At 65.8% G+C, this 115343-nt stretch carries 94 protein-coding genes, 3 pseudogenes and 6 riboswitches (1 of these 103 running past the window's edge); of the genes and pseudogenes, 56 read left to right on the top strand and 41 right to left on the bottom strand.

All coding sequences use genetic code 11. From position 1 onward, the window contains the following. The 3 genes from AC07OY_RS26550 to AC07OY_RS26540 form a co-directional block, all read right to left on the bottom strand. Nucleotides 1-490, bottom strand: the start of a protein-coding gene (locus AC07OY_RS26550; protein WP_495045605.1) for an MBL fold metallo-hydrolase RNA specificity domain-containing protein. It extends 914 nt beyond the left edge of the window; only the first 490 of its 1404 coding nucleotides appear in the window; the start codon lies at nt 488-490; its stop codon lies off the left edge, out of view. Nucleotides 491-618: 128 nt separating this feature from the next. After that, nucleotides 619-861, bottom strand: coding sequence for a hypothetical protein (locus AC07OY_RS26545; RefSeq protein WP_495045604.1), 243 nt, complete (start codon nt 859-861; stop codon nt 619-621). A 26-nt stretch (nt 862-887) separates the two neighbouring features. Continuing rightward, complete coding sequence (locus AC07OY_RS26540) at nt 888-1139, bottom strand: hypothetical protein (protein ID WP_495045603.1); 252 nt, start codon at nt 1137-1139, stop codon at nt 888-890. A gap of 291 nt (nt 1140-1430) precedes the next feature. Here AC07OY_RS26540 and AC07OY_RS26535 point away from each other — a divergent pair, with 291 nt between their 5' ends. From AC07OY_RS26535 to AC07OY_RS26500, 8 genes and pseudogenes are all read left to right on the top strand, one after another. Then, the gene (locus tag AC07OY_RS26535) at nt 1431-2045 is read left to right on the top strand and encodes an OmpW/AlkL family protein (RefSeq protein WP_495045602.1); all 615 of its coding nucleotides are present in this window, start codon (nt 1431-1433) and stop codon (nt 2043-2045) included. A 1032-nt stretch (nt 2046-3077) separates the two neighbouring features. Next, nucleotides 3078-3833 carry a PDDEXK family nuclease gene (locus AC07OY_RS26530; protein ID WP_495045601.1) on the top strand — a complete coding sequence of 252 codons (756 nt, stop codon included), beginning with the start codon at nt 3078-3080 and terminating at the stop codon, nt 3831-3833. Next, nucleotides 3830-5797, top strand: a complete 1968-nt coding sequence (locus AC07OY_RS26525) for a hypothetical protein (RefSeq protein ID WP_495045600.1) — start codon at nt 3830-3832, stop codon at nt 5795-5797. The genes AC07OY_RS26530 and AC07OY_RS26525 overlap by 4 nt, the downstream gene beginning before the upstream one ends. An 80-nt stretch (nt 5798-5877) precedes the next feature. Next, on the top strand, nt 5878-6891 hold the full coding sequence (locus AC07OY_RS26520; protein ID WP_495045599.1) for an ATP-binding protein: 1014 nt from the start codon (nt 5878-5880) through the stop codon (nt 6889-6891). Between the two features lie 2 nt (nt 6892-6893). Then, nucleotides 6894-7286, top strand: a pseudogene (locus tag AC07OY_RS26515) (TniQ family protein); the annotation flags it as partial. 429 nt (nt 7287-7715) lie between these two features. After that, nucleotides 7716-8309: a hypothetical protein gene (locus AC07OY_RS26510; protein WP_495045779.1), complete on the top strand. Its 594-nt coding sequence runs from the start codon at nt 7716-7718 to the stop codon at nt 8307-8309. A gap of 14 nt (nt 8310-8323) precedes the next feature. Continuing rightward, nucleotides 8324-9439, top strand: a complete 1116-nt coding sequence (locus tag AC07OY_RS26505) for a hypothetical protein (protein WP_495045598.1) — start codon at nt 8324-8326, stop codon at nt 9437-9439. Between the two features lie 206 nt (nt 9440-9645). Next, a complete protein-coding gene (locus tag AC07OY_RS26500; RefSeq protein WP_495045597.1) occupies nt 9646-10368 on the top strand; it encodes an NIF family HAD-type phosphatase in 723 nt (240 codons plus the stop codon). Nucleotides 10369-10370: 2 nt separating this feature from the next. Here the strand turns inward: AC07OY_RS26500 and AC07OY_RS26495 are convergent, their stop codons facing one another. Continuing rightward, on the bottom strand, nt 10371-10781 hold the full coding sequence (locus AC07OY_RS26495) for a hypothetical protein (RefSeq protein WP_495045596.1): 411 nt from the start codon (nt 10779-10781) through the stop codon (nt 10371-10373). Between the two features lie 370 nt (nt 10782-11151). Further along, nucleotides 11152-11598 (bottom strand): hypothetical protein, encoded by a 447-nt coding sequence (locus AC07OY_RS26490; RefSeq protein WP_495045595.1) that lies wholly within the window; start codon nt 11596-11598, stop codon nt 11152-11154. 1001 nt (nt 11599-12599) lie between these two features. Here AC07OY_RS26490 and AC07OY_RS26485 point away from each other — a divergent pair. The 3 genes from AC07OY_RS26485 (at nt 12600) to AC07OY_RS26475 (ending at nt 19737) form a co-directional block, all read left to right on the top strand. Further along, nucleotides 12600-15437 (top strand): ATP-binding protein, encoded by a 2838-nt coding sequence (locus tag AC07OY_RS26485; protein WP_495045594.1) that lies wholly within the window; start codon nt 12600-12602, stop codon nt 15435-15437. 70 nt (nt 15438-15507) lie between these two features. Beyond that, nucleotides 15508-18255, top strand: coding sequence for an ATP-binding protein (locus AC07OY_RS26480; RefSeq protein ID WP_495045593.1), 2748 nt, complete (start codon nt 15508-15510; stop codon nt 18253-18255). An 87-nt stretch (nt 18256-18342) separates the two neighbouring features. Next, on the top strand, nt 18343-19737 hold the full coding sequence (locus tag AC07OY_RS26475) for an MFS transporter (protein WP_495045592.1): 1395 nt from the start codon (nt 18343-18345) through the stop codon (nt 19735-19737). Nucleotides 19738-19845: 108 nt separating this feature from the next. Here the strand turns inward: AC07OY_RS26475 and AC07OY_RS26470 are convergent, their stop codons facing one another. Continuing rightward, nucleotides 19846-22623 carry an ATP-binding protein gene (locus tag AC07OY_RS26470; protein ID WP_495045591.1) on the bottom strand — a complete coding sequence of 926 codons (2778 nt, stop codon included), beginning with the start codon at nt 22621-22623 and terminating at the stop codon, nt 19846-19848. Nucleotides 22624-22839: 216 nt separating this feature from the next. Here AC07OY_RS26470 and AC07OY_RS26465 point away from each other — a divergent pair, with 216 nt between their 5' ends. Continuing rightward, nucleotides 22840-25047, top strand: a complete 2208-nt coding sequence (locus AC07OY_RS26465; protein ID WP_495045590.1) for a TonB-dependent receptor — start codon at nt 22840-22842, stop codon at nt 25045-25047. Between the two features lie 83 nt (nt 25048-25130). On the opposite strand, the gene AC07OY_RS26460 is transcribed toward AC07OY_RS26465, so the two are convergent. The 6 genes from AC07OY_RS26460 to AC07OY_RS26435 all read right to left on the bottom strand — a co-directional run bounded on the left by AC07OY_RS26460 (nt 25131) and on the right by AC07OY_RS26435 (nt 31120). Beyond that, a complete protein-coding gene (locus AC07OY_RS26460; RefSeq protein ID WP_495045589.1) occupies nt 25131-26264 on the bottom strand; it encodes a thiolase family protein in 1134 nt (377 codons plus the stop codon). Between the two features lie 166 nt (nt 26265-26430). Next, nucleotides 26431-27048: a cysteine hydrolase family protein gene (locus AC07OY_RS26455; protein WP_495045588.1), complete on the bottom strand. Its 618-nt coding sequence runs from the start codon at nt 27046-27048 to the stop codon at nt 26431-26433. Between the two features lie 30 nt (nt 27049-27078). Beyond that, nucleotides 27079-28947, bottom strand: coding sequence for an amidohydrolase (locus tag AC07OY_RS26450; RefSeq protein ID WP_495045587.1), 1869 nt, complete (start codon nt 28945-28947; stop codon nt 27079-27081). Next, complete coding sequence (locus tag AC07OY_RS26445; RefSeq protein WP_495045586.1) at nt 28940-29209, bottom strand: DUF1427 family protein; 270 nt, start codon at nt 29207-29209, stop codon at nt 28940-28942. Before AC07OY_RS26445 ends, AC07OY_RS26450 begins: the two co-directional genes overlap by 8 nt. A gap of 18 nt (nt 29210-29227) precedes the next feature. Beyond that, nucleotides 29228-29881 (bottom strand): hydrolase, encoded by a 654-nt coding sequence (locus AC07OY_RS26440; RefSeq protein ID WP_495045585.1) that lies wholly within the window; start codon nt 29879-29881, stop codon nt 29228-29230. 279 nt (nt 29882-30160) lie between these two features. After that, nucleotides 30161-31120, bottom strand: coding sequence for an alpha/beta fold hydrolase (locus AC07OY_RS26435; RefSeq protein ID WP_495045584.1), 960 nt, complete (start codon nt 31118-31120; stop codon nt 30161-30163). Nucleotides 31121-31348: 228 nt separating this feature from the next. Between AC07OY_RS26435 and AC07OY_RS26430 the strand changes: the two genes are divergently transcribed. After that, nucleotides 31349-32026: a response regulator transcription factor gene (locus AC07OY_RS26430; protein ID WP_495045583.1), complete on the top strand. Its 678-nt coding sequence runs from the start codon at nt 31349-31351 to the stop codon at nt 32024-32026. 73 nt (nt 32027-32099) lie between these two features. On the opposite strand, the gene AC07OY_RS26425 is transcribed toward AC07OY_RS26430, so the two are convergent. Beyond that, nucleotides 32100-33539 carry a catalase gene (locus tag AC07OY_RS26425; RefSeq protein ID WP_495045582.1) on the bottom strand — a complete coding sequence of 480 codons (1440 nt, stop codon included), beginning with the start codon at nt 33537-33539 and terminating at the stop codon, nt 32100-32102. Between the two features lie 276 nt (nt 33540-33815). On the opposite strand from AC07OY_RS26425, the gene AC07OY_RS26420 reads away from it, so the two are divergent. The 5 genes from AC07OY_RS26420 to AC07OY_RS26400 all read left to right on the top strand — a co-directional run bounded on the left by AC07OY_RS26420 (nt 33816) and on the right by AC07OY_RS26400 (nt 37751). Further along, nucleotides 33816-34805 (top strand): alpha/beta fold hydrolase, encoded by a 990-nt coding sequence (locus tag AC07OY_RS26420; protein WP_495045581.1) that lies wholly within the window; start codon nt 33816-33818, stop codon nt 34803-34805. A gap of 55 nt (nt 34806-34860) precedes the next feature. Next, nucleotides 34861-35931, top strand: a complete 1071-nt coding sequence (locus AC07OY_RS26415; RefSeq protein WP_495045580.1) for a hypothetical protein — start codon at nt 34861-34863, stop codon at nt 35929-35931. 76 nt (nt 35932-36007) lie between these two features. Beyond that, nucleotides 36008-36520 carry a DUF2306 domain-containing protein gene (locus AC07OY_RS26410; protein WP_495045579.1) on the top strand — a complete coding sequence of 171 codons (513 nt, stop codon included), beginning with the start codon at nt 36008-36010 and terminating at the stop codon, nt 36518-36520. An 8-nt stretch (nt 36521-36528) separates the two neighbouring features. Beyond that, the gene (locus AC07OY_RS26405) at nt 36529-37077 is read left to right on the top strand and encodes a hypothetical protein (protein ID WP_495045578.1); all 549 of its coding nucleotides are present in this window, start codon (nt 36529-36531) and stop codon (nt 37075-37077) included. Continuing rightward, nucleotides 37047-37751 (top strand): YoaK family protein, encoded by a 705-nt coding sequence (locus tag AC07OY_RS26400; protein ID WP_495045577.1) that lies wholly within the window; start codon nt 37047-37049, stop codon nt 37749-37751. Before AC07OY_RS26405 ends, AC07OY_RS26400 begins: the two co-directional genes overlap by 31 nt. A 20-nt stretch (nt 37752-37771) precedes the next feature. On the opposite strand, the gene AC07OY_RS26395 is transcribed toward AC07OY_RS26400, so the two are convergent. The 3 genes from AC07OY_RS26395 to AC07OY_RS26385 all read right to left on the bottom strand — a co-directional run bounded on the left by AC07OY_RS26395 (nt 37772) and on the right by AC07OY_RS26385 (nt 39049). Beyond that, a complete protein-coding gene (locus tag AC07OY_RS26395) occupies nt 37772-38059 on the bottom strand; it encodes a hypothetical protein (RefSeq protein ID WP_495045576.1) in 288 nt (95 codons plus the stop codon). After that, nucleotides 38043-38660: a hypothetical protein gene (locus tag AC07OY_RS26390; RefSeq protein ID WP_495045575.1), complete on the bottom strand. Its 618-nt coding sequence runs from the start codon at nt 38658-38660 to the stop codon at nt 38043-38045. The genes AC07OY_RS26395 and AC07OY_RS26390 overlap by 17 nt, the downstream gene beginning before the upstream one ends. Nucleotides 38661-38791: 131 nt before the next feature. After that, nucleotides 38792-39049, bottom strand: a complete 258-nt coding sequence (locus AC07OY_RS26385) for a hypothetical protein (protein ID WP_495045574.1) — start codon at nt 39047-39049, stop codon at nt 38792-38794. 369 nt (nt 39050-39418) lie between these two features. Here AC07OY_RS26385 and AC07OY_RS26380 point away from each other — a divergent pair, with 369 nt between their 5' ends. The 13 genes and pseudogenes from AC07OY_RS26380 to AC07OY_RS26320 form a co-directional block, all read left to right on the top strand. Continuing rightward, nucleotides 39419-39781 (top strand): DUF4148 domain-containing protein, encoded by a 363-nt coding sequence (locus AC07OY_RS26380; protein ID WP_495045573.1) that lies wholly within the window; start codon nt 39419-39421, stop codon nt 39779-39781. A 91-nt stretch (nt 39782-39872) separates the two neighbouring features. Then, a complete protein-coding gene (locus AC07OY_RS26375; protein WP_495045572.1) occupies nt 39873-40241 on the top strand; it encodes a hypothetical protein in 369 nt (122 codons plus the stop codon). Nucleotides 40242-40348: 107 nt separating this feature from the next. Continuing rightward, a complete protein-coding gene (gene wrbA / locus AC07OY_RS26370) occupies nt 40349-40951 on the top strand; it encodes an NAD(P)H:quinone oxidoreductase (RefSeq protein ID WP_495045571.1) in 603 nt (200 codons plus the stop codon). Nucleotides 40952-40989: 38 nt separating this feature from the next. Next, nucleotides 40990-41787 carry an alpha/beta hydrolase gene (locus AC07OY_RS26365; protein ID WP_495045570.1) on the top strand — a complete coding sequence of 266 codons (798 nt, stop codon included), beginning with the start codon at nt 40990-40992 and terminating at the stop codon, nt 41785-41787. A 207-nt stretch (nt 41788-41994) separates the two neighbouring features. Beyond that, nucleotides 41995-43194, top strand: a complete 1200-nt coding sequence (locus AC07OY_RS26360; protein ID WP_495045773.1) for a patatin-like phospholipase family protein — start codon at nt 41995-41997, stop codon at nt 43192-43194. 261 nt (nt 43195-43455) lie between these two features. Continuing rightward, nucleotides 43456-44013: an acyloxyacyl hydrolase gene (locus AC07OY_RS26355; protein WP_495045569.1), complete on the top strand. Its 558-nt coding sequence runs from the start codon at nt 43456-43458 to the stop codon at nt 44011-44013. A gap of 447 nt (nt 44014-44460) precedes the next feature. After that, nucleotides 44461-44997 carry a hypothetical protein gene (locus AC07OY_RS26350; RefSeq protein WP_495045568.1) on the top strand — a complete coding sequence of 179 codons (537 nt, stop codon included), beginning with the start codon at nt 44461-44463 and terminating at the stop codon, nt 44995-44997. Nucleotides 44998-45373: 376 nt separating this feature from the next. After that, nucleotides 45374-45613: a hypothetical protein gene (locus tag AC07OY_RS26345; protein WP_495045567.1), complete on the top strand. Its 240-nt coding sequence runs from the start codon at nt 45374-45376 to the stop codon at nt 45611-45613. Nucleotides 45614-45826: 213 nt separating this feature from the next. Next, nucleotides 45827-46663 carry a HamA C-terminal domain-containing protein gene (locus AC07OY_RS26340; RefSeq protein ID WP_495045566.1) on the top strand — a complete coding sequence of 279 codons (837 nt, stop codon included), beginning with the start codon at nt 45827-45829 and terminating at the stop codon, nt 46661-46663. Beyond that, the gene (locus AC07OY_RS26335; protein WP_495045565.1) at nt 46660-48651 is read left to right on the top strand and encodes a DEAD/DEAH box helicase; all 1992 of its coding nucleotides are present in this window, start codon (nt 46660-46662) and stop codon (nt 48649-48651) included. The genes AC07OY_RS26340 and AC07OY_RS26335 overlap by 4 nt, the downstream gene beginning before the upstream one ends. Nucleotides 48652-49030: 379 nt before the next feature. Then, a pseudogene (locus tag AC07OY_RS26330) lies at nt 49031-49249 on the top strand (metallophosphoesterase family protein); the annotation flags it as partial. Nucleotides 49250-49338: 89 nt separating this feature from the next. Next, complete coding sequence (locus tag AC07OY_RS26325) at nt 49339-49830, top strand: hypothetical protein (RefSeq protein ID WP_495045778.1); 492 nt, start codon at nt 49339-49341, stop codon at nt 49828-49830. Then, a pseudogene (locus AC07OY_RS26320) lies at nt 49749-50294 on the top strand (ATP-binding protein); the annotation flags it as partial. The gene AC07OY_RS26325 and the pseudogene AC07OY_RS26320, both read left to right, overlap by 82 nt. A 13-nt stretch (nt 50295-50307) precedes the next feature. Here AC07OY_RS26320 and AC07OY_RS26315 read toward each other — a convergent pair. The 3 genes from AC07OY_RS26315 to AC07OY_RS26305 all read right to left on the bottom strand — a co-directional run bounded on the left by AC07OY_RS26315 (nt 50308) and on the right by AC07OY_RS26305 (nt 53231). Next, nucleotides 50308-50832: a hypothetical protein gene (locus AC07OY_RS26315; protein ID WP_495045564.1), complete on the bottom strand. Its 525-nt coding sequence runs from the start codon at nt 50830-50832 to the stop codon at nt 50308-50310. A gap of 333 nt (nt 50833-51165) precedes the next feature. Then, entirely contained in the window at nt 51166-51528 is a 363-nt protein-coding gene (locus AC07OY_RS26310) for a hypothetical protein (protein WP_495045563.1), read from the bottom strand. 545 nt (nt 51529-52073) lie between these two features. Further along, the gene (locus AC07OY_RS26305; RefSeq protein WP_495045562.1) at nt 52074-53231 is read right to left on the bottom strand and encodes a hypothetical protein; all 1158 of its coding nucleotides are present in this window, start codon (nt 53229-53231) and stop codon (nt 52074-52076) included. 700 nt (nt 53232-53931) lie between these two features. Here AC07OY_RS26305 and AC07OY_RS26300 point away from each other — a divergent pair. From AC07OY_RS26300 to AC07OY_RS26285, 4 genes are all read left to right on the top strand, one after another. Further along, nucleotides 53932-54801: an LpxL/LpxP family acyltransferase gene (locus tag AC07OY_RS26300; protein ID WP_495045561.1), complete on the top strand. Its 870-nt coding sequence runs from the start codon at nt 53932-53934 to the stop codon at nt 54799-54801. A 14-nt stretch (nt 54802-54815) separates the two neighbouring features. Continuing rightward, the gene (locus AC07OY_RS26295; RefSeq protein WP_495045772.1) at nt 54816-55715 is read left to right on the top strand and encodes an aspartyl/asparaginyl beta-hydroxylase domain-containing protein; all 900 of its coding nucleotides are present in this window, start codon (nt 54816-54818) and stop codon (nt 55713-55715) included. 83 nt (nt 55716-55798) lie between these two features. Next, nucleotides 55799-58381: an ATP-binding protein gene (locus tag AC07OY_RS26290; protein WP_495045560.1), complete on the top strand. Its 2583-nt coding sequence runs from the start codon at nt 55799-55801 to the stop codon at nt 58379-58381. 65 nt (nt 58382-58446) lie between these two features. Further along, complete coding sequence (locus tag AC07OY_RS26285) at nt 58447-61710, top strand: amidohydrolase family protein (protein ID WP_495045559.1); 3264 nt, start codon at nt 58447-58449, stop codon at nt 61708-61710. Between the two features lie 49 nt (nt 61711-61759). Here the strand turns inward: AC07OY_RS26285 and AC07OY_RS26280 are convergent, their stop codons facing one another. Further along, nucleotides 61760-62596 (bottom strand): hypothetical protein, encoded by an 837-nt coding sequence (locus tag AC07OY_RS26280; RefSeq protein ID WP_495045558.1) that lies wholly within the window; start codon nt 62594-62596, stop codon nt 61760-61762. Between the two features lie 79 nt (nt 62597-62675). Beyond that, nucleotides 62676-62772: riboswitch (glycine riboswitch) on the top strand. A gap of 19 nt (nt 62773-62791) precedes the next feature. Continuing rightward, a riboswitch (glycine riboswitch) is annotated at nt 62792-62906 on the top strand. Nucleotides 62907-62933: 27 nt separating this feature from the next. Here AC07OY_RS26280 and gcvT point away from each other — a divergent pair. From gcvT to AC07OY_RS26210, 14 genes are all read left to right on the top strand, one after another. Continuing rightward, complete coding sequence (gene gcvT / locus AC07OY_RS26275) at nt 62934-64046, top strand: glycine cleavage system aminomethyltransferase GcvT (RefSeq protein WP_495045557.1); 1113 nt, start codon at nt 62934-62936, stop codon at nt 64044-64046. 18 nt (nt 64047-64064) lie between these two features. Further along, complete coding sequence (gcvH, locus tag AC07OY_RS26270) at nt 64065-64439, top strand: glycine cleavage system protein GcvH (protein WP_495045556.1); 375 nt, start codon at nt 64065-64067, stop codon at nt 64437-64439. Between the two features lie 20 nt (nt 64440-64459). After that, entirely contained in the window at nt 64460-67348 is a 2889-nt protein-coding gene (gene gcvP, locus AC07OY_RS26265) for an aminomethyl-transferring glycine dehydrogenase (protein WP_495045555.1), read from the top strand. Between the two features lie 20 nt (nt 67349-67368). Next, nucleotides 67369-67863 (top strand): hypothetical protein, encoded by a 495-nt coding sequence (locus tag AC07OY_RS26260; protein ID WP_495045554.1) that lies wholly within the window; start codon nt 67369-67371, stop codon nt 67861-67863. 47 nt (nt 67864-67910) lie between these two features. After that, nucleotides 67911-69299: an L-serine ammonia-lyase gene (locus tag AC07OY_RS26255; protein WP_495045553.1), complete on the top strand. Its 1389-nt coding sequence runs from the start codon at nt 67911-67913 to the stop codon at nt 69297-69299. A 396-nt stretch (nt 69300-69695) separates the two neighbouring features. Beyond that, nucleotides 69696-70976 (top strand): HlyD family secretion protein, encoded by a 1281-nt coding sequence (locus AC07OY_RS26250; RefSeq protein ID WP_495045552.1) that lies wholly within the window; start codon nt 69696-69698, stop codon nt 70974-70976. A gap of 77 nt (nt 70977-71053) precedes the next feature. After that, nucleotides 71054-71239, top strand: coding sequence for a hypothetical protein (locus AC07OY_RS26245; protein WP_495045551.1), 186 nt, complete (start codon nt 71054-71056; stop codon nt 71237-71239). 65 nt (nt 71240-71304) lie between these two features. Next, entirely contained in the window at nt 71305-72348 is a 1044-nt protein-coding gene (locus AC07OY_RS26240) for an MvdC/MvdD family ATP grasp protein (protein WP_495045550.1), read from the top strand. Between the two features lie 20 nt (nt 72349-72368). Beyond that, nucleotides 72369-73424, top strand: coding sequence for a hypothetical protein (locus AC07OY_RS26235; protein ID WP_495045549.1), 1056 nt, complete (start codon nt 72369-72371; stop codon nt 73422-73424). 4 nt (nt 73425-73428) lie between these two features. Next, nucleotides 73429-75546 (top strand): peptidase domain-containing ABC transporter, encoded by a 2118-nt coding sequence (locus AC07OY_RS26230; protein WP_495045548.1) that lies wholly within the window; start codon nt 73429-73431, stop codon nt 75544-75546. A gap of 27 nt (nt 75547-75573) precedes the next feature. Further along, complete coding sequence (locus AC07OY_RS26225; protein WP_495045547.1) at nt 75574-76371, top strand: NRDE family protein; 798 nt, start codon at nt 75574-75576, stop codon at nt 76369-76371. Between the two features lie 55 nt (nt 76372-76426). Continuing rightward, nucleotides 76427-80029 (top strand): PAS domain-containing protein, encoded by a 3603-nt coding sequence (locus tag AC07OY_RS26220; RefSeq protein ID WP_495045546.1) that lies wholly within the window; start codon nt 76427-76429, stop codon nt 80027-80029. A 113-nt stretch (nt 80030-80142) separates the two neighbouring features. Then, the gene (locus tag AC07OY_RS26215) at nt 80143-81372 is read left to right on the top strand and encodes a cyclic di-GMP phosphodiesterase (RefSeq protein WP_495045545.1); all 1230 of its coding nucleotides are present in this window, start codon (nt 80143-80145) and stop codon (nt 81370-81372) included. 61 nt (nt 81373-81433) lie between these two features. Further along, on the top strand, nt 81434-82915 hold the full coding sequence (locus tag AC07OY_RS26210) for a hypothetical protein (protein ID WP_495045544.1): 1482 nt from the start codon (nt 81434-81436) through the stop codon (nt 82913-82915). A gap of 7 nt (nt 82916-82922) precedes the next feature. Here AC07OY_RS26210 and AC07OY_RS26205 read toward each other — a convergent pair whose 3' ends face one another. The 3 genes from AC07OY_RS26205 to AC07OY_RS26195 form a co-directional block, all read right to left on the bottom strand. After that, nucleotides 82923-83657 (bottom strand): DUF72 domain-containing protein, encoded by a 735-nt coding sequence (locus AC07OY_RS26205; RefSeq protein ID WP_495045543.1) that lies wholly within the window; start codon nt 83655-83657, stop codon nt 82923-82925. Further along, complete coding sequence (locus AC07OY_RS26200) at nt 83638-84456, bottom strand: DUF72 domain-containing protein (protein WP_495045542.1); 819 nt, start codon at nt 84454-84456, stop codon at nt 83638-83640. The genes AC07OY_RS26205 and AC07OY_RS26200 overlap by 20 nt, the downstream gene beginning before the upstream one ends. 78 nt (nt 84457-84534) lie before the next feature. After that, nucleotides 84535-85548, bottom strand: coding sequence for a zinc-binding alcohol dehydrogenase family protein (locus AC07OY_RS26195; RefSeq protein WP_495045541.1), 1014 nt, complete (start codon nt 85546-85548; stop codon nt 84535-84537). Between the two features lie 97 nt (nt 85549-85645). Here AC07OY_RS26195 and AC07OY_RS26190 point away from each other — a divergent pair, with 97 nt between their 5' ends. After that, on the top strand, nt 85646-86584 hold the full coding sequence (locus AC07OY_RS26190) for a LysR family transcriptional regulator (protein ID WP_495045540.1): 939 nt from the start codon (nt 85646-85648) through the stop codon (nt 86582-86584). An 11-nt stretch (nt 86585-86595) separates the two neighbouring features. Here AC07OY_RS26190 and AC07OY_RS26185 read toward each other — a convergent pair whose 3' ends face one another. From AC07OY_RS26185 to AC07OY_RS26155, 7 genes are all read right to left on the bottom strand, one after another. Continuing rightward, nucleotides 86596-87108, bottom strand: a complete 513-nt coding sequence (locus AC07OY_RS26185) for a PEP-CTERM sorting domain-containing protein (protein ID WP_495045539.1) — start codon at nt 87106-87108, stop codon at nt 86596-86598. A 125-nt stretch (nt 87109-87233) separates the two neighbouring features. Beyond that, nucleotides 87234-88793: a PfkB family carbohydrate kinase gene (locus AC07OY_RS26180; protein ID WP_495045538.1), complete on the bottom strand. Its 1560-nt coding sequence runs from the start codon at nt 88791-88793 to the stop codon at nt 87234-87236. Beyond that, entirely contained in the window at nt 88790-89584 is a 795-nt protein-coding gene (locus AC07OY_RS26175; protein ID WP_495045537.1) for a thiazole synthase, read from the bottom strand. Before AC07OY_RS26175 ends, AC07OY_RS26180 begins: the two co-directional genes overlap by 4 nt. After that, nucleotides 89581-89784 (bottom strand): sulfur carrier protein ThiS, encoded by a 204-nt coding sequence (thiS, locus tag AC07OY_RS26170; protein ID WP_495045536.1) that lies wholly within the window; start codon nt 89782-89784, stop codon nt 89581-89583. The genes AC07OY_RS26175 and thiS overlap by 4 nt, the downstream gene beginning before the upstream one ends. Then, nucleotides 89777-90778 (bottom strand): FAD-dependent oxidoreductase, encoded by a 1002-nt coding sequence (locus AC07OY_RS26165; protein WP_495045535.1) that lies wholly within the window; start codon nt 90776-90778, stop codon nt 89777-89779. Before AC07OY_RS26165 ends, thiS begins: the two co-directional genes overlap by 8 nt. Next, nucleotides 90778-92658, bottom strand: coding sequence for a phosphomethylpyrimidine synthase ThiC (thiC, locus tag AC07OY_RS26160; RefSeq protein WP_495045534.1), 1881 nt, complete (start codon nt 92656-92658; stop codon nt 90778-90780). The genes AC07OY_RS26165 and thiC overlap by 1 nt, the downstream gene beginning before the upstream one ends. 84 nt (nt 92659-92742) lie before the next feature. Next, nucleotides 92743-92868: riboswitch (TPP riboswitch) on the bottom strand. A gap of 27 nt (nt 92869-92895) precedes the next feature. Next, nucleotides 92896-93942: an ABC transporter ATP-binding protein gene (locus AC07OY_RS26155; protein WP_495045533.1), complete on the bottom strand. Its 1047-nt coding sequence runs from the start codon at nt 93940-93942 to the stop codon at nt 92896-92898. A 34-nt stretch (nt 93943-93976) separates the two neighbouring features. Between AC07OY_RS26155 and AC07OY_RS26150 the strand changes: the two genes are divergently transcribed. After that, nucleotides 93977-95644, top strand: coding sequence for an ABC transporter permease (locus AC07OY_RS26150; RefSeq protein ID WP_495045532.1), 1668 nt, complete (start codon nt 93977-93979; stop codon nt 95642-95644). Between the two features lie 3 nt (nt 95645-95647). Here AC07OY_RS26150 and AC07OY_RS26145 read toward each other — a convergent pair whose 3' ends face one another. The 6 genes from AC07OY_RS26145 to AC07OY_RS26120 form a co-directional block, all read right to left on the bottom strand. Then, nucleotides 95648-96670: an extracellular solute-binding protein gene (locus tag AC07OY_RS26145; protein ID WP_495045531.1), complete on the bottom strand. Its 1023-nt coding sequence runs from the start codon at nt 96668-96670 to the stop codon at nt 95648-95650. Nucleotides 96671-96842: 172 nt separating this feature from the next. Beyond that, nucleotides 96843-98099 carry a D-amino acid dehydrogenase gene (locus AC07OY_RS26140; RefSeq protein WP_495045530.1) on the bottom strand — a complete coding sequence of 419 codons (1257 nt, stop codon included), beginning with the start codon at nt 98097-98099 and terminating at the stop codon, nt 96843-96845. A 49-nt stretch (nt 98100-98148) separates the two neighbouring features. After that, nucleotides 98149-98258, bottom strand: a riboswitch (glycine riboswitch). A 349-nt stretch (nt 98259-98607) separates the two neighbouring features. Continuing rightward, nucleotides 98608-99186 carry a C39 family peptidase gene (locus AC07OY_RS26135; protein WP_495045529.1) on the bottom strand — a complete coding sequence of 193 codons (579 nt, stop codon included), beginning with the start codon at nt 99184-99186 and terminating at the stop codon, nt 98608-98610. A gap of 40 nt (nt 99187-99226) precedes the next feature. Next, on the bottom strand, nt 99227-99958 hold the full coding sequence (locus AC07OY_RS26130) for a hypothetical protein (protein WP_495045528.1): 732 nt from the start codon (nt 99956-99958) through the stop codon (nt 99227-99229). A 295-nt stretch (nt 99959-100253) separates the two neighbouring features. Then, nucleotides 100254-100362: riboswitch (glycine riboswitch) on the bottom strand. Between the two features lie 10 nt (nt 100363-100372). After that, a riboswitch (glycine riboswitch) is annotated at nt 100373-100481 on the bottom strand. Nucleotides 100482-100661: 180 nt separating this feature from the next. Beyond that, nucleotides 100662-103901 carry an efflux RND transporter permease subunit gene (locus AC07OY_RS26125; RefSeq protein ID WP_495045526.1) on the bottom strand — a complete coding sequence of 1080 codons (3240 nt, stop codon included), beginning with the start codon at nt 103899-103901 and terminating at the stop codon, nt 100662-100664. Nucleotides 103902-103911: 10 nt separating this feature from the next. Next, nucleotides 103912-105075: an efflux RND transporter periplasmic adaptor subunit gene (locus tag AC07OY_RS26120; RefSeq protein ID WP_495045525.1), complete on the bottom strand. Its 1164-nt coding sequence runs from the start codon at nt 105073-105075 to the stop codon at nt 103912-103914. A 348-nt stretch (nt 105076-105423) separates the two neighbouring features. Between AC07OY_RS26120 and AC07OY_RS26115 the strand changes: the two genes are divergently transcribed. Continuing rightward, a complete protein-coding gene (locus AC07OY_RS26115; protein ID WP_495045524.1) occupies nt 105424-106989 on the top strand; it encodes an outer membrane protein assembly factor BamB family protein in 1566 nt (521 codons plus the stop codon). 23 nt (nt 106990-107012) lie between these two features. On the opposite strand, the gene aroC is transcribed toward AC07OY_RS26115, so the two are convergent. Together aroC and AC07OY_RS26105 are read right to left on the bottom strand one after the other, a co-directional pair. Continuing rightward, a complete protein-coding gene (gene aroC / locus AC07OY_RS26110; RefSeq protein WP_495045523.1) occupies nt 107013-108116 on the bottom strand; it encodes a chorismate synthase in 1104 nt (367 codons plus the stop codon). A 75-nt stretch (nt 108117-108191) separates the two neighbouring features. After that, nucleotides 108192-108659, bottom strand: a complete 468-nt coding sequence (locus AC07OY_RS26105; RefSeq protein ID WP_495045522.1) for a CBS domain-containing protein — start codon at nt 108657-108659, stop codon at nt 108192-108194. A gap of 72 nt (nt 108660-108731) precedes the next feature. On the opposite strand from AC07OY_RS26105, the gene AC07OY_RS26100 reads away from it, so the two are divergent. Together AC07OY_RS26100 and AC07OY_RS26095 are read left to right on the top strand one after the other, a co-directional pair. After that, nucleotides 108732-110024, top strand: coding sequence for an O-acetylhomoserine aminocarboxypropyltransferase (locus AC07OY_RS26100; RefSeq protein ID WP_495045521.1), 1293 nt, complete (start codon nt 108732-108734; stop codon nt 110022-110024). Beyond that, complete coding sequence (locus AC07OY_RS26095) at nt 110021-110818, top strand: alpha/beta fold hydrolase (RefSeq protein ID WP_495045520.1); 798 nt, start codon at nt 110021-110023, stop codon at nt 110816-110818. Before AC07OY_RS26100 ends, AC07OY_RS26095 begins: the two co-directional genes overlap by 4 nt. Here AC07OY_RS26095 and AC07OY_RS26090 read toward each other — a convergent pair. Then, nucleotides 110803-112263, bottom strand: coding sequence for a flavin-containing monooxygenase (locus AC07OY_RS26090; RefSeq protein WP_495045519.1), 1461 nt, complete (start codon nt 112261-112263; stop codon nt 110803-110805). The genes AC07OY_RS26095 and AC07OY_RS26090 overlap by 16 nt on opposite strands. A 64-nt stretch (nt 112264-112327) precedes the next feature. On the opposite strand from AC07OY_RS26090, the gene AC07OY_RS26085 reads away from it, so the two are divergent. Further along, nucleotides 112328-112636 carry an Mpo1-like protein gene (locus AC07OY_RS26085; RefSeq protein ID WP_495045518.1) on the top strand — a complete coding sequence of 103 codons (309 nt, stop codon included), beginning with the start codon at nt 112328-112330 and terminating at the stop codon, nt 112634-112636. Here the strand turns inward: AC07OY_RS26085 and AC07OY_RS26080 are convergent. Together AC07OY_RS26080 and AC07OY_RS26075 are read right to left on the bottom strand one after the other, a co-directional pair. Beyond that, nucleotides 112633-113442, bottom strand: coding sequence for a MipA/OmpV family protein (locus AC07OY_RS26080; RefSeq protein WP_495045517.1), 810 nt, complete (start codon nt 113440-113442; stop codon nt 112633-112635). The genes AC07OY_RS26085 and AC07OY_RS26080 overlap by 4 nt on opposite strands. 112 nt (nt 113443-113554) lie before the next feature. Further along, a complete protein-coding gene (locus AC07OY_RS26075) occupies nt 113555-114046 on the bottom strand; it encodes a helix-turn-helix transcriptional regulator (protein WP_495045516.1) in 492 nt (163 codons plus the stop codon). 406 nt (nt 114047-114452) lie between these two features. Here AC07OY_RS26075 and AC07OY_RS26070 point away from each other — a divergent pair. Next, on the top strand, nt 114453-115343 hold an 891-nt coding region (locus AC07OY_RS26070), incomplete at its 3' end, for a hypothetical protein (RefSeq protein ID WP_495045515.1).

Here is a 115343-nt window from a genome sequence, read left to right as displayed (position 1 = left end):
GGATGGGTTCGAAGACCTGGCCGAAGTGATGCCGGCGCACCTGCTTCAGGCAGTGCAGGGCCTGGGCTTCGGTGTAGAGGGGCAGGGCAGGGGAATGCTTGCTGAAGCCATGGCGGTTGGCGTAGCGGGCGTCCTCCTCCTGCAGCCGGCCGGAATCGGGCAGCAGGATGGAGAGCAGATCGGCAGTGCCGGGCGTGGCGTGGATGCTGCCGCGAAAGCCTTGTTCCACGAGGCGGGGCAGGAAACCGCTGTGGTCGATGTGGGCATGGGTGAGCACGACGGCGTCGATGGACGACGCCGGCACCGGGAACGGCGCCCAGTTGCGCAGGCGCAGCTGCTTCAGCCCCTGGAACAGCCCGCAGTCGACGAGCACGCTCCGGCCCGCGTATTCAACGAGATGGCGCGAGCCGGTGACCGTGCCGGTGGCACCAAGGAATCGGATGCGGGGAGCGCTGGCGGCGTTTTCTGCCGTTGCGACGTTGATGGCCATGATTGCTTCCGATGAGCGAGCCGTGGCCCGGTGCATGGAAGGTAGGCGGATCGGCGCATGGATGATTTGCGCTCGATCAAGAAGATGCCCGCTGGCCTATGAGCGCCTGCATGGGCGCCGTGCGCGGCTTAACGGGATGATGGGTCCAGCGGCTGGCCGTCGTCGGCGGCGGGCCGGCGGTCCTGGTCAGCGTCGCGCCGGGCAGCACGCAACAAAAGCAGTTCCAGTGCACCGCCTGCCGCAAGCCCGACCAGCAGACCGCCTGCCGCCCTGACGAGGGAGTTGTCGAAAGCCCCACCGTGCGCGTGCGGCCAGATGGTGACGAAGACCAGGGCGGAGATCGTGGCGCACAACGGCAGGCGGATATGCATGAGCTTCCTTCGCAGGCAGAGGCTGGTCAGTCCCAGTGGACGGCGCCCACCTTGCCGGCGGCGCCTTCGACGTTGCAGCGGATGACCATCAGCGCGCTCTCGTAGACGTCGATCAGATCAAGGCCATAGGCCTTGATCTGCAGGCCATCGGAGCGCTCGACGTAGAGCATGTGCAATTGCTCGCGCCCCACGGTGAACAGCGTGGGCCGGCCGACCACGAAGCGATAGCTGGTGGCTGCGGCTTGACCTGGGAAGACGATCCGGCAGGTGATTTCCATGGGGGCATTGAAGGGCGGCGACACGCGGTCGACTTTGACCTTTGTCAAACCGGCTGGCCGCGATTGGCGGCGAGCGGGCCTGGCCGCGGGATCGCGTGCGGTCTTGCTCAGACACCGGAACAGCCAGGTTGCGTCGTCGCGTCAACGACAGCCCATGCAGTTGATCCAGCGCAAGGCCTTCCGCGACTGTGCCGGGCCGGGCGGAACGAGTTTGTGCTGGCTCAAATCGCCTGGCCATGCCCGCGCTTGCAATGGCTGCATCGGGACATGTCCCATCCACCGGAGCCATTGATGAAACTCACTCTCGCCCTTCGCCTTGCCGTCGTCGCTGTTGCCGCCGCGAGCATGCAGCCGGCCTTCGCTGACGAAGGAGCATTCCTCGTGCGGGTCCGCGCACTGAGGCTTGATTCGGCCAACAAGGACAGCACGGGTCTGGGCCTGTCGATCAACAACAAGACCTTTCCGGAAGTCGATTTCAGCTACTTCCTGGCGCCCAATGTCGCCGCCGAACTGATCCTGACCTATCCGCAGAAGCAGACCGTCTATTCCAAGGGCAGTGAGATTGGCTCGCTCAAGCACCTGCCGCCAACGCTGACGCTCCAGTACCACTTCAATCCTGCGGGCACGGTTCGCCCCTATCTGGGCGCCGGCGTGAACTACACGAATTTCTCCAGCGTCAGTTTCGCGCCAGCCGTGCAGACCGCGCTGCATCCCAGCATCAAGCGCAACAGCTGGGGCCTGGCCTGGCAGGTGGGCGCCGACGTCGAGCTCGCCAAGAACATCTACCTGAACTTCGACGTGAAGCGGGTCAACCTGGGCACGACCATCTACTCGAGCGGCGTGGAAGCCGGCAAGTTCAAGGTCAACCCGACCTTGGCCAGCGTGGGTCTGGGCTGGCGTCTCTGAGCCTCCCGGCCGTCATGGCAGCCGATGCCGGGAAGATTTCCAGGCGGCCACGCAGGCCGTTCCTGGCTTGCCAAGGTGTCCGAACCTCAAGACCTCGGGCGCTGGGGCCAAGTCGTTGGCGGCCTGGCGAAGCCTGCCGGTTTGGCCGAGGTGTCCCGGCCTGAGAGCGCCGACACGATACCCCGCACCCAAAACTGGCCCGTTCTCCCAGTAGGACAGCCAGTTGGGGAGGGTGAGTCCTGTCGCGCGACTGGGACACAATTCCCCGACCCAAAGGACGCTCGACGCGAAATCCCAACGCAAAGGACGTCCCGTCCAGCTCCGGCGGGGAGACCTGGATGTCGTCCGGCCCCTGACGAGGGCACTTGAGGCCATGTGGCTTTTGGGTCCAGAGGTTGCGGCGGATTTCCGCCAGCCAGCGGCTCGACGTGCATTCGCATTCCGCGCGCTTGGTCAGCCCACCGAATCGCACCGACGACCGCATCCCCGTGCGGCCAACGCAGCCGGCAATCCAGTTAACGCGCTGGACGTCGCTGCTGCCGCTCGCCGGTGTCATGCAAGTAGTGCCGAAGACCCAACGATTTGTGAACGCATCGGGTCTTAACGCTCGTCACCTCGTCACCTTCCGGCGGACTTCGTCTTATTCACCCGGCCTAGACGAACGATTAACTATACCGTTAAATACTTTATCTACAATTATCAGGCAATAACGCGGCCGATTGTCGATCTATTTGCGCGCAATCGCTTGAACTTGCAACACGCAGCGCCTAGAACCGCTTTTCCGCAACCCCGGAGGTTCCGCATGCGTTGATGCCTAAAACGGCAAAGGGCCAGCTGCTACCAACAGCCGGCCCTTTCCGGGTCCGAAGACCAAAATCAGCCAAACCCGCTAACCACGGAATGACCTTGCTAGGCTAGATGCAGCGATGCGCGAAGTCAAGTACGGCAAGGGGTTCTTGCGTCGCAAATTTCAGCGAATTAGGTCCCGTTCCCGGGCGATGCATGGCGATGCCTCCATAACCGGAGTCAGCCATGGCTACAGACCTGTCCACATCGCCACCTCTCCCGATGCGTGAGGCACCCAAACCCAAAGGTGCCCGCCTCGGCACCCGCTTGCGCGGCAAGCTCGCCGAGGCCTACGACTCGCGCGGTCACCACCACAGCAACCTTTGGTACGTCTACAGCCCAAAGGCGCGCTGCGACGTCATCCTCCGAAGCGACGTTGAGTTCGGCCACTTCCTGCTCGTCGAGTCCGATCCCACCATCGTCCACGTCGACTATTCGCCCGAGAAGCGCATCGCGCGGATCGCCGGCGAGGAGTACGCGACCATCGTCGACGCTGAACTGACGCTCCGGGACGGCACGCGGGTCTGGCGCGAGGTCAAGCGCAGTGAAGACGTGGAGCAGGGCGCCCAGACGAGAACAAATCTGCAGATCATGGTCCAGATGAAGGCGGCCGCCTTCGCCGGCGTCACCCACGAGCTCATCACCGACAAGCAGGTCTTCGCCCAGCCGCAGCGCATCTACAACTGGCTCCGGATCGTCGCCTGGCTGTCCCAAGCGCGCTTCCACCCGCTTGAGCACTACACCCGGGCCGTCCTCAAGATCATCAAGACGCGCCGCGAGGTGCGCTTGGCGGACGTCGCCGCCCTGGGCCCGGACACCGAAATCGGCCTCTTCTGCGCAGCGGCCTTCCAACTTGTTCAGCAAGGCCTCGTTGCGAGCGACCTCGATGTCCTCGCGCTGACTTGGCAATCCAGGCTCTTCGTGGTGGGAGAAGCATCATGAGTCGCGGTAAGACCACGAGGCAGAACTCCTTCCGGATGCTTTCCGACGAGCTGCGCAACTGCGAGCAGTGGCCGGCCGCTGACTTCACTCTCGAGGAAGGCGAAGTCGACCCGCGCTTCCAGCGCATGGCGAAGGGCATCCGGCTCTACTTGAAGGAAGGCAAGCTAACGGCGGCCGCGAAGGAGGCCGGTTGCGCACGCACCACGCTTCTCGACGCACTCGACCGCTGCCTCCAGCCCAGGGAAGACTCCAGCAAGCGCATCGTCGGCTGGGCAGGCCTCATTAAGGGGCTGCGGCTGACCGAGTACAAGCGCGCGAAACCCACCACGGGCCAGCAGGGAAGCGGGAAGGGTGGCAGCTTCGACCAGTTTTTGGAGGCTAGGCCGACATTTCGGAAGAAGCTCGACGCGATCATTCGTGCAGGCGGCGGGGAATCCGGCGCGAAGTCGGCGTCGCCTGCGCGGCGGAACGTCTGGAGGAAGTGGGCAAGGTACTGCCTAGAGAACGGCATGACCGAGAACGACTACCCCTTCAACACCAAGAGCAAAGGGCGTCGTTCCGTCGAGCGGTATATCCAGCGCCGCATCGCGGAAGACGCGGCAACGAGCAGGACTTGGCTCGGAGCCGACACGTCCACCACCAGGAGCATTGGCACAGGGAAGCGGTCCTTTCCATTCGCCGTGGCGCCCTTCGACGTCGTCGCGATGGACACCCACAGGGTGGACGCTATTGGCACCGTGACGCTTGATGGGCCTGCCGGCCCTCAGGAGGTCGCAATCGAGCGCATCCATCTGCACGTCGTCATCGACCTGAACAAGGGCTGCGCACTCGGCTACTCGGCGTCCTACGCGACGCAGATCAACGCAGTGGCCATCGAGGACGCCTTGCTTTGCCTCGCCACACCGTGGAAGCCGCGAGCGCTCACCACGGAGGGCTTGAGTTACATCCCGGGCGCGGCGCTTCCCGTAGGCAACATCCCTGGCCTCGATGAGATTCGGCCGTGTGTGGTGGCGTTTGACAATGCCGCGCAGCACTTTGCCAACCGATTTCTCGAAGGGACTCGGAAGCAATGGGGTTGCGCCATGAATGCGATCCCCGTTGGCTCGTGGCCAAGGAATGCTGGCATTGAGCGCGTCTTCCGGACGATAGAGCAGTGGGTGTTTCATCAACTGCCATCCTCAACGGGCTCACATCCGGCAGACCCTATGAAGCCCGACTCCGTAGAGGGGGCGCTCAAGCACCACATCTCCTGGGATGGCTTGCTCGACTTGGTGGATGTCCTGCTCGCGAACTACAACGCCAGCAGGACCTCGGCCGTGGATGGGAAGACCCGGCTGCAGGCACTGAGCTCCTTCCTCAGCAGTAGCAAGGCGCCCCTGGTGCTTCGGCCGAGCATCCCGCTGACTGCGCACACCCCGCGGCTCGGTATCACCGTCGAAAAGCGCCCGGTTCGCGGCAGCCTCAAGAAGGGCGCCGTCAGGACGCCGTACGTCGAAGTGGACAAGTTGCGCTACGGCGGGCCTGGCATCGCCAAGGCCTTCGAGCTCATCGGCCAGCACATCACGCTGCACATCGACGAGCGCGACATGCGCACGATCACCGCCTTCGATCCGTCGGGCGAGTCGCTGGGTGAACTCGTCGTCCTCAACCGTCGGTGGGCGCAGACCAAGCACTCCCGCGCCCTTCGCAAGACCATCAACGAGGAAATCCGAAACGGTGACTTTGCGCCCGATGGCTCGGACGTCGTCGTTTCCTTCCTGACCGCCCTTGCGAATAAGGCCCGGAAGCAGATGACGGATCGCCCCAAGCGCGTGTCTGGTGCAGCCACCAAGCTGGTCGAGGCCTCGCGGCAGACCGGCGTGCCCCTCAGCGAGATTGCCAAGGGCATTCCAACCGGCCTGCCCCCAGCCCCGCATCGTCCCCTGCCGTCAGGCCTGCCGTCGCCCAAGTGGCGCAACACCTGACGGTTCCATAGCTTCTCGTCATTCAACCCCGTGACGCTCTACCAATCGACGCGCGGGGTGGCCACCTTTTGGAGAACACCATGAATTCTCGTCGTGACATTGACACCCGTGCCATGGCCCTTCGTGAAGCGGCATTGACCCCTGGCGAAGAACGTGAGCGCCTCTACGAGGAGCATCCGCTGGTGATGAACACACTTTGCTTCCCGACCGGGCCGGTCCAAGAGGCCTATGACGTTGTCAGGCAGGTCCTGGTTCACCGTGATTCGGGGACCTGTCTCACGGCCGCCTTTCGCATCGGCAAGACCACCGCGATCCACGCCATTGCCGCCCAGCTCACCCGGACGTACGGAAACGTGCCGTTCTCACTGGTCATCGCTAAAGGGCACGACAAGTCCTCGGAGCGGACCTTCTTCACCGACATCGGCTTGGACTTCAAGCACGCTGCGGCAGCAACTGGGACTACCACGGAACGCCGGACTCGCGTGCTGAGCACGATGCTCTCTCAGGCCTTACACAAGAAGAGTTCGCGCTACCTGCTGCTCGTCGACGAAGGGCAGAACTGGGGCGAAAGCGAGTTCACCTTCCTGCGTGACCTCACTAACGATTGCCAGGAGCGCGGCCTCACCGTCATCACGGTCATCTTCGGGCACCCTGAACTGATCGCGGTCAGGGAGCGCCTCGTCTCCAAGCAGCGGATGGACCTTGTCGCACGCTTTCTGATGACTCCTCGGCAGTTCCGCGGCATCCGGGACAAGGAAGAGTTTCTGGACGTCTTCCGCTCCTATGACGACGCCGGGCTGCTTGAGTTTCCTCCGCAAAGTGGCATCTGCTGCTCCGAGTTCTTCCTGCCACGGGCGTGGCGCGAAGGGTGGCGCCTCGAACACGAAGCTGAGCGAGCGTGGGATACGTTCTGCCTCGTCGCGAACACATTCACCATCCCGGCAGAGAACATCGGGATGAACTGGATCATTGGTGCCATCCGCAACTTCTACTTCTCTCAGGCCGCGCTTGACTGCGAGGGCTATGTTGTCGCGACTGAGGTGTGGCGCGACGCCGTGGATGCAAGTGGCTACGCTGCCAGCTTGGTCAAATAGTCATGATGCCCGAAACCATCCTTTCGGGCCTGGTCGACTACCGGCCCTGGGCGCGCACTTACGAGGGTCCATACAGCCGAGCCTGCAAGCTCGGCACCCTCAACGCGCTCGGAGCTGTCGGCTTCTGCCGTTACGTATTCGCCAACGGTCCCCTCTCCACCCATGCCAGACCCTTCCATGGTCGCAGCCTGCTCGGAGGAGCATGGTTGCGTGAGTCCGAAAGGCTGCACCAGCTCGCTCGCTCAGTCGTGTCGAACACGCTAGACAAGATGTGCGGGCATTGGGCGCCGTGGATCGCCTCCGATGCGCAGGTAAGGTATTGCCCAGACTGCATGGACGCTGGCTTCCAGTCCGTCGTCCACCAGATCGACGGAATCGAAGTTTGTCCATTGCATGGGACAGGGCTCCTCGACAGCTGCCAAGACTGTGGCCATCCGTTGCCCGCGTACGCGGTCACGCCTGAGACCCTCGATGCTCCGCTTTGTTGCAGCAAGTGCTTCAGCCCCTTTTGCAGGGCATGGGAGCCGAGTGCGCTCAGAGCGTGTCGAGAAGTCCCGTTCGACGAGAGGCCCTTTGCCCAGATGCACTCTTGGCTCAGGCGCTTGGGCAACCTGTCCATCGAGTGGCCCGCGCTCTCTGGATGGCATCCCTCTCATGCCTCAGCATGCCCCTCGTTTGAGGTCCGAAGGGCCGTCTTCTCGACGTTGACCAGTGTGCTTCCGTGCCCGATTCGTCAAGAGGGCAGGGCGCGGGTTGCCGTCTTGGCGTGCGGTCCGTCCGCTGCGCGTTTCACCGCCGCGCTGCCAGCTTTCGACAAACCCGCCTTGCAGCTCCTGCGCTCCATCTACAAAGCAATACGTCGACATGTCCGGCGCCTCCTGCGCAAGGCCTCGCCGGGTCTGTTCAATCGTCGTGTCGATATGGCGCTCTTCGACTGGAACACCCTTGCGCCGCTGCCGGAGTCGCAGGGCAAGCTCACGGACATCCATGCTTGGTTCCTCTGGCGCAAGCGATTCGAGGAAGCATATTGGCCGATGGATATACCGCGCCTGGGTGCCTCCGCGTCGAAGGGCGACCACTCGTTAAGCCTTCGTCCGGACGTGCTGAGTTGGCCCGTGGGCTGTCGGGCTCGCCCGAGCGAATGGGGGCACTTCGCCTGGCAATGCTTTCTCGGCGACCGGGAGACCGCGCGAGGCTGGGCTGATGCGTTGGCGAGCTTGGCGCCAGTGGGGCGGTCGCACCCCAGGACGGGTATCCAGCGAAGCGCCGTGGCGCGTTTCAACGAGGTGTATGCCGTCTGGGCACCTCGCCTTGACCCGGGCCTTAGGCACTGGCCTTTGTCGCTGTCGCACCTGACCTGGCCGGCTCCGTCGCACGACCAGAGGGAACTCGTGCTGGTCGGACCGCCCGCTGCATAGCTGAGGAGAGAACCTTGACGCATCAAAAGATTGGAAAAATCGCGGTCGCCTCCGTCGAGGCCCGGCCGTATGAAATCGCGCCCTTTGAGCGTCTCGTGCCCCCACCGGAACTGGATGGTCGGACCGGGACACGTCGCATCCGCAACGGCTGCAAGATTGACGCGGAAACCGACGTAGACGCGGTGCGGCACTGGCTTGAGCGGACCTCCGAGAGCGACGCCACCCAGCGCTCGCGCCGTTCCGCGGTGGAGAAGCTGCTCAACTGGGCCTACGTCCACCGCCTTAAGGCGCTCTCGTCCTTCGATAGAGCTGATTTCGGCGCATTCGTCGACTTCACGGCGAATCCCGCCCCAACCGGCGTCTGGATTGCACCTCGAAGCGTTTCGCGCGCTTCAAGCGATTGGCGTCCCTTTATATGCCCGGCTGACTCGCGGTCGCGACTCGTCATCGGGGCGCACATCTCCAGCCTCCTCACGTTCCTGCGACAGCAAAACTACGCCGACTTGAACTACGTGCAAGACAAGGGGAGCGTGCGCGAGGGGCGCTCCGACTCTCGCCTCGCGCAGCCCTTCGACCGTAACTTCAAGCTGACTAAGCCCATGCCTCTCAATGAATGGGAATGGGTCTGCCGCTGGCTGAACAACGATGGGAACGGCGCAGCCACCATGCATCGCCTCGTCGTGGAGTTGCTCTACTTCGGCGAACTGAAGTTGGTCGAAGCCGTTGCACTATCCAGCGGCGAGCTGGCCCCGCCGGGGAGCGAGATAAATGCCTGGGTCTTGACGCTACGCCGCAGGGACGGCCGGCGGATTCGTGACGTCCGCTACATGCCTGAGCAGTTGGCCAAGACTTTGCAGGCGTGGTTCGGAAACGGAAGTCTCCCGACTTGGAGTGCCTTCCAGCAAGGTCGACCGCTGCTGTCCGTGAGCGTCGACTACGTCCAGGACCTGATTCGGGAAGTCTTCGACGGCGCTGCCGACCTTGCTCAATGCTGCGATGGGTTTGACATTGCGGAAGGCCTGCGCACGCGCACGGCGAGGTCGCTTCGCCATGCCTATCGTTCACATCGAAAGGACAGCCTCGACATCCTCAAGGCCAGCGAGGCGACGTGGCGGATGCTCGGCGTGTGATGGCGCCGACTAGGTCGGCCGCACTATTGGTTGTCGAATCCGTACGGATTTTCTGCGTTCATTTTCGGACAGGCCGCTGGACATGGCTGCAGCTTGGGCCCACCGGGCAGCAAACCAACTGCACGACGGCACTTCGAGGCCGGCGCTGGCTCACCTCCTGAGCCATGCGTCTCGTAGCCTGACCAGAACTCGCATTTGGAGAAGATGTGGTCGCAACAAGGATCGCCAAGCAACTTCGCTCAGGCCTGCGCGACAGCGGCCTGACTCTCTGGGAGCTAGCCCGGCGCGCCGAAGTCGACATCGTCGATGCGGCGGCGGCGCTGGGCGGCACCCGGGTGCTGCAGCTCGACGTCCTAGACGCCATCGGCCAGTCCGTAGGCCTTGAGCTGGCCTTCGTGCCGGCTCGACCCCTTGCTCGTGAGGCTGGCCCCGTGAAATCTGTCGTAGACCTCGCGCTGGAGCGCCTGGAGCCTGACCAGCCGACGCACCCGCCCGATCAAACCATCAGGGTGCTAGCGCTCGGCTTTGAGGCGACGCTCATCTCCGACGCCGCCTCCTGTGTCGTTAGGCCTGGTCTGTACCCGTTCCTGGAGTGCGTACAAGCCCTGTTCCCGCGCATCGCGATGTTCACGTCCATCAAGGAGCCAGTGTTCCGCCAGGTGGCGCGGCTTCTGGTCGAGCACCGCGCAGTTCCTGAGTGGTTCGCGAGCATCGAGTACATCCACTGGAGCGGTCGCACCAAGGACCTGACCTTCGTGTTCGGGGCGAGGCCTGGCCAGGTTCTACTACTCGACGACCTTGAGCAGTGCGTCCACGAAGGGCAGGGCACTCAGTGGGTTCGGATCGCCCCCTTCAAGCCATCCTTTGAAAAGCTCGACGACGAGCTTCCGCGCATCTTGCAAGTATTGGTCGACCGCCTGTGCTCCTAGAGTCAAACCTTTGGCCTGAAGGTGCGTGGATCGAGCGCAAAGCGCCACGCACCTGAGCGTTGCAGTGCTGCGTTCGGTTCACGCGGCGTTGGCTGGAGCGTGGTCTCCAGTTCCTCGCATAGCAGCAAGCAGCCCGCCGCCGTCGCAGCCTCGCAGACGTGCACGACGAACTGGTCGGCGCCCGATGTTCGCGCGTCGATGCGCGCTTGAACCTGCGCCGTGCCGTCCTTGTCCTGGATCACGTCCACCCGGCTTCCGTTCTTCTCGCCGAAGAAGCGCCAGCTCTCAAGCATCCGCAGGCTCGGCCCGACAGCGCGAGCGAGATGAGCCGCGAGCACGCGCGTCACCTCCGGAGAGAGCACTCGGCTGCCCCCTGCCTCGGTGAAGTCCATGTCGAACTGCCAAACAGCCATTGCTAGCTTCTCGCGGAAGTGTTGGTGTCAGGCAGGAGCGTAGCTCTCAAGACCAAGCTCGCGTGCTCGCCCACCACGAGGCATCGAAGACGCTGACCCTCCCTAAGCGTACGCCAATCAACCCCAGGAGTGTCCTCACCGATGGAGAGCGTCCTGCTGTCCGCCGTTTCCAAATGCACGACGGAGAATTCCGGAATCAAGACCGAAACGACGGCTTCGACTTCGACGGCGGTTGCTGGATCGAACATCGGTGCTGTCGAGGACGTGTAGGTCTTCCGAATCCTATGACGCAGGGGCCGCTTCGTCGGCAGAGACCTCGTCGTCGAAGTGTGAAGCTCCTCGGCGATGAGGTCTGGCCAGCCCCGTAGGCTTACCAGTCGACTAGCGTCGATTTCGGTGTTGGCCAGTTGTTGCTCAGGTCCTTGAAGACCTCGTCCACCCAGGCCCTCGATTGAGAGGCCTCCAGGCCGACGTAGCTATTTCCACGCGCCCATGTCTCCATGCGAAACCGCAATCCCTCAATGTCCTTGTTGCCAGTGACATCTGACAAGTAGGCGATGCCGTCGGTCGTGACGCGCAGTTGCCGATGCCGTTGATCGTCACGACATCCTAGGAGGCGAGCGACCGCTTTCCTGGTCAGCTGGGTTCCGTCTTTGAGGTCAATCGTGAAGCCGATGCCCTCAGGGACTACCTGGCCATCCTGACGCACGTACGCGCGGTCCGCCACAAGCGCACAGCCAGCCAGCAGCCGCGCGAGCCGCTTGAACCAGGTCAGGTCGCGCGCGCCGAGCGCGCCATCGAGCACAAGAGAGAACATGTCTGTTCCGCCATGCTCTCCGTGCTCAGTTTCCCAGTCAACACACCTCGTAGACGCCGATGGCCTGCTTCAGGTGCTGCGCATGACTATCTCCATGGATCGCAGTGATTCCGAACTGCTTCAAGCGGCTCAGAGCCTGCTGAACCCTCTGAGAGCCGCAAGCGTCTATGTCGGGGCCGGGCGGGCGGACGCAGGCACCAAGCAAGCCGTACAGCTCTGCTTCAGCCTTGGGCAGCGAACACTCGCGAGTCTGGAGGAGAAGGTCGCCTCGGTCCGGGCCTCAGTGGATGCGCACCCCGAGCCAAGCGAGCAACACGGCAGTAGCTGAGGCCAGCGTGGTCAAGGCAATCAGGTAGCGCGAACCGGCTGGGTGCTTGTCGAGCGTTTCGACGAACTTGCGGAGGGCGTTCAGGAATTGGGGGTGCATATGTCTTGATAAGTGGCCCCCCGGCCCCGATGAGCGAAGTATCTACGAAGGATGCGCCCCGCGTGCATGTGAGACCCCCGTTTGCAGGGGCTACGTAGCCTCAGGAGGAGCACGACCTCTAATGCGCTTCGCCCTGCACCTCTCGTGCACGATGCCGCGATGCCTCAGAGTCGATACAAGCCTTCCTCGGGCCCTTCAGCCGCTGGCGGGCGCCCCTGACGGTCGCGCCAAACCGAGCATCACAGCAGAGGCGCTTCGCTGTCCCATGTCGCCGAGGAGAACGTAGTGGCGTGCGCACCTAGCGTTGTCCGAAACCATGCCGGTATTCATGGAAAACCCTATCCATTCGGATGGGCGGCGCGGCATGCGAGAAGGCACTGGCTGCCCCTCGTCGAACGATTCACACCTTTTGACGGGCCTTAGACAAATCCGCCTCGTAGACTTGGTCAAGAGGAAGATGCGCGTTGCAATTGATGGAATAGTAGCCAGGATCGCCGTTGCACCATTTGAGTGCGCAAGACCCTGGGCGCGGCTACTTTCCGTGGCGGCGGCGCGCAAGTGAGCACGGCGCTATATGGATCACCAATTTCCTTCGGTCGAAGGAGCGAAAGACACCGCAGGCGGGCTCGATGACCGCGCCTCGGTTCGGTTTGGCGAATTCGTGCTCCACCGAAGCAAACGGAGGCTCGTTCGCGAAGGCGAAGACATCCGCATAGGTGGTCGTGCCTGGGACTTGCTGAACGCGTTGCTAGATGCGCGCGGGTCACCAGTTTCTCGCGAAGACATTGAGCGCAAAGTTTGGCCAGGAATCAAGGTCGAAGAGACCAATTTGCGCGTTCACATCGCCTCGCTGCGCAAGACGCTGGGCGATGGCGCAGCGAGCTCTCGCTTCATCGAGACCGTGCCAGGCCGAGGCTATCGCTTCGCTTCACGATTTTCGGTGGAGGTGGATGACGAGTCAGAAACGCCCAGTATCGTCGGATGGGTGAACGCAGCCGCGATACCTTCGCGACCAGCAACCGTCGTTGGCCGCGACGATGCACTGCGTGACCTGCAGGCCATCCTTGCCAAACATCGGTTGACCACCATCACCGGTCCCGGTGGGATCGGCAAGACCACGTTGGCCTTGGAGGCAGCAGAAAAGGTTGGCAAGAAGTTTCCACATGGCATCTGTTTCGTCGACCTGTCGACGATCAGCGACGCTGACTCGCTGGCTGCGTCACTCGCTATAGCTTTAGGGCTTTACGCATCGGGCGATAGGCCGTGGCCAAGCATCCGTGCTCATTTGCGGCACAAGAGGATGCTCGTTGTCATCGACAACTGTGAGCACCTAAGGGCTCCGACGGCAAAGCTTGTCCAAGGGTTACTGGATTCGACGGCTCATCTCGCCGTCCTGGCCACGTCGCATGAGCCGTTGGAGCTCGAGGTCGAATTGGCCTTTCCGCTCGGACCACTCAGCACGGACGCGCCGCACCCTGTTGATGCCCCTGCCGTCCAACTCTTCATGAGCCGGGTGTCCGCGCTAGGTGGTGCACCCTGGGCGCCGACAGACGAACAACTGCATTTGGTGCGCGCGCTATGCGAGCAAGTCGAAGGCGTTCCACTGTCCATCGAACTGGCAGCAGGTCAGGCTTTATCGCTCGACCTCGAGGAGATTTCAAAGACGCTGGAAGTGGCACTTGACGTCATTTCTGGGCCTCGCGGAACGACGCCGCGACACCGGAACCTTCAAGCCTTGATGGACTGGAGCTACGCCCTTCTTTCAGCCAGCGAAAAGAAGGTGTTGACTCGACTGGCAGTTTTTCGAGGAGCTTTCTCGCTCGAAGATGCTATCGCCACCGCGAAATGGGACGAGGTTACGGAAGAGGGACTGAAAGGAGCCGTTCATCGCTTGATGTCCATTGGCATCCTTCGAAGCGAAGGAGCCCGCAATCCTGAGATGTATCGCCTTCGCTTTGCCACGAGGGTATACGCGGAATGCATCCTAGGCACGGGGCCCGACGAGCGAGTCACAAGGCACAAGCACGCGCGCGCGATCTTGACCCGTCTTAAGTCTGCAAATTCGGCACTGAGAGAAGTTGATATTGATGACCTTCACTTGTGGCACGCAACTTATGCGCCCCTGATTGATGAAGTGCGGGCAGCGCTGCTGCATGTGGAGGATGCGCCAGGCGGTGAATCGCTCGAACTGGCCCTGGCTCTATTCGCCGAGTTGCCTCGGTTTTTCATGGAGTTTGGCCTGACCCTTGAGCTGCATGGGCGGCTTGCGAAGGCATTGCAGATGTTGCCTGAGCGGTACAGCGACAGCATAGAACTGAGCCTCCTGTCGGCGTCTTGCTTCACGACGGTCGTGACCGGATACATGCAAGACCTACATCCGCACATCGAGGAGCGGATTCTTGAGTTGATCTCTCTGGTGAGGGAAGTTGACCTCCAAGTTGATGGCCTCTACGCGCTCGTGGTGCGCGCCTCGCATCGCGGCGACCACCCGGTTGTCCTAAGACATCTGGACAAACTCGCCGGGATGACTCGTGGTTCCCGTGAGCATGGCTATACGTTGCTGGTCCAGCGGTTCCGCGGATTTACGAACTTCAACCTTGGAAGGTTTGCCAGCGCACGGCATCAACTCGATGAGGTGCAGCGGTTCCAAAGCAAAAAGCTTCTTCGGCACTTCAGTGGTCACACCCCGCGGAAGATGTCAGTGGCGATTTACCGGTCAAGACTCGAGTGGATACAGGGCCGTAGTGCAGCGGCCGATGCTGCCTTGAGAGACGGCCTTGAGGCCAACGACAACTACCATCTCCTGGGCGCACCCGCCGTTCTAGGCCATGCGGCTATCCCACTCGCGATCTGGCAAGGCCGAATTCAGCGTGCACATGCGCTAGTTCTTCAGCTTCAGGATGCGATCAGCCGCCTGGGCCATCACTTCTTCACGCCCTTTCTCAAAGGCTATGCAACCGTCCTGGAGCTCCACGGCTTGCACATTGACTTGGATGAAGAAGCCTGCCCGCCAGCTCCTGCTTATGCTGAAGAGGTGTTCGCTACGCTGAACGATGCATTGTTCGTTCCAAGTTGCCTTGCCCGGGTCAATTCTGGTGAAGTTGGGTGGTGCGCTGCTGAGCTGCTGAGGGTGAGCGCGGTGCGAACGCTCCGCACACTTCCCGATGACGGCGCTGCTGAGGACACGCTATTTCGCGCAGTTCAACTGGCTCAGGACCAAGGAGCGCTGGCGTGGGAGTTGCGAGCGGTCATGAGCCTGACTGAGCTGTGGTTTACCCGGGATTCCAGCGCGAACCGCGGCGCCAAGATGTTGGCGGGCGTCATGGGCAAGTTCCGCGAAGGCTTTGACGACGCGGATTTCTGCCGAGCGAAGGCGTTGCTTGTTCGCCTTGAGGCAAACAGGTATGGCTAGGCATCTGCACGATGGGGCTGGAACTTCCAGCAAGCCATCCGCCCTTTCCTTCGGTCGATTCAAGCTTGACTTGGTCCACCGTTCCTTGAGTTGTGAAGGGGCTCCGATCCGGCTCGGCAACCGCGCTATCGACCTACTCATTTCCCTGGCCACACAACCGGGTCAGGTGCTGAGCTATTCAGACCTGGAGCGCGCTGCATGGGGCAGCGCGGTCGTCGAGGAAACCAACCTGCGTGTGCACATATCGGCGCTAAGGAAGACGCTTGGCGACGCGCCTGGGCAGGCACGGTTCATTGCCAATATTCCAGGGCGTGGCTATTCGTTCGTTGAGAAGGTGACCATCTTGAGCGCGCCCGGAGCCAGCGACTCCGTCGAAGCGTTCAATGGTGAGCTGGGACAGCTACCGCCCCTTCCGCCTTATCTGATTGGTCGGTCCGATGTGCTTGATGACCTTCGGAAGCAGGTTGCCAGCAAGCGCCTCGTGACGGTCGCTGCACCGGGCGGAATGGGAAAAACTTCGGTCGCCGTGGCTGTCGCCCGAGACTGCGGGCTCCCGCATGGCGTGAGGTTCGTCGATCTGTCGGTTTTGACGCAGCCTGGTCGAGTCCCTGCAGCCGTGGCATCAGCAGTAGGTGCGAGCGCTGGTCAAGGGACGCCGACTCAAAGTCTGGTATCCGCATTGAGGGGCAAGAACGCATTGCTTGTGCTGGACAACTGCGAGCACGTTCTGGACTCGGTCGCTGAAATGGTTCACGCACTTCTCCGTGAAACCGACGGGGTCCACATCCTCACAACAAGCCGTGAACCTTTGAATCTCCCTGGTGAGTTGGTCCATTGGCTGGAGCCCTTGCGGTGCAACGTCGGTCCAACCTCTTCATCCACTGCCGTCTCGCCAGCTGCGCAGCTCTTCGCCGAGCGCGCCGCCTTGATCGAGGAAGGGTTCAAGCTCCAGCCGGACAACATTGCCGCGGTTGAAGGCTTGTGTGCGTTGCTCGATGGGATGCCCTTGGCCGTTGAGCTGGCCGCTGCGCGAATTGGTGGGTTGGGTGTTGGTGGTCTGGTGTCCCGCATCGACCACATGTTCCAAATCCTCAACAAGGGGCGGCGAACCGCGCCTACCCGGCAGCAGACCTTGCGCGCTCTTCTCGATTGGAGTTTTGACCTGCTTTCCCACGAAGAGCAAGCCGTGCTGCGGAGGCTTTCGGTGTTCCGTGGGAGGTTCTCCATGAAGGACGCGGGGAAGGTCGCCGCCTGGGGGTCTGTGGGGCCAACCGGTGTGACCCGCAGCATCATCACCTTGACGGCTAAGTCCCTCGTCGTCCTGGATGGCGACGAAAGCCCAAAACAGTATCGACTGCTTTCCACCACCCGAACCTACGCCAACGAGGCGCTGCACCGCTCAGAGGACTGGCTAGCCAGTATTACCAATCACTCTGAGCTGTTGATCGCAAAACTCACGTCTGCTGAGTCAGAACTGGACTCCGTGGATAACGAATCGGCGAATGCGCTCCTTCGCAAGTACGCAGGTTTACTTGATGACCTGCGGGCATCCCTTGAGTGGCACTTTGCTCCCAGAGGAGACCTCCGGCTCGGCATCCAGGTTGCGGTAGCCGCTAGGCGTTTGATTTCACAACTGGGCCTCGGCGATGACTTTCGCCACAGCATGACACACGCATACGAGGCCGCGCTAACACTACAGCCACCTGATTCACTTCTCGAGCTGAGGGCGATGCTGGCGGTCTTCTCGAGCGCTGGGCTTTCACCGAGGCCTGAGACGCAGGGTGGACGTTCTATTGAACACATGCTTGAGCTGGCCGCGGAGGTCGGTACTAGGAAAGACAAGCTGGCGGCTTTCTACTGGGCGCTGTGCGCAAGCATGAGCAGCGGAGACTTTTGCGATGTTGTTGCGTACGCAGAAGCAGCACGGTTTGAAGCTGAAAGCGCCGAAGCTCCGGCTGCTGTCTTCCTGGCCGACAGGTTCGCTGCCCAAGGTCTTCATGGGCTAGGCAGGCATAAGGAGGCCGCCTCGCTTGCGCAAAAGGTGCTGGATCACCCCTCGCGGAAACCATATTTCCAATACGTCGGTCCGATTCCAAGGCATGTCTCCATGCGCGTGCTGCTTTCGCGGATGGCGTGGATTCAAGGACGCGTAGACGAAGCGCACGAGTTGAGCCAGACGGCGCTGGACACTGCGCGTCAAAGTTCCCCTTTCGCCGTCAGTCATGCTCTGGCGCTCGGTTGTGTGCCCATTGCTGTGTGGCGCGGCGATAAGACCGAGGCAAAGGCCTTCGTCGATGAATTGACCGCCCACGCCGAGCAGCATTGCCACGTCTACTGGGTCTCTTGGGCCCGAGTCTGTGAACTTGCGCTCGCAGATGGGCTGACGCGGGGGGCGCTTGATGGGATGAAAGCCGGCCTCACAAAAATGGAGGCAGACCTGGGGGTTTCCCTTTCCCCTTCGCTGCTCACCGAGGAAGCGGTTCAGCGTGCCGTGTCCGGTAAGTCTGGGTGGTGTGCACCCGAGGTATTCCGTATTGATGCGCTTCGCCTGCTCGCAGCAGGCGTCGACGACGCTGAGGCGACGAAGTCAAAACTGCAGGCCGCACACGACTTGGCCAAGTCACAAGGAGCTGTAAGTTGGCAGCTGCGAGCGGCGTTGAGTTTGACGCGACTGCATGGGACTGCGCGCGATAGGGAAAGTCATTTGCAGCTTCTCGAACAGGCGCTGCGGTCGGTTGCAGGTGGCCGCCACACGGCTGATGTGGTTGCCGGGCATACCGCGTTGACGCTTACAGCGCTCGGCGAGTCCTTGCTATGAAGACAATTAAGCAAGCAGCCCATGCCTGTCGTCAATCTGAGCGCATGAATTTCCTTTACCAAGCGCATTGAGCTCTGCGCATTCAACATGACGACGATCACATCTGAAAACGCGAGCTCCGAAAATGCGGCAGGGCGCACCGCAGACGCGGCGACGGAGGTGCGTGCGCCTGCTTTGTCCGCCCGGCTTGACGGCCTGCCCGTCACCCGGCTGCATGTGGCGATGCTGGGCTGTTGCACAGTGGCCTTTGGTTTCGACCTCTTCGAAATGGGGATCGGGAATGGCCTCGCAGCCGTCTTCAGTGCTGCGCCGCACCGCGTCGCAGCGGGAGAACTTGCTTGGCTTCTTGGGGCCATCTATGTCGGAGCGGCAGTGGGGGCTCCGGTCTTCGGCGTACTTGCTGACCGTTTCGGCCGGCGGATTGTGCTGAGCCATGTGCTGTTGCTGATGGCAATATGTTCCGCCGCAGGTGCGGTCAGCCAGTCCGTGAGCCAGCTGGCCGCTGCCCGTGTCGCCATTGGGCTGAGCGTGGGGGCTTTTCCGCCGATTTTGTTCGCTTTCCTGACGGACCTGCTTCCTGCAAAGAATCGTGGTCGGCTTCTCTTTCTGATGACGTCGCTTGCATTGTTCGGTGCGCCCGCGGGGGTCTTCCTCATGCGCGCGCTGGGCATGACCAACCCGCTTGGGATAGAGGGCTGGCGGTGGGCGCTCATTCTTGGCTGCGTAGGTTCGCTTGGCTGCGCACTTCTGTTTCGCTTGTTGCCGGAGTCACCGCGGTGGCTAGCCTCCAAGGGCCGCCTCACCGAGGCCCAAGAATCGTTGCATCGCCTTGAGTCTTCGATCCCCCTCACTGGAGCAATTCGTAGCGATGCCGAGAAATGCGCGGCGCCCAAGCTGGCAACGCGGGTGGCTCCATACAGCGGCCCTGTGGCGCCGCTGCTTTGGTTTCTGTTCTTCCTGAGCCCCTGGGCTACCGTCGCGTTTCCTCTGCTCACCGGCGCAGTGCTCGCCTCCAAGGGCGTGCGGCTGAACGACGCGCTACTCTATGTCGGGTTGTCTACATTCGGGCCGGTCATTGGCGCGCTTGGCTCTGCGTTCCATATTGACTCTGTCGGGCGGCGAACCGCGCTGGCCGTTGGTGCACTGGCGATGGCTGCGGCCGGATTCGCTTTCGTCTTCAGCGATACCCCTCTAGCGCTCGTTGTCTCGGCGGGCGGTTTTTCCGTGTTCGCCGCGATCTTCGTTCCTACACTGAGTACCTATGGTGCGGAACTCTTCCCCACATCCGTCCGGGCTTCCGGGCTAGCTGTAACCTGGGCATTCAATCGCGCTGGGGCGGCAATTGCGCCGCTTGTACTGCTTCCTTTGCTGCATGGAAAAGGCGCCGAGTCGATGATGATGGTTATCGCAGGAACCCTCACGGCAGTGGTGCTAGTCTTGTTTGTCCTCCCACGGGGACGAGAGGGTGTTTCAGCGGCGTAGAGCCGACTACGGGAGGCCTCGCTTGGAGGGAGTCTCTCTCTGCTGCGGCGCCCGCGAGTTAACGATGCCATGAAGCCCCTTCGCTAGCCTTTGGCCGCGTCGTTGCCGTTAGTGTGGAGCTCGTTTCCGCCCGTTGTCGAGCCCTTCTAGGAACTGTTGGGCCGCAACCATGTCGGCCGTCTCGTACCCTTGAGTGAACTTTTCAGCGGTGGCGGCGACAAGTCGCATGCTCTGGTCCACGCGGCCGTCCTGGCTCCATAGTTTCCCGAGCGCGAGTGCGCAACGCAGTTCCCAAGATGCCGCGCCCTGAAATCGGGCAAGGTCGAGAGCGCGGACCAGCATAGTTTCGCCAGCCCGTAGCTCTGAACGGGCCATGTGATCCATGGCCTGGCGCCGCAGCACTTCGGGTGCGCACCAGCCAACCAAGCCTTGATTGACTCGGGCTACTGCCAGTTCGGTCAGCGCTGCACCGGGTATTGTGGATAGCATGTCGACTTCCTGTGCGCTTCCGCCGTGTTCGATGCCTTGCAACTGCGCTTGCAGTCCGGCGTCGCCGTCTGCGCTCTTGGCTTCCCGAACTGCGTACCTGAACAATCTTGCCCATAGCTTCCCAAATTCGAGCCCGTGTGTCTCCGCCGCGTCCTCAAGCGCGCTCAAGTAGCGAACTGCGCGCGTCACGTCACCTCGCCAAAGGGAGATTGGAATGAGGGCGACAGCGAGCGTGACGCAAACGGCAGCTGGTCGGTCGCGCTTGGCCCACGGAAGCGCCTCCTCTGCCAACTGCAGGGCATCGTCGGGGCGGCCCGTTATCCAGTAGCTCCTGGCGATGAACACGCGCATGGCTACCTCTCGGTCAATCATTGTCTGGAGGTAATAGCTGCTAGGTCGAACCGAGTCGGTGTTCAGCGAAAGCGCTCGCTCGGCAAACTGAATCGACGACGCGTAGTCACCGCGGTAGTGGAGCGCGAGCGCCATTCCCCGCCAGCCAAAAATCAGATCGCTTGGCTTCTCAGTCGCGGCCGCGTGCTGTAGAACGGCGCGGCTCATCCGTTCCATTTCAGGGTAGTTGCCTCCTAGGTGGGCGTTTGCCCAAGCCGAGACGATGACGCCCATCTGGTCCTCATCTGACGTAAGCCGCTTGCCGCGGCTCTTCGCCAAATCGAGGGAACGCTTGGAGGAGTCGAGGTCCAGGGAAAAGAACTGAAACTCGCCCAGCGCTGCTGTCAGTCTGAACTGCAGCTGTTGATGATCGCCCTCCACGTCTTCAATGCTCGCGAGGGCGAGCCGCATGTAGCTCGAGAACTCGTGAAGCAGGGAAAGGCGACCAGCGACGGGAAGGCTCTCAAGTACGAGCGTTGCAGCGAAAACAACGTCGCCGCCCTTGCGCTGGGCCCAGGCTAACGCGGCACGCACATCATCCACCAGCGAGCCGTGTAAGGACCACCATTCGGGTCTGCTGAGTCCGTGCCAGTCCTCTTCTGCTTTTCGTAGCCGCCGGATGCAGTCTCGGGCATGGCGCGAGGACACGAGGCGCATCTCTTCCTCGTTGGTGACTTTCTCGGTGGCGTACAGCTTGGCGAGCTCGAGCAGGCGAAAGTGGGCCGCGCCTTTTCGGTGTGACGTCGAGACCATTGATTTGGCTGCGAGGGCAAGCACTGCTTCCGCCAGGTCCCCATCAGTGTCCTCGGTATCGCTTACCACCTGAACCGCTGAGTCGAGTGTGAACTCACCGCGGAAGACGAAAAGCCTGTTGAAGGCTCGCTTTTCAATGTCCGAGAGCAGCGTGTAGCTCCAATCCAGTGCCGCCTGTATGGTTCGATGGCGCTCGCTCGGGGAACTCTGCGAAGGCTGCAACGCGAGAACGGTAGCTCTCAGGCTCTCCAAAAGGCCCGTGACCCCCAGCCGGCCGACGTTTGCGGCCGTCAGTTCGATGGCCAGCGGTATGCCATCGACGCGCCGACAGATTTCAGCGGCGGCGACGTAGTCGTCCTCGTCGAGCAACAGGGATGGTGACGCTGCTCGTGCCCTTTCGACGAAGAGCTCCATGGCGCCGAAGCCCATCAAGTCCTGGACGTCTGTTGAGGTGTCTGGGACGGCAAGCGGCCGAAGTACGTGCACCACTTCGCCTGTTACACGCAGGCCCTCGCGACTCGTCGTGAGAACTTTGAGGTGCGGCGCGGTGAGAAGTGCTTCGACGACCTGGGCCGCATCGTCAATGAGGTGCTCGCAGTTGTCCAAGACGACAAGCACTCTGTGGTTGCGGATCGCACGCGCAAGCCGTCCAGCCGAATTGGCTCCACCAATCGTGAGGTCCAGGTTCAACCCGAGCGACATCGCCACGCTGGCGACCAAGAAGGCGCCGCTAGACAACGTTGCCAGGTCCACCATGCACACCCCGTCGTCAAATTCCTTCGCGACATGGCGCACAACTTCTTGCGCAGCCGTTGTCTTGCCAACGCCGCCCGCGCCGAAGAGCGTGACTAGGCGGCTTGTGCGCAGGCTCGCAGCGACCGAATGCACGGTATCGCTGCGGCCAACGATTCGCTTCGGTACGAGGTTGCTGGAGCGCCGACGCCTCGAAGGCTCACTGACAGGGCCGATGAACTTGTACCCACGATCTGAAATCAATGCCAGATGGGTGCCACCCTCGGCCTGCAGCGCAGTATTCAGGGAGACGACATGGTCGTAGACGTCACGGCAATCCATGGGGCTGTGGATTTCCAACAGGATGTCGGAATCGGCCAGCACCTCTCCTGCGTGGTCCACCAGTATTTCGAGCACGTCCAGGGCGGCTGGAGCGAGCCCGATCTGCTTGTCGCCCCGGGAAAGCTGCCGCTTGCGCCGATGCAGCGCAAATTCCCCGAACTTCAAAATCGACGAATCCATTGAAACCCTTAGCCCTGCGCCGATGCCCAGGCCAAACAAGCGGAAGCTGGCGTTGCGCGATTCTTGCCGGGGTGCTGGCGCAGGCCGGCGTGAAATTCAGTTAAACGCAGCTTAAGCGCCTGTCACGGCGTGCTTTGACCTCATAGCATCGGCCCGCAGGCGCTCACGATCAAGCGTGAGCGCGTTGCGATACTTCATGCCTGCAGCCCATCACAGATGCCAGCACACTACCGAATCGACCCTTCCAAGCGCCGGCCGCCCCCGCTGTGGCGCACAACGGCTTTGCGCGCCGCGGCGTTGGGGGCTGCTGCATTTGAATTTTCTGGTGGTTGCTTGGCACAGGAGGTCGCCGGCGCCGTAGAGCGGGCGCAGCTGCCCGAGGTTGTTGTGACCGCTGAGCGCCAAGAGACACTGCTCCGCAGAACCCCAGTCTCCGTTGGAGCTGTCGGCAAGGACGAAATCGAGAAGAAGGCGACTTCAGGCCTATCAGACCTCGTTGGAGTGATCGCAGGTGTGACGGTGCCCAATGGCTTTACCAACATGCCTCAAGCCATGGGTATCCGCGGCGTCGGAAATTCTCAGCCAGCGATGACGCAGGCGGTTGGCGTGTACGTCGATGACGTACCCCTGATCCGCGGGTATGCGGCGGGCCTATGGGACCTCCCGGACGTTGAACGCATCGAGGTGCTGCGCGGTCCCCAGGGCACCCTCTATGGTCAGAACTCCAGTGGCGGCGCCGCAAAGATCGTTTCCAGGGAGCCATCCAAGCTCGGGGAAGCCTGGCTTTCAGGGTCACTTGGCAACTACGACGCCAGGGAGTTGCACGGCTACGCGACTGGGCAGATCGGCCAAAACTTTGCCGCTAGCTTCGCGTTCTCGACGCGGCACAACGATGGGTTCGGATACAACGCCACGCTGGACAAGCGGGTCAACAAGCTCCACGCGACGCAGGCCCGCGCCAAGCTTAAGTATTCGGCCGGTGAAGACTTCAGTGTCGTCATTGCTGTCGATGGACTGAGAGACCGGTCGGACCTCAATACCATCAACTTTCCCCTCAATCACCCGAACAGCGCCCCGCGAGTCACCTACACGTCCTTGGACACGGGCGACGTCGACGCGAGAGCGGAGGGCGTCTCTCTCAAGATCACGAAGCGGCTGTCTTCGGAGGTCATCTTCAAGTCCATCACCGCGTACCGTTCCTACATCATCGACCCCATGAATGGTGACTGGGGCGGCTTGGTGCAGGAGCGCTTCTGGACGGGGCAAGACATCAAGCAACGGGCGGTCTCGCAGGAGTTCCAATTCCAAGGCCGGAATAGGGAATGGAGCTGGACCGCCGGCACATTGCTGACTGCAGACAAATTCCATTTCCATCGCTTGGCTCGCACATTGCCGCTGACGGCCTCGACGCCCAATCGCACGGAAGCACTCACCGAGCAGAGCACGAAGGACGTAGGCGCTTACGGGCAGGCGAGGTATGCATGGACGCAGGCGGTGGGCTTGACCATTGGATTGCGGGCCTATCGCACGGAGCAGGATGCTGACAACCGGTTCTGGCGTACCGACGCAGAATGGAACCGTACCCTGCAGGTGTACGCAGCGCCTGACTTGAAGGCATCTGCGTCCGGTGTGCTTCCCAAGTTGGGCGTGGATTTCCAACTGGACCCAGCGACGTTCCTATACGGAACGATTGCGAAGGGCGAGAAATTTGGGGGCTTCAACCGCGCCGCGGAATCTTTGGCGGCAGCCGGCGTGGCGACGGCGCCGGAGAAGGTGACCAGCTACGAGGCCGGCGCGAAGGTCCGACTGTTCGACGGAACCGCGGATGCGAGCCTCGCACTGTTTTACAACGATTTCAAGGACTATCACGCGGGCTTGACCGCGACGCTCGTGAACGGTGTGCGCGTCAATGACACGGTGCTCGTGAACGCTGGCAACGCAAAGACATATGGCGCGGACCTCGACCTCGTCGCGCGTCTGACCGCCAGCCTGAACTGGAAAGTCTCGCTGGAGCTGCTCCGCACCAAGTTCACCACCTTCCTCAATCCATCGGGTGCCGCCGGCACCAACTATGTCGGGAACCAGATTCCATGGGCCCCGCGTGTCAGCCTTGGGACAACGTTGAGCTGGGCAGTACCTGTGGGTGACGGACAACTGGCGGCGGACCTCTCGCTACGCTTGATCGGGCGTCAGTTTTCTGACGTTGCCAACAATCCGGCCGTCCGGACCCCGCAGCAGTCCTACATCGACATTTCTACGCGCTACGCTCCTTTGGATTCGCACTGGACCTATTCGTTCCGGGTACGGAACCTACAGGATCGTGCCTACGCCATGCTTCCAGTGCTCGCACCTCCGCTAGGCCTGCACAACACCTTCTACAACTCGCCGCGTACGTTCTTTTTCACGGGACGATACGACTTCTGAGTGGCAGCGCTGGGCTGGGCGCGGATACGCAGCCAGCTCGACTTGGGAATCACACCAGCAATGACGTCCGGCTTGGGAGCTGGTCATAGCTGCTCCAGCACCGTTGCGATTCCTTGTCCGCCGCCGATGCACTGAGCTGCGAGGGCAAAGGTGGTGTCGGTCCGCTTCAACAGGCTGGCCGCCTTTCCGACGATGCGGGCGCCGGTCGCGCCCAACGGGTGACCGATGGACAAACCGCCGCCATCGAGGTTCATCGTGGTGGGGTCGATCTTCAGCTCTCGGGCACAGGCCAATGCTTGTGACGCGAAGGCTTCGTGAAGTTCCACGACGCCGAGGTCGTCGACGGTCAATCCGGCCCTCTGCAGGGCCTTCTTCGATGCGGGCACCGGGCCTATTCCCATGACAGCCGGATCGACGCCCACCGTGGCGATGGCCCTGATGCGAGCAAGCGCCTTGATCCGGTGGCGAGTCGCGAAGACATCGCTGCAAACCAGCACGGCAGCTGCGCCGTCGGTAAGCGGCGACGACGTGCCTGCTGTGACGGTTCCATCTGGCCTGAACGCCGGCTTCAACGCTGCCAGGGCTTCCAAGGACGTACCGGGCCGGATGCAGCCGTCCTCATCAACGAGCACCCCCTCGGGCAGGCGGATGGGTACGATTTCCTCAGCGAGGCGATTCAAGTTGCGCGCGGCCGCGGCCTTTTGGTGGGACTCCAGTGCCAGTTGCTCCTGATCCCTTCGGCTCACGTTCCAGCGAGTCGCCACGTTTTCTGCGGTATCGCCCATCGAGATGTAGGCGTCAGACTGCTCATGGAGCTCGGGGTGAGGACTGAAGTTGAAGCCGCCCTGGGGAACCATGGTCATCGACTCGACACCGACGCACAGCACAGCTTCGGCAACGCCTGCCTCGATGTGGGTTGCAGCGGTGTGAATCGCTTGCATCGACGAGCCGCAAAATCGGTTGATGGTCATGCCGCCCACCTCAATCGGCAGGCCTGCCAAGAGGCCCACGATTCGTGCCAGGTTGTTGCCTTGTGCTGCCTCGGGGTAGGCGCAGCCCAGCATGACGTCCTCTAACAATGTGGGGTCCACGGCGCATCGGTCCAAGAGCCCTCGGACGACCTGTGCCGCGAGCTCATCGGGCCTGACATTGGCCAGGCGGCCCTTCCTGGAAAAGTGGAAGGGTGAGCGCGCGAATGCTGCAACGACGGCTTTCATAGGACTCTCGAACTCTGCTGATTGAGCTACTTACAGTGCGGCGGGCGGGAGTGCCGTGGAACTGGCTTTTGGCAGGGAACAATCCCTGACTGTTGATCGCCGAGGGGGGCAGTCGGGAGTGCCAGGCTCCGGCATCGCAGATGGCTAGGGCACTCGAAGGCGTGCCTCAGTCGGCGAGCACCTCCTGCGACGACAGGATGGCGTGCGCAAATGTCGGCCCGTTGATTTCATGTGCGTACTTCAGCGCGTCGTGGCTGAAAGCTGCCGTGGCATCCTTCACCAGTGTGACGTGGTAGCCCAGTTCAACGGCCACCTTCGCGGTTGTCTCGATGCATGTGTTCGCAAGCAGCCCGATGACGATGACGTGGCTGATGCCACGTTGCTTCAGTTGCAGGTCGAGGTCGGTGTTGTGGAAGCCGCTCCCTGACCAGTGCTCCTTGACGACGATGTCGCCCGGGTGGGGAACGAAGTCTGGATGCCATTCGCCGCCCCAGGTCCCCTCTGCAAAGACCTGGAACTTGTGTCCACCCAGCTGATACGGCGTTGGATGGCGCCAGCCATTGAAATCGTTCGGACGGGCACGGTGGTGCGGTACGTAGAAGATGGGCACACCTTGGCTCCTGCAGGCGCCCACCAAAGTTTTCATATTGGCCACAGTGTTTACTGCTTCGAGCACCTCCTTGGCCATGCCTGCCAGCTTGCCTCCGTCGCTCAGGAAGTCGTTGTACGGATCAACGAGGAGGAGGGCAGTGGCGCCCTTCGGAAACAACGAAGTCAGAGTCATGATTGCTCCAGTTGGTAAGTGGTGAACCCGTCAGACAGCCCAACACGCGCAGCCCAAGGCGCCCCAGAAGCCCTTCAAGTCGGCCGTCGGCACCGCCGCGCCCCAGGCCCGGTCGTGAGCGTGCCCATGTACCCCGCATGCGCTTGAGCATGCACACGCGATGCGCATAGCGGCCTGAAGCGGTTTACCTTCGCCCCAGGCGCCGTAGCCTCCCCAGCGGCGCACAGGTGACCAGTCGGGCATGGCTGGCGGTGGTCCGGCGCTGTCGTGCTTGGCGAACTCGCCTGCTGCCCACACCACCTGGCCGCCCACCACCGTCAGCAGTGACGTGGTGCCGGCAATCGCGTCTTCACTGCACTTGAACAGGTCGGTGTCGGCGACCATCAAATCCGCGAACAGGCCTGTCTCGATGCGCCCCTTTTTGCCGGCCTCGTCGCTGAACCAGGTCACGTTTTCCGTGAGCATGCGCAGCGCTTGGTCCCGGTCAAGGCAGTTGCGTTCGGGCGTGAGTCGCAGGCCACCGACGGTCTTGCCGGTGATGAGCCACGAGAGCGCGACCCATGGGTTGTAGGAAGCGACACGGGTGGCGTCGGTGCCGGCGGACACGCGCATGCCGCTTTCCAGCATGCGCTTGACCGGCGGCGTGGCCTCTGCGGCCTTGGCGCCGTAGCGCTCCACGAAATACTCGCCTTGATAGGCCATGCGGTGCTGAACAGCGATCCCGCCGCCTAGGGCCGCGACGCGCTCCATCGAACGACCGGAGATGGTCTCCGCATGGTCAAAGAACCAGTTGAGCCCCTGGAGCGGGATGTCCTTGTTGACGCGCTCGAAGACGTCCAATGCTCGGCTGATGGTCTCGTCATACGTCGCGTGCATTCGCCAAGGCCAGCGGTTCTCAGCAAGCACGCGGACGACGGCCTCAAGGTCGGGCTCCATGGCTGGCCCCATCTCAGGACGTGGCTCGCGGAAATCCTCGAAGTCCGCCGCGGAGAACACCAGCATCTCGCCAGCGCCGTTGTGGCGAAAGTAGTCGTCGCCTTGCTTGTACTTGGACGACGCCGTCCAGCGCAGGAAATCTTCCTTCTCCTGCTTGGGCTTCTGTGTGAAGAGGTTGTAGGCCAGGCGGATCGTCAGCAGTCCGTCGCGTGCGAGCTGCTCGACGACCGCGTAGTCGTCGGGGTAGTTTTGAAACCCACCACCTGCGTCGATGGCGCCGGTGATGCCCAGCCGGTTGAGCTCGCGCATGAAGTGGCGCGTGGAGTTGAGCTGGTATTCGAGCGGCAGCTTGGGACCTTTGGCCAGCGTCGCGTAGAGGATCGCCGCATTGGGCTTGGCCAGCAGCAGGCCTGTCGGGTTGCCTGCCGAGTCCCTGAGGATTTGCCCGCCAGGCGGCTCAGGGGTGTTTCGGTCGTACCCCACGGCACGAAGCGCCGCCGCGTTCAGCAACGCGCGGTCGTAAAGGTGAAGGATGAAGACAGGCGTGTCCGGCGCAACGGCGTTCAGTTCCTCGAGGGTTGGAAGGCGCCTTTCAGCGAACTGCTGCTCGCTGAAGCCGCCCACAACGCGCACCCACTGTGGAGCGGGCGTGATGGCGACCTGAGCCTTCAGCATGGCCATCGCGTCCGCCAGCGAGCGGACGCCATCCCAGCGCAATTCGAGGTTGAAGTTCAGCCCGCCCCGGATGATGTGCAGATGGTTGTCGATGAGGCCGGGCAGTACCCGCCGCCCTCCCAACTCGATGACCGTGGTGTTGTCCCCGATGAACGATTTGATGAAGCGGTTGTCGCCGACCGCAAGGAAGCGACCGCCGCCAACGGCCACCGCCTGCGCCTCCGGTTGCCCCTTGTTCAGCGTGGTGATGCGGCCGCCGAGCAGGACCAGCTCTGCGCATTCAGCCATGTTGATCCCCTTCGCGCTTCAGGTCGGCGCATTGCGGCAGCTCACCGAACATGTGTGGCTTGACCTGGTGCTGAAGCCACGAAGCCTGACTCTCCTGACCGGCGAACAGCTTGCGCGCGAGCGGCGGCAGCTGTTCGCCGAGAAGGATGCCCAGGAGACCGACGAGCGCGATGACTGGCGGCGCCGGAGAGCGCACGTTGAGGACGGCATAGATGACGCCGACCAGCAGGCCGACGGCCAGCGAGAGCAGATAGGGCTTCATTGTCATCACGTTGCTGTATCAGCCTTCGTGACCGCCGAACATGGTGCCGGCGTAGATGATGCCCAGACCATAGGCGCCGCCAAACCTCGCAGCGATACCGGTGGTCAGCGCGTAGGTATCCGAGCGGCCCCAGTCGCGCTGCAGTTCGAGGAGGTACTGCAGCGACGTCATCGGTCGTGCGCCAGCCTGAACCATGCGCTCCACGGCGCGCTCATGCGCCTCGGTGGACACGTCGCCGCAGGCGTCGGTCAGCACATAGACCTCGAATCCCTGGGCCAAGGCTGAGAGCACGGGGTCGACGATGCAGACGGACGTCCATAGGCCCCCGAGGACGATTCGGTCGCGCCCGATGGCGTTGACGGTCTTGATGACGGCACCGTCCTCCCAGCAGTTCATCGAGGTGCGGTCGAGCAGTTCCTGGCCGGGAAACGCATCGGTCACCTCGCTGAACATCGGGCCGGAAAAGCTCTTCTCGGCCACGGTCGTCAGGATGGTCGGCACCCCGAAGCCAGCTGCTGCGTGGGCAACGAGGCCGGCGTTGTTCCGCAATTCGATAGCGTCGATAGAGCGGGTGGCGAACGCCATCTGCGACTGGAAGTCAATCATCAACAGTGCGTGATTGGCAGGGGTCAGCAGCTGCGCGGCGGGCGTCGGTGTGGCGGTCAGGGTCATGAAGCTCTCCTCAAAGTGGGGGCCGGAGTGGCAGCGCAAGTGTTCTTTCAGCGCTGATGCATGGCATCTGCCGCGTGGAGGACCGCGCAGCCTGCCGTTCGGCACTCATGGGCGAACGCCTCGAGGGCATCATCGAAGCGCAGCTCTGCCAGCAGCCTCTGCAATCCCGTACCGAAGGAGCAGCTGAGCGGCCGAGCATTGCGGCGGTACGCGCCTGGAAAGGACAAGCGGTGGCCTGTCTTTTCGACAAACCACCGCCGTTTGCGAGGATTAATTGCCCTAGCGAAGGAAGCGCAGAACGTCTTCACCGAACTCGTCGGCGTACTGGAAAAGGAACCCGTGGCCGGAGTCCGGGTAAATCTTCAACCAGCCATTCGGCAGTTCCTGGGCCATCGCGAACGATGCGTAGGTAGGCGCCATGATGTCGTGCCGCCCATTGGCGACGAACACCGGATGGCGAATTTCCCTCAGACGGGGCAGCAGCGAGGTCTCGGCATCGCGTACGCCGGAAGCGGATTTGAGCTGCGCCTGCCAAGCCGCTGCATCAACGTGCTTGAGGTACGCGTCCTTGCGCTTTGTGAGGCGGGAAAGGTAGTCCCGACCAGCGGCTTGGCTGGTTTCAGTCGGCTCGAAGAAAAGGTAGAGGAAGTCCTCGTCGGTGTTCACCGCTTTTGTGGCCACCGACCAGACCTCGTTGCCGGCCTGCTTGTTTGAGGGAACGTCGGCCTGGACGTAGCCAGGCACAGAGGCCGCAATCACCGCCCGGCGTACCGATGTGGGGTGGTCGAGGACCATTTGAAGCGCGACCGTTCCACCCATGGAGAACCCCAAGACGTCGAATTTATCGACGCCGAGTTTGTGCGCCACGTCAACTGCGGTTGATGCGAACGACTTGAGATTGTCCGGTGGCGTGCCCGAGGAGCGCGCAAACCCCGGTTGGTCAAACATGATGACGCGTCGCTGCGACGCCAGCTTGTCAATAAGCTTGGGGTCCCAAGTGTCCATGGTTCCTCGGAACCGATTGATGAGTAGAAGCGGAACGCCAGTCTTCGGTCCCAGGTCCCGATACGCGATGGTGCTGCCGGCGAGTTCCACGGTTCGCGTTTCCACGGAGCTAGCTCCTATCCCAGCCGCCAGACAGGTGGCCGGCGCGACGAGCATCGCGATGGAGGCAAAGAGCGCCCGCATCCCGCGGTTGATTTCACGAGGCAGAGGGCGGACTTGAGCTACGGCGGTCATGGCAGGTCTCCTGAAGTTGAGCCTCTTCATGCTGCAGCGGAACTGCAAGGCTCGGACCTACCGAACGGCCCCAAGACGACCCGCCGAACGGCAGATGGACGCGTTAAAAGTTGTTCAATGTCGCCAGAGGGCGCTCGCCTTCACGGCTCTTAACGTGATCTGCAGCGGCCATTCGCAGACGATGTCTTCACGGCGCGAGAAGCTCGTGGCCGAAGGAGGACGATCAACATGCAGTTCAACACAGTGCGCCCCATCAAAGTTGCCGTGCGACACCCAACGCCTCTCGTGGCGAATGGGGCAATCTTTGCTCTCTCGCAGGAGAGCAACATCAACGCCTCAGTGTGGCTGGACGGGCATCCCGTAGCGGCAGACCTTTTCATCACCGACCACGAAACAGCCATCGGTCTGGCCTCCGAGCGGAATGCGGGGCACGCGAGCCTTCGGGGGTGCCGTTTGGCGGTCATCGGCTCCAATGGCAGGGAAGTAGAGGTGCGGGCGGCTCTCGAGGCGGGTGTTGATGGCTACGTCCTGGCAATGTGCAGCGTGACCGAGCTGCTTGCTTGCGTTCGAACGGTTGCATCGGGTGGGCGCTACTTCAGTGAAGGCGTGTTGCGGTGCGTCGCGGACAGCCTCACGCACGAATCACTGACCCAACGCGAGCTGTCGGTGCTCCAGTGCATGTGGAAAGGCCTGGGAAACAAAGCTATTGCCAACTGCCTCGGCATTGGACATGGAACCGTCAAGGGCCATGTCGAATGCATTCTGGGCAAGCTGGGCGTCAACAACCGTACGCAAGCAGTCAACGTCGCCCTGTCCCGCGGTCTCATTGCGGAAGTCTCAGAACAACGTCATCGCGACGTTGCTCCGCCTGTGTGGAGAGGGATGGCCGCTGCAAACGAGTTTTGACCGGCGCCCGGCGGGGCATTGGCTGCTGCCCGCACAGACAGGAAGGCCCTGACCTAACGCCAGGGCCTTTTTGCTATCCGCGTAGCGCCTTCATGGCGCGCTCGACGCCGGCACCATAGTCAGGATCGGCCTGAGCGCAGTTGTGAACGTGCCTCGCCTTGACCTCATCGCTCGCCCCGTCGATGGCTCGAGCGGTGTTCTCGAAGAGAGTTTGCCGCTGTTCTGCGCTCATGTGACGGAAGAGTAGACCTGGCTGGGTGAAGTAGTCATCGTCCGCCGTGTGGTCCCAGTGGTCGGCCTCGCCGTCTAACTGCAGTGCGGGCGGCAGCAGCTCGGGATGGTCTGCCCACTTGCCGCGACTGTTCGGCACGATACCCGGCAGCCCGCCGGCGTTGCCGTCGACGCGCATGGCGCCGTCACGGTGGTAGCTGGTGAACGGGCAGCGTGGAGCGTTCACTGGGATGGAGTGATGGTTGACGCCCAGCCTGTAGCGCTGCGCATCTCCGTAAGAGAAGAGCCGTGCCTGCAGCATTTTGTCCGGCGAGAAGCCGATGCCGGGCACCACGTTCGCCGGCGTGAAAGCGGCCTGCTCGACTTCGGCAAAGTAGTTGTCCGGATTCCGGTTGAGCTCAAGGACGCCGACCTCGATGAGCGGTGAGTCGCTGTGCAACCAGACCTTGGTCAGGTCGAAAGGGTTGTAGGGCAGGCTCTTGGCGGCCGCCTCGCTCAACACCTGGACGTAGAGGGTCCACTTCGGGTACTGGCCGCACTCGATGGCGTTGTAGAGGTCACGCTGCGCGCTCTCGCGGTCGCCGGCCACCAGCTGCGCAGCTTCTGCGTCTGTGAGATTGCGAATGCCTTGCTGGCTTTTGAGCGTGAACTTCACCCAGTGGCGCTCGTTCGCGTTGTTGATGAAGCTGTAGGTGTGGCTGCCGAAGCCGTGCATGTGGCGATAGCCATCTGGCAAGCCGCGGTCGCTCATGACGATAGTGACCTGGTGAAGGGCTTCAGGCATCAATGTCCAGAAGTCCCAGTTGTTCTGCGCGGAGCGAAGGTTGGTGCGAGGGTCTCGCTTTACCGCATGGTTCAAATCGGGGAACCGGAGCGGATCACGGAGGAAGAAGACAGGAGTGTTGTTCCCTACAAGGTCCCAGTTGCCCTCATCCGTGTAGAACTTAATCGCGAAGCCACGGATGTCTCGCTCGGCATCGGCAGCGCCTCGCTCTCCAGCGACGGTTGAGAAGCGAACGAAGACGCTTGTCTCCTTACCGATGCCGCGGAACAGGCTTGCGCGCGTCAGGTCTGTGATGTCGTGCGTGACTGTGAATCGGCCGTAGGCGCCCGAGCCTTTGGCATGCATGCGCCTTTCGGGAATCACTTCTCTGTCGAAGTGAGCCAGCTTCTCGAGCAGCCAGATGTCCTGGAGCAGCGCGGGCCCTCGAGGCCCGGCCGTCTCGATGTTGAGGTTGTCGACGACGGGAGCGCCGTTCGCGTGGCTGATTCTGTGGTCCATGTCAAAGCTCCGTGGGGTGAACACCGGCGCACGTTGCCGAACTCATCGGCTGACTGCCTCTGTCAACGGGCTGGCTGGTTCGCATGCCAATCGGCTGGATGGCCGATGGACGGCGCTACGTTGTCACGGTCCCCGCCGTTCGGCACCCCTCGTCCCCACCCACCCGGCAGACGACGCGCGGCAACGCCGAAAAGACGATCCATGCACTGACTGGGCGAGCGTCGTCCAGGTCAAGAGTCCCGCACTGACAACAGCCCAAGGGTGAAGGAGAACGTCATGGATCAGTTCAGCAACAACGTGGACCAAGGTAGGCGCGACCTCCTGGTGGGCACCGCCACTCTGGCGGCCGCCGCTGCGCTTCCCTTGGCCGCAACCCTCAGCCCCTCCGTTTCCATCGCGGCCACGCAGGCCGCAGCAACCGTCGAAAGGCAAACCATGAGCTACATCACCACCAAGGATGGCACCCAGATTTACTACAAGGACTGGGGCCCGAAGGACGGCAAGGTCGTCACGTTCAGCCATGGCTGGCCGCTGAGCAGCGACGCCTGGGAAGCGCAGATGTTCCACCTCGCGTCCAACGGGTTCCGCTGCATCGCGCATGACCGACGCGGCCACGGTCGCTCCAGCCAACCCTGGAATGGCAACGAGATGGACACCTACGCCGACGACCTGCAGGAACTGCTCACCAAGCTCGAAGTGAAGGGCGCCATGATGGTCGGGCACTCCACAGGTGGCGGCGAGGTCGCCCGCTACATCGGCCGCCACGGCAACGCGCGCGTCTCGAAGGCGGTGCTGATGGGCGCGGTGCCGCCCATCATGGTGAAGTCGGCAAACAACCCGGTGGGCCTGCCGATGGAGGTCTTCGATGGGTTTCGCAAGGCCTACTTGGCTGACCGCGCTCAGTTCTTCCTCGACGTGGCCAGTGGCCCGTTCTTCAACTTCAACCGCCCCGGCGCCAAGGTGTCCCAGGGCCTGATCCAGTCCTGGTATCTGCAGGGCATGATGGCCGGCCACAAGAACGCCTACGACTGCATCAAGGCGTTCTCGGAGACGGACTTCACCGAAGACCTGAAGAAGTTCAACGTCAAGACGCTCATCATCCACGGCGACGACGACCAGATCGTCCCCATTCAGGGCGCTGCGCTGCTCTCGGCCAAGCTGGTCAAGGGTGCCGAGCTGAAGATTTACAAGGGCGGCAGCCACAGCCTGGGCGACACCGCCAAAGAACAGCTGAACGCCGACCTCTTGGCTTTCGCCAAGGCCTAAGCAGCCAGGGCCGCCCTCTCCGTGCGAGGGCGGCTTTTATCGAGCTGGAGCATCCATGCGACCCCTGCTTTTCGCGCTGATTTTGGCCTTTGCCTGCGTTGCAGCGACGGTACGTGCCGCTGACTTAACAGGACCTACGCGCGTCGCGGTCCAGCCCTTCGTCACGCTTCCCGCCGACGTGAGGCACCCCGAGGGCCTGGCCTCCAACCCGAAGAACGGCGACCTGTATGTCGGGACGTTCGATGCGCGTGAGCCGGCCAGTGAACGCAACAACCAGGTGCTGCGCTACTCAGCAGGCGGCAAGTTGCTGGCGAGGTACTCGTTCGGCCCGACACCGCTGACAGGCCTCGAGTATCTGGATGGGAAGCTCTACATCCTCAACTTCGGAGCGTCCAAGCTCCAGCGCCTGGACGGCGACTTTACCGAGAGCAGCAAGCTTGAAGACCTCGCATCCTTCACTGCCCTGAAGCCAACCTCGGTCGTCCCTCGCACGGTAAACAATCCCGACGGCAGCATGGACCGCATCGTGTTCGGTTCGGCCGGTTTTCCGGCCATCAACGGGATGGTCTTCGACGCCGACATAAACCTCTATATCTCTGACAGCTTCCAAGGCGCAATCTACAAGATCGAGAACGCCGCGACCTGCAGCTCGTGCACGGTGTCGGTCATCTCGCGTGACCCGCTGCTGGCCACCGCTGGGCATCTGCCGTTCGGTGCGAACGGCCTGGCTTTTGGCAGCACGCCCGGAGTGCTCTATATCAACAACGCCGGTGATGGCCGCCTTCTGAAAATGGACCTGGCCAGCGGGCAGTTAAGTGTCCTGTCCGAGAGTCTCCCCGGTGCGGATGGCCTCATGTTCCACAACGGGCTGCTCTGGGTTTGCGCCAACCAAGCCGATGTCGTACTTGGCGTCGACGAGAGCGGGCTCATCCGCGTGAGGGCGGGGGAGTTCGCCGGCATCAACAGAGACGGCTCACCTCAAGGATTGCTGTTCCCTGCGTCGACGGCCGTCTCCGGCAAGTACATGGTCGTCACCAACCTCGCGCTGCCGCTCACGCCCGTCGCCGGTGACGAGTGGGAGGAGCGCGTCACCCGCTGGAACCTCGTTCGTTTCAAGCTTCCCTGAGGAAGAGCGCCAGGCGTTCCGCCGGGCGTCTTTGATTGCATGCACTGAAGAGGCTCAATGCCCGGAAAGGAACATCATGCTTGGACTGTCCTCCCTCGGCGCGGTACACACCGCGTTTGGTCTTGTCGCCGTCATCTGCGGCTACGCCATGTCTTTCAGGTTCGGCCGCATCAGTGCCGAGCTGAGCCTCGGAAAGACCTACATCGCTTGCACGGCGATTGCCTGCCTCACCAGCTTCGGAGTCTTCATGCATGGAGGCTTCAACATCGCGCACGCGCTGGGCATCTTGACACTCGTGGTGCTTGGGGTGGCGGTGACGGCCGGCAGACATCGCGAGGAGAGCCGGCTCGCCACCTACGTCGAGACCATTGGCTACACGCTGACCCTCTTCTTCCACATGATCCCGGGTACTACCGAGACGTTCACGCGGTTCCCGGTCGGCGCGCCGCTGTTCACCGGGCCAGACGACCCGAAGCTGCAGAAGGTCATTGGCTTCATCTTTCTGGCGTTCATGCTCGGTATCGCACTGCAGGTCAGGCGCATCTGGAAGACGCCGACGCCGATTCGGCACCGTACTGGCTGGGCCTGAGGTCCTCGATGACCGGTGTCGTCGTCAAGAACGCCCTCATCGAGCGCGTTCTCGACGCCCATCGTGGCGTCCTGGGTGCCGATTTCGACGGCTACCGCAACCACATCTATCGGGTCGCCAGCTTCTTCAACGCGCTCGGCCCCAGCAGCTTCGAGTCGCTGCCGGCGCTGGCGGTCGCTGCGGCCTTTCATGACCTCGGCATCTGGGTGGACGACACCTTCGACTATCTCGAGCCGTCGGCAAGGTTGGCGATGAGGTTCATCGAGCAGGAGGGCCTCGAACAGGTCGACTCCTGGCTGGTGCATGAACTTATCGTCCAGCACCACAAGGTGCGCCAGTACCGGATGAGCCCGTGGGCCTCGATAGTCGAGCAATGGCGCAAGGCCGACCACGTCGATGTGTCCTTCGGCTTGCTGAGTTTCGGCATCCCCCGCCATCGCGTGCGCTTGATCCAGAAAACCTTTCCCGACTGCGGGTTCCATGCCTGCCTGGCGAAGCTGACCTTGCGTGAACTCGTCAGAAAGCCATGGAACCCGTTGCCGATGATCCGGTGGTAGTCGCACGCAGGTCGCCGACGCTGCCGCGAAGCTTGCTGCTCACCATGGCCGCTGCGTACGTTGACACGCTCGGCTTCATCGGCCTGTACGGGCTGTTCACAGCCCACGTCACGGGCAACTTCGTCCTCATCGGCTCCGAGCTGGTGAACCGCCATGCCGACATCCTGACGAAATCGCTGGCGCTGCCGGTATTCATCGTCACCGTCGGCCTGGCCGCCCAGGCGGAGGTGGCCCTTCGCCGGCTTGGCATGGAGGCCCTGGAGTGGCTGCTGTGGACCGAGGCGCTCTTGCTCGCGGTGGCGGCGGCCGCGCCGATGTGGCTGGGCCTCCCGGACCGCGCCGACGACATGCAAGCCGTGGTGATCGGTTTTCTCCTCATCAGCGCGCTGGGAATACAGAACGCATTGATGAGGACGAGCCTGGCCGGCCCGGTTCAGACAACGGTGATGACCGGCAACGTCACGCAGCTCACCATTGACGTCCTCGCGGTGTGGACCGGACGGGCCGACGCCGGCGTGAGGACTCGGGTGTCGCAGACCTGGCCTGCCGTGGCTGCCTTTGCCATCGGTTCTGCGCTTGGCGCCGGCGGATACGCGGCGCTTCGGTTCTACAGCCTCTGGGCGGCTGTGGTGACGGTCTCAGGCGCAGCACTCGTCAGCCGCTGGTCTCGATGATCCCTGGGTGCCGTGGCGGTTCAAAGCGAGACCGAGCGTGCCACCCCGGCGCAGCAGAGCTGGCCAGGGATGCCGGCCTTGTAGACCGCGCGGACCAATGTGAGCCCTTGGTCGAACTCCACCAACGCGCACGGCACTCGAATGACGTGGCGTACCGACCCATCAGACACGCCGACGAGATAGCAGTCCTCGCTTGCGCTGCAGTCGATGCAGGCCTGCGGCCAGATGAGGCCGAAGACGTACCGAACCGTGGATTCCCGCGCCCGCGGATCGCGGGCGGCAGCCCCGCGTTCAAGGCCGCTGAACATGATGGTTCGCCTGGATAGAGTCGTTGAAAGGTAGCTCGTGTTGCGCCATCAGTTCGAGCTCCCAGTTGAGGAACGCGAAGGTGACGGTCTCCACCATGCAGTCCATGAACCTTTCGGCCCTCTCTCGGCAGAGTTCCAGCTCTCCGCGTTCGAAAGAGGACAGCACGTAGCCGCGCAGGGTGGGAGACAGCTCGTCGAAGCAAGCGCCGGTCTCAGCGAGCAGGCCCGAGTCGAGGGCGGCCAGGCCCTCGAGAAGGAGTTGCTGGCGAGCGGCCCGGCTCAGGGGGCCACGGTGGAAGCTGGACGGGAGACCGGCACCCTGGAGGTGCAGGCCAGTCGTGGCATGGTCAAGCCCGGCCAGGTCGATGAGGACCGCGACCCGGTTCGGAGGCCAGGCGCCCCATCGTCCCTCGAAGTCGAAAAGCGCCTCGATGAGCGCAGGCAGTAGCTTCCCCTCCCGGTCGACGGTGAAGGCCGCCTTCGGTGTAAGCGCCGGACGAGATGGCGGGCGGGCACGCACATGGCCGCTGGCGGTGTGCGCCGGCCCTACGAAGTGGGGCAGGCCATGAAGGAAGCGAGAGAGACCCAGTTGCCAGCTCATTGCGAACGCTCCGTTTGGTGGAGGTGGTGCGTCCAATGTCCTTGAAGCGCACGGCAAAGGGCACTTCCTTCGAGCACTGCATTTAGACCGCCAAACGACGGGTGCAACCGTACGCCGCAGGGCCGGTCAGCTCAGCAGAAGTCCTTGAGATGAGCCTTGTCGACGGACAAGAGCCTGTCCAGTCGCACGCGCTCGCCACCTTCCAGGAGCAAATACTCTGCGCCGTCGTGGCTGAAGACGTCGTTCACGCAGGTGTGGCGGTGCTGTACGGTGCCGTCTTCATCCAGGAATCGAATCTGCGCTGCTTTGTGGGTAGTCGCCAGCGCTTCGAGCAGGTCATGAAAGTCGCAGCTGATGGGCTGATAGCCCTGTGGTTGCATGGCGGTCATAGCCTGCTCCTTGGTCAGTCGTCGGTGACGGCCATCTGCATAGGGTGTCCGGCTGAGATTGTCGGCGCCAAAAGTTCGACGGCTCCGCCGCGCGAGGGCGAACGTTCCCGCCCAGCAGACTTGCCGCATCGTCCTTCGCTGGTACGGCAGCGCGGACTCCTGCGACGTGCTTGGGAATGTCAGATGACGCCGCTCCCTGCGACACCGCCATCAGCCTGGACCCGCGCACGCCAAACGGCAGATGTCGCAGGCCGCCATCCGCCCTTCAAAGCTGGCGGCCGTTCGGGGGAGGCGCCGCCGCACACCAGTCCATAGGCTCTCAGTCGTCCGCAGTGATCCCACTCGGCGCTGTCACCTCAAGGAGCTGGTATGAAGCTGAACCGATTGACACTTCTCGCGGCGCTGGGCGCCGCCGGTCTGGCCTCGTGGCCGCTGACCACCGCGCAGGCTCAGCCGACCGAGTCGCGATCCAAACCTGCTCCCAGCGCATCAGGACCAACTCGCGCTGAGGTGCTGGCCGACCTGCAAGTTTGGCGTGCATCCGGCCTGGCCGACTTCGAGCACGACCCCAGCTTGGCGCATCTGGGCAATCAGCGCTACGAAGCTGCTCGCGCCCGGTACGGGCAGTTGCGCTCATCCCCCGAGTTCTCCGCACTGGTCCAGTCGATTGCGGCAAGGACCGGTGAGCGCCTGCCGCAGCAGCTTGCTGCCAGCGACGTCCAGATGAAGTAACACGCAACACAGCATGTGCGTCGACCTAGCCAGCTGCCCGCGTCACCAGGCAATTGCGGTTTCAGGCCAAGGGACGGACTTCTTCGCCGCGATGAGCATGCGACTTGCTGGCGAAGGTGGTCTGCTCTCAGAAGAAGCCTTGCAGGCGAGGTTCGACCGGCAAGGACGTCGCTTCGACGAGGTGAAAGGGTGGCTGCACGAGGGCAAGCTGCGTTCCATCGCCTGGGGAGACCAGCGGTGGCTGCCCATGTTCCAGCTCACGGACGCCTGCGCGTTGCGTCGGGACGTGATGGTCGTCGCCGACGAATTGGCCGGTGCCATGGATGACCTGGAAATACTTGCCTGGTTCGTCTGCCCCAACGAATCGCTTGGAAGACAAACGCCACTGGCCAGCCTCAAGTCCGACCTCCCGGGAGTGCTTGAAGCCGCCCGGCTCGACCACTTCCTCACTTCCGCGTGACTCGTCGGAGAGCACATGCGGGCGCTGGATTCCCCACGGCAGTTCCACAGCTGCAAATGCGCTTCGGCGCTTCTGAGCCGGAAGGCTCACAACCAAAGAGGTTCAACATGACAAAGGTTCTGGTGCTGTATCACAGCTTCTACGGGCACATCGAGCGCATGGCGGAAGCCGTCGCTCAAGGTGCTCGCGAGGTGCCTGGCGTCGAGGTGGTCGTGAAGCGCGTCCCCGAGACCATGACGGATGAGGCCGTCGCCGCGGCGGGCGGCAAGCTCGCGCAGGCGGCCCCCGTCGCAACGCCGGCGGAGCTGGGCGGCTATGACGCCATCATCTTCGGCACCCCCACGCGTTTCGGGAACATGACAGGCCAGATGCGCACCTTTCTCGACCAGACCGGTGCCCTGTGGATGCAGGGCTCGCTGATCGGCAAGGTCGGCAGTGTCTTCACGTCTTCGGCCACCCAGCACGGCGGCCAGGAGAGCACCATCCTGTCGACGATCCCCACGCTGCTCCATCAAGGCATGGTGGTTGTCGGGCTGCCGTACTCTGAACAGCGCCAGATGGGCATCGACGAAATCAAGGGAGGCTCGCCGTACGGCGCCTCGACCATCGCCGGTGGCTCGGGAGAGCGGATGCCGAGCGAGCAGGAGCTGGGCATGGCGGCCTTCCAGGGGCGGCATGTAGCAACCATCGCGAAGAAGCTGCACGGCTAACGCGCCTCCTGCTACTTCGCCAACGACTGGAGCACCACATGACCATCGAATTTAGCCAAGTCCGTCGCCTGCTGCTGGCGGCCGCGCTCTCATTGACCACCGCTGCCCAAGCGCATGACGACGAGCGTGGGCGACACCCACACAACCCACCGACACGCACCGTCGTGCTCGTGCACGGATCATTCGCCGACGGCTCTTGCTGGGGCGACGTGATACGTCTCCTTCAGGAGGAGGGCGTCAAAGTGGTTTCCGTACAAAACCCACTGAGTTCACTCGCCGCCGACGTGGCCGCCGCCAACCGCGTCATCAACCAGCAGACGCAGCCGGTAGTGCTTGTCGGCCACTCGTGGGGCGGCTTTGTCATTACCCATGCGGGGGTGAATCCGAAGGTGGATTCGCTGGTCTACATCGCAGCCTTCGGCCCCGACATCGGCATGTCCGTGGGCTCGATGATGGCGCCGTACCCTCCGGCCCCTTGGGGTGGCGACGTTGTGCCTGACGAGGCCGGCAATCTGGTCTTGTCCGAGAAGTCGTACATCAAATACTTCGTCCCGGACTTGCCGGACAAGGAGGCGAAGGCGCTCTCCGCCACGCAGGTTCCAGCGTTTCAGGGAACCCTCATCGAACCGGCTACACAGACCGCATGGCGCTACAAGCCCAGTTGGTATCTGCTCGCCCAGCGTGACCAGATCATCAACCCGGACCTGCAGCTCGTCATGGCCGCCCGCATGAACGCTCGGACGACGACCATTCGCGGCGGGCACGTTCCGATGCTCTACAACCCCCAGAGGGTGGTGTCAGTGATCCTGGACGCCGTGCGGGGCCGTGACCGGTAGGGAGGGCCTCCTTCGCTTTCTGCAGCTGTGCTCGGCTAGCCTCCTGGCCGGCTGCTCGACGCTGCACTATGAGGTCAATCTGCCCATCGAGACGGTCTCCGCGGAGAAGGGCTATCGGCTTCATCGGTTCACCGAGGCCGATGCAGACGACCACTTCTTCCTGCAGGTGGCCGTTTCGGGCGGCGGTGCTCGTGCGGCCGCGCTGGGATTCGGTGTACTCGAAGAGCTTGCGACACGCGCATTCGGTGGGAAGGCATAGACAAGCGGCTCATCGACGAGATGGACGTGATGATGGGGGTGTCCGGAGGCAGCATGCTGACCGCGTCCATCGCCTTGAATGGCGTCGATGGCATGGCTGGATTCGAGAGGGACTTCTTGAACGCCACTCTGCAGGACGATTTCCAGTCGCGCCTGCTGCGAGTTTCGAACCTGTGGCGCGTTACGTCGCCCACCTTCGGACGCAGTGATGTGCTGGAGAAGTTTCTCGATGACCGGCTCTACCGGGGTGCGACCTTCGCTGACTTGGCCAGAACTCCGCACAAGCCGTTTGGCGTGATTTACGCCACCGACATGGTGACGGGCGCGCGCTTCGAGTTCGTGCAGGACCAGTTCGACTTCCTCTGCAGCGACCTCGGCGGCACCAAGCTGGCGCGAGCGGTGGCCGCATCCAGTGCGGTCCCGCTTGTCCTCAGCCCCATCACGCTGTGGAACTACAGCGCCCCCCTAGAGGGGCGAGACTGCGGCGATCCCATGGTGCGCGCCGAGGCGGCACGTATGGGGGTAAAGAGCCGCCGCCTGGCCGAGCTGGAAAGCTTCCGCGAGGTTGGCGCCGGTGGGCTCCGCCGGCCCTTCGTTCACCTCATCGACGGCGGCCTCGCCGACAACGTCAACGCCAGAGGTGCAGGTGACTACGTTACGCAGTTCGGCGGCATCGGGAACGGCGCCAGGTTCGCAGGGTATCGAGGGCTGAGGCGGTTGGTGTTCATCGTGGTGAACGCCGAGACGAGTGCACGGTCGATGGAAGATCGAAGCGAGCGCGTGCCCGGACCGCTTCGCACGGCGCTGGCCCTGGCTGACATACCCATCAACCGGAATTCGTCCGCAGCGCTGGCTCAGATGCGCACGAATATGGACGGCTGGAGGGAGGAGGTGCGCCGCGCGCACGCGCGGGGCGACTTCTCGGTCTTCGCCCAGGACGTCCAGCTTCATGTCATCGAGGTCAATCTCACCGTGTCCGATGACCCTTCGCTGAGCGAGGACCTTCAAGCGATACCGACGATGCTTCAGCTGTCAGCGGCGGAGGTGAGCACGTTGAGGAGCCACGCGCGCAGGCAATTGCAGAACTCGTCCGAGTTTCAGCGTCTTTTGCAGAACCTCAACGGCGCGGATCAAGTCCTGTCGCGATAGCAGGCATCGTGCACGTTTTTTGGGCAAGGGATCGCCAACCCATGCCCGACAAGCGCTTAGGAAGGGCTCCCAGCGGTTATCAACAGGGTTGCTCACCAGTGCCGGGGACAACGCCCGCGCAAGCGGCGCCATCAAGAAGCTGAGCGTTCGCTATCGAAAGGCCTGCCATCTGACGGATGCTGGCAGCCGCTCCCATGCAGATGCGTGGTGCACGGTCTTGACCGAGGCTTGGTGCCATTGAGGGCAACCGGCTTGACGGCAATGAATGCAGTTTGGAGCTGCGCACGAGCGATGGTCGCGGCGGCCGCGGGGTGCGCTTCGGCAGGTGCTCAGGCGGACTGGAGCCCGAGCCAGGTCTTCGTCCAGGCTGGTAAAGCCGGTGATGCCGCCGCATTGAGTACGGGCGTTCTGTGGGAGTCGGCAGGCGGGCGGTTTGCAGGCGGTGGCTACGTCAGCCTGTACTGGGAGGCTTCGTTGGGGCGCTGGTCGGTGGATCGGCCTAGCGGTTCCAGGCGCTCGTCGTGGGTCACCCAGGTCGGGGTGACGCCGGTCTTGCGCTGGACCATTGGCGCGGAGCAATCACGCTGGTTCGTGGAAGGAGGCATCGGTGCAAACTTCCTTCTGCCCATCTACCGCAGTCGTGAAAAGCAGTTCAGCACGACCTTCAACTTTGGGGACCACCTCGGCATCGGGTTCCCGTTGGGCAACGAGGGCCGGCACGAGGTGGTGCTGCGAGTCCAGCACTTCTCAAACGGGGGTATCAAGCGGCCGAATCCGGGAGAGAACTTTTTGCAGCTCAGGTACGTTGCGAGGCTTTAATACAGGCGGATGCGGTGGGCGCGGAGCTGGACGGGCCATTTAGACCAACCAAGACCGAGGCGATGCTTCGGTAGTCCCTTTGTCAATCCGTTGTCCTTTACGGGTGGTCACCTCGGGTCGATCCCTAATGTGAGGCTTCCGTGCACTCAGCGATAGTGTTCGCTCAAGGGAGAGCAGCATGGAAGAACCGAAGATCGGTCGACGCAGCTTGATGGTCGCTGCGCTGTTCGCCGGGATGGCAGGCAGGGTGGAAGCCAAGGGCAGAGGTGGTAGCCGCAGTGGCGGGAAACGCTACAAGCACGGTGGTGGTGGCGGTAGCGGCGGCGGCAGCAGTGGCTGTGGCTCGAGAGGCGGTCCTGGCGGACCTCGGGATGCGAACGGCAAGTGCCCAGGCTGGAAGAAGTGACACGCCTCTGTAGCCTGAAGCGTCTCTAGTCGGGAGGCGGAATGCCCTTCGTGAATGAGGCCCGGATTGAGCTTCGCCGGTTAGAGCTTGATGCGGCTGTCAAAGAGCATGCGGAACTCTGGGATGGTTGGAAAGTGCTTGAGTCAAAGGCTCAGCCAGTGTCGACAACGGCTGGCGTGTTCCTGGCTGGGGTATTCGCATATGCGTCGCAACAGGCAAGCGCGGCGACGAAGGTAGAGAAGGCCTTGCTGGTGATCCTCGCAGCGGTTTTGCTCGTCTCTGTTGTCGAGGCGCTTAGGACGATTTGGGTCGTGACGGTGAAGTCTCCGCACCTTGGGCTCAGCACGAAGGATGAGGTCGACCTCATCATCGCGAGGACCCAACCACCCGACAGCCTCGAAGGTCGCTACGAAGGACTCCTCTCGGATACAGCAGCGAGATGGCTGACTGCTTGTGAAGAAGTCAGGTCTAGCCTGGATCGGAAAAGCCGGTTGCTCGTCCGGAGCTTGCGCTGGTTGGCCGCGGCGGCGGCCGTCACCGCGGTGTTGATACCGGTGACCCTGTTCTGCCGCGGCTGAGGGGATGACATGCTTTGCTTGATTTGCGGTGCGCGCCAAGTCACTGGGGGCAGCAACTACTGCGGCATCTGTACGAAACCGACGGGGAAGCCGCGGCCGGGCATTCGACGGGATTCAGGGTCCGGACAGTTCACGTCGAAACGCGGGGGGACAACGACGGCAAACAAATCACCGGCTCAGAAGAAGGCAGGATCACGGGGGAAGCGGTGACACCCTGGACACTAGATATAGTGTCCGTGCGTTGCATTTTGACTGCATATAGTGTGACGCGTCTTGACATGTCGTGCGGTCTTCGTAGTATTCGAGTCGTCTGAAGCCGCGAACTGCTTCGCTACGCGGCCTCATTGACCATCCCCGCGGAGCAATTGGAGCTGTCATGTCCAAGTCAGGTCGCACTTCGCCCGGCGTCGCCTCTCAGGCCGCGAAGACGCTTCAGTCCGGCAGCGCCAGCGCAGTGCAAAAGTCGCTCGCTGGTAGCGCGCTCGCGCAAGCCGGCACCGCCAAACGCACGTCGCCGGAGGTCGCATCCGCGGCGGGGAAGGCGCTCGCCAACCCCCGCGCCAGCGCTGTGACGAAGGATTTGGCCGGCAGCGTTCTCGAACAGCGCAAGCGCTGAGGCGTTCTCCAGGTTTGGTCTAGTCGCTTGAGGGCGCCTCGTGGTGAGGCTGACCTTCATGTCTCCTTTGCCTTACATCGAGTCGTTAGCGCCCGGCCCAGCCGCTGTAGCGGTGGGCTATGCTGTTACAAACAATCAATGGGCAAAGGGAAGGCTTGAAAAGCCTGAAATCCTTGGCTTTCGCGCTGCTAGCGCGTCAGCGCCCACAGGGAAATGGCTCGATTCTTCAGTGTCCACTGCAATCAGCTCCCGCTGAAGCCGCGCCTTCATGGCGTGTGTGCCGGCTATGAATCCGGAGCGTGGCGAGCCGCGCAGCTGGCCAGCTACCTGATGGAGTGGCTGCCCGAGTTTTCGCTGTCCTACTCAGAGCGAAAGTCCATCAACGCCACCAATTCGGTAGCGCAGGTCCGCAAGGCTGCTCAGGTTGTCTACGACACCGACAAGTACAACCGTCGGGGTGAGTTCGGCGAGCTTCTCCTTCATTCGCTGATGCGTGAGGCCATCGGCACTGAGCCGGCCGTCAGCAAAATCTTCTTCAAAGATGCCATCAACGCGACGGTCAAAGGATTCGACGCAGCTCACGTTTTGGACACCGACGGCGGCCTGGAACTTTGGCTGGGAGAGGTCAAGTTCTACACCGACATCAATCAGGCCATCCGGGACGTCGTGCCGGAGCTGGAGGCTCATTTCAAGGACGACTACCTTCGCAAGGAGTTCATCCTTATCGCCAACAAGCTTGACCCCACCTGGGCGTGCACAGGACGTCTGACTGACCTGCTTCATCGCAACAGGTCGCTGGACGAAATCGTGAGCTCAATCGTCGTGCCAGTGCTTCTCACGTACGACAGCGACACGGTCAAGAACTTCACGCAAACATCGCTTGCCTACAAAGCGGCGCTGGAGGCTGAGCTTCAAGCTAATCAGAAGAAGTTCGTGGCGAAGAACACGATGACAAAGGTGCGAATAGAGCTGTTCCTGTTCCCGATGGGTAGCAAAAAGGACCTGCTAGAGCAGTTGAATCGCCGTCTTGAGGCGGCGCGCAACCTATGAGCTACAGGGAATTGCGCGACGCCTTGGCCGGCAGTGACAACGTCGAAACCTTTGACGCTTTTGGGTTCCTGTCCAAGCTGTCGAAGTTTACGACGCTCGCACCGGATGAGGACCAGCTCCAGCTTGCGCGCGAGCTGCTAATTCGCGTGCTTGACCGCGAGGAGGTCTTTGAGCCGTATGCGCCTGTCGACATGACTGGGCGGAACGTCATCTTGAGTGCGCCGACCAGCTTCGGCAAGAGTCTCATCATCGACGCGGTAATAGCTAGCGGTCGCCACAACAACATCGTTGTCGTCGTCCCGACGCTGGCGTTGGTTGATGAGACTCGCCGGCGGCTAATGCGCTTTCGTGACCGCTACAAAGTCATCACTCATCTCAGCCAAGAGCCGGCTGCGCGGAACATCTTCGTTCACACTCAAGAGCGGGTGGTCGAGAACCCGCATATCAAGGACGTCGACTTCTTCGTCATCGACGAGTTCTACAAACTTCAGATTGAAGACCGCGATGGCGAAGAGCGCGCGGTGCTGCTCAATCATGCCTTCTACCGGCTCGCGAAGCAGGCCAAGCAGTTCTACATGCTTGGTCCCAACATCAATGAGCTTCCGGACGGCTTTGGCGCGAACTACGACTGCACCTTCTTCCGCACGGACTTCAGCACTGTCGCATCCGATACCCATCTGGTTCCGGCCGGCGGCGATGCAGAAGAAAGGATGAAGAAGTTGGTGCCTCAACTGTCGGGGCCGACGCTGGTCTTCAGCGGCTCAGTCAAGGGCGCGCGAAATCTTGCAAAGGCAGTCGCGCAGGTTCGTGGGCAGGTTGAACCCAGCCAGATGCTCCAAGCCGCTATCGACTGGCTCAGCAAAAACTACAGTTCTAAGTGGGGGTTGGTCAAAGCTCTCAAGAGTGGTGTCGGAACGCATCACGGCAGGCTTCCGCGCTCTGTTGCCCAGATGCTCGTCCGCCTCTTCAATCGTGGGCACCTTGACTACCTGGTGTGCACGTCCACGCTGATTGAAGGCGTCAATACGGCGGCACGGAATGTGGTCGTGGCGGACAACAAGATCAACAACAGGAAATACGACCTCTTCACCTTTAACAACATCCGCGGGCGCTCGGGCCGGATGTGGCAGCACTTCATCGGCCATGTCTACCTGTTCAGCGACCCCCCTCAGAAGGGACTTGAGTTTGTAGATGTCCCCGTTTTCACGCAGAACGAGAGTGCCCCTGATTCGTTGCTCATCCAACTGGATGAAGTCGATCTTTCGGGCGCCGCCAAGACTCGGATGCGACAAATTTGGGAGCAGGGATACCTGTCTCTGGACACCATTCAGGAGAACGCCGGGTTGGAGCCATGGGGGCAAATCAACCTGGCGCGTGAGATTGAAGACAACATCCAGACTCTCGGCCCTGCATTATTTTGGCGGGGCCTGCCAAGTTACGACGACCTGAAGGTCGTTTTCGACCTTGCTTGGCGGCATCTCGGAGCGCGCGCGGGTGCTGGTGTTGCGTCTGCGTCACAGCTCACATACCGGATCAACCAGTACCGGAGCCAGCCGGACTACGCAGCTCAGCTTCGAGATGCAGTCCAGGGAAAGACAGGTGAGGAAGCCGACGAGGCGCTAGAGACGTTCCTCGAGTTCGCACGAACATGGGTGAACTTCAAGGCTCCGCGCCTGATGAGCGCAGTCAATCGCATCCAGGCCGAAGTGTTGAGGCGGCACTCGCGGCGGCCTGGTGACTACACCTACTTCTGCGGCCAGCTCGAGTCTATGTTTATGAGCCCGGTCGTCATCGCCTTGGAAGAGTACGGCGTGCCGATTCAGCTCGGTCAGCGCCTTATCCCGATCTTGGGCAATCCGGAGACGCTCGATGACGCCCTTGCCGCCATGGCAAAGCGCCGCGCTCAGGACCTGGCCATTACGCCGTTCGAGCGGGCGCTTGTCCGCCCGCTATGCCGGGATGAGGCGTCTGAAGTTAGCCAAACATGAGTCCATGGTTTGTTGAGCGCAGCGGTGTTTTTAGGTCGGGCGCCAACCTTCGGTTGTAAAGGCGGTGACGCCAATGGATGTGCGCCGGGGGACCCTTTTTTGTCAGCGGACTTGCGCACTGAAACTGCATCCTGACCACCGCTGGCGCGGAGTGCTATTGCGATAACAGCTCTTATCGCGATAGCACGCTTTTCTGGCCAAAGTGGTGACGCGCCAAGCCATCGAGACCTGAGTTTGTTTGCTCTGAACGGAGAAGGCCTTCGCTCGGCGAGGCGCATCAGCCCCCTGGGTCCGGGCTAGGGTAGGGTGGCATTGCCACGACAGCCGATCCGGACAGAATTTCGGCTATTCCAGAAGACGCATCCCGGGGAGGGGCGCGATGAAATTCATCCATGCAGCCAACATCCACCTGGACAGCCCGCTGAACGGGCTTTCCGCCTACCCAGACGCGCCCGCCGAGCAGCTTCGCAGCGCGACTCGCGACGCCTTTGCCGAACTGTTAGACCTCGCAATCGCCGAAGAGGTCGACTTCATGGTGATTGCTGGCGACTTGTACGACGGCACCGGCGAGAGCGTCCGGAACCACTACACCGGACTGGTTACCCGCCAGGCCGAGGTTGACCGCTGGAGCTCGCAGGCGTTGCTGCGGAAGACCTGGGCTGGCCGGATTCGAGGGATGAGGCAGCTTTGCGCTCGCGGTTGCCGACGCAGCTCACCCTCCGCGAGGTTCAGCGCCTGGTCAACGAGCACGGAGGACTGCTCAAGGCCAAAACCTCCACTGCGAACAGCGTCACGACCAAGAAGGCCGAACTGGAGGAGGCTGAAGCTGAACTGAAGGCGATCACAGTCGCCGAGGTATCGACGGCGCTGCGCAGCGCCCTGTCCGACGCGCAGGCCTACCGGAACACGGCAGCGGCTCAAAGCAAGGCTGACTCGGCCGTGAAGACCGCAAAGCGCACTCTGGACACCGCCCTGGCGGGCCTGGGGCAGTGGAGGAGGGCGGTGGAGGACCTTCAAAGGATGTCGCCCCCGTCGTCGGAGCGGCTGGCCGGCTTGGTTGCCAAGCGCCAGCGACTGGATTCCGAGCTCAGCACGGCAGCGACGCTGCTGTCGCGGAGGCGCGCAGGCAGGAGGCGCTGGCCGGTATGGCCGACGCATCAGAGCGCTACATCAAGGTAACCGCGGCAGCGAAGCTGCTGAGCTGGGCCATCGAACGCTACCGGGAGCAGAACCAAGGCCCTATGCTGACGCGCGCCGGCGCCATCTTCTCGGCGCTCACGATAGGCATGTACACGAAGCTCTTTGTCGATTTCGACAGCACGCCGTACAAGTTGTCTGCGACCCGGAAAGATGGCAAGTCCGTCGAGGTCCCGGGCTTGAGCGAGGGTACGCGCGATCAGCTCTACCTGGCGCTGCGGCTCGCCGCCTTGGAGCTCCACCTGGCCAAGGCGAAGGCGTTGCCGTTCGTGGCCGACGACCTGTTCATCAACTTCGACGACGAACGGTCGACAGCTGGGCTTGAGGCCTTGCGGGAGCTATCAACAAAAACACAGGTCCTGTTCCTAAGTCACCATGACCATCTCCTGCCTCGCGTGCAGCAGGTGTTCGGGGCCGGGGTGAACGTGGTGCAGATGCAGCGATAGGCATGCCCGTTCGCTAGCCAGCGCCGTGCACCGCTACAAACCTGGCCTCAAGGGCGAGGGCATCCGCAAGTGCATGGTGCTGGCTAAGACCCATCTGCTCCCGCACGGAGGCCCATGTCTCCTTAGCCGCCTTGATGCCCTCTGGGTCTTCCAAGAGGTAGCCGACGTGGCTGGCCAAGAGGCTCGGCATCAAAGGCGTGCTCGCTTCTTCGACGAGCACTTCTATGAAGCCGTAGTCGGAGCTGAAGTCATAGACGACTTCGACTTCGGCCGCGCCGAGAGCGTTCAACCATTCCACCAGGCGGTCAGGCATGGCTTGCCTGATAGCGCAGCCTCCCTCGACACGACCGAATTGCGTCAAGACCTGCTTCCTGATGAAGTCGTCCGGACGCTGCTCTAGGTGGCTGGCCACCTCATCCATCGGCAGCTCCATGTAGAGATAGAGGTCTCCACCAGCTGCGACCAACCCGAGACTCAACAGCTGCGGTTCGGCAGAGCCAGCAGCGAACTCCGTATCGAGGAAGACGCGCAGGGGCATGTCGCGGTAGCCTGGGTATTCGGATCAGTTTTTGATGGGAGTTTCAAGTGAGCACAGCAATCGTCGGCGACGGAGGTTCTTTGACGCTCCCACCTGACGTGGCCCGTTCGCTGAACGTGCACATGGGGGACCGACTCGAATTCGTCGAGGTTGATCCAGGCCATTTCGTTGTTGTCGCTCTCAACCGGTCGGTGACGGAGTTGAAGGGATTGTTCGGCGTCCCTGCAGGACTTGCTTCTATCGAGGACATGAATCGCGCCATTGCCCGGCAAGCGACACGAGGAGCCCGGCGGGGCTGAGAGCTGCGCATGTTGGCGACGGAGAGTAGGGCGGTCACGCTCCGCCCGTTGGTGCCGCTCCAGGCACAACGCCGAAAACCCGCATCCAATCGCCTGCTTTGCAATGAGTGATGAGCGGGGGTTGCCAAGGGCGAGCCGGCATCCAGGCGATTGAAAACACCTTTCCGCCCTGCGGAGCCCAGATGTCGATGATCGAAGACAGCTCTGCGTCCATCGGAAGAACGAGGATGTTCTCGCCGAGGGTCAGGTGCCAACCTTCCTTGTCGAGGTCCCACGTCTCTGGCTGCGTCGCCGTCGGAGGACGGTGTGCCCCGCTCGCTCGGATGAGGTCGGGCAGGACCTTGATGCCGGCGGCCGCAACCTCGAGTTTGTCAATGCGAACCGTGCTTGTCGCCATCGTCACCTCATCGCTGTCTCGACGCCGAAATCGTAGGTGGCAGGCTCAGTTGATAGGCCAAAGGCACTACCAGTAAAGTGTGAAGGGTCGGTATAGCGCGAAATGCGCTCGCGGGTCGATGGCCCGAAAACCTTCGACCGATGGTCCGTTTGGCGCATGCGGTGCGGCGCCTACGCCGGGACGATGGTGGTCATGCAAATCATCCAGCACGACCTCCCGCAATCGAGCGAAGAACCCGGGGTGCAGCGAGTGCAACTGGCTGGCCCGGCCGTGGGGGTCCCAGCGCTCGACTGCTAGCTGCTGACGCTGGCGCCGAAGGCAAGCAGCGAGGGCAGGGCCAGTGGAGCTGGGCGGGGCGGCCACGTTTTCATCGCCCTCGCCGGCCGCGGCAAGCTGTTTGTCGCCGGCGCACCGCAGCGCTCTGTAGCGCCCTGCACTTTGGTCCTCCCACCCTGCGCCGAATACCGACTGGTCTGCCAGGGGTTGAGCCGCTGCAGTTGGTGTCGGTGCAAGCGCGCGGGTGCTGACGCGCCAGCGCCACGGCTCTAGGCGCCCTGGCCCGTCCCCGTCTTCATCGCCGTCTTCCGCTGGGCGAAATCTTCGATGGGGCCTTGAATGGGCGGGATGATCGAGTGGAAGCCGACGTGGAGGTTCTTGGCCAGCTTCAGTAGCGTCCCCAGCAGTTTGTGGGCTGAGTCTGAGGTCTCTCGGAGAGCCTGCTTCAACTTCACGGTGGTGTCGCCGCTGTCCCTGAGGTACTTCTCGTCGGCCTCGCCGCCGTTGTGCTCGTAGACGTGCCGCCGGTGGAACATCAGGGTCGCCATGGCGATTTCGGGTTCGTCAAGGCCGTCGCAGATGTCAATGTCGAACCAGTCGCGCAGCACCAAACGGGTCTCTTTGAGGTCATGGAAGCGCTGCTTGTTGAGGCGCGTGCGCCTGCGATCCGTCATGGGTACGAGCGCGATGAGCTGCTTGGCGTACTGACCAACCAGCGTGTCGAAGGCCGAAACGCCGTCACGAACGATGCCTTCGGGCTCTGCGCCGCCCCGGAACTTTTCTCGGATCGCGGCGATGGTTGAGCGCTCGAAGTCGGCAAAGTCGCTCCTGGTGGCACACCCAGAACAGGCGCCGAACTTGCCCAGGATGTCATTGAATTCGCCGCAGGCGGCGCATGTGAACTTGCGCTGCTGGCTTTCCTCTGAAACGTAGAAAGCGGGCCTTTCGGCGCTGCCGGTAGCGTCGGCAACGGCGTCCATGTCGATGACAGCCTGGCCGTCATCGCCGTCGAGCGCGTCGGTAAGCGTCTCGCAGTAGTGCTTGACAAATCGCAGCTGCGCTTCAGACAGGAATCTGTGCTCGGGGGCGCGGAAGCTGCAGTATGGGCAGGAGCGCGGCCAAGGGCCACTGCGCCAGTAGCCTTTGCACTTCGGGCAGTTGTGGCCGAAATGCCCCTCGCTGTCGGACTGAATAAGCACGGGAAGGCATCCAGGGAACGGCGGCGGACTCATCGGCGCGCCGAGCCCATGGAGGTGCATTGGCGCGACCGGGATGCCTTGATGGATGGCGTAGATGCCGATCAGCACCTGCGGATTTGGGCTGGAGCTGCTGATGCCGACGTTGAACATCTGCTGGCCGTCTGGCCTGTTGACGATGTCGAAAGTGATCTTGCCTCCCGAATGGGCAATTTCCCTGAACTCGGCCATTGGTGGTCTCCGTGTGAGCCGGAGATGCTACTGGGCCGCCCGAGTGGGAACGCTGCCGTGACGCCGCGCCGGTCGGTTGAGGAGCCGCCGAGCCTGGCTGCTGCCAGCTGGCGCTTGCGACATGAAGTCCCGACTCAGAGCGCAATTTCGGGCCGTCGGCGGAGTTGGGAAATCTTGTCGCAGGGGCCGCCGGCCACCGACATGGACATCCGGCCACTCTATGAAGACCAGTCAGCCGTGGGCCGTCTCGGACTCTGTGGGCCTGCTGGGCAGCGCGACACGAGTTCCGGACTCAAAGGACGGACTGGCCCGTTTTGGGGCCAACCAAGGGTCCGGAGGGCCGCACGATGCGACAGGATTGCCCGACTCGAAGGACAAATCGACCGGTTGGTGAATCGCGTCGCGGTTTTGGCCGATCTAGAGGGGGTTATCGTGTCGGCGCTCTGCCTGATCACAACGTAGCCGGCGACTGGGGAGCCAGGTTGGCAGGCGGTTTAGCATGCCAACCTCATCGGCGTGGCCGTCTTATTCAGTAGGCCCGCAGGGCGGGCCATAGTTACCTCAAGGATCCAACGTGCTGCAAGCCGATCAAGCCCATGTCTTCGGTGGCGACAATGTGCATTATGTCAACTCACAAAGGCGAGTCGCCGTGACCTGGTCTGGATGCGGCTGTTCGCGTGCTGTTGGCCGGGCCTGAGGCGTGGGATTCAAGCTTCTCGTCGGCATCGTCTGGCTGCTGAGCTGGCTGCCCTTTCGGGCCATCTCGGCCCTGGGCTGGCTGATTGGCAGCCTGATCGCGGCCTTGCCGTCGTCGCGGCGGCGTATCGGCGAGGTGAATCTGAAGCTGGTGCTGCCGGACTGGACGCCGGCCGCGCGCAGCCAGCTGCTGCGCCGCCACTTCATCGCCATGGTGCAGATGCTGCTCGAGTACGGCTACTGCTGGTTCGCGTCCAAGGAGCGCCTGCAGCGGGTTATGCGCATCGAAGGCCTGGAGCATCTGCGCGCCCTGGACGGCCGCAATGTCATTCTGATGATGCCGCACTTCACCGGCCTGGACCTGGCCGGCCTGCGGGTGTCGCTGGAGACGCCGCTGGTCAGCATCTATTCGGTGCAGAAAGATCCCTGGCTGGACGCCTTCTTCCGCGCCAAGCGCCTGCGTTTCGGCACCGGCATCATCTTTGCGCGCCAGCAAGGCACGCGGCCGACGCTGCGCGCCCTGAAGGACGGCTACCGCCTCTACTACCTGCCCGACCAGGACTTCGGCGCCCGCGACTCAGTCTTCGTGCCCTTTTTCGGCGTGCCCGCAGCCACCATCGGCGGGCTGTCGCGCATGGCGGCCGTCACCAAGGCGGCGGTATTGCCCTGCTATCCGCGCCGGGAGGCGGATGGCTATACGCTGGTCATCGAGCCGGCGCTGCAGGATTTCCCGACCGACGACATCGTGGCCGACGCCACCCGCATGAACGCTGTGATCGAAGCCCAGGCGCGCCGACAATTGCACCAGTATTTCTGGCTGCACAAGCGCTTCAAGTCCCGCCCGCCCGGCGAGGCCGACTTCTACGGACGATGAACGACATCCCCTACATCAAGCTCAGCATCGTCGCGATCTTCATCGCGAGCACGATGTATGTGCATTTCCGCGGCCGGGTGCGCCTGCGCTTCTTCCGCCAGTTGATGGATCACTCCACCTTCATGGCGCCCATCAACTGCCTGATGTATCTGTTCTCCAGGCTGCCGGCCAAGCCCTACCTGCCGGTGGCCGGCTTCCCGGAGCTCAAGCTGCTGCAGGACCACTGGCAGGACATCCGCGCCGAGGCCTTCAAGCTGGCCGACGCCGGCGAGATCAAGAAGAGCGACAAGTACAACGACGCCGGCTTCAACAGCTTCTTCAAGACCGGCTGGACGCGCTTTCACCTGAAGTGGTACGACGACGCCCACACTTCGGCCAAGGAACTCTGCCCGGTGACGACCGGGCTGCTGCAACGCATCCCGACCGTGAAGGCGGCCATGTTCGCGGCCCTGCCGCCCGGTGGGCGACTGGTCACCCACCGCGACCCCTTCGCCGGCTCGGTGCGCTACCACCTCGGCCTGGTCACGCCCAATGCCGACAGCTGCTACATCTCGGTGGACGGCGAGCGCTATTTCTGGCGCGACGGCGAAGGCGTCATCTTCGACGAAACCTATCTGCACTACGCCGAGAACCAGTCGGACATGATGCGCATCATCCTGTTCTGCGACGTCGAGCGGCCGCTGAACAACCCGGTGGCGCGCTGGTTCAACCACTTCATCAGCAACACGCTGATCCGCGCCGCCTCGGCACCCAACTCCGATACCGACAAGACCGGCGGCATCAACCGCCTGTTTGCCTATGTGCAGCAGGTGCGCATGTTCGGCAAGCGAATCAAGGCCAGGAGCCGGTTTGCCTACTACGCCAGCCAATGGATCATCTTCGGCGGCCTGATTGTCTGGTGGCTCTGGCCCTAGAACATGAGACCCCCACGCGTCCTGCGGCCGCTGCCCCCCCCGAGGGGCGCGTCAACGCCTGCGGGCGGCCGGGCGCCGTTGACATGCTGAGGCTGCGCCTGCTCGGTGGTTTCGAGATCGAGCGCGCCGGCCGCGTCGAGCTGACACGCCTGCCCAGCCGCGCCGCGGCACTCCTGCTGGCACGCCTGGCGCTGCAGCCCAAGCGCCAGCATCCGCGCGAGGAACTGGTCGAGCTGCTGTGGCCCGGCGTCGAGCTGGACGTCGGCCGCAACCGACTGCGCCAGACCCTGTCCACGTTGCGCGCCCTGCTCGAGACCGAGGACGCGCCCCTCTTCAACGCCGACCGCCAGCAGATCTCGCTGCTGCCCGGCGCCCTGGCCTGCGACGTGCAGGACTTCGAGGCCAGCCGCAGCCCGGCTCACTATGGCGGCGAGCTGCTGCCCGGCCATTTCGACGACTGGGTCGTCACCGAGAGGCATCGCCTGAGCGCCCTCGCCGACGACCTGCCCGCAGCACCGCCACTCGCAGCGCAACCGGCGCCGGCAGCCCCTGCCGCCCTGCCCTCCTTCGCCACCAGCCTGCCGCGCTATCTGACGCGCTATTTCGCGCCGCCCGGCCTGCTCGAGACCCTGGCCGCGCAGCTGCCCGAAGTGCGGCTGCTGACCCTGATCGGCCCGGGCGGTGTCGGCAAGACGAGGCTGGCGGTGGAACTGGCCTGGCTGCAGTTCAAGGAGTTCGACTGGAGCTGCGGCATGGCCGCCCTGGCCGAGGTGCGCGACGAAGCCGGCTTGGTGAGTGCGCTGGAGCGCGCGCTGATGGTCACGCGCGGCGGCGGCTGGCCTGCCATCGAGGCCGCGCTGCAGGAGCCCGGGGCTTTGAGCCTGCTGGTGCTGGACAACGCCGAGCAGGCCATCGGCGTCGTCGCCCAGGCCGTCCAGCGCCTGCTGGCCCTGGCGCCCAGGCTGTGCCTGCTGGTCACGTCCCGCCATGCGCTGGAGGTCGATGGCGAAACCCTGGTCGACGTCGCGCCGCTGGCAAGTGCTGAAAGCTTGGCTCACGACACGGCCCAAGCCCTGTTCATCGACCGTGCCCGCGCCGTGCGGGCCGACTTCCACGCCAGCCGCGACAACCAGGCCGCGCTGACCGAACTGATCCGCGAGCTCGAGGGCCTGCCGCTGGCGCTGGAGCTGGCCGCCGCCCGCGTGCGCAGCTTCTCGCCCGCGCAGATGCTCGAGCAGTGGCGCGGACTGCACAAGGCATCCAGCGCCCTCCCCACCTGGCTGGCCAGTCCGACGCGAGCGCCCCGCCACGCCTCGGTGGCGGGCCTGCTGGACTGGAGTCTGGCCCTGCTCGGCCCCGAGCCGCGCGCTCTGTTGCAGCGCCTGGCCGCCCTGCCCGGCGCCTTCGCCTGGGCCGACGTGGCGGCCCTGGACGGCACACCCGCCTTGCTGAACGAACTGACGGGGCATTCCCTGGTGCAGGCCGGCGGCGACGCCGAGCCGCGCTACCGCATGCTGGAGCTGCTGCGCCGCGGCGTGCTCGCGCGGGTGGATGCGGCCGAGCAGCGCGCCGCCCGCAGCACCCTGCGCGTTGCGCTGTGCGAATGGGCCGCATCGCTGGGCCTGCAGGCCCCCATCACGGCCTGGACGCCGCGCCGCGAGCTGGCCCGCGCCGTCATTGCCAGCGCCGCCGATGACGGCGATGCGGCCATGGGCCTGAGCCTGGCCCTGGCCCTGCGCCCCTGCTGGGAAAGCGATGGCGTGGACCGCACGCTGGTCGACCAGCTCGGCCAGTTGCTGCAGCTGGCAGCGGCGTCATCCGCCGGCCATGAACTGCGCGCCCACCTGGCCTTCACCCATGGCGACCGAGCGCTGGCCCTGGCCGAGGCCGAGCGCGCGCTGCAGGTCGCCGGTACCGATCCGGCCACCCGTGCGCCGGCCCTGGTGCGCCGCGCCTGGGTGCTGCTGGCCGGCGACAACCGCGAGCAGGGCCAGACCCGCCCGCTGGAAGAGGCCATCGCCCTGGCCCGCCGCGTCGGCGACGTGGCGACCGAGGCCCGCGCCTGGCAGCAGCTGGCGGCCATCGCCGTGTCGCGCGGCCAACCGGCCCAGGCCGAGGCCCTGTACGCCCGTGCCCAGGAGCTGTGGGAGGCCGTCGGCCATTCCCGCCAGGCTGCCGCGCGGCTGCGCAACCGCGCCCAGTGCCTGATCGAGCTGGGCGACACCGCCACGGCCGTCGGCTGGATCATGGCCTGCCAGCGCATGGCCGAGGAAGACGGCGACGGCGTGGGCCAGCTCGACGCGGCCTACACCCTGGCCATGGCCCATGAATCCCGCCGTGACTGGCCCGCGGCCCTCGCGGCTGCACGCCAGGCCCTGCGCATTGCGCACGGCCGCCAGCATCTGCATGCACGCGCGCTGACGCTGCAGCTCTTCCCCCGGCCGCTGGCCCGCCTGCGCCATGCCGAGCATGCCTTGCAGCTGGCCGCCTTTGCCGAACAGTACTGGCAGCGCCACCTCGGCGTGCTGGGGTCGAGGGAAGCGCGCGCCTTGGCGCGGGTGCGCCGGCTGGCCGCCTCGCAGCTCGGCAGCGATGGCGCCAAGGCTGCCTGGAGCCAGGGACAAACCCTGAGTTTGAGCGAAGCCCTGGCGCTGACAGGGGCGTGACGAACGGGTTTTGAAGCCGGCCTTCGCTAGCATCGAAGGTTTTGGTCTTCCCAACACCCGACTCCATGTCACGTCTGACCGCCGCCCCCGCCCTGCTGCTGGCCGCCGCCCTGGCCGCCAACGCTCAAGAAGCGCCGAAGGAAGCCCCCAAGGCGCCCGCCTGGAACGTCAACATGCCGCCTGGCGTGGCCAAGACGGCCAACATCGACGTGAAGACCGGCACCTGGATGAGCGTGGACGTCAGCCCCGACGGCAAGACTGTTCTGTTCGACCTGCTGGGGGACCTCTACACCCTGCCCATAGCCGGCGGCGAAGCCAAGGCCCTGACGCATTCCATCGCCTGGGAACACCAGGCCCGCTTCTCGCCGGATGGCAAGCAGATCGCCTTCCTCAGCGATGCTGGCGGCGGCGACAACGTCTGGGTCATGAATGTCGACGGCAGCGGCAGCCGCGCCGTGACCAAGGAAGACTTCCGCCTGCTGAACAACCCGGCCTGGCATCCGAGCGGCAAATACCTGCTGGCCCGCAAACACTACACCGGCACGCGCAGCGCGGGCTCGGGCGAGATCTGGATGTTCCACGTCGACGGCGACGCGGCCAAGAACAAGGGCGTGCAGCTCAACGAGAAGCCCAACTGGCAAAAGGACCTCGGCGAGCCGGCCATCTCGCCGGACGGCAAATATCTGTACTACTCCCAGGACACGACGCCCGGCCGCGTCTTTGAGTACAACAAGGACAGCAATGGCGAGATCTACAAGATCTTCCGCCAGGACCTGAGCGACGGCTCGGTCGAGGCCTTTGTGCAGGGCCCCGGCGGCGCGGTCCGCCCGACGCCTTCGCCCGATGGCAAATACCTGGCCTTCGTGCGCCGCGTGCGCAACCAGAGCACCCTCTTCCTGAAGGACCTGCAGACCGGCCGTGAGTTCCCCGCCTGGAGTGGCCTGTCGCGCGACCTGCAGGAGATCTGGGCCATGTGGGGCGTCTACCCCAGCTTCGCCTGGATGCCCGGCAGCAAGGAAATCGTCGTCTGGGCCGAGGGCAAGATCTGGCGCGTCGACCCCTTCAAGGGCACGGCCGCCGACATCCCCTTCCATGTGAAGGACACGCGCGAGATGCGCGAGCCCATGCGCTATGCGCAGGTGGTGGCGCCCGACAAATTCGCCGTGCGCCAGCTGCGCGGCGCCCAGGTGTCGCCGGACGGCAAGCGCGTCGTCTACTCGGCCCTGGGCTCGCTGTACATCAAGGATCTGCTGGATGGCGCTCAGGGCACGCCACGCCGGCTGACGAAGCAGGACGAGTCATTCGAGTTTGCGCCCAGCTGGTCGCGCGACGGCAAGAGCCTGGTTTACGCCACCTGGCGCGACGACACCCAGGGCAGCATCCGCCGCCTGGATGTCGCCTCCGGCAAGGAAACCGTCGTCGTCAAGGAGGCCGGCAAATACCTGGAGCCGCGCCTGTCGCCGGACGGCAAGCAGGTCGTCTACCGCAAGGTCAAGGGCGGCGGCCTGACCAGCCCCTGGCATGGCCTGGACACCGGCCTCTACCTGGCCGCGGCCGACGGCACGGGCAAGCCCGAGCGCATCAGCAAGGAAGGCAGCGGCGCGCAGTTCGGTGCGAAGAGCGATGAGCTCTTCTTCACCAAGACCAGCAGCACCAGCGAGGTCGAGTCCCGCTTCTCGCTGACCCGCCTGAACCTGCGCGACCGCAGCGAGACCGAGATCGCGCGCAGCGACGCGGCGGCCGAGTACAGCGTGTCGCCGGACGGCCAGTGGCTGGGCTTCGTCGAGCGCTTCCACGCCTATGTGACGCCGCTGCCGGCCGTGCAGGGCCAGTCCGGCAAGGTCATCACCGTCGGCTCCAAGATGGACGCCCTGCCGGTGCGCCAGCTCGATGTGAACGCGGGCACGGCACTGCATTGGAGCGGCGACAGCAAGAAGCTGCACTTCACGCTGGGCGAGGAGCTCTTCACCGCAAACGCGGAAGGCAAGGACAAGGCCACTGCGCAGAAGATCGGCTTCCAGCAGGCCAGCGACAAGCCCAGCGGCAAGATCGCGCTGACCGGTGCCCGCATCGTCACGATGAAGGGTGACGAGGTCATCGAGGGCGGCACCGTGCTGGTGGACGGCAACCGCATCGTGGCCGTCGGCAAGGACGTCACTGTGCCCGCCGACGCCAAGCGCATCGACGCCGCCGGCAAAACCATCGTGCCCGGCTTCATCGACGCCCACTGGCATGGCGCCATGAACGACTCCGGCCTGATCCCGCAGCAGAGCTGGGTCAACCTGGCCTCGCTCGCCTTTGGCGTGACGACGTTGCACGACCCGTCCAACCTCAGCTCGGCCATCTTCACCCAGGCCGAGATGCAGCGCGCCGGCGTCGTGCTGGGTCCGCGCATCTACTCGACCGGCACCATCCTCTACGGCGCCCGCACGCCCTTCTATTCCAACGTCAACAGCCTGGACGACGCGCTGACCCATCTGAACCGCCAGAAGGCCGAGGGCGCCGTCAGCGTGAAGAGCTACCAGCAGCCGCGCCGCGACCAGCGCCAGCAGGTGCTGGAGGCCGCGCGCCAGACCGGCATGATGGTGGTGCCCGAGGGCGGCTCGCTGTTCCAGCTCAACATGAGCATGATCATCGACGGCCACACGACGGTGGAGCATTCCCTGCCCCTGGCCGATGTGTGGGAGGACGTGAAGCAGCTGTGGAGCCAGAACGCCGTCGGCTACACGCCGACGCTGAACGTCGGCTACGGCGGCCTGGACGGCGAGCACTACTGGTACGCCCGCACCGAAGTCTGGAAGCACCCCCTGCTGAGCCGCTATGTGCCGCGCACGGTGCTGGAGCCGCGCTCGGTGCGCCGCGTGACGGCGCCCGAGGAGGACTTCAACATCATCAAGGTGGCGCGCACGGCGACGGCCCTGTCACGCGCTGGCGTCAACACCTCCATCGGCGCCCACGGCCAGCGCGAAGGCCTGGGCACGCACTGGGAGATGTGGATGTTCGTCATGGGCGGCATGACGCCGCACGAGGCCCTGCGCACCGCCACCATCAACCCGGCGCGCAACTTCGGCTTCGACAAGGATCTGGGCTCGCTGGAACCGGGCAAGCTGGCCGATCTGGTCGTCATCGACGGCAATCCGCTGGCCGACATCCGCCAGACCGACCGCATTGCCCAGGTGATGCAGAACGGCCGCCTGTACGACGCGATGACGATGAACCAGGTCGCCCCCAGCGCCAAGGCCCGCAAGCCGATGTTCTTCGAAGGCGCCGACGGCAAGACCATGCCCATCGACGCCGAGGCGCTGGAGTCCGCCCACCTGGGTGACTGAGTCCGACGCCTGACAAAGGGACCCTCGGCCAGCCAGCCGAGGGGCATGACTAGGCGCGCGTGAAGCGCCGCCGGGCCAGCAGCACGGCGGCGCCGCACAGTGCCATGGCCAGCGTGCCCGGCTCGGGCACGGGTGCCGCCTGCAGGTAGTTGAATCCCGAGCCCGAGGTCAACGTGGCCTGGTTCTGCTGCACGCCGTTGAGCCAGACCGTCATGCCGCCCCAGCGCAGCGTGTGCGACAGGTCGAATGCCGCCGTGGCCAAGGCACCACCGTGGCCATCGTTGGCCGTCTGAGCCACGCCCGTCAGCTCCACGGTGAGGGGCAGCGTGTGGCCGGTCAAGAAGGTGGCCGTGCCGGTCAAAGTGCCCAGCGGGGTGCCGAAGTAGCCATGTTTGGCCAGCGCCGGCGAGTTGTTGTACAGGGTCGCATCACCGCCCAGGTCGTAGGCGCCGCCACCCATGTCCGCCCTCACCTGCCAGGACGCCGAGCCGATGTTGGACGAGCCGACGCTGAGGCTGCCGTCGAACAGCAGCTGGAAGTTCACGGTCACCTGGGTATTGGCCGCCACACCCGGCAGGTCAAGCTTGAAGTCGTCGCGGAAGCTGGCGCGGGCCACGCTGTTCAGGCTGCCCACGGAGGTGCCGTCCACCTTCAGCGTGCCGATCTCGGCATAGGCATGCGCCGTGCCGCTGGAGTTGAAGCCGCCGGTCACCAGGCCACTGCTCAACTCAGCCGACCCGGCCTGAGTCAGCACCGTGTTCAGCGCGCCCGTGCCCCCGGAGAAATTCGGGTTCACGCCCAACTGCACCTGGACATTGGTGACGGCGCCGGCGGGAACCGCCAGAAAGGCGATCGCCAGAGCAAGCGCGGTGCGGATGGGGTGCATGGGCCGTCTCCTCATAAATGATGGCTGCGAGTCTGCCCCTAGCTGCTTGGCCGGACAGCCCCCTAGATGTGAATAGAATCCTCACTCGTCAGGAGAGCGCCCCGTTGATGTTGGGGGCCGCCGAAGGCGCAGGGCCCACAGCTCGAACGCTCAGGCAAAAGGACTGACAAAACGCCACCGGTGGCAGACACTGGGGCGTTCCTCACTGGAGAGAGGCCAGCCCTTGAGCTGGTCCACCGAAGGGGCAAGCTTGGCGCGGACTGCACACCGCCTTGTCAATCTCTCAGGTACCCCGGACAGCGAGGACATCCAAACCCGAATTCCGTCGGAGCTCTTGATGTCCTCTTTGCTGCAAACGCCTCTTCACGCCCTCCACGTCGAACTCGGCGCCAAGATGGTGCCCTTCGCCGGCTACGACATGCCGGTGCAATACCCCGCCGGCGTGATGGCCGAGCACAAGCACACCCGCGCCGCTGCCGGCCTGTTCGACGTGTCCCACATGGGCCAGGTGCGCCTCGTCGGCGCTGATGCCGCCGCCGCGCTGGAGACCCTGGTGCCGGTCGACATCGTCGACCTGGGCGTCTTCAAGCAGCGCTACGCCCTGTTCACCAATGAGCAAGGCGGCCTGCTGGACGACCTGATGGTCTGCAAGCGGCCCGACGACCTGTTCGTGGTGGTGAACGCCGGTTGCAAGGAGCAGGACATTGCTCACATGCAAAAGCACATCGGCAGCCGCTGCGAGGTCATTCCCGTGCCCGAACGCGCGCTGCTGGCCCTGCAAGGCCCGCAGGCCGTCGACGTGCTGAGCCGCCTCAACCCCGAGGTCGCCAAGCTGACCTTCATGACCGGCGGCTTCTTCAACCTCGACGGCATTGACACCTTCCTGACCCGCTCCGGCTACACCGGCGAGGACGGCTACGAGATCTCCGTCCACCAGGACGACGCTGTGGCCCTGGCCCGCAAGCTGCTGAGCCATGCCGAGGTCAAGCCGATTGGCCTGGGCGCGCGCGACTCGCTGCGCCTGGAAGCCGGCCTGTGCCTGTATGGCCACGACATCAACGAAACGACCACACCGGTCGAAGCCGCCATCACCTGGGCCATCCAGAAAGTGCGCCGCGCCGGTGGCGCCCGTGCTGGCGGCTACCCAGGCGCGGCGGTCATCGACGAGCAACTCGCCAACGGTGCCGCGCGCAAGCGCGTCGGCCTGGTCGGCAAGGAGCGCATGCCTGTGCGCGAGGGCGCCAAGATCGTGACCGCCGACGGCAGCGAGATCGGCACCGTCACCAGCGGCACCCTCGGCCCCACGGTCAACCAGCCGGTGGCCCTGGCCTATCTCGACAAGGCCCACACGGCCGTCGGCACCGAAGTCTTCGCCGTTGTGCGCGACAAGCGCACGCCGATGATCGTCTCTTCCACCCCCTTCACCCCCAACCGCTACTACCGCGGCTAATCCACGGAGCCTTCAACGATGAGCATCAAGTACACCCCCGACCACGAATGGCTTGACGTGCATGGCGATGGCACGGCCACCGTCGGCATCACCGTCCACGCGCAGGACGCACTGGGCGACGTGGTCTTCGTGGACCTGCCCGAAGTCGGCAAGACCTATGCCGAGAAGGAAGTCGCCGGCGTCGTCGAGTCCGTCAAGGCCGCCGCCGACGTCTACATGCCCGTGGACGGCGAGATCGTCGAAGTGAATGAAGCCCTGCGCGACGACCCGGCCCTGGCCAACTCCGACCCGCTGAAGGCTGGCTGGTTCTTCAAGGTCAAGCTGAGCAACCCCGCCCAGCTCGACGCGCTGATGGACTCGACCGCCTACGACGCCCTGCTCAAGACTCTGTAATTCCTCGAAGTAGACCTGCCATGCCGACGCCGCTCTCCCAACTCGAAGACGCCTCCGAATTCCACGCCCGCCACATCGGGCCGGATGCCGTCGATGAATCCCTGATGTGCGCCGCCGTCGGCGTGGCCAGCCGCACCGCGTTGATCGACGCGGTCGTGCCCAAGTCCATCCGCCGCAGTGCGGGCATGAAGCTGCCCGCGCCCATCACCGAGGCGGGCGCGCTGGCCGAGCTCAAGCTCATCGCCGGCAAGAACAAGGTCTACAAGAGCTTCATTGGCCAGGGCTACTACGGCGTGCACACGCCGGGCGTCATCCTGCGCAACATCCTCGAGAACCCCGCCTGGTACACGGCCTACACGCCCTACCAGGCCGAGATCTCGCAGGGCCGCATGGAAGCCATCCTGAACTTCCAGACCATGGTGACCGACCTCACCGGCATGGACATCGCCAACGGCTCCATGCTGGACGAGGCCACCTCGGCCGCCGAAGCCGTCACGCTGGCCAAGCGCGGCGTGAAGAGCAAGAGCAACACGCTGATCGTCGCCGGCGACGTGCACCCGCAGACCATCGAAGTGATCCAGACGCGCTGCGCGCCGCTGGGCATCGAAGTGAAGGTGGGCATGGCGCCCGCGCTGATGGCCGAGAACGACTATTTCGCCGTCGTCTGCCAGTACCCCAGCACCACCGGCCTCATCCATGACCTGAAGGCCTTCGCCGACCAGGCGCACGCCAAGCAGGCCGCCTTCATCGTCTGCACCGACCTGCTCGCGCTGACCCTGCTGGTCTCACCGGGCGAATTCGGCGCCGACATCGTGGCCGGCAACAGCCAGCGCTTCGGCATGCCCATGGGCGCCGGCGGCCCGCACGCCGCCTTCCTGGCCTGCAAGGATGCGTTCAAGCGCTCGCTGCCGGGCCGCCTCGTCGGCGTGTCCAAGGACGCGCAAGGCCATCCCGCCATGCGCCTGGCCCTGCAGACCCGCGAGCAGCACATCCGCCGCGAGAAGGCCACCTCCAACATCTGCACGGCGCAGGTGCTGCCGGCGGTCGTGGCCAGCATGTACGCCGTCTACCACGGCCCCCAAGGCCTCAAGCGCATCGCCGAACGCGTGGCCAGCTACACGGCCATCCTGCATGCCGGCCTGACCCGCATGGGCCTCAAGGTCGTCACGCCGCATGTGTTCGACACGCTGCTGGTCGAGTGCGAGCCCGGCGCCGTCATGGGCAAGGCCGTGGCAGCGCAAGCCAATCTGCGCAAGATCAGCGAGAAGCATGTCGGCATCGCGCTGGACGAGACCACCTCGCGCGCCGATGTCGAAGCGATCTGGAGCTGGTTTGCTCCGGCCGGCGCCACGGTGCCCACGGTGACGGAGTTCGCTGCCGGCGTGGAAAGCCTGATCCCGTCGCAACTGCGCCGCACGAGCGCCTACCTGACCCACCCGGTCTTCAACACCCATCACAGCGAAACCGAGATGCTGCGCTATATCCGCAGCCTGTCGGACAAGGACCTGGCCCTGGACCGCAGCATGATTCCGCTGGGCTCCTGCACCATGAAGCTCAACGCCACGGCCGAGATGATCCCCATCACCTGGCCGGAGTTCGCGGGCGTGCACCCCTTCGCGCCCCAGGACCAGTTGGCCGGCTACACCGAGCTGGACACGCTGCTGCAGAACTGGCTGACCGAGTGCACCGGCTATGCCGGCATCAGCCTGCAGCCCAATGCCGGCTCGCAGGGCGAGTACGCCGGCCTGCTGGCCATCAAGGCCTGGCATGAGTCGCGCGGCGAAGCCAAGCGCACTGTCTGCCTGATCCCTGAATCGGCCCACGGCACCAACCCGGCTTCGGCCCAGATGGTGGGCATGCAGGTCGTCGTCACCAAGTGCGACAAGGAAGGCAATATCGACTTGGTCGACCTGAAGGCCAAGTGCGAGCAGCACGCCGACAAGCTGGCCGCCATCATGATCACCTACCCCTCCACGTACGGCGTGTTCGACACGCACGTGAAGGAGATCTGCCAGATGGTGAAGAGCCACGGCGGCCGCGTCTATGTGGACGGCGCCAACATGAATGCGCTGGTCGGCATCGCCGCCCCGGGCGAGTTCGGCGGCGACGTGTCCCACCTGAACCTGCACAAGACCTTCTGCATCCCGCACGGCGGTGGCGGCCCGGGCGTCGGCCCCGTCTGCGTGGTGGACGACCTCGTGCCCTTCCTGCCGGCGCACCGCACCGCGGGCCTGGGCAAGGAAACCAACATCGGCGCCGTGTCCGCTGCGCCTCTGGGCAATGCCGCCGTGCTGCCCATCTCCTGGATGTATATCCGCATGATGGGCGCCGAGGGCCTGAAGAAGGCCACCGAAGTGGCCATCCTGTCCGCCAACTACGTGGCGGCCCGCCTGAGCGACCACTACGACATCCACTTCTCCGGCGGCATCGACGGCGTCAAGGGCGGCGGCGTCGCCCACGAGTGCATCCTGGACCTGCGCCCGCTGAAGGACACGTCCGGCGTCAGCGCCGAAGACGTCGCCAAGCGCCTGATCGACTACGGCTTCCACGCGCCGACGTTGAGCTTCCCGGTCGCCGGCACGCTGATGGTCGAGCCGACCGAGAGCGAGTCCCGCGCCGAACTGGACCGCTTCATCGACGCGATGATCCAGATCCGCCAGGAGATCGCCGACGTCGAGTCCGGCAAGGCCTCGCGCGAGGACAACCCGCTCGTCAATGCGCCGCACACCTCCATGGTCGTCAGCGCCACCGAGTGGACCCACAGCTACAGCCGCGAGGCCGCTGCCTTCCCGCTGCCTTCGCTGCGCCGCCAGAAATACTGGTCGCCGGTGGGCCGTGTGGACAACGTCTACGGCGACCGCAACCTGTTCTGCAGCTGCGTGCCGCTCGCCGAGTACGACGAGGCCTGAGCGGCCGGACGCACCGCGCGATGCTTGCAGTCCAGGTCGTTGAGATTCTGTGGACCAAGGCGACGCGCGGTGCGCCTCGCGCGCTCGAGCGCGTGTCTTTGCCTCGCGCCTTTCCCATCGATGGCCCGCCTGCATGCTTTCTGCTGCAGCGCTATCAACTGGCAGAGTGGCAGGACTTCGAGCCTGTATTGCTGAAGACGGAGCCAAGTGATCAGGTACCACGCTGCGAAGGCGTTCTCAGCATCGCAGGTGCCGCCGAACACGCGTTTACGCTCGGAATTCTGGGAACGCCAGACGGTGGCCGGCCGAGGCGCACCGCATTGCTGCATGCGGTGAAGCTGTTGCCCAAGCAAGCCGCGCGTCTGACGGTCAATGCCAGGCACGCCAACTACTCCGGGCAGTACTACTCGGAGACGATCTACAACGTTGCTTTGGACGGCGACGCCGTTCCACCGGATCGCTTTCTTCGTGGGCAACCCGACCACGAGATCGACCTCAAAGCCCACCTGTTTTGACCCGAGGCGCGTAGCCACGAGCTGCGCCGCTCCCAATAGGAAACGACATGGCCGTCTCAGTCTTCGACCTCTTCAAGATCGGCATCGGCCCGAGCAGCTCGCACACGGTCGGCCCGATGCGCGCCGCGCGGCTGTTCGGCCTGCGGCTGCAGCACGACGGCCTGCTCGACAAGGTGGCCCGCGTGCAGGTCATCCTGTACGGGTCCCTCGGCGCCACCGGCAAGGGCCACGGCAGCGACAAGGCGGTGCTGCTGGGCCTGGCAGGCCATGAGCCGGACACGGTGGATGTCGAAGCGATCCCCGCGCTCTTGGACGTGATCCGCGCCGGTGACCTCAATCTGGTCGGTCAGCACAAGGTGGCCTTCGACGAGGCCAAAGATCTCGTCTTCAAGCGCCGCGAAACCCTGCCCTTCCACGCCAACGGCATGCGCTGCATCGCTTTTGAAGCCGAAGGCAACGAGATCGCGAATCGCGTCTATTACTCGGTTGGCGGCGGCTTCATCGTCAGCGACGAAGTGGCGGCCGACGGCAGCAAGCAGAAGGTCATCGCGCCCGATGTGACCGTGCTGCCCTACCCCTTCAAGTCCGGCGACGAGCTGCTGCTGCAGACCAAGCGCCACGGCCTCTCCATCGCCGAGCTGATGCGCCGCAACGAGTGCCACTGGCGCAGCGAGGCCGAGATCGATGCCGGCCTGATGAAGATCTGGGACGTCATGCAGGCCTGCGTCACGCGCGGCTGCAAGACCGAAGGCATCCTGCCCGGCGGCTTCAAGGTCAAGCGCCGCGCCGCCCAACTGCACCGCGACCTGACGGCCAACCCCGAGGCTGCGCTGCGCGACCCGCTGCAGGTGATGGACTGGGTCAACCTCTACGCGCTGGCCGTCAACGAGGAGAACGCCGCCGGTGGCCGCGTCGTCACGGCGCCCACCAATGGCGCGGCCGGCATCATCCCTGCGGTGCTGCACTACTACACGCGCTTTGTCCACCACGCCAATGAACGCGGTGTCGTCGACTTCCTGCTGACGGCCGCGGCCATCGGCATCCTCTACAAGGAAAACGCCTCCATCTCCGGTGCCGAGGTCGGCTGCCAGGGCGAGGTCGGCGTGGCCTGCTCGATGGCGGCGGCAGCGCTTTGCCAGGTCATGGGCGGCACGCCCGAGCAGGTCGAGAACGCGGCCGAGATCGGCATGGAGCACCACCTGGGCCTGACCTGCGATCCGGTCGGCGGCCTGGTGCAGATCCCCTGCATCGAGCGCAACGCCATCGCCTCGGTCAAGGCCATCAACGCGGCCCGCATGGCCCTGCGCGGCGACGGCACCCACTTCGTCAGCCTGGACAAGGTCATCAAGACCATGCGCGACACCGGCGCCGACATGATGACCAAGTACAAGGAAACGGCGCGCGGCGGCCTGGCGGTGAACATCGTCGAATGCTGATCGACCGCGGCGTGCGCGGCTGAGCCTCCACACCGAAGGTCCTGCTCCGGGTCCGCCCTGCCCCCCATCCGGGTGGAGGGCGCTGTCGCCACTGCGCGACGGATGTCGCTGCCCGTGACGCCGCTCTTCCACGGCGGGCCTGCATTGGCAACAAGTTGCAACCGCGGCCGCATCCTCAAGCCGTCCAGGGGGCGCTGATTTCCCTGTGAAAATGTCCACGCGCGAGAGGGCTAGCACGCCTCCGCGAGGCCCCTCCCTGGCAAGGTTGCCAGCTATGGAGGGCGCGACGTCGCAAGAAGAATTTCTCCCACAACAGCCGCGGAACCATCCGCGGCCAGCAACCCGCTCAGAGGTTCAGGGAGATTCATGTCGACGACCGAGGCAAGGCCTGGCCCCGTGCCGCTTTTCCGTCCCGAAGTCAGGGAGAGCCAGCAGGCCCAGTGGCTGGGCAGCATCCGCATAGGACGGCCACTCAGCTTCACCGTGGCGACCGGCGCCGCGCTGGCGATGGCCCTGGCATTGGCGGCGTTTGCCTGCTGGGGCAGCATGAGCCGCAAGGTCACGGTCCAGGGCTTGCTGCTTCCGTCCGGCGGACTCATGCAGATCAAGGCGCCGCAGGCCGGCGTCATCGCTCAGGTGCTGGTGCAGGAAGGCGACGTGGTGCGCGCGGGCCAGGCGCTGCTGCGTCTGAAGAGCGAGCGCATCACCGCGGCCGGCGACATGGCCGCATTGAATGAACAGGCGCTCAACGCCAGGCGGTCCAGCCTGGATGCCGAGCGACGCCTCGCCGAGCAGGGCCTGATGCAGCGCCAGGACGGCCTGCAACAGCGGCTACGCAGCCTCCAGGCGGAAGAGCGCCAGGCGCAGGCCGAGCTGGAAACCCATCAGCTGCGATTGCAGCTGGCGCAGACGACGCTGGAACGCCAGCAGCAGCTCGCCCGTGAAGGCTTCGTGGCGGCGGCACAGGTGCAGCAGCGCCAGGAGGAGATGCTGGATCTGCAGCTGCGTGAACGCAATGCAAGGCGCAACCAGCAGGCCCTGGCCCGGGATGTGCAGGGCGTGAAGGCAGACCTGCAGGCCCTCGAGACCCAGACCCGCACCAGCCTCGAGCAACTGGGACGCAACCGGGCCGAACTGGATCAGCAGATCGCCGAGGCCGACAGCCGCAGCGGCATGGTCGTCACGGCGCCCCGGGATGGCCGCGTGAGCGCCATCACGCTGGGTGCCGGCCAGAACGTGCAATCGGCCAGCACGCTGCTGAGCCTGGTGCCGCTGGCGGCTGACACCGACGCTTCCGCCTCCGACCTGCAGGCCCAGCTGTTCGCACCCAGCCACACCTCGGGCTTCGTGCGGCCGGGCCAGGCGGTGTGGTTGCGCTATGCAGCCTTCCCCTATCAGAAGTTCGGCATGGCGCGGGGCGAGGTCATCGCCATCAGCCGCAGCCCCATCGCCCTGGCCGACCTGCCGACTGGTCAGGCGCCGCATGCCGGACAGGCGGGCGAGCCCCTGTATCGCATCACCGTGCGGCTGTCCGCGCAGACGGTGGCTGCCTACGGCCAGTCCATGCCATTGGTGGCAGGCATGCGGCTCGATGCCGATGTCCAGCAGGAAAGCCGGCGCATCTGGGAATGGCTGCTGGAGCCGGTGCTGTCCATTGCACGGCGCAGTGCCGACTGACGCCCGGCGTCCGCGAGATCTCCGCATTTGCCGCCGGCGGAATGAAATAAACGGCGGTGTTCCTATCGTTGAAAACCATGAACGAGCAATCGAAGCAAGCAACCCCCTCGACCGAACAGCTGCTGCACCGCAGCCTCGCCGTTGAACTGAGCCTGGAGCAACTCGGCGAGATCGCCGGCGCGCAGACTGGCCGCTACTACTTCACCGGCTGCGGCGGCTGCGGCGATGAGTGCAGCGCCGACTACGGCCGCGACAACGACTGAGCCCACTCGGCTTCTGACGTGAGAGAGCCCACGGTGTGGGCTCTTTCATCGCCACACGGACCCCCATGAGCATCCTGATCGTTTCGGAAAGTGGCGACGTCCACGCCAACATCGTCCAGCACACGCTGCGGGAACACGGCATCGCGACCACCCGGTTGGCCAGCGATCGATTACCCCAGGAGCAGACGCTGAGCTACTTGTTCAACCTGTCCGATGAAGCGGCGCATATCAACGGCTGCCCGACATCGGACATCCAGACCGTCTGGCTGCGCCGCCGCGGCCAGCCCGGCAACTTTGAAGCGGATCGCGACGCCATCGACGATCGCATCTCCCGACAGGAAGTCGGGGAGTTCTGGAAGTTCTGCCAGTTCGCGTTGCCACCCGCGGCCCGCCACATCAATCCCGTCCTGGCCAAGCTGCAGGCGCAGAGCAAAATCTTCCAGCTGAGGACGGCGCAGGGCGTCGGCTTGCGCATCCCCCGCACCATCATCAGCAACGACCCTGGCGAGGTCCTCGCATTCGCCAACAGCCTCGGCACGGTGGCGTTCAAGTCCTTCTCGCCGGTGCACTGGAATGCCCCCGGCCATGCTGCCGACGCGGTCACCGCGCTGTTCACGACCAAGATATCAGCCCGCCAGATCAGGGAGCACGCGCCATCGATCCGGCGCGCCCCCGGCATCTTCCAGGAGCTGATTGCGGCGGTGCGCGAGTACCGCGTGACGCTCTTCGGCTCGACCTGCATCGTCGCCAGCATCGAATCGACCCATGGGCATGCATCGCTGAGCGATTGGCGGGCCGGCTCGCAAGCGAGCCTGAAGGTCACGCCTGCCCGCCTGCCCGAGCCCTTGATCGCGCGCCTCCGGATGTTCATGGACCGCGCCCATCTCGCCTTTGGCGCCTTCGACATCCTGGAGACCGGCGACGGCGAGTTCCATTTCCTGGAGGTGAACGAGGCCGGGCAATTCCTGTGGATAGAACACCAGAATCCCGACATTCCAATGCTGAAACCGTTTTGCGACTATCTGGTGGGACATGCGGATTGGTCCGGCCCCATCGCCCTGGAGCAAGCCGCGGCAAGGGCCATCGCGCCGATGCCGGCTGCCGCCTGAGTGAGGCCCCGATGTTCTCCATGAAGCCATTGCCGAAGCTGCGCGATCTCCTCGGCGCCGCCATGCTGCTCCTCCTGCTGGCCGGCTCCGCTGCGCTCGCCCAGGACCTGTCCAAGCTCGACTGTCGCGGCGATCAGTCGGACCGGCGCGCGCATGACAAGGACGGCGCCGACTGGCAAAAGATCGCCGGGCGCGATGCCCAGCGTCAGCGCCAGGTGCTGCAGGACCTGAAGCTCCATCGCATTCGCCGCCAGCAGGACTACCACTGCGCGTCCCTGATCCTGCTGCATGCCGGCGACGAGCCGAATCTGCGCCTGTCCTTTGCATTGGCCGTGCAGGCGCAGTCGCTGTTTCCCGGCAAGCCCGAGTTCGACAAGCTCGCGGCGCGTGCCTGGGACCGCCTCATGATGGCCCGCCAGCAGCCTCAGTGGTTCGGCACGCAATTCGAGCAGACGGGATCCCAGGCCGCCGCCTACCGCCCCTATCCCCTGGCGAACGGGCTGATGAGCGAAGCGGAACGGGCCCGGCTGGGCGGGCTGAGCGACGCCGCCATCCAGGCCGAACTGCTGGCGCTGAACAGCGCCGCGAAGGCGGATGCCAAGGCGCCGCAAGCGCCGAGCCCCACAGAGGCCGCGGCGCCGGAACAGCGCTACGCGTTCAAGGTCGATGCGGGACTGCTGCTGTCGGCCCTGGACGTCGACGTCAGCCTGGCCAACTTCCTGGCCCTGGCCAGCCAGAACGGGCTCAAGGCCAGCAGCGCGACAGTCGCTGCAATGCAGGGCCGCAGGATCTTCATTCCACGCAGCAAGGACGCATTGCGCCCCTTCCTGGAGGGTCAGGTCTCGACCTTCCCCCGGCCCGAAGGATCGGCCACGCCCGTCACCGCCACCGGGGCGGACTACCAGGTTGAAGGCAAGGTGGATGGCCTGTACCGGATGACCGTGGGCATCGACGACGCCGTGCAGGCGGCAGCCACCATGGTGGTTCGGCCGAGCCGCTACTTTGAACTGCTGATCGAGGCACCCGCGCCGGATCAGCTGGTGCTGAAGAAGTTCAGCCCCCTGCCGCGGCACTGAGCGCATGGCCTACGAACTGCCCGCGCTGGAGGCCGGCGAATGCGGCCTCATGTGCCTCGCCGATATCGCGGCCCATCACGGCCGCCATGCCGTGCTGCCCGAATTGAGGCGCACGCGCAGCATCGGCAGGCGCGGACTGAATGCGCGCGACCTGCTGGCCATGGCCTCCGACCTCGGGTTCTCGGGGCGGGCCGTCCGCGTCGAACTGCAGGGCCTGGCGTCGCTCAACCTGCCCTGCATCCTGCACTGGGACCTCAACCACTTCGTCGTCCTGAAGAAGGTGGCCCGCAACCAGGCCGTCATCCTGGATCCGGCCTTCGGCCAGCGCACCCTGCCCATGGCCGAGGTGTCCCGGCACTTCACCGGCATCGCGCTGGAACTGTCGCCCACCAGCGAGTTCCAGGAGCAGGCGCCGGCCCCGCGGGTCAGCCTGTCCGCGCTGACCGGCAAGGTCTCGGGCCTCTGGCGTTCCCTCGCCCAGATCCTGACGGTGGCGGTCGCGCTGGAAGCCTTTGCCCTGGCCGCACCGCTGTTCCAGCAGATGGTGGTGGACGAGGTGCTGACGTCGGCGGACAGCGATCTGCTGACCGTGCTCGCGCTGGGATTCGGGCTGCTGCTGCTCGTGCAGACGCTGATCGGCCTGGCGCGGTCCTGGATGGTGGTCGTGCTGTCGCAGACCCTGTCCCTGCAATGGGCCAGCAATGTCTTCGCCCACCTGATGAAGCTGCCGATCGACTTCTTCGAACGCCGGCACCTGGGCGACATCACCTCGCGCTTCAGCGCGGTTCAGGCCATCCAGAAGACCTTGACCACGGCAGTCATCGAGGTCGCCCTGGATGGTGTCATGGCCATCGCCGCGCTGGTGATGATGCTGGTCTACGCACCGGCGCTGGCCGCGGTGAGCCTGACGGCCGTCGCCCTGTACGGCCTGCTACGCTGGGCCTGGTATGGCCCCCTGAGGAAGGCTTCGGCTGAACGCCTCGTCGCGGCGGCCCGGGAGAACTCCCATTTCCTCGAGACCCTGCGCGCCATCACCCCGCTGAAGCTTTTCGGCCGCGAGGACGAGCGCCGCGCGCGCTGGCAGAACCTCATCGTCGAGGTCCAGAACCGCGATGTGAGGACGGCACGGATGAACATGGCCTTCGTCGCCGGCAATGGGCTGATCTTCGGCCTGGAGAACCTGCTGGTGCTGTGGCTGGGGGCGCGCCTCGTCATGGGCGGCGTGCAATCCGGCGGCGCGGCCGTATTCACCGTCGGCATGCTGTTCGCCTTCATCAGCTACAAGACCCAGTTCGCGACCCGGGTCGCGGCCCTCATCAACTGCATGGTCGACCTGAAGATGCTGGGCCTGCACGCTGAGCGGCTGGCCGACATCTGCCTCGAGCCGCCGGAGAAGGACCTTGCTCCGCACAGCGACCTGAGCCACCTGGCGCCCAGCATCGAGTTGCGCGGCGTGAGCTTCCGCTATGCCGATGGCGAGCCCTGGATCCTGAAGAATGCCGAGCTCAGCCTGCGGGCCGGCGAAAGCCTGGCCATCGTCGGCGCCTCGGGCGCGGGCAAGACCACCCTGCTGAAGATCGCGCTGGGGTTGCTCAAGCCCACCGAGGGCGAGGTCCTGTTCGGCGGCCATCCGGTGCGCCAGCTGGGCTTGCAGAACTTCCGCCGCCAGGTCGGCACGGTCATGCAGGAAGATGTGCTGCTGACCGGCAGCCTGGCCGACAACATCGCCTTCTTCGACGCGCAGCCGGACCGCGCCCAGGTCGAGGCCTGTGCGCGAATGGCGCAGCTGCATGACGACATCTGCCGCATGCCCATGGGCTACGAGACCATGGTGGGCGACCTGGGCTCCGGCCTGTCCGGCGGGCAGCGCCAGCGCCTGCTGCTGGCCCGCGCCCTCTACAAGCAGCCGCGCGTGCTCGCGCTGGACGAGGCCACCAGCCATCTGGACCTCGCCAATGAACGCGCCGTGACGGGGGCGATCGCCCATATGCAGCTCACGCGGCTGGTCATCGCCCACCGTCCTGAGACGATCGCTGGCGCGCAGCGCGTCGTGCAGTTGCGCGATGGCCAGGTGCTGGAGCTCGCGCGGGCCGTGCCTGCGGCCGTGGTGCAAGAGGCTTGAGGGCGCCACAGCTGCTACAACGACGGCATGTGCCTCGCCGCCTTCGCCCTCAACGCCCACCCCCGCTTTCCCCTCGTCATCGCCGCCAACCGCGACGAGTTCTTTGCGCGCGACGCGGCACCCATGGCCTGGTGGGCCGACAGCCCTGACATCCTGGCCGGCCGCGACCTGTCCGCCGGCGGCACCTGGTTCGGCCTCGGCCGCGCCGGCCGCCTCGCCCTGCTGACCAATGTGCGCGAGCCCAGCCGCCAGGACCCCCACGCCCCTTCCCGCGGCGCCCTGGTCGTCGACTGGCTGAAGTCCTCTAAAGACGCGGCCGGATTCGCCGCCGGGCTGAGGGCGGGCTACAACGGCTTCAACCTCATCGCGGCCGATCTGGACCGCAACACCTGGCACTGGATCAGCAACCGCGCCCCTGCGCCGGTCGAGCTGCCCGCCGGCATCCATGCCCTGTCCAACGCCGCCCTGGACACGCCCTGGCCCAAGACGCTGGGGCTGAAGACCGCGATGGCGCTGGCCCTGGACAACGCTGCCGCCGCGCCCCAGCTGGCCGATCTGCTCTTCGCCGCCCTGGCCGATGCCGAGCCGGCGCCCGACGCCAGCCTGCCCGACACCGGCGTCGGCCTGGCCCGCGAGCGCCTGCTGTCGCCCCGCTTCATCCGCATGACCGACCCGGCGCGGCCCGAAGTCGCCCTCTACGGCACCCGCTGCGCGACCGTGCTGATCCGCGAGGCAGGGGGGGCTACCCACGTCATCGAGCGCAGCATCACCGCCGCAGGCCGGTGGCTGGCGCCGGTCCACCACGAAATGACCCATTGGCCCTGAGCCACGCGGCGTCCAAGCTGATATACAGGCGGGCATCGTCGTTCACCGCCGCCCGATGACCTCCCTGTTCCGCCTGTCCGCTGCCCGCTGGACCGCCCTGGCCTGCATGCTCATCGCGGGTTTCGTCGCGCTGCGCTGGTCGCTGAGGCTGGAGGTTGGCAATTTCCTGCCCGGGCTGGCTGGGATCGGCATCATGTCGTCCCTACTGCTGCTGCTCGGCGCCGCCACCGCCTGGGTCATGGCGGGCTGGCCCGGCGGCCATGCGCCCAGCCTGCGTGCCCAGCGCGCCGTGCAAGGCCTGACGCTGCTGATGTCGGTGCTGCCCCTGCTGATGCTCGTCGAGGAGGCCACACAGCTGTCCTTCGGCATCGACATCACGCACGCTGGCGTGCTGCCCACGGCCCTGAACCCCCACCCGGGCCGCATCTCGCCCAATGCCTGCGTGGCACTGTTGCTGCTGTTCGGCTGCCAAGCCCTGCTGGCCGGTCCGCCGAGCGCCCTGAGCCGGCGGCTGAGCGCGGCCTGCATCAGCCTCGCGGCCCTGATCGCCTCGCTCGGCATCCTGGGCTATCTGCTGAGCCTGGAACGCCTCTACCACTGGGGCGGCTTCAACCGCCTGAGCTTGCCGACGGCCACCTGCCTGGCGCTGTTTGCCATGTCGCTGTGGGAGCTGCGCATGGGCTGGAGCGGCGTGCGCCAGCGCATCGACCTGCACGAGCAGCGCATCACGCGGCGCTCGCTCGCCGTGCTGGCCCTGGTGGCCGTAGCCTCCGGCGCCGGCGGGTTCGCGGCGCTGGAGTCGGAGTTCGAGCACAGCCGCAAGGAGGATGTGCGCTCCTCCGCCGTCGTCACCGGCGAGGCCTTGGTCAGCGCCATGGACGGGGGTGTCTGGCTGGCCCAGACCATCGCCACCCGGCCCGTCATCGTCGAGCAGCTGACCGTGCTGGCCGGCAACCCTCAGGACGCCGTGCGGCGCGAGCGCCTGCGCGGCATCACGCGCAACCTGTTGACGGCGGGCGTCACGGCGGCTCGCTTCCTCGACGCCGCCGGCGCGCCGCTGGCCGAGGCCGGCAATTTCGCGACCCAGCCCGACACGCCCTCGCTGGCCCTGGCGCGCGACTATGCCGGCGCCGGCCGCCTGGTCTGGTCCGGCGGCTTCCTGCTGGTCACCGATGTGGCGGTCACCGAGAAGGGCGAGATCGTCGGCCGCTTCCAGAGCGAGCAGCGCCTGCCTCTGATGGACCGCCTCGTCATGCGCTTGCGCGACGCCGATGCCTCCTCCGACGTGCTGATCTGCAACCGCGTCGACAAGGTCGCGTCCTGCGTGCCGTCCAAGCTCTATCCCCAGGCCTTCACCATCCCGATGTTCGACGCGCACGGCAATGTCAACCTGCCGATCAACCGCGCGCTGCTGGGCCAGAGCGGCGTGCTGCTGACGCCCGACCTGCGGGGCGTGCCCGTGGTCGCGGCCTATGTGCCGCTGGGGCGCACGGGCCTGGCCATGGTCGTCAAGGCGGACATCGAGGCCGTCTTCGCCGTCATCCGCCAGCGCCTGGGCTGGCTGGCCCTGCTGCTGGCGGCGCTGACGCTGCTGGGCACCTGGGTGCTGAGGCAGCATGTGCGGCCGCTGGTGAAGCAGCTGGCCGGCGAGCAGGCGCTCTTTCGCGCCATCCTCGACAACTCCAACGACGCCTTCATCGGCCTGGACAGCCAGGGCCTGGTGACCGACTGGAATCTGCAGGCCGAGCGCCTGTTCGGCTACATGGCGGCCGAGGCCAGGAGCCAGCGCCTGTCGGAGCTCATCATCCCGCCCGAAGCGCGTGCCGCCCATGAGGCCGGCATGGCGCGATTCCGGCACACCGGCCAGGGCCGCGTCGTCAACCAGCGCGTCGAGGTCACGGCCCTGCACCGCGACGGCCGGCTGCTGGAGGTGGAGCTGTCCGTGGCCGCCATGGCCGCGAGCGAGGGCTATGTGGCCCATGCCTTCGTGCGCGACATCAGCCAGCGCAAGGCCGCCGCGCGCCAATTGGCCGCCAGCGAGCAGCGCATGCGCGACGTCACCAATGCCATCCCGGCCATGGTCGGCGTCTTCGATGCCGAGGAACGCTGCGTCTTCGCCAACGACCTGGCGCTCAAGGTGCACAACCTGGGCCGCGACAACGCCATCGGCATGCCCATGCGCGACGGCCTGGGCGAGGCCAGCTATGCGCTGCACGAGGCCCATGTGAAGGCCGTGCTGCAGGGGCGGCGCCAGACCTTCGAGGGCGCCCTGCCCTGGCGCGACGGCACCGGCTATTTCCAGATCCACCTCGTGCCCATGCGCGACGCCCAGAGCGACGCGGTCAACGGCTTCTACCTGATGACCTTCGACATCACGGCCCTGCGCAGCGCCCAGCTGCAGCAGGAGCGCAGCGAGCGTCGGCTGCGCTCCATCACCGACAACCTGCCGGCCCTGATCTCCCACCTCGACGCCGACGGCCGCTACCTGTTTGCCAACCGGCAGTTCGACACCCTGCTCCAGCTTGATCCCGACAAGCTGCTGGGACAGCGCATCGACGAGGTGCGCGACGCGGACTATGTCGCCCAGATCCGTCCCTGGCTGGACAGGGCCATGGCCGGCCAGACCGTCGTCTTCGAATCCGAAACCGGCCCGCGCGACGGCGAGGCGCGCCACTATCAGCAGACCTATGTGCCGGAGCTCGATGCCGAGGGCCGCGTCATCGGCGTCTTCGCCGTCACCTTCGACATCACCGAGCGCCAGCTCGCCGCCCAGCGCCTGAGCGACGCCCAGTCCCACCTCAAGGCCATCGCCGACAACCTGCCGGTGCTGATCTCCTATATCGACCGCCACCACCGCCTGACCTTCGTCAACAAGACCTTCGAGGAATGGATGGGCGTGGACCCCGAACTGGCCATCGGCAGCCACCTGAAGGCGCTGATCGGCCCCGAGCTCTATGCCCAACGCCAGCCGTCGCTGGAGCAGGCCCTGAACGGCGAGCGCATCGAGTTCGAGGTCGTGTCCCAGGCCCTGGGCCTGACCCGGCATCTGCACACCGTCTACATCCCCGACCGCCGCGCCAATGGCGTCGTCGCCGGCGTCTACACGCTGTCCACCGACGTGACGGCCACCAAGGACGTTGAACGCCGCCTGCAGGAGCTGGCCCGCATCGACCCGCTGACCCGCCTGCCCAACCGCCGCGAGTTCGAGGAAAGGCTGGGCCTGGCCCTGGCGCGCAGCCGCCGCAGCCGCAAGGCCATGGCCCTGATCTTCATGGACGTCGATCACTTCAAGCGCATCAATGACGGCCACGGCCACGCCGCCGGCGATGCCGTGCTGAAGGAGTTCGCCTCCCGCATCCGCCGCGCCGTGCGCAGCACCGACACCGCGGCGCGGCTGGCGGGCGACGAGTTCGTCGTCATCCTGGAAGGCCTGCAGAGCGACGCCGAGGCCTCCCAGGTGGCCGCCAAGCTCGTCGATGCCATCAGGCCGCCCATGCCCCTGCCCGACGGCGGCTCCGTGCTCGTGACGACCAGCGTCGGCATGGCCTGCTGGAGCGGCGTCGGCGAGGGTGCCGAAGACCTGCTCGACCGCGCCGACCGCGCGCTCTACCGCGCCAAGGCCGCGGGTCGCGATACCTTCGAGCAGACCATCTTCTGAGCCGGCGGCCTGCGCCGAAGAAAACGTTGCCGCGGAAGGCTTGCGCTGCGGAATGTGTCACAGCGTGAAAACGGGGTGCCGCAGATACTGCGCGCGCCTCTTCATTTCTGATCATGCTGAAGAAGATATCGACCGCCGATGTGACCCTGGGCATGTATCTGCAGTCGCTCGAAGGCCCCTGGCTGTCGCACCCCTTCTGGAAGACCAAGTTCGTGCTGAACGATCCGGCCGATCTGGCGACCCTCAAGGGCAGCCCGGTTCCGGCCGTCTGGATCGACATCAGCAAGGGCCGCGACCTGACCGGGCCCGTTCCGCCAGTGATGCCAGTGGCTGCGGAAGCCGCCGCCGCCCCGGCGGCAAGGACGGACACGCCCAAGGCGGTGCCACCGACCAGAGACTGTCTGGAGGCCGAGATCGAGCGCGCCACCCAGATCCTGAACCGCTCAAAGCAGGCCGTCATGGCCCTGTTCGGCGAGGCGCGCCTGGGCAAGACGGTAAACACCGACCGCTGCTACCCGGTCGTCGAGGACGTGGCCTGCTCGCTGGCGCGCAACCCGTCCGCCTTCGTCAGCCTCGCCAGGCTCAAGACGCGCGACGACTACACCTATATGCACTCGGTGGCCGTCTGTGCGCTGATGATCGGTCTGTCGCGCCAGCTCGGCCTGTCGGACGAGCAGACGCGCGAGGCAGGCCTGGCCGGCCTGCTGCACGACATCGGCAAGATGCAGATGCCGCTGGAGGTGCTGAACAAGCCCAGCGCCCTGACGGATGACGAGTTCAGGGTGATGAAGTCCCACCCCGAGCACGGCTTCGACCTGCTCAAGGGCGGCACCCAGGTACCGGCGGGCGCCCTCGACGTCGCCCTCCATCATCACGAGAAGTTCGACGGTTCCGGCTACCCGCACCAGCTGTTCGGCGACCAGATCAGCCTGCTGGCGCGCATGGGCGCCATCTGCGATGTCTACGACGCCATCACCTCCAGCCGGCCCTATCGCAACGCCTGGGACCCGGCGGGTTCGCTGCAGCGCATGGCGCAATGGAAAGGCCATTTCGACCCCGCCGTCTTCCAGGCCTTTCTGAAGAGCGTGGGCATCTACCCCAGCGGCACCCTGGTGCGCCTGCAGTCGGGCCGCCTGGCCGTGGTCGTCGAGCAGAGCGCGGCCTCGCTCGTGAAGCCACGGGTCAAGGTCTTCTATTCCACCAAGTCCAGCATGCCCATCCCGGTGCAGCTGCTCGATCTGGCGGCCGCTGGGGAGAAGGATGCCATCGCCGGCCGCGAGCCGCCCGAGAACTGGGGCTTCACCCATCTCGAGGAACTGTGGAACCCGGCGGCCAAGGGCTGATCCTGCCACGCCGCCCTCGGTTACCGGACCCCGCCCCTTGCCGGGCCACAATGCGCCAGCCGTGACTGCCGCCGTCGCCCTTCGCCGCCCGCCGCCCGACCCCCGCCAGTTGCAGCGCTGCCTGCTGCTGGCGGTGCTGCTGCACATCTGGCTGGTGCTGGTCTTCGGCAATGCAAGCGGCACGGCCGCGCCAGGCCAGGGCGTCTGGGGCAGCCTGACCGTCAAGCTGCTGGGCCGCAGCGGCAGCGATGCCAGCGCCCCGCCCAGCGACCAGAGCACGTCGGAAACCGGTGGCCAGGCGCAGCCGGCGGCCGAAGCCGGCGCCTCCAGGCTGGGCCGCAGCAACCCGCGGGAGGTCCCCCCCGAGGCCGCCCGCACCGACGAGGACTCGCCCGCACCGCCCAGCACCGCCACGCTGGAACTGCCCGAGGGCTTCCGGCCGGTGGAGCGCGAGAACCTCAACACCCCGCCGCCGCGCACCGCGCCGCTGCAGACGCCCACGGCCGAGCTGCCCGCCGCCGTCGGCCGGCTGGAAGCCAGGCCCGAAACCAGCGTCACGCCCCTGCCCTCGGCCGCCAGCCTGCGCACGCCGAGCCGGCCCGCGGAGTTGCCCACCCTGCCCACCGATCTGCCCTCGGCCGTGCGCCGCCTGGACGCCGCGCCCGCCGCGCCGACCACCGCCCTGCCGCGGCCGGCCGAGTTGCGCAGCGCGCCGACGCCGACGGCCGCCGCCGCGCCCAATGTCGAGCTGCCCGCACCCGTGCGCCGGCTGGAAACACCGGCCGAAACCGGCCTGAGCCGGACCCTGCCGAGCGCATCGGAACTGCGGGCGACGCCCCCCAGCCCGTTGCCGACCCAGCCCGCCCCCAGCACCGCCCTGCCCTCGGCCGTGCAGCGCCTGGAGGCCCCGACGGCGGAAGGCGCTGCCACCACGCCGCTGCCCCGCCCCAGCGAGTTGCGCACCCCGTCGCCCAACGCCGCGGCCACGGCGCCGGCGCTGAGCAGCCAGGACCTGCCGCCGGCGGTGCGCCGCCTGGAATCGGCGGACGCCGGCACGGCGGTCACGCCGCTGCAGCAGGCCCCCAGCCCGCGCGCCAGCCTGCCCACCACCGACGCGCAGTCCCTGTCCGAGCTGTCGGGCAAGCTGCCCGGTGAGGTCACGGCGCCGGCCGGCACCAGCGCCCCGGCGGGGCCCGCGAGAGGCGATCCCAGCGCCGACCCCTTTGCCGCGCCCAAGGCCTCGGCCGGCTCACCCGATGCCGGCTCGCGTCTCGGCCCCGACCTGCCCCCGCCGCCCTCGACGGCGGCCAGCTCGCCGCGCACGCCGCTGAACCTGTCGCTGCCACGCGGCGACATCGCCGCCCGCCGTGGTCCCGGCCTCGTCGACATGCTGCCCCAGCCGCCGGAACGCAAGTCCAAGCTCGAGCAGTCCATCGAGGAAGCCGCCAACAAGGACTGTCGCAAGGCCTACGCCAACGCCGGCATCCTGGCGGCCATCCCGCTGGCCATCGACACGGCACGCGGCAAGGGCTGCAAGTGGTGAGCGGGTCTCAGCGCAGCGCCTGAAGCCGCAGCGCGTCCTGCAGCGCCGCACCCGAGGCCGTGTTGTCAAAAACGCACCAGCAGGCCGCATCGCGAGGCAGGGCGCGAACGCGTTCCTTCAGCCAGTCTTCTTCATAGGCCGACCAATAGACGCGCGGCGAGCCGTGCCAGCGGAAGTAGTGCAGTCCCGGCCAGCCAGCGGGCAAGCCGGAACCGGGCCATCGCGCCGGGTCGACCCCGGCCCGGGCGACCTCGCAGTCGGCCAGCAGTTGTCCGGCCTCGGGGCTGTACCAGCTCGGATGGCGCGGCTCGCAAACCAGGGCTCCCTGAAAGACGCCATGCGCCTGTTCAAAGAAGCGCTCCGCCACGCGGGCATCGAACTGCAGGGAGGGCGGCAACTGCACCAGCAGCACTGCCCATTTGTCGCCCAGCGAAGCGGCCTCGCCGGCAAACCGCGCCAGCAGCCCGGCGGCGCCTTCGAGCCGCGCCGCGTGCGTGATCTGCTTCGGGCATTTGACGGCGAAGCGGAAATGCGCCGGCGTGCTGGCCGCCCAGCGCTCATAGGTCTGCGGCCGATGCGGGCGATAGAAGGAGGTGTTGATCTCGACACCGTTCATGACGGCGGCATAGCGCTCCAGCTGCGAGCCCTCGGCGGGAAACGCGCCGGCCGCCTTGGCGGGAATCGACCAGCCCGCGGTGGCGATGACGGGCCCATGCGCCGGCTCAGCGCGGCGGCCTGGCATGCAGCGGCATCCCGTCACTCGGCCCATGCGGCCAGGCTTCGCCGGCGCCGGCATCGTCCCGCAGCATGGCCTTCAGGCGCAGCGCATTGCGCACCGCCTTGCCACCGGCAGCGTTGCCGAAGATGCCCCAGCACGGCTGATCCACGGCTTGCTGCTGCAGCCATTGCGCACGTTCGCGCAGCCAGCCGTCGTCATAGGCGGACCAGTACTCGCGCGGCGACCCATGCCAGCGGCTGTAGAGCGTTGGCGCATGGTCCATCGCGAGGGCCTGCTTCCAGCCACCCGGCTCGTCCGATGCCGGCCACTTCGCGGGGTCGATCGCTGCACGTGACACCTCGAGTTCGCGCAGCAGGCCATCGGCCGCCGGCGTGAACCAGCTCGGATGCCGCGGCTCGCAGACGATGGCGCCCCCAAAGCAGCCGTGCACCTGCTCGAAGAAATGCCCGGCGACGAGGTCTTGGTAGATCAGCGACGTGGGCAACTGCACCAGCAGCACACACCACTTCGGGCCGAGCGCGCCAGCCGCATCCGCGAAACGCATCAGCGGCTCGCGCACGACTTCCAGGCGGCAGCCATGCGAGATCTTCTTCGGGCATTTGACGGCGAAGCGGAAGTCGGCCGGCGTGCATTCGGCCCAGCGTTCGTAGACGCGCGGGCGATGGCTGCGATAGAAGGACGAATTGATCTCGACGCAGTCCATCAGGCCTGCAAAGCGCTGCAGATCGAAGCAGTCCGCCTGGAAGGCTGCCGCCCCCTCGGCCCCGAGGGCCCAGTCCGACGTACCGATGAAGATCGTCATGCCGACAGCCTAGACAGGCCGCCGGCAGCGCAGCGTCGGACAAGGGCGCAGACAGGGGGCGCGCCCGTCCGACGCGGTTCAGAAGCCGCTGAGCACGATCTTGCCGCGCATGCGCCCCGATTCGACCAGTTCATGGGCCCGGCGCAGGTTCGCCGCATTGATGGGGCTCAGCTGCTCGCTGACCGTGGTGCGCAGCCGGCCCTCGTCCACCAGGGCCGCGACGCGTGCCAGCAGGCGGCCCTGCTCGGCGATGTCGCGGGTGCCGAACATCGAGCGCGTGAACATCATTTCCCAGTGCAGGGACAGGGCCTTGCGCTTGAGGGTCATCACGTCGACGGGGCCGGACAGGTCGTCGATGAGGCCCACGCGGCCCTGCGGCGCGGCGGCGTCGATGATGGCGTCCCAGTGCTGCTCGGTATGGGTCAGGCTGGCGATGAGCTCGACCTCGGCCACGCCGGCGGCCACCAGCTGCGGCCGCAGCGGCTGGCTGTGGTCGACGACGGCGTGGGCGCCCAGCGCCTTGACCCAGGCCTGGGTCTCGGGCCGGCTGGCCGTGCCGATGACACGCAGCCCGGTCAGCTCGCGGGCCAGCTGCACGAGGATGGAGCCCACGCCGCCGGCCGCGCCGATGACGAGCAGGCTCTCGCCCTGGCCGCCGCCCTCGGCCACGCCGAAACGGTCGAAGAGCAGCTCCCAGGCCGTGATGGCGGTCAGCGGCAGGGCCGCCGCTTCGGCATCGGTCAGGCTTTGCGGCGCCCTGGCCGCGATGCGGTGGTCGACCAGCTGCAGCTCGGCGTTCGAACCCGGGCGGTTGATGGCACCGGCGTAATAGACGCGGTCGCCGACGGCAAAGCCGGCCACGTCCTGGCCGAGCGCCTGCACGACGCCGACGGCGTCCCAGCCCAGCACTTCCGGCTGGCCGGCCTGCGGCGCGCGGCCGCGGCGCACCTTGGTGTCGACGGGGTTGACCGACACGGCGCTGACGCGCACCAGCAGGTCCTGCGGTCCGGGTACCGGCGCGGGCAGCGTCAGGTCGACGAGGGATTCGGGGTGATCGATGGGCAGGGATTGCAGATAGCCGACGGCTTTCATGGGAGTCCTTTCTGGGACGAGCAGCGATGGCCGTCATGGTGGGCCGCCGCATTCAATTCAGAAAGCCTAGGATGGGTGAATCAGTTTCACTGCAAACATGAAGATGGACCGCTTTGCTCCCCTGCAGCTTTTCGTCGCGGCCGCCGAGGCCGGCAGCTTCTCGGCCGCCGCACGCCGGCTGGACCTGGGCCCCGTGCAGGCCAGCGCCACGATCGCGCGCCTGGAGCGCGAGCTGGGCATGCGCCTGTTCGAGCGCTCCACGCGCCGGCTGCGCCTGACCGAGGCGGGCGAGCAATGGCTGCCCCATGCGCGCCAGATGCTGGCCGCCTGGGAGGAAGGCCAGGCCGCCCTGCGCGAGGCCTCGGGTGAAGCGCAGCCGCTGTCCGGCCGGCTGCGCGTCAGCCTGCCCAGCGACATCGGCCGCCAGTGGCTGTGGCGCTGGATCGAAGACTTCATTGCGCGTGAGGCCGGCGCCGGCGTGCAGCTGGAGCTGCGCCTGTCCGACCGCGTCGCCGACCTCGTGCAGGAACCGGTGGACTATGGCGTGCGCTATGGCGAGCCGCCTGATTCCAGCCTGGTCGCCCTGCCGCTGGCCCCCGACAACCGCCGCGTGCTTTGCGCCAGCCCGGCCTATATCGCCCGCCATGGCCAGCCCCGCACGCCGGCGGAGCTGAAGGCCCATGACTGCCTGCGCTGGGGCCTGGGCGAGAGCGTGCATGGCCGCTGGCGCTTCACTTCAGCCGAGGGCGAGCCGACTGCCATCGAAGCCCGCGGCAGCCGCGTCGCCGATGACGGCGGCCTGGTGCGCGAATGGGCGCTGGCCGGCTTGGGGCTGGCCTACAAGAGCCGGCTGGACATGGCCGACGACCTCGCCGCCGGGCGTCTCGTGGCCCTGCTGCCCGGCTGGCTGGGCGAGCCCGCGCCGCTGCACTGGGTGACCCTGGGCCGGCACCGCCTGACACCGGCCCTGCGGCGGCTGGCGGAAAGCATCAGGGCCCGCTGCGGGGCCCTGGATGCTGGCTTGGCGCGGCGCTGAGGCCGCGCGGATCAGGCGCTGCGGCGACGCAAGGCGCCCAGGCCCAGCAGCGCCAGGCCGGTCAGCGCGACGCTGGCAGGTTCGGGCAGACGGTTGGGGTCGCGGACGACAAAGGTCAGCGGACCGCTGTCGAAGCCGCAGCCGTAGTTCTGGAGATTGGAATTGAGGCAGGAGCCGGTGATGCCGATGAAGCCGACGCCCGCGGCGACGGCCGTGTAGTCCAGGATGAACAGCGACGGCTCAAGGTCCCACGCCACGCCGGCGCCCACGGTACCGATGGCGATGCTCATCAGGTTCAGTGCGGGCGCACCCGTGGAAGTGAAGCCGCCGCCGCCGGTGCCGCCGGCATCCACTTCGCCGGCCGCGCCGCCCTGGATGACCACTTCGACCTGGAACATCTGGCCGATCAGCAGATTGCTCAGGTCCACGCCACCGACGCCGCGCATGACCAGGACGGGGGCTGCGTGAGCGACCCATGCAGAAGCGGCGAGAACGACGCCGACAAGGACGCTACGGAAGTTCATCTTGTTCTCCAGGCCATTTGCAAGGTTGAAGCAAGCTTCGAGCCACACTGATTCCTCCCATGAAGCCCCATTCCAAGCCGCCGCCGCTGTAAAGCGCCTCGACACTGAAATGGCGGCACGCCCCCTCAACGGTGCTCGGCGGCCAGACTCGGCAAAGGCCACGCCGGTCTGCCGGCAGCGTCCCTGTCGGCCCCCTGCCGCCAGGCCTGCCGCCAGGCCTGCTGCCAGGCTTGTGGCGCATGCAGAGCGCCGGGCGCCAGGCCGCGCACGACGCAGCCGGCTTGCGCGCCGCTGGCAGCGATGTCGGCCAGTTGGTGAGGCTCCAGCACGCCGCCTATGCCCACCACCGGCGCCGGGGCCATGGCCGCCCACCAAGCCAGGTTATGCAGGCCCTGGGCCTGCCAGGGCATGGCCTTGGTCAGGGTCGGCCAGACCGGACCGCAGGCGATGTAGTCGGGCGACCAGGCCACTGCCCGCGCCAGTTCCCACAGGCTGTGCGAGCTCAGGCCCAGGCGCAGGCCGCGCGCGCGCGCCTCGGCGAGCTCGCGGCGGTCGGCGGGCGACAGGGCCAGCAGGTCTTCCTGGCCCAGGTGGATGAAGTCGACCTCGGCGGCCAGGGCCTCGCGCCAGTGGTCGTTGACGATGAGGGTGCGGCGCGGGCGGCGGGCGGCGGCGATCTCGGCATGCAGGCGCGCCGGCCAGCCCACCTCGTCAGCTGTCCGCTTGACGCGCAGTTGGACAGTTTGCAGGTCCGCATCGAACAGGCCGGCTGCATGGGCACCGCTGTCGGTGATCGCGTAGACGCCCTCGACGGCTGCCCCGCCCCGCCGCCCCGCGGGCCAGGCGGTGGGCGGCGACTCGTCGTCAAACAGCGCCGGCAGCAATCCGGCATCGCGGATGAAGGACGCGCTCGGCAGCACGGGGCCGGCGCCCGCCCCCGGCGATGGCACATCGTCGCGCAGGCCCGAGGTCGTCAGCATCTTGGCGAGGACGGCGGCATCGGCGGCGACAAAGCCGCGCCCCAGCGCGGCGGCCAGGGCGGTCGCAAAGCAGCAGCCGGTGCCGTGGTTGTTGGTCGCGGCGCGGCGCGGCAGGGCCAGCCAGCCCGTTGCATGCTCGCTCGCCAGCCAGTCCAGCGCGAACGCCCCCTCGGCATCACCGCCAGTGATGCAAACGGCGCCCACGCCCAGCTTGCGCAGCGCGCTTGCCTGCGCCACCACGCTGCCCTCGCCCACCAGGCGTGCGGCCTCGCGCTGGTTGGGCGTGACGACGCTGGCGCGCGGCAGCAGCTCCTCGCGATAGGCGCGCAGCAAGGCCTCGTCGGCAAAGCTGGCGCCGGTGGAGGCGCGCAGCACGGGATCGACGACGAGCTGGAGCGGCCGCCCCTCGCGCAGGCGGTCCACCCAGCGCACGACGACGCGCAACTGCTCGACCCCGCCCAGCAGCCCGGTCTTGAGGGCGACGGGCGGCAGGTCGTCGGCCAGGGCCGCGAGCTGGGCGTCGAGGCGCTCGGCCGACACCGGGAAGACGGCTTCGACGGCCACGCTGTTCTGGGCCGTCAGCGCGGCGGCGACGGGGCAGAGATGCACGCCGGCCGCATCGGCGGCGCGCTGGTCGGCGGTGAGGCCCGCACCGCCGCCACTGTCCAGGCCGGCAATGCTCCAGATGACAGGTGGCTTGCTCATGGGATCAGGAAGGGGCGTCCGCCCACCGGTGTGCTGGCCACGGCCATGTCCTGCTTGCTCATGACGCCGGCCTCGAAGCCGAGGCGCCCGGCCGCGATGGCCTGGCCGAAGGCGGCGGCCATGCGGATGGGATCGCCGGCCTGGGCCACCGCCGAGTTCAGCAGCACGCCGTCATAGCCCAGCTCCATGGCCTGGGCCGCATGCGAAGGCGCGCCGATGCCGGCGTCGACGATGAGCGGCACGCCCGGCAGGCGCTCGCGCAGCGTGCGCAGCGCAAAGGGATTGAGCAGGCCCTGGCCCGAGCCTATGGGCGCGCCCCAGGGCATCAGCACCTGGCAGCCGGCGTCCAACAGCCGGCGGCAGGTGATGAGGTCGTCGGTGCAGTAGGGAAAGACCTGGAAGCCGTCCTTCACCAGCTGCTCGGCGGCGCTGACCAGCTCCCAGGGGTCGGGCTGCAGCGTGTACTCGTCGCCGACGACCTCGAGCTTGATCCAGGGCGTGTCGTAGAGCTCGCGCGCCATCTGGGCCAGGATGACCGCCTCCATGGCCGTGCGGCAGCCGGCGGTGTTGGGCAGCAGATGGCCGCCGGTCTCTTTCAGGGTCTCGCGCAGGGCCGCGACAAAGCCGTTGTCGCCGGCCGCCGCCAGCGTGCGCTTGAGACCGACGGTCAGCACCTGGGCGCCGCTGGCGCGCAGGGCGTGGCGCAGCACCTCGGGCGAGGGATAGCCGGCGGTGCCGAGCAGGAAGCGGCTCGTCAGTTCGCGGCCGTAGAGGGTGAAGCTCATGGTCATCCGCCTGTGATGGGTTGGATCAGGGTCAGCTCGTCGCCGGGCTGGATCAACGTGGCTTCGCGGCGGGCGCGCGGCAGGAAGGCGCCGTTGAGCGCGGTGGCCACCGCATCGGCCGCCCTGCCCTGTTCGGCGAGCAGCGCGGCCACGCTCAGGCCCTCGCGCCAGGGCTGAGGCTGGTGGTTCAAGCTGAATTCAGACATGGGCGATGGCCCTCTCCGCCAGCGCCGGGGCCAGCAGCCAGCCATGGCGGAACAGGCCGTTGATGCGCAGCAGGCCGGGCGCGTGTTCGACGCGCGGCCGGTGGTCCGGCAAGGCCGGGCGCAGGTTGCTGTCCATGTGGACGATGCGCGCCTCGGCCAGGGCCGGCAGCACGCTGTGGGCCGCCGCCATCAGCTCGACGGCGCTGCGCAGGCTGACGGGCGAGCGGTCCTCGCTCTCGATCTCGGACGCGCCGACGACGATGACATCGCCCGGCCGCGGCACGAGATAGACGCGATGGCGCGGATGCATCAGCCGCACGGGGCGGTTCAGCACGACGCCGGGGGCGTGCAGCCACAGGATCTCGCCGCGCACGCCGCGCAGCCCGGCCATGTCGGGTTTGGCGCCGAGGCCGCGGGTGTCGATGACGAGGTCGGCGTCGAGGCGGCGGCCATCGTCCAGTTCGAGGCGGTGGGGCTGCACGGTGCTGGCGCGGCGACCCCAATGCCAGGCCACGTCCGCAGCCCGCTCGGCCAAGGCGACCAGCAGCTCGCGCGGCAGCAGCTGCCCTTCGCCGGGCAGCCACCAGGCCTTGAGATCGGGCGCGAGTGCGGGCTCCAGCATCTGCAGCGCGGCGCCGTTCAGCGCCTCGGGCTCGCCCTGCAGGCGCGCGAGCACGCGCAGGGCAGCGCCGAGGTTGCAGCCGTGGGCCAGCAGCAGGCTGCCCTCGGTCTTGACCAGTTCGGGCCGCCCCAGGGCCGCGGCAATCTGCGGCCACAACTGCAAGGAACGCCAGCCCAGCTCGACCACCTCGGGTTCGGCCTGCTCGCGCTCGGCCAGCGGGCTCAGCATGCCCGCCGCCGTGAAGCCGGCAGCACCTGGCTGGCCAGGACCCTCGGCGGGGTCGACGACGCTGACCTGATGGCCGGCCCGCGCCAGCTGCCAGGCCAGCAGCCGGCCCATGACGCCGGCGCCTGCAATGGCGATCGTCTTCATCAGGCTTTGGCGATGGGGATGTAGAACTCGCCGCCGCCGGCCTTGAACTCGGCCGACTTCTGCGCCATGCCGTCGGCCACCACTTCAGAAGCCTCCAGGCCGTTCCTGGCCGCGTACTCGCGCACGTCCTGCGTGATCTTCATCGAGCAGAACTTGGGTCCGCACATGGAGCAGAAATGCGCCTCCTTGGACGAGTCCTTGGGCAGGGTCTCGTCGTGATAGTCGCGCGCCGTGTCGGGGTCCAGGCCGAGGGCGAACTGGTCGTTCCAGCGGAACTCGAAGCGGGCCTTGCTCATCGCATCGTCACGCGCACGTGCGCCGGGGTGGCCCTTGGCGATGTCGGCCGCATGGGCGGCGATCTTGTAGGCGATCAGCCCCTGCTTGACGTCGTCGCGGTCGGGCAGGCCGAGATGCTCCTTGGGCGTCACATAGCAGAGCATGGCCGTGCCCATCCAGCCGATCATGGCCGCACCTATGGCCGAGGCGATGTGGTCGTAGCCCGGGGCGATGTCGATGGTCAATGGGCCCAGCGTGTAGAAAGGCGCCTCGTCGCAGTGCTTCAACTGCTCGGCCATATTGGCCTGGATGAGGTGCATGGGTACATGGCCGGGGCCTTCGATCATGGTCTGCACATCGTGCTTCCACGCCACCTTGGTCAGCTCGCCCAGCGTCTTGAGCTCGGCGAACTGGGCCTCGTCGTTGGCGTCGGCGCCGCTGCCGGGGCGCAGGCCGTCGCCCAGCGAGAAGGTCACGTCGTAGGCCTTCATGATTTCGCAGATCTCTTCGAAGTGCGTGTACAGGAAGTTCTCGCGGTGGTGGGTGATGCACCACTTGGCCAGGATGGAGCCGCCGCGCGACACGATGCCGGTGCGGCGCTTCGTCGTCAGATGGATGAAGGGCAGGCGCAGGCCGGCGTGGATGGTGAAGTAGTCGACGCCCTGCTCAGCCTGCTCGATCAGCGTGTCGCGGAAGATGGCCCACGTCAGGTCCTCGGCCACGCCGCCAACCTTCTCCAGCGCCTGGTAGATCGGCACGGTGCCGATGGGCACGGGCGAGTTGCGCACGATCCAGTCGCGCGTGGTGTGGATGTTGCGGCCGGTGGAGAGGTCCATCACCGTGTCCGCACCCCAGCGGATGGACCAGACCAGCTTCTCCACCTCTTCCTCGATGCTGGACGTCACGGCCGAGTTGCCGATGTTGGCGTTGACCTTGACGAGGAAGTTGCGGCCGATGATGGTCGGCTCCAGCTCCGTGTGGTTGATGTTGGCGGGGATGACGGCGCGGCCGCGGGCCACCTCCTGGCGCACGAACTCCGGCGTGATGATTTCGGGGATGGCAGCGCCCAGCGAGTCCCCGCGCAGGCGCTGCTCGCGCTCGGCGTCGCCGAGGTAGTCGCGCATCCATTCGCGCTTGCCGTTCTCGCGCAGGGCGACGAACTCCATCTCCGGCGTGACGATGCCACGGCGGGCGTAGTGCAGCTGGCTGACATTGCCGCCGCTGGCGGCGCGGCGCGGCTGGCGCTGCAGGGCAGCGGCCTCGGCGCGCAGCTGCGCGATGCGCTCGCTGTCCTCCTTGCCGCCGTCATCCAGCGCGACGCGGGTGCGGCCGGTATAGGCCTCGGTATCGGCACGGTCGCCCACCCAGCTGGAGCGGATGGGTGGCAGGCCGCGGCGCACGTCGATGGTGGCCTTGGGGTCGGTGTAGGGGCCGGAGGTGTCGTGCACGACGACGCGCTCGCCATTGGTCAGCGCGATCTCGCGCATGGGCACGGCCACGTCGGGCCGGCTGCCCGGGACGTAGATCTTGGTGGAGGCCGGAAAAGGCTCGCGCGTCAGCGAGAGGCGCTCATCGAGCGAGAGGTTCTGGTCGGGGGCATTCATGGCGGCGGTCTCCTGGAGCTGTGATGCGGTGCTCCAGGGCCGCCTGTGGGTGAGGCGCGGCCCGGCTGGGGCTGCGCCTGCACGCCGCGAGGCATGCGCTCTCCTTACGCCGGTATTAGCCGGTTCAAGTTCACGGGTTCGGTCCTCAATGACCGTCTCAGCGTCTGGGCTCGGTTTTTCAACCAGGCCCGGGCACCCCGGAGCGGGGGCGAATGTAGCGGCCCGCCGGGCGCGCTGTCAACGCGGGAAGGTGACGACGTGGTCCAGTTCGAGCCGGATGCCGATGGGCTCGCCGATGGCATGGTTGTGATGCGAGGGCACCAGCGACTGCACCGCCGCGCCGCTGGGCAGGCGCAAGGTGTACAGGAACTCGGCGCCGCGAAAGGCCTTGGCGGTGACTGTGGCGGTGATGGGGCTGGCGTCGTCATGCACCACGTCGTCGGGGCGCAGCAGCACGTCGACAGCGCCTGCCTGCAGCGGTGTCGCGCTGCGCACGACGCCCAGCTCCAGCCGCAGCTCCAGCTCGCTCTCCACCTGACCGGGCAGGAAGACGCCCTCGCCCACGAAGTCCGCCACGAAGCGGTTGGCTGGCCGGTGGTAGAGCTGGTAGGCGCTGTCCCATTGCTGGATGCGGCCTTCCGACATGACGCCGATCTCGTCGGCGATGGCGAAGGCTTCGTGCTGGTCGTGCGTGACCAGCAGGGCCGTCGTGTTGGAGGGCGCCAGCAGGCCGCGCAACTCGGCGCCCAGCCGCTCGCGCAGCTCGACGTCGAGGTTGGCGAAAGGCTCGTCCAGCAGCAGCAGCAAGGGCCGCGGCGCCAGCGCGCGGGCGAGCGCCACGCGCTGCTGCTGGCCGCCGGACAGCTCGTGCGGGTAGCGCGCCGAGGCATGCGCCAGGCCCACCGTTTCCAGCATCTCCTGGATGCGCTGCGCCGCATCGGCCACGCCGCGCAGGCCAAAGCCGACGTTCTGGGCCACCGTCAGATGCGGGAAGAGGGCATGGTCCTGGAACACCATGCCGATGCGGCGGCGCTCCGGCGCCAGCTCCCAGCCGGGGAAGCTGACGCGCTCGCCGTCGAGCCGGATCTCGCCGGCCAGCAGCGGCTCGAAGCCCGCGATGGCGCGCAGCACCGTGGTCTTGCCGCAGCCCGAGGGCCCGAGCAGGCAGCCGATGCGGCCGGGCGCGAGGGTCAGCGACAACTGCTCGACGACCCTGCGCTCACCATAGGCGATGTCGATGTGGTCAAGCGCGAGCCAGGGTGGCGTGTCGGTGGTGGCGGTCATGTCGGGCGGGTCGCGGTCATGATAATTGCGCGCCATGCCATCGGCCCTCAGCCTTCCCATTGCCGCACGCCGGCGCCTCCCTTCGCTGCGCTGGCTGGCCGTGCTCGCCGCGCTGCTGATCGCGGCACCGCTGCTGTCGGTGGCGGTCGGCGTGTTCTCGCCGGCCACGGCCGGCACCTGGCAGCATCTGCTGGCCACCGTGCTGCCGGACTACATCGTCGCGACGCTCTGGCTGTGCCTGGGCGTGGGCCTCGGCGTGGCGTCCCTCGGTGTCGGCGCGGCCTGGCTGGTCACCCGCTACGAGTTCCCGGGGCGCGCCACGTTCGAGTGGGCCTTGCTGCTGCCGCTGGCCATGCCGGCCTATGTGATGGCCTATGCCTACACCGACCTGCTGCAGTTCGTCGGCCCCGTGCAGGGCTGGCTGCGCGAAGCTTTCGGCTGGAAGCGCGGCGACTACTGGTTCCCCGACGTGCGCTCGCTGGGCGGCGCCGTCGCCATGTTCTCGCTGGTCCTCTACCCCTATGTCTACATGCTGGCACGCACAGCCTTCCTGGAGCGTGCCGGCGGCATGATCGAAGTCGGCCGCACGCTGGGGCTGTCGCCTCTTGCCGCGTTCTGGCGCCTGTCGCTGCCGCTGGCCCGGCCGGCCATCGCCGGCGGCGTCGCGCTGGCGCTGATGGAGACGCTGGCGGACTACGGCACGGTGTCCTATTTCGCCGTGCAGACCTTCACGACGGGCATCTACCGCGCCTGGTTCTCCCTCGGTGACCGCACGGCCGCGGCCCAGTTGGCCCTGGTGCTGCTGGGCTTTGTCGTCCTCGTGCTGGCGCTGGAGAGGCTGTCGCGCGGCGGCTCGCGCTTTCACGACAGCACGCTGCGCAGCCGCGGCATCACGCGCGTGAGCCTGCGCGGGCCGCGTGCGGCCCTGGCCCTGCTGGGCTGCGCGCTGCCGCTGCTCGGCGGCTTCCTGCTGCCGGCCGGGCTGATGCTGCAGATGGCGCTGACCGAGGGCGACGCGCAGTTCGGCCCGCGCTTTCTGACGCTGGCCGGCAACAGCGTGCTCGTCGCCGGCACGACGGCACTGCTGGCGACAGGCCTGGCCCTGCTGATCGCCTATGCAGCGCGCGTGGATCAGCGCAGTGCGGCGACACGCTGGTCGCACCGCGTCGCCGGCCTGGGCTATGCGCTGCCGGGCTCGGTCATCGCGGTGGGCGTGCTGATCCCGGTCACGCGCCTGGACCATGCCCTGGCGGCGCTTCTGCACGAGGGCTTCGGCGTGCAGGCCGGCCTGCTTTTCACGGGCAGCATCGCGGCCCTGGTGTATGCCTGTCTGGTGCGCTATCTGACGGCGGCGCTGCAGGCCATGGACGCTGGCCTGGCGCGCATCACGCCGCGCATGGAACAGGCCGCCCGCATGCTCGGCCACACGCCGGCGCAGACGCTGTGGCGGGTGCATCTGCCGCTGCTGCGCGGCAGCGCGCTGACGGCCGCCCTGCTCGTCTTCATCGACGTGATGAAGGAGCTGCCGGCCACCCTCGTCATGCGCCCCTTCAACTTCGACACGCTGGCGACCCAGGCCTACACGCTGGCCTCCGATGAGCGCCTGGCCGAGGCCTCCACCTCGGCCCTGGCCATCGTCGTCGTCGGCCTGGTGCCCATGGTGCTGCTGTGCCGGCACATCGTGCGCGGCACCCGGCACTAGGCCTTATTTCCAGCCGGCGCGGTCGAAGGCCTTCTGCGCGGCGGGCGTCGTCCTGGCCAGGTCGCCGATGGGCAGGGCGTCGGACTTGAAGGCACCCAGGGACTCCAGTTCCTTGTTCTTCACGACGGCCGACTTGACCACCGGCCACTCGTTGTTGCCGTTGGCGAAATAGCCCTGGGCCTCGTCACTGGCCAGGTACTCCAGGAACTTGACGGCGGCGTCGCGGTTGGGCGCGTGCTTGAGCACGCCGGCGCCCGAGATGTTCACATGCGTGCCCCAGCTCTTCTGGTTGGGCCAGACGATGCCCAGCGCCTTGACGACCTCCTGGTCCTCCGGCTTGGTGGAGCGCATCAGGCGGACCAGGTAGTAGGTATTGGAAATGGTCACGCCGCATTCGCCGGCGGCCACGGCGCGCAGCTGGTCGGTGTCGCCGCCCTTGGGTGCGCGCGCGAAATTGGCCACCAGGCCCTTGGCCCAGGCCTCGGTCCTGGCCTCGCCGTTGTGGGCGATCAGCGCGGCGCCGAGCGACAGGTTGTAGGGGTGCGAGCCCGAGCGCACGCAGACCTGGCCCTTCAGGCGCGGGTCGGCCAGGTCTTCATAGGTCTGCACCCAGTCGGCCTTGACCGCGGCCTTGTTGTGCACGATGACGCGGGCTCGCGTCGAGAAGGCGAACCAGGTCGGCGTGCGCAGGCCGGCCGGCACACGGGCCTCCAGCGCGGCGGACTTGACGGGCTGGAACAGGCCCAGGTTGTCCGCCACTTCCAGGCGCGAGGCGTCGACGGTGATGAGCACATCGGCCGGGCTGGCCGCACCCTCGTTGCGGATGCGCTCGACCAGCTCCTCCTCCTTGCCGTCCAGCCGGTTGATCTTGATGCCGGTCTGCTTGGTGAAGTTGGCGTACAGGGCCTCGTCGGTCTGGTAGTGGCGGGCCGAATAGATGTTGAGGACAGCCTCCTTGGCCGGCTGCGCGCCGGCACCCAGGCTGGCGAGGGTCAGGGAGATGCAAAGAAGGTGGCGGCGCTGCATGGAGGTCTCTCGGTAGGTGGCGTCGGCGGCATGCTATCAAGAACGATTCTCATTTGAAGCCCAATAGGCCCACAGGAAAACGGCCATCACCGGGAACCGGCGACCAACAGGGAAGCTGAAAAAAGGCCGGCCGCCGAAGCAGCCGGCCAAAGCGCCGCAGCGCTGGGGGAGATCAGGCGCCCATGAAGGCGAAGTCCAGTTCCGGCTTCAAGCCCGCCACGATGCGCGCGACCGACTTGCCGGAGCCGCAGGCATGGGTCCAGCCCAGCGTGCCGTGGCCCGTGTTCAGGAAGAGATTGGCCAGGCGGGAGCGGCCGATGAGGGGCACGTTGGACGGCGTCGCGGGCCGCAGACCGGTCCAGAAGCTGGCCTTCTCCACATCACCCGCCCCCGGGAAGAGCTGCTCGACGCGGCGCACGATGGCCTCGCAGCGGACGCGGTTCAGGTCGCGGTCGTAGCCGTTGAGCTCGGCCGTGCCGGCGATGCGAAGGCGGTCGCCCAGGCGCGAGAACACCAGCTTGTATTCATCGTCGGTCAGCGAGACCTGGTGGGCAAAGGCCTCGTCCTTGACCGGCATCGTCACCGAATAGCCCTTGGCCGGGTAGATGGGCAGGCGCATGCGCAGCGGCTCGACCAGGGCCGTGCTGAAGCTGCCCAGGGCCAGCACATAGGCGTCGGCGCGCAGGCGCTGGAACTGGCCGTCGGCATCCGTCACTTCCACATGGTCTAGCTTGCCGTCCACCTCGCGCAGCGCCGTGACCGCGTGGCTGAACAGGAAGCGCACGCCGTCCTGCGCGCACTGGGCCGCCAGCTCGCGCGTGAAGGCATTGGCGTCACCCGACTCGTCTTCCGCCGTGTAGGTGGCGCCGGCGAGTTGCGGGCGGATATGGCGCAGCGCGGGCTCGATGCGCACGGCTTCGTCGGCCGTGATGATGCGGCGGTCGCAGCCCAGTTCGCGCATCTGCGCCGTGGGGGCCGCAGCGCTCTCGAACTCGCGCTGGCTCGTATAGAAGTGCAGGATGCCCTGGCTGCGCTGCTGGTAGCGCAGGCCGCGGGCCTCGCGCAGGGCCTGCAGCACCTGGCGGCTGTAGCTGCCGAGCTTGACGATCTGCTCGATGTTGCGGCGGGTGCGCCAGGGCGAGCATTCACGCAGGAACTGCAGCACCCAGCGCCATTGCTGGGCGTCGGCACGCAGGCGGAACAGCAGCGGCGCGTCTTCGCGCGCCAGCCAGCTCAGCACCTTCCAGGGCGCGCTGGGATTGGCCCAGGGCTCGGCATGGCTGACCGAGATCTGGCCGCCATTGGCAAAGCTGGTTTCGGCGCCGGGCGCGGCCTGGCGGTCGACGACCGTGACGTCGAAACCCTGCTGGCGCAGGAAATAGGCAGAGGTGACGCCGAGCAGGCCGGCGCCGAGGACGATGACTTTCATTGCATGGACTCCAGAAGAGCTCCGCAGCACAGCGATCTGTGACGCGGTTGCCGCTCCCCCTGTCCTTGTTACCTGAGAGATTGAGCCCGCGGCGTGGTGGCCGCGGGCCTTGCTCCTTCGGTGCGCCCCTTGTGAGGGCGTCTCTCCAGACGGCGATTGGGTCGTTGCAGTACGGGGGCCTGAGCGGTTATGGGAGGCTGCGCCTTCGGCGGCCGGCACCTCGCGGCCCGGCACTCTCCTGCAACGATGAAATAAGGTCAGATCAAATCAGTGGTTCATGGCATACGCCTTTCGGGCCGAGCGCCGGGCCGCTCCCTAGCCGGCCCGTCGGGCGATGTGCGTGCCGGTCGATCCGGCAAGCATCGCCGTCCCCTCGGGGGCTGAGGCCGGACACAGGGCGTCCGGTGGACGGCCTGTGCCTGACGAAGAGCTGCGGCATCTGCCGCAGCGCGGTCTGCAAGACCGACCGGGCTTGCCTCGCGTTCAGCGGGCAAGACTGGGCGAGGGGTCAACGAACGCGCAAGGTATGCGTCCACTTGTGGTCGTTGGCGGACACCATCCAGTTGTAGAGGTCCTCCGAATTGCCCTCGCCCGGCCACGGGTTCATGTAGGTGACGTAGCTGTAGCCATTCCAGACCTCATAGCCGGTGCCGACCATGATGTGGCCGCCACCGCTGGTCCAGCCGAAGCGGATGACGAAGGGCTTGTTGGCGTTGATGTCGCTGACGATGGAATTCCACGACGAGGCGTAGGTGTAGGCATAGGTCGGCACGCCCCAGTTGGACAGGATGTTCTGCACGCTGCCGCCGCTGCCATACAGCGCATTGGGCTGGTTGGCGTAGCTGTTCCAGTTGAAGCTGCCGTTGCCGCAGGCGTAGTTGATGCCGAAGGCCCAGTTGACGATGCTGCATTGGGACGGTGCGGCCTTGTAGAAGCCGATGACCGCCTTGCTGGAGCTGGACCAGCACCACTGGCTGTGCTCCTGGATGGTGGTGGGCACGTTGAGCTGGCGGTATTGCGCCTGGGCCAGCGGCAGCGCGAGGGCAATGGCGAGGCCGGCGAAGACCTGCTTCAGTTGCAAGGACATGGGGGCTCCTGTTCCTTTGAAGTGCTTGGGCATCACGGCTTCAGTTCTGGCCATTGCTGTTGCGCTTGACGGCATTGCGCAGCGGCTCCAGCAGCTCATAGGTGTCGAGCAGCTTGGGCGCCGTGGCCTTGGCGGTCACGTCGGACGACAGCGCCGCGCGGGCCGAAGCCAGCGGCGCATAGCGCGCCTGCAGGTCGCTGGGCGAGACGACTTCCAGCAGGTCGGTCTGCGCCTGGTGCACGCGGATGAAGCGCTGGCGCTCGGCACCCACGTCGGCGTGTTCGGCCATCAGCTCGGACAGTTCCTGGGCCAGCCCCGCGCCGCCGAAGGACACGGCCTGCCAGCGCCCGTCCATGCGCTGCACGGTGACCAGGCCGACAGGCTTGGCGCCCACCTTGACGAAGAAGCGCCAGATGCCGCTGGCCTGCACCATATGGCGCAACTCGCTGCGGGCCGCGACGACGTCCTGCGGCGCGATGGTGTGCACCTCGAAGCCGCCAGCGATGCGCGTGCTGGCCAGATCGCCGGCACGCACGAGATCGAAGGCCGTGGCACCGGCGCCGCCCTGCTGCTGCTTGCGCTGGACATAGTCGGCCAGGCCCTGCTCGGCGGCGGCCTGGGCGCCGGCACGGTCGCTGTGGTCGGGCGCCTTGATGCGCGCCACGGCAGCACTCTGTGCCTGGGCCATCGGCGCGGCCACGAGGGCCAGTGCCGACAGCAGCAGGGCCATACCTCTGCGCAGTCGCAGGGTCGAATCTCGATCAGTTCGCATATCCAGGGTCTCCGTTTCGTGGGTTCGAAGAAGAGCCGGGCCTCTCGCGGCGCCACGGTTCTTCGTGGCGGCAGAGATCTCGGCGCCGACGCCGCGACGTCGACGGGTGATGTCGACTTGAACGGCTTCGGTGAGGGGCGTGTGGCGACCTGGCGCGAGTGCGCCGGACCCGTCACGACGGCAGCGGGGTGTGAGTGGGTGGTGTCAGTGAGTCAGCGACTCCAGCGGCTGTTGAACGACCACGAAAACCCCTCGGCAAGGCCAAAGGCCTCGCCAGGGTTCCGCGCCGCTCCCGCTGTCCTTGGTACCTGAGAGATTCGTGCCCCGGCGTGGTGTGCGCCTGCGGCATTTGCTCCTTCGGTGGGGGCGTTCGCGGTGTTGATCCGCGCCGTCCCGCTCTCCAGTGTCGGCTCCTGTGACAAACCAGTTCGGGGCCTGAGCGTGCATGGGAGGTTGCGCCTTCGGCGGCGCTCAGGGGTTCATTGTGTGAACCGGGCTGAACGCGCTCTCCTGGGATGTCGAGGCGGATGCTAGGAGGCCGCCATTCGGCACCGCATCCTGGTTTACTCGCACAGGGCTTTGCCGCGGTTGACGCCAATGAAAAAGGGCCGGCCACTTGCATGGCCGGCACGCGCAAGTAAAAAGGGCCGACCACTTGCGTGGTCGGCCCGGGGCGCTGGAGCGCGCTCGAGGGAGATCTGTCTTATTCCTTGTCCGCCGGCATCGCGCCGGGCATGCCGTGCAGCGGCAGCGTCGAGCCGCCCTGCTCCACAGCCTTGGTCACGGGCTTCTTGTCGCGCACCAGATAGCTGTAGAGCACCGGCACGACCACCAGCGTCAGCAGCGTCGACGTGATGACGCCGCCGATGATGGCGCGGCCCATCGGCGCCTGGATCTCGCCGCCGTCGTTCAGCGCGATGGCCATGGGCAGCATGCCGAAGATCATCGCGGCCGTCGTCATGATGATGGGACGCATGCGGATCAGGCCGGCCTGGCGCAGGGCCTCGGCCACCGTGGCGCCGGCCTTGCGGGCATGGTTGGCGAAGTCCACCAGCAGGATGGCGTTCTTGGTGACCAGGCCCATCAGCATGACCAGGCCGATCATCGAGAACACGTTCAGCGTCGAGCGCCACAGCAGCAGGGCCAGCATGACGCCGATCAGCGCCAGCGGCAGGCTGACCATGATGGCGAGGGGCTGCAGGAAGCTGCCGAACTGGCTGGCCAGCACGATGTAGATGAAGATCGCTGCCAGGGCCATGGCCGCCAGCAGGCCGTTGAAGGCCTCGGCCTGCTGCTTGCCGGCGCCGTCCACCTTGAAGCTGGTGCCCGGAGGCAGCTGGGTGTTCTTGATCAGCTTCTGCACATCGGCGTTGACGTCGCCGCCCGGGCGGCCCTGGACGCCGGCGAACACGGCCTCGCGGCGCTGCAGGTTCTCGCGGCGGATCACCTCGGGGTTGAACACCGGCTCGATGGTGGCGACCTGGTCCAGCGTGATGGGCGCACCCGTGCTGGAGAAGGCCACAGGCAGCTTGGCCATCTGCTCGATGCGCTCGCGCTGGTCGCGCGGCAGGCGCAGCAACACCTCGACCTGGTTGCCGTCGGGCGTCGTCCAGTAGGTGGCGATCTCGCCGTTCACATAGGCGCGCAGCGACGAGGCGATCTGCGGCGCGGTCAGGCCGAGCTCGCGGATGGCCGAGTCCTTCAGGCGCACGGCAAACGCGGGCAGGCCGGGCTTGACGGTCGTGTCGACGTCGACGGCACCGGGGATCTTCTTGATCTTCTCGACCAGGTCGGTGGCGGCCTGGGTCAGCACCTCGGGGTCGCTGCCGAGGATGGTGATCCAGATCGGGCGGTTGAAGCCGACGCTGACCTCGATGCCGGGGATCTTGGCGATGTCGGCGCGGATGGCATCCTCGACTTCCTTCTGCGTGCGCTTGCGCTCGCTGCGATCGGTCAGGGAGATGTTCAGCGCGGCCTGGTTGCGGCCCGTGGACAGGCCTTCGCCGGTGCTGCCGACCACCGTCGAGACGGTCTTGATCTCGGGGTAGTTCTTGAGGATCTCCTCGATCTGCGCGACCTTGGCGCTGCCGCGCTCGATGCTGGAGGCCACCGGCATGCGCAGGTTGACCTGGGTGAAGCCGTTGTCCGTCTCGGGCACGAACTCGCTGCCCACCATGGGTGCCAGGGCCAGTGCGGCGACGAAGCTGGCGAAGGCGCCCCACATGACCAGGCCGCGCGGCGTCAGCGTCGCGAAGCGCAGCACGCGCTTGGCGGCCTTGTTGCGCTTGCCGTCGGCATCGAAGGGCCGGCCATAGGCCGGGATCGGCGGCACGAAGACGCGGTAGCGGCGGCCGGAGAAGGCCCAGTCGATCAGGCGCTCGTAGGTGCTGTGCAGGCGGTCCATGCACCAGTCGGTGGCGCGGATGGCATGGCCGATGACGGGGATGCGCTTGACGCGCTCGTTGTTCGGGTCATGCCAGACCGAGGACAGCATCGGGTCCAGCGTGAAGCTGACGAAGAGGCTGACCATCACCGCCACCGCGACGGTGATGCCGAAGGGGTAGAAGAACTTGCCGATGATGCCGCCCATGAAGGCAACGGGCACGAACACCGCGCAGATGGCGAAGGTCGTCGCCATGACGGCCAGGCCGATCTCGTTGGTGCCGTCAAACGACGCCGTGCGGTGATCCTTGCCCATGGCCACGTGGCGCACGATGTTCTCGCGCACGACGATGGCGTCGTCGATCAAGAGGCCGATGCACAGGCTCAGCGCCATCATCGTCATGAAGTTCAGCGTGAAGCCGAAGGCCTGCACGGCGATGAAGCTGGAGATGACGGCGATGGGCAGGGTCAGGCCCGTGATGATGGTCGAGCGCCAGCTGTGCAGGAACAGGAAGACGATGGCCACCGTCAGCAGCGCGCCTTCGATCAGCGTGTGCTTGAGGCCGGTCAGCGAGCCCTTGACGAAGTCGGAGTTGGCGTAGATCAGGCGCAGCTCGACGTCCTTGGGCAGCACCTTGCGCAGCTCCTCCATCGCCTCCTTGACGGCCTCGCCGGTCTTGACGATGTTGGCGTCCTGCTGCTTGAAGATGTTGAAGCTGACGGCCGGCTGGCCGTTGATGCGGGCGATGCTGTCCTGCTCGCGCTCGCGCTCCACCAAGGTGCCGAGGTCGTTCAGCGTCAGCGCCAGGCTGCCGCGGCGGGCGACGATCATGTTGCCGAAGGCCTTGGGGTCCTTGACGCGGCCCTCGACGCGCAGGATGGCGTCGGCGGTCGAGTCGGACAGCAGGCCCACCGGCTGGTCGGCGTTCGCCTCGGCCAGGGCCTTGGCGATCTCGGCCGGCGTCACGCTGTAGGCGCGCAGGCGCATGGGGTCGAGGTCGATGCGCACTTCACGCGTCGTCATGCCACCCACATCGACCTTGGCCACGCCTTCGACGCGGCCCAGGCGCTTGGCGACCGTGAGGTCGGCCATCATGGACAGCTCGCGGGCGCCGCGGGTCTGGCTCAGCAGGGCCATGACGACGACGGGCTGGGCGTTGTCGGCCTGGAAGCGCTGCACCGTCGGCGGCTTCACGTCGCGCGGGAAGGCCGACTGGGCGGCGGCCACGCGGTCGCGCAGGTCCTGCATGGCGCGGCTCATGTCGGTGTTCAGCGTGAACTCGACGCTGGCCTGCACGCGGCCCTCGAAGCTGCGCGACTGGATGCGGTCGACGCCCGCAATCGTGTTCAGCGCCTCTTCCAGCGGCTTGGCGACTTCACGCTCGACGGCCTCGGGAGAGGCGCCGGGGTAGCGCACATCGATCCAGGCGCCCGGCAGCGAGATGTCGGGCATCTGCTCGACGCCCAGCTTGGAATAGGAAAACAGGCCCAGCACGCACAGGGCCACCATCACCATGGTCGCGAAGACCGGGTTCTGGATGGAAACGCGGGTCATCCACATGGCTGGCCCCTTATTGAACGGCGGCAGCCGACGCGGCCGAACTGGCCACCTTGGCCTTGGCGACGACGATATTGGCCTTGTCACCCTCGCGCAGATTGTCGAAGCGCGCGGCCAGCACCTGGGCTTCGGGCTTGAGGCCGTTCAGCACCTCCACGCGGCCTTCGCGGGCGTCGCTGCGGCCGGTGGTCACGATGCGGCGCACCAGGGCGCCGTTCTCGATCATCCAGACCTGTTCCTGGCCGGCATTGCGGCTGATGGCGGCGATGGGCACGGTCAGGCGCTGGGTGTCGTCCTGCAGCACCACCTTGGCGACGGCGTACTGGCCGGCGCGGTAGAGCTCCTTGGCGTTGTTCAGCACCAGGGTCACGCCGATGGAGCGCGTGCCGGGCTCGGCACTCGGGGCGATGCGATCGATCTTGGCTTCGACGGGCTCGTCCACGCCTTCGACCTTGACCTGCACCGTCATGCCGGGCTTCAGGCGGCTGACCTCATGCGTGCCGACCAGTCCGGCCAGTTCCAGCCTGGCGAGGTCGACGATGGTCAGGATCTGCTGCTCCGCGGCCACCTTCTCGCCGGGCACCACATGGCGCTTGGAGACGACGCCGTTGATGGGCGCCACCAGGGCGGCCTGGCGCATCGTCACCTGGCTGGTGTCCAGCTGGGCCTTGGCGGCGTTCCAGTTGGCGCGGGCGGATTCGTAGGCGGCCTTGGAGTTGTCCAGGGCCGTCTGGGCGATGAAATTCTTGGCGGCCAGGCCTTCGTTGGCCTTGTAGCTGCGCTCGGCCTGCTCCATCTGGGCCCGCATGGCCTCGACGCTGGCGCCGCGCTCGGCAATGCGATAGCGCAGCTCTTCCAGGTCGACCTGGCCGAGAGCCTGGCCCGCCTTCACGCGGCTGCCTTCGCCGACGGCGAGGTTGAGCAGGGTGCCGTTGGACTTGGCGCGGACCATGGCCGTGCCCGGCGCTACCAGCGGACCGCTGAACTCGATCTGGGCCGGCATGGCGGCCAGCGTCGGCTTGACGACTTCGCTGGCGACGAATTCCAGGGCCGGTTTGGCCTTTTCTTCACCCGGCTTCTTGGGGCCGTCACCCTTGCTGGCCATGACGGCCACGCCGGCACCACCCACCAGCAGCACGACCGCTGCAATGCCACCCAACTTGAAAGACTTCCGCATGGCTCCCCCAGTACGCTCTCTGATACAGACCTTTGCAGTCTAGAAATGAGAGCGCCGGGGCGCAGCGGCCTTGTGACGAAACGCCGTTTGCGTGGGCTGAGCTGCACCGGCCGGCGATCAGGCCGGCGGGAAAGCGGACGAACTGCAGACATGAAGGCGCCACCCCTGGCCACGCCCGCCACTTCCATCGCAAAAGGGCGGTCGGCCGCGTCGGCCTTCGGGCATGACATGGCCATCATCGTCTCAGCCAGTCAGCACAAGCGGTAGCTGACAATGCCGCCCACGAAAACGCAGCGACAGCCTGCGTAGGGCGTAGCTATCCGTACAGAGCCGTGGGAGGGCTCATCCATGAAGCATGTTTCAAGGTCGATTTCGACAGTCGCCCTGCTTGCCGCTTTGTCGGCTTGCGGTGGTGGTGGTGGTGGTGAGAGCGGCGGCAATGCCCCAACTCCGGAGCAATCTTGGCTTCAGTTTTCACCCTCGGCAGTAAGTATCAAGGCCTACGAGATGGAAGGCGCCAGGGTTTCGATCAAGGCAACCTCAAGCAAAATTATCACTGAGTCAATCCGGGTGGCGGTTATTGATACCACGGGAGTATTTTCTCCCTACAGCGATATTTTTAGTAACGGCGATTTATCCTACACCGCCAATTTGGCCATTGCCGCTGAACTTCGGCCGGGCACCTACACCGGCAATCTGGAAGTGCGTGTGTGCCGCGACAACCCGCAAGTTTGTAGCAATCCTTACCCGGGCTCCCCATGGAAAGTTCCCTATAGCATCACGATTCGCAGCAACATCAATCTGACGCCCTTGGCTTCCCTGAGCGGTGCTGTTGGATGGTCCACGTTTCAGGGCAATTCAGCGCGCAACGGCTATGTCGAGGCGACACTCGACCCCTCGCAATTCATTCGTCGTTTCCGCTCTAGCAAAGGATTCGACCAAGTGGTCGCAGATCGCGGACTGGTTTGCGGTCTGGATTCGTTTGTGCCACTCGAGAAATCATTGGCCTGCATCGATGAGAGCAGCGGCCAGACTCGCTGGACAAATAGTTTCTCCTCGAACACCCACCAAGTCGGCTCCCCAGCCCTCGTGGCAGGGAAGCTCTTCTACTTTGCCAATAGCGCGGCAGGCACGAAACTGTTCACCGTGGACGCCAATGACGGACGAACCTTGGTTGCCAAACCGGCAGACGGGGATCCGGCTTTCATGACACCCATCGTGGAAGGCAGCAGCGTCTATTCAAACGACGGGCGCGGCTATCGGACCAGCAAAGTAGATGCGGCGACTGGCATTGAAGCCTGGCGTTCCGGAGATGGCTATTTGAGGTTCGGCGCCCCCGCGGTCATGAACGGCAAGGTCGTCGCATTGACCCTCGCTTCAGTCGTCGAACATGAAGCTGACACAGGCGCGAAGTTGTCAGAGGTGATGCTCGGTGCCGCAGCGGGCCAGACTGGCGGCATGGCGTACTACACGGCCGTTGTGCTGGACAACAGTGATGCGGTGTACGTGTGCAAGGAAGCAAATCCAAGCGCCGTGCGTGCTGGCTATCTGACCAAGATAGATCGAAAGACGAAATCGATCGCTTGGAGCGTCAGCGACGCCAATATTCTTGGCAGTCCTGTGGTGGTCAAGGACATGGTCTACATCCGAACGCAGGACGGCCTGCAGGCAAGATCAGCCAAGGACGGCGCCTTGCTGTGGAAATGGTCCAACGGGCAAAGCACATTCGCGCCATACCTGCTGGTTGTCGGCCATCACGCATTTTTCTCGGTCGTAGATGGCACGGTCGCAGTTGACCTCAACACCCGACAAGAGGTCTGGCGAGATCGCTTTACTGGGGCGGTGGCTGTTTCGCCAAATGGGGTCTTGTACATCAGCGGAAGAGATGGCTTGGCTGCCATCAACCTGCACTGATCAAAGACTCGCCGCTTTGCGACTCAGTCGGGCCGATGCCCCGGGATGGGGTCCAGCGGCAGCTTGACGTCGCCGCATTGGGCCCGGTGGCGCAGCGCATGGTCCATCAGCACCAGGGCCAGCATGGCCTCGGCGATGGGCGTGGCGCGGATGCCGACACAGGGGTCGTGGCGGCCGAAGGTTTCCACCGTGGACGGGTTGCCGGCCCGGTCGATGCTGGCCTTGGGGCTGCGGATGGAGCTGGTGGGCTTGATCGCGATGCTGGCGACGATGTCCTGGCCGGTGGAGATGCCACCCAGCATGCCGCCGGAGTTGTTGCTGGCAAAGCCCAGCGGCGTCAGCTCGTCGCCATGCTCGCTGCCCTTCTGGGCGACGACGGCGAAGCCGGCGCCGATCTCGACGCCCTTGACGGCATTGATGCCCATCATGGCGTAGGCGATATCGGCGTCCAGCTTGTCGAACAGCGGCTCGCCCAGGCCGACCGGCACGCCGGTGGCTTCGACGCGGATGCGCGCGCCGACCGAGTCGCCGGCCTTGCGCAGGGCGTCCATGTAGGCCTCGAGCGCCGCGATCTTGCTGGCGTTGGCGGCGAAGAAGGGGTTCTCGCCCACATGCTGCCAACCTTCAAAAGGAATCTCGATCTCGCCCAGCTGGGTCATGCAGCCACGGAACTCGGTGCCATAGGCCTCGCGCAGCCATTTGCGGGCCACCGCACCGGCGCCGACCATGGGCGCCGTCAGCCGGGCCGAGGAACGGCCACCCCCGCGCGGGTCACGCACGCCGTATTTGCGCCAGTAGGTGTAGTCGGCGTGGCCCGGGCGAAAGGTGTCAAGGATGTTGCCGTAGTCCTTGCTGCGCTGGTCGGTGTTCTCGATCAGCAGGCAGATGGGCGTGCCGGTGGTGACACCTTCGTAGACACCGGACAGGATCTTGACCGCGTCGGGCTCGTTGCGCTGGGTGACGTGGCGGCTGGTGCCGGGGCGGCGGCGGTCCAGCTCGGGCTGGATGTCGGCCTCGCTGAGGGTCAGGCCCGGCGGGCAGCCATCGATGACGCAGCCGATGGCCGGCCCGTGGCTTTCGCCGAAGTTGGTGACGCGGAAGAGTTCGCCGAAGGTGCTGCCTGACATATGCCGGCAATTTTAGGTGCCCGCACAAGCAAAAGCGGCCTCGCAAGGCCGCCTTGTCGGGATGCGAACCGCTTCCTAGAGCTTCGGCTCGATCTCGGCAGGGTTCTCTTCCACCGGCCAGTCGCGGATATAGGCCTTGAGCATGCGGTTCTCGAAGTCCTGGCTGTCCACCACGGCCTTGGCCACGTCGTACAGCGAGATCACGCCCATCAGCGTCTTGCCGTTCATGACCGGCATATAGCGGGCGTGGCGGCCCAGCATCATGCGGCGCACCTCGTCGATCTCGGTCTCGGGGGTGCAGGTCAGCGGCGCATCGTCCATGACCGTGCGCACGATGGTCGTGCCGACCGCGCCATTGTTCTTGACGACCGCCGAGATGACCTCGCGGAAGGTCAGCATGCCGACCAGATCGCCATGCTCCATGACGACCAGGGAACCGATGTCGCGCTCGGCCATGACGGCCAGCGAATCTTTCAGCGGCTCGTCCGGCGTGACGGTGAACAGGGTGCCGCCTTTGACACGCAGGATATCGACGACTTTCATAGGGGCCTCCGCAGCAAAACTCATGGGCAACATAGCACACAATCCCCGCGCATCCACACCATAGAAAACACCATGCCGGGCTTCGACACCCTAGCTTTGCATGCCGGCGGAGCGCCCGATCCGGGCACCGGCGCGCGGGCGACGCCGCTGCACTTGAGCGCCTCCTTCGTCTTCGAGAACAGCGAGCACGCGGCCTCGCTTTTCAACATGGAGCGCTCCGGCCACGTCTACAGCCGGCTCTCCAACCCGACGACGGCCGTCTTCGAGGAGCGCATGGCGGCCCTGGACGGCGGCATCGGCTCAGTAGCCACCGCCAGCGGCCAGGCGGCCCTGCACCTGGCCATCTGCACGCTGATGGGCGCCGGCGGCCACATCGTCGCCAGCACGGCCCTGTATGGCGGCAGCCACAACCTGTTGCACTACACGCTGAAGCGTTTCGGCATCGCGACGACCTTCGTCAACCCGCGCGACCTCGACGCCTGGCGTGCAGCCATCCGTCCGGAGACACGGCTGCTGTTCGGCGAGTCGCTGGGCAATCCGGGTCTGGACGTGCTGGACATTCCGGCCGTCTCGGCGATTGCGCACGAGGCCGGCCTGCCGCTGCTGGTGGACGCCACCTTCGCCACGCCCTGGCTGCAGCGCCCGGCCGAGCTGGGTGCCGACCTGGTCTACCACTCGGCCACCAAATTCCTCTGCGGCCATGGCACCGTCATCGGCGGCGTGCTGGTGGATTCAGGCAGCTTCGACTGGCAGGCCGCGCACGACCGCCATGGCCGATTCGAGACGCTGTGTGAACCCTATGAAGGCTTTCACGGCATGGTGTTCAGCGAGGAGAGCACCGTCGGCGCCTTCCTCTTGCGCGCCCGCCGTGAGGGCCTGCGCGACTTCGGCGCCTGCATGAGCCCGCACACGGCCTGGCTGATGCTGCAGGGGCTGGAGACCCTGCCGCTGCGCATGGCCCGCCATGTGGCCAATGCCCAGGCGGTGGCCGAGTTCCTGCAGGCCCACGACCTGGTCGAGAAGGTGGCCTACCCGGGCCTGGCTTCCCACCCCGACCATGCGTTGGCGCAAAGGCTGATGCCGCGCGGCGCCGGCGCCGTGTTTTCCTTCGACATCAAGGGCACACGCGAACAGGGCCGGGCCTTCATCGAGGCATTGAAGATCTTCTCCCACCTGGCCAATGTCGGCGACGCCAAATCCCTGGTCATCCACCCGGCCAGCACCACCCATTTCCGCATGGACGACGCGGCGCTGAGGCAGGCAGGCATCGGCCCCGGCACCATCCGGCTGTCCATCGGCTTGGAGGATCCAGCCGACCTCATCGACGACCTGAAGCGGGCGCTCAAGGTGGCAGGCAAGGCATGAAGCTCATCGTCGACTCCCAGGAGGCCTATGCCTATACCGGCGGCAAGGCCTTTGATGCCGCCCTGCCCTGCGTCGTCTTCATCCACGGCGCGCTGAACGACCACAGCGTCTGGACCCTGCTGGCGCGCTGGTGCGCCCACCATGGCTACGGCGTGCTGGCCGTCGACCTGCCCGGTCATGGCCGCAGCGCCGGCGCGCCGCTGGCGAGCGTCGAGGCACTGGGGCAGTGGCTGCACCGGCTGCTGGACGTCGCGGGCGTGGCCAAGGCGGCGCTGGTGGGCCACAGCATGGGCTCACTGATCGCCCTCGAGGCCGCGCAGCGTGCTGCGACCCTGGTCATGGTCGGCACGGCCTATCCGATGAAGGTCTCCGATGCGCTGCTGACGACTTCGCGCGAGCGGCCTCAACAAGCCATCGACATGGTCACGGCCTTCTCGCATTCCATCGCCTCGGCCAAGCCCAGTTGGCCTGGGCCGGGCGCCTGGCTGCGCGGCGGCTCGACCGCACTGAAGCGCCGCATCCAGGCGCGCCAGCCCGCGCTGAATCTGTTCGAGCACGACTTCAAGCTCTGCGATGCCTATGCCAATGCCGAAGCGGCGGCGGCGCGCGTGGCCTGTCCCGTCACGCTGATCCTCGGCGCGCTGGACCAGATGACCTCGCCCAAGCAGACCGCGCAGCTGGAAGCCTGGCTCAAGCCGCGTGTGCACCGCCTGCCGGCGGGCCACGAGATCATGGCCGAGGCGCCCGATGCGATGCTGGCCGCGCTGCGCGGCGCGCTTCAGCCAAGCTCGTAGGCCGCTGCGTCCGGCCGCCGCACGGCCCTGACGTATTCAGCGGTGAACCCCGGCCAGATCGCGACGATGCGGCCGTTGTCCGCCCGGTACCAGGAACGGCACTGGCTCCAGACCGAGGTCGACAGCCGGCCCTGCTGGGCCTCGTCGTGGGCGGCCGCCACTTCGGGCCGGACGGCGATCCAGCGCCTGCCCTCCTGCCTCACCCGCTGCATGCAGGCGATCGCATGCCGCACCTGGGGCTCGATGTAGAGCAGCGTCGAGGTGTGGCCGGTCGCCGTGTTGGGCCCCAGCATCAGGAAGAAGTTGGGAAAGCCCGCGACGGCGATGCCGAGATAGGCGCTCGCGCCCTCGCGCCAGGCCTCGGACAGCAGCCGGCCGCCCAGGCCCTCGATGCGGGTGCCGGACAGCGGGCGCACCGTGTCGTAGCCGGTCGCGCAGACCAGGGTGTCCAGTTCATGCTCGCGGCCGTCATCGGTCAGCACGCCGCGCGGCGTCACGCGCACGATGCCGGCCGTCACCAGCTCGGACTGCGCCAGCGCCAGCGCCGGGTAGTAGTCGTTGGAATAGATGATGCGCTTGCAACCCAGGGGATAGCTGGGCGCCAGCCGCTCGCGCAGCGCGGCGTCGCGCACGAGGCGGCGCCGGTGGGCGTTGGCCCCGGCCACCAGCAGGCGCCGGGCCGCCGTGCCCTCGTCGAAACCGCGCCGGCCCCATTCCAGCACCTGCACCCACCAGCGCCTGGCCAGCGGCGCATAGCCCGGCAGGCGGCTCAGCCAGCGATCCAGCGGGCCATAGCGTCTGTCCATGCGCGGCAGCACCCAGTTGGCCGTGCGCTGGAAGACCGCCAGCTTCGCCACGCCGGGCGCAATCGCCGGCACCAGCTGGGCGGCCGTCGAGCCGGTGCCGATGACGCCGACGCGCTGGCCGGCCAGATCCGTGCCGGCCGGCCAGCGCGCGCTGTGCAGCAAGCGGCCCTGGAACTCGGACAGGCCCGGGATGTCGGGCCAGCGCGCGATGCTCAGAGCCCCGGTGCTGCAGGCGAAGAAGCGCGCGCTCAACTGCTCGCCGTTGTCCAGCTTCAGCCGCCAGCGCCCGGCCTCGGCATCGAAGCGGGCCTCGGTGATGGCCACGCCCAGCCGCATGCGCGCGGGCAGGCCATGCTGCTCGGCCAGACGCTGCTGATAGCGCTGGATCTCGGGCGCGTCGGCAAAGCGGTGGGTCCAATCCGGGTTGGGCGCGAAGCTGAAGCTGTAGGCCGGCGCGGGCACGTCGACCTGGGCGCCGGGATAGCGGTTGTCCCACCAGGTGCCGCCGATGCCGCTGGACTTCTCGATGATGAGGAAGTCCTGGATGCCGGCCTGCTGCAGCTGGATGGCCATGCACAGCCCGGACATGCCCGCGCCCAGGATGAGGACCTCGAATTCAGTGTCGGCGGCAGAACTCATCGCTGCATTGTTGCGAGGGCATCCCCGCTTGCCGCTCGGGCGCAACCCGCGTTTGAATCACGCCATGAGCACCGACCGCTTCTCCCGCTTCGCCGACTTCTATCCCTTCTACCTCAGCGAGCACAACAACGTCGTCTGTCGCCGCCTGCACTTCGTCGGCACGACGCTGGTGCTGGTCTGCCTCTTCCAGCTGCTGGCCACGGGCGGCCTGGTCTGGCTGCTGTACGGCTTGCTGTGCGGTTATGGCTTCGCCTGGATCGGGCACTTCTTCTTCGAGAAGAACCGGCCGGCCACCTTCAAATACCCGCTGTACAGCTTCATGGGCGACTGGGTCATGTACGCCGACATCTGGCGCGGCCGCGTGAAGCTCTAGTTCCGCCAGGCCACGCCGATCGAAGCGCCATGGCCGCCCGGCTTCTCGACCAGCGGGCTGTCCGCGGCCGGGCCGAGCAGGCGGCTGGCACCGGCACCGCCGAACACGAACCAGTGCTTGTTGACGGCATGCTTGAAGTTGATGCCGAAATGCACATCGCGCAGGCCGGCGCCGGGCTCGTAGGTGGGCTTGCCGCTGGCCACGCTGGCGGAAGCCGGCACGCCGAAATAGCTGCGCATGTTCAGGCCGTTGGCCGCGGAGATGCCCACGCCGCTGGTCCACTCGGTGGTGGCGCTGCGGTAGAAGCGCCAGCCCAGGTCCAGGCTGCTGGTCAGGCCGCCGCGGCGGCCCAGCATGTCCTGTGATCCCGAAGCGCCGAGATTCCAGTCCCGGCTCAGGCTGTAGTTGACATAGAGCTTGGCCCGCAGCGTGCGCCTCACATCGGGCAGGCCCTGCGTGGTGCTGGCGTCGTCGCTGTCGCGGCCGCCGTCCAGGCTCACGGAGACGCCCAGGCGCCAGCGGTCGCCCTCGATGAGCTGGGTGCTGGCGCCAGCCCCCGGCACCTCTCGCCCGAAGCCCAGCAGCGCGCCGCCGCCCGCCGTGGTCAGCCGCACACGCCCCAGCTTGGCGGCCCACACCGGCCTCAGCTTGGTTTGGCGCCGGCTCGCGCCTTCGTATTCGGGGCCGTTCGACACCGACAGACCGAGCAGGTAGCGGCTGGGCTCGGGCTCCCGGTCCTGCTCCTCGGCGCGCACCGAGGCCGCGGCCAGACAGGCGGCCAGTGGAAGCAGCAGCAAGGCTTTCATGCGACCCAGCCTAGCAGCCGAGTCCGAGCGGCGTCTGTCAGCCAAGCCTTACGCGGGTGTCAGTTCCGGTCGCATGTCATGCCGGGCCGGCCGGCGCGTGAGATGACCCCGATCAGGCGTCCGCCGTGTCCGCCAGCTCATCCTTGGCGCTGCGCGACAGGGACTGCGCATAGGCATAGACCATGGCGCCGCGCGAGCGCACACCGAGCTTGCAGTAGATGGTCTTCAGGTAGGAACGCACCGTGAACTCGCTGATGTGCAGCCTGGCGCTGACCTGCTTGGTCAGCAGGCCGTTGCAGATCAGCTGCACGATCTGCAGCTCGCGGTTGGTCAGCAGGGTGTGCAGCTCCGCCGGCGTGCGCGGCGGCACCGCCAGCGTCGCTTCCGGCACGACCGCATAGCGGTGGCCGGCCCACTCGAAATGGGCGATCTCGTCGGGCAGATAGCACTGGCGCAGCCTCGAGCTGCCCGACGTGGCGCTGTGGTCGGGCAGGCGCTCGTCGACGCAGACGATGCGCAGGCTGTGGCCGCCCAGCTCGATGGTCGCCGCCGGTGCCTCGACAGACACCTCCTGCTGCTCAGGGCTGTCCACGCGCATGTTCATGTCATGCCTCGTGGCGGCCTTGTCGTCGTGATTGCAAGCTGCTCATCGCGCGTCTCCCGGGAGTTGACGTGGTCCCTCGCTGGATCGTCCAGGGCGCCGGCATGTTGGCGCAGTCGGCTCCCGTTGGCACCTGGAAAGCTGGGGGGCTGCCGACGTGAATAAGTGCTGGACGTCGATGCAGGCCGAAGGCGCCCCCAGGGCTGCGCATCATGCGTCTGACGGGGGCCAAAGCGAGTCCCCCTCATCGATGCCCTCAAACGGGGGTCCTCCGATGGGTTGATCTGTCAGGGCTGGTGCGCGTTGGGGAGCACCGATGCGGTCGGCACAAAACACGTTTTGTGGACGGGAGCGTGGCTGCCTAGAGTGACTTCACGGTAGCGATGCCGCCCGGCCTGGAGACCACGACATGGATCAGAACCCTTTTGACAACGAGCTGATGGACGAGGCTGACGCCCTGGATGGTGCCGACGAAAGCGACGGCGCGGACGAGGGTTTCGACGAAGCCGACGGCAGCGACGGCATGGACCTGATGGAAAGCTTCGACAGCGACGCCGGTGACCACGGCGACGCTGGCGATGGCTTCGACGGCGATGCGCTGGACGGCGCGGACTACGCCGACGACGAGGTCGATGGCGGCGACGCGATGGCGCTGTGGGATGCCTTCGAGGACGAAGTCGCCGACGGCCTGGATGCCGCCGACGAGGACGAATTCCTCGGCCGCATCCTCGGCGGCCTCGGCCGCGCTGGCGGCATGATCCGACGCGGTGTCGGCGGCGCGGCTGGCATGGCCGGCCGGGTGCGCGGCATCGCCCGCCAGGCCCAGCGCGTGGCCGGCGGCGTCGGCCGCGTGGCGCGCCAGGTCTCTCCGGCGGCCATGGCGGCCTCCCGCCTGGCCCAGATGCTGGGCGCGCCCGGCATTGCCGGCGGCCTGCGCGGCGTGGCCGGCGGCGCGCGACGCGTGCAGGGCTGGGCCGGCACGGCCGGGCGCCTGGCAGGTGGCGTCGCCAACACGGCTGGCAGCGCGCAAGGCGTGCTGGGCCAGCTCAGCCAATTGATTGGCAGCGGCGGCGACGAGTTCGACGATTTCGACGCGCTGGCCGATGCCTTCGAGGACGGCGTGGACGAAGCCCTGCCGGCCGTGGTGGCCCTGGCCGCCCGCGCCGCGGCCCGCACGCTGGGCATGCGCAACATGGGCCATCTGGCCCAGGCCGGGCGGCGCGCCATCGTGCGCGGCACGGCCTCGGCGGCCCGCGAGCTGGTGCGCCAGCAAGGCCGCGGCGCGGTGCGCGCCCTGCCC

The sequence above is a fragment of the Roseateles sp. GW821-FHT09H10 genome (assembly GCF_059415865.1).
The sequence above is the reverse complement of the archived record's forward strand: the minus strand, read 5'-3'. Positions and strand labels throughout refer to the sequence as shown.

Excerpts from the sequence above, each read along its gene's own strand:
- AC07OY_RS26545 (WP_495045604.1), bottom strand. The coding sequence starts at position 861 with ATGCATATCCGCCTGCCGTTGTGCGCCACGATCTCCGCCCTGGTCTTC.
- AC07OY_RS26540 (WP_495045603.1), bottom strand. The coding sequence starts at position 1,139 with ATGGAAATCACCTGCCGGATCGTCTTCCCAGGTCAAGCCGCAGCCACC.
- AC07OY_RS26535 (WP_495045602.1), top strand. The coding sequence starts at position 1,431 with ATGAAACTCACTCTCGCCCTTCGCCTTGCCGTCGTCGCTGTTGCCGCC.
- AC07OY_RS26530 (WP_495045601.1), top strand. The coding sequence starts at position 3,078 with ATGGCTACAGACCTGTCCACATCGCCACCTCTCCCGATGCGTGAGGCA.
- AC07OY_RS26525 (WP_495045600.1), top strand. The coding sequence starts at position 3,830 with ATGAGTCGCGGTAAGACCACGAGGCAGAACTCCTTCCGGATGCTTTCC.
- AC07OY_RS26520 (WP_495045599.1), top strand. The coding sequence starts at position 5,878 with ATGAATTCTCGTCGTGACATTGACACCCGTGCCATGGCCCTTCGTGAA.
- AC07OY_RS26495 (WP_495045596.1), bottom strand. The coding sequence starts at position 10,781 with ATGGCTGTTTGGCAGTTCGACATGGACTTCACCGAGGCAGGGGGCAGC.
- AC07OY_RS26490 (WP_495045595.1), bottom strand. The coding sequence starts at position 11,598 with ATGTTCTCTCTTGTGCTCGATGGCGCGCTCGGCGCGCGCGACCTGACC.
- AC07OY_RS26485 (WP_495045594.1), top strand. The coding sequence starts at position 12,600 with ATGGATCACCAATTTCCTTCGGTCGAAGGAGCGAAAGACACCGCAGGC.
- AC07OY_RS26475 (WP_495045592.1), top strand. The coding sequence starts at position 18,343 with ATGACGACGATCACATCTGAAAACGCGAGCTCCGAAAATGCGGCAGGG.
- AC07OY_RS26470 (WP_495045591.1), bottom strand. The coding sequence starts at position 22,623 with ATGGATTCGTCGATTTTGAAGTTCGGGGAATTTGCGCTGCATCGGCGC.
- AC07OY_RS26465 (WP_495045590.1), top strand. The coding sequence starts at position 22,840 with ATGCCAGCACACTACCGAATCGACCCTTCCAAGCGCCGGCCGCCCCCG.
- AC07OY_RS26460 (WP_495045589.1), bottom strand. The coding sequence starts at position 26,264 with ATGAAAGCCGTCGTTGCAGCATTCGCGCGCTCACCCTTCCACTTTTCC.
- AC07OY_RS26455 (WP_495045588.1), bottom strand. The coding sequence starts at position 27,048 with ATGACTCTGACTTCGTTGTTTCCGAAGGGCGCCACTGCCCTCCTCCTC.
- AC07OY_RS26450 (WP_495045587.1), bottom strand. The coding sequence starts at position 28,947 with ATGGCTGAATGCGCAGAGCTGGTCCTGCTCGGCGGCCGCATCACCACG.
- AC07OY_RS26445 (WP_495045586.1), bottom strand. The coding sequence starts at position 29,209 with ATGAAGCCCTATCTGCTCTCGCTGGCCGTCGGCCTGCTGGTCGGCGTC.
- AC07OY_RS26440 (WP_495045585.1), bottom strand. The coding sequence starts at position 29,881 with ATGACCCTGACCGCCACACCGACGCCCGCCGCGCAGCTGCTGACCCCT.
- AC07OY_RS26435 (WP_495045584.1), bottom strand. The coding sequence starts at position 31,120 with ATGACCGCCGTAGCTCAAGTCCGCCCTCTGCCTCGTGAAATCAACCGC.
- AC07OY_RS26430 (WP_495045583.1), top strand. The coding sequence starts at position 31,349 with ATGCAGTTCAACACAGTGCGCCCCATCAAAGTTGCCGTGCGACACCCA.
- AC07OY_RS26425 (WP_495045582.1), bottom strand. The coding sequence starts at position 33,539 with ATGGACCACAGAATCAGCCACGCGAACGGCGCTCCCGTCGTCGACAAC.
- AC07OY_RS26420 (WP_495045581.1), top strand. The coding sequence starts at position 33,816 with ATGGATCAGTTCAGCAACAACGTGGACCAAGGTAGGCGCGACCTCCTG.
- AC07OY_RS26415 (WP_495045580.1), top strand. The coding sequence starts at position 34,861 with ATGCGACCCCTGCTTTTCGCGCTGATTTTGGCCTTTGCCTGCGTTGCA.
- AC07OY_RS26410 (WP_495045579.1), top strand. The coding sequence starts at position 36,008 with ATGCTTGGACTGTCCTCCCTCGGCGCGGTACACACCGCGTTTGGTCTT.
- AC07OY_RS26405 (WP_495045578.1), top strand. The coding sequence starts at position 36,529 with ATGACCGGTGTCGTCGTCAAGAACGCCCTCATCGAGCGCGTTCTCGAC.
- AC07OY_RS26400 (WP_495045577.1), top strand. The coding sequence starts at position 37,047 with ATGGAACCCGTTGCCGATGATCCGGTGGTAGTCGCACGCAGGTCGCCG.
- AC07OY_RS26395 (WP_495045576.1), bottom strand. The coding sequence starts at position 38,059 with ATGTTCAGCGGCCTTGAACGCGGGGCTGCCGCCCGCGATCCGCGGGCG.
- AC07OY_RS26390 (WP_495045575.1), bottom strand. The coding sequence starts at position 38,660 with ATGAGCTGGCAACTGGGTCTCTCTCGCTTCCTTCATGGCCTGCCCCAC.
- AC07OY_RS26385 (WP_495045574.1), bottom strand. The coding sequence starts at position 39,049 with ATGACCGCCATGCAACCACAGGGCTATCAGCCCATCAGCTGCGACTTT.
- AC07OY_RS26380 (WP_495045573.1), top strand. The coding sequence starts at position 39,419 with ATGAAGCTGAACCGATTGACACTTCTCGCGGCGCTGGGCGCCGCCGGT.
- AC07OY_RS26375 (WP_495045572.1), top strand. The coding sequence starts at position 39,873 with ATGAGCATGCGACTTGCTGGCGAAGGTGGTCTGCTCTCAGAAGAAGCC.
- wrbA (WP_495045571.1), top strand. The coding sequence starts at position 40,349 with ATGACAAAGGTTCTGGTGCTGTATCACAGCTTCTACGGGCACATCGAG.
- AC07OY_RS26365 (WP_495045570.1), top strand. The coding sequence starts at position 40,990 with ATGACCATCGAATTTAGCCAAGTCCGTCGCCTGCTGCTGGCGGCCGCG.
- AC07OY_RS26355 (WP_495045569.1), top strand. The coding sequence starts at position 43,456 with ATGAATGCAGTTTGGAGCTGCGCACGAGCGATGGTCGCGGCGGCCGCG.
- AC07OY_RS26350 (WP_495045568.1), top strand. The coding sequence starts at position 44,461 with ATGCCCTTCGTGAATGAGGCCCGGATTGAGCTTCGCCGGTTAGAGCTT.
- AC07OY_RS26345 (WP_495045567.1), top strand. The coding sequence starts at position 45,374 with ATGTCCAAGTCAGGTCGCACTTCGCCCGGCGTCGCCTCTCAGGCCGCG.
- AC07OY_RS26340 (WP_495045566.1), top strand. The coding sequence starts at position 45,827 with ATGGCTCGATTCTTCAGTGTCCACTGCAATCAGCTCCCGCTGAAGCCG.
- AC07OY_RS26335 (WP_495045565.1), top strand. The coding sequence starts at position 46,660 with ATGAGCTACAGGGAATTGCGCGACGCCTTGGCCGGCAGTGACAACGTC.
- AC07OY_RS26315 (WP_495045564.1), bottom strand. The coding sequence starts at position 50,832 with ATGCCCCTGCGCGTCTTCCTCGATACGGAGTTCGCTGCTGGCTCTGCC.
- AC07OY_RS26310 (WP_495045563.1), bottom strand. The coding sequence starts at position 51,528 with ATGGCGACAAGCACGGTTCGCATTGACAAACTCGAGGTTGCGGCCGCC.
- AC07OY_RS26305 (WP_495045562.1), bottom strand. The coding sequence starts at position 53,231 with ATGGCCGAGTTCAGGGAAATTGCCCATTCGGGAGGCAAGATCACTTTC.
- AC07OY_RS26290 (WP_495045560.1), top strand. The coding sequence starts at position 55,799 with ATGCTGAGGCTGCGCCTGCTCGGTGGTTTCGAGATCGAGCGCGCCGGC.
- AC07OY_RS26285 (WP_495045559.1), top strand. The coding sequence starts at position 58,447 with ATGTCACGTCTGACCGCCGCCCCCGCCCTGCTGCTGGCCGCCGCCCTG.
- AC07OY_RS26280 (WP_495045558.1), bottom strand. The coding sequence starts at position 62,596 with ATGCACCCCATCCGCACCGCGCTTGCTCTGGCGATCGCCTTTCTGGCG.
- gcvT (WP_495045557.1), top strand. The coding sequence starts at position 62,934 with ATGTCCTCTTTGCTGCAAACGCCTCTTCACGCCCTCCACGTCGAACTC.
- gcvH (WP_495045556.1), top strand. The coding sequence starts at position 64,065 with ATGAGCATCAAGTACACCCCCGACCACGAATGGCTTGACGTGCATGGC.
- gcvP (WP_495045555.1), top strand. The coding sequence starts at position 64,460 with ATGCCGACGCCGCTCTCCCAACTCGAAGACGCCTCCGAATTCCACGCC.
- AC07OY_RS26260 (WP_495045554.1), top strand. The coding sequence starts at position 67,369 with ATGCTTGCAGTCCAGGTCGTTGAGATTCTGTGGACCAAGGCGACGCGC.
- AC07OY_RS26255 (WP_495045553.1), top strand. The coding sequence starts at position 67,911 with ATGGCCGTCTCAGTCTTCGACCTCTTCAAGATCGGCATCGGCCCGAGC.
- AC07OY_RS26245 (WP_495045551.1), top strand. The coding sequence starts at position 71,054 with ATGAACGAGCAATCGAAGCAAGCAACCCCCTCGACCGAACAGCTGCTG.
- AC07OY_RS26240 (WP_495045550.1), top strand. The coding sequence starts at position 71,305 with ATGAGCATCCTGATCGTTTCGGAAAGTGGCGACGTCCACGCCAACATC.
- AC07OY_RS26235 (WP_495045549.1), top strand. The coding sequence starts at position 72,369 with ATGAAGCCATTGCCGAAGCTGCGCGATCTCCTCGGCGCCGCCATGCTG.
- AC07OY_RS26230 (WP_495045548.1), top strand. The coding sequence starts at position 73,429 with ATGGCCTACGAACTGCCCGCGCTGGAGGCCGGCGAATGCGGCCTCATG.
- AC07OY_RS26225 (WP_495045547.1), top strand. The coding sequence starts at position 75,574 with ATGTGCCTCGCCGCCTTCGCCCTCAACGCCCACCCCCGCTTTCCCCTC.
- AC07OY_RS26220 (WP_495045546.1), top strand. The coding sequence starts at position 76,427 with ATGACCTCCCTGTTCCGCCTGTCCGCTGCCCGCTGGACCGCCCTGGCC.
- AC07OY_RS26215 (WP_495045545.1), top strand. The coding sequence starts at position 80,143 with ATGCTGAAGAAGATATCGACCGCCGATGTGACCCTGGGCATGTATCTG.
- AC07OY_RS26205 (WP_495045543.1), bottom strand. The coding sequence starts at position 83,657 with ATGCCAGGCCGCCGCGCTGAGCCGGCGCATGGGCCCGTCATCGCCACC.
- AC07OY_RS26200 (WP_495045542.1), bottom strand. The coding sequence starts at position 84,456 with ATGACGATCTTCATCGGTACGTCGGACTGGGCCCTCGGGGCCGAGGGG.
- AC07OY_RS26195 (WP_495045541.1), bottom strand. The coding sequence starts at position 85,548 with ATGAAAGCCGTCGGCTATCTGCAATCCCTGCCCATCGATCACCCCGAA.
- AC07OY_RS26190 (WP_495045540.1), top strand. The coding sequence starts at position 85,646 with ATGAAGATGGACCGCTTTGCTCCCCTGCAGCTTTTCGTCGCGGCCGCC.
- AC07OY_RS26185 (WP_495045539.1), bottom strand. The coding sequence starts at position 87,108 with ATGAACTTCCGTAGCGTCCTTGTCGGCGTCGTTCTCGCCGCTTCTGCA.
- AC07OY_RS26180 (WP_495045538.1), bottom strand. The coding sequence starts at position 88,793 with ATGAGCAAGCCACCTGTCATCTGGAGCATTGCCGGCCTGGACAGTGGC.
- AC07OY_RS26175 (WP_495045537.1), bottom strand. The coding sequence starts at position 89,584 with ATGACCATGAGCTTCACCCTCTACGGCCGCGAACTGACGAGCCGCTTC.
- thiS (WP_495045536.1), bottom strand. The coding sequence starts at position 89,784 with ATGTCTGAATTCAGCTTGAACCACCAGCCTCAGCCCTGGCGCGAGGGC.
- AC07OY_RS26165 (WP_495045535.1), bottom strand. The coding sequence starts at position 90,778 with ATGAAGACGATCGCCATTGCAGGCGCCGGCGTCATGGGCCGGCTGCTG.
- thiC (WP_495045534.1), bottom strand. The coding sequence starts at position 92,658 with ATGAATGCCCCCGACCAGAACCTCTCGCTCGATGAGCGCCTCTCGCTG.
- AC07OY_RS26155 (WP_495045533.1), bottom strand. The coding sequence starts at position 93,942 with ATGACCGCCACCACCGACACGCCACCCTGGCTCGCGCTTGACCACATC.
- AC07OY_RS26150 (WP_495045532.1), top strand. The coding sequence starts at position 93,977 with ATGCCATCGGCCCTCAGCCTTCCCATTGCCGCACGCCGGCGCCTCCCT.
- AC07OY_RS26145 (WP_495045531.1), bottom strand. The coding sequence starts at position 96,670 with ATGCAGCGCCGCCACCTTCTTTGCATCTCCCTGACCCTCGCCAGCCTG.
- AC07OY_RS26140 (WP_495045530.1), bottom strand. The coding sequence starts at position 98,099 with ATGAAAGTCATCGTCCTCGGCGCCGGCCTGCTCGGCGTCACCTCTGCC.
- AC07OY_RS26135 (WP_495045529.1), bottom strand. The coding sequence starts at position 99,186 with ATGTCCTTGCAACTGAAGCAGGTCTTCGCCGGCCTCGCCATTGCCCTC.
- AC07OY_RS26130 (WP_495045528.1), bottom strand. The coding sequence starts at position 99,958 with ATGCGAACTGATCGAGATTCGACCCTGCGACTGCGCAGAGGTATGGCC.
- AC07OY_RS26125 (WP_495045526.1), bottom strand. The coding sequence starts at position 103,901 with ATGTGGATGACCCGCGTTTCCATCCAGAACCCGGTCTTCGCGACCATG.
- AC07OY_RS26120 (WP_495045525.1), bottom strand. The coding sequence starts at position 105,075 with ATGCGGAAGTCTTTCAAGTTGGGTGGCATTGCAGCGGTCGTGCTGCTG.
- AC07OY_RS26115 (WP_495045524.1), top strand. The coding sequence starts at position 105,424 with ATGAAGCATGTTTCAAGGTCGATTTCGACAGTCGCCCTGCTTGCCGCT.
- aroC (WP_495045523.1), bottom strand. The coding sequence starts at position 108,116 with ATGTCAGGCAGCACCTTCGGCGAACTCTTCCGCGTCACCAACTTCGGC.
- AC07OY_RS26105 (WP_495045522.1), bottom strand. The coding sequence starts at position 108,659 with ATGAAAGTCGTCGATATCCTGCGTGTCAAAGGCGGCACCCTGTTCACC.
- AC07OY_RS26100 (WP_495045521.1), top strand. The coding sequence starts at position 108,732 with ATGCCGGGCTTCGACACCCTAGCTTTGCATGCCGGCGGAGCGCCCGAT.
- AC07OY_RS26095 (WP_495045520.1), top strand. The coding sequence starts at position 110,021 with ATGAAGCTCATCGTCGACTCCCAGGAGGCCTATGCCTATACCGGCGGC.
- AC07OY_RS26090 (WP_495045519.1), bottom strand. The coding sequence starts at position 112,263 with ATGAGTTCTGCCGCCGACACTGAATTCGAGGTCCTCATCCTGGGCGCG.
- AC07OY_RS26085 (WP_495045518.1), top strand. The coding sequence starts at position 112,328 with ATGAGCACCGACCGCTTCTCCCGCTTCGCCGACTTCTATCCCTTCTAC.
- AC07OY_RS26080 (WP_495045517.1), bottom strand. The coding sequence starts at position 113,442 with ATGAAAGCCTTGCTGCTGCTTCCACTGGCCGCCTGTCTGGCCGCGGCC.
- AC07OY_RS26075 (WP_495045516.1), bottom strand. The coding sequence starts at position 114,046 with ATGAACATGCGCGTGGACAGCCCTGAGCAGCAGGAGGTGTCTGTCGAG.